Below are 91,775 nucleotides of genomic sequence, written 5' to 3'. Positions count from 1 at the left end.
CCGCGGCAAAGGCCGAATCGCTTGCCGCAATCCTCAACGCGTCGAGATTGGCCGCGAGCCCGGACGCCGGCGGTTCGCCGAAACCGGGCATGCCGGCAGGGCTGCCGGTCGATCGCGCATAGACGAAAGCCGCGAGCGAGCCCATCGCCGCCACCGCGATCAGGCCGCCGATGCGCGAGACGGCATTGTTGATGCCGGATGCCGCGCCCGTGTCCTTGTCCTCGACGGAGGTCATGATCGCCGTCGACAGCGGCGACACGACGAGCGCCATGCCGAGCCCCATCACCGCCATCAGCGGAAAGGTCCCGGTCCAGAAATTGTGGATCCCGGCATGGGCGAGCAGGGCCATGCCGGCAAAGGCGATGGCGACGACCAAGCTGCCGGCGGCGATCGGCAGGCGCGGGCCGATCTTGTCGGACCACTGACCGACCGGCCCCGACAGCAGCGCGATCAATGCCGACAGCGGCAGGAAGATGAAGCCGACCTCGGCCGAACTCAGGCCCCAGCCCGCGATCAGAACCATGGGCAGGTAGAACAGGTTCGCCGACAGCGCGAAATAGAGGAAGAAGGTCGCGAGATTGGCGCCGGCGAAGGCCCCGATGCGAAACAGGCCGAGATCGATCATCGGCTCGCGCTGCCAGCGCTCGTAGAGAATGAAAATGAAAAGCAGGACGACGCCGGCGACGATCGCCGGCCCGGCCATTATCCCGCCGCCCTCGGCGTTCATCGCCGTCAGCCCATAGGCCAGCGCCCCGAAGGCGAGTGTGGCGAGCGCGGCGCCCCCGAGGTCGAGGCTGCGCTTTTCGGTCGGCTGGTCCGCCGGTATCTTGGCGAGCAGCAGATAGATCGAAACCAGTCCGAGCGGCAGGTTGACGGCAAAGATCGCGCGCCAGACGCCGTTGCCGAAAGTCGACAGCACGAACCCGCCGAGCACCGGCCCGAGCGCCGTCGTCAGCGCCGAGGCCGCGGCCCAGATGCCGATCGCCCGGCCACGCTCCTTTTTCGGATAGGCCTTGGCGATGATGGCGAGGCTGCCCGGCACCATGATGGCGGCGCCAATGCCCTGGATGGCGCGGAACGCGATCAGAATTGCCGGATTGGGCGCCAGCGCGCAGGCGAGCGATGCTGAGATGAAGAGCGCGATGCCGGTCACGAATGCGCGCCTGAGGCCGAATCGGTCGCCGGCGGCACCACCGGCCAGAATCAGCGCCGAAAGCGTCAGCGCATAGGCGTTGGAGATCCATTGCGCTTGCGCCAGGCTGGCGCCGAGATCGACGCGCAAGGCCGGCGTGGCGATCGCCAGGATCGAACCGTCGATGAAGCCGAGCGCCGAGGCCAGGATTGCCGCGACCAGCACGAACTTGCGCTGCGTCTGCGGGCAAAAGGTGCCGTTCGCGCGCGTCGCGGTCGAAAGCGAATCGGCTGTGGCTTCACTCGAGGAAGGCATGAAAACCTGCTTAGCTCTCCGGCGTATCGGTAACAACGAGCCAGAAGATTGCAGTTCTGAAACCAGTTTGGTCTGACGGCATGGCCAGGGAGGTAGCCATCGTAAATGCAAACGAGCCGTCGCGTGCTAGGTTCCGGCGGGTCATTCCAGAAGGGGGAGAGCCAGCCTATGCCTCATCACCCGCTGCTCAGCGCGGGTTCATCCTGGCGATGCAGCTGATCTATGCAACCGCCCTGCGCGGCTCATTGCTGCGCAAAATCATCGACTGAAGACCCGCCGACGAACTCGACGGTCACGCCCGGCGACACCAGCTTGGCGAGCTCTCGCGCATCCCAGTTGGTCAGGCGCACGCAGCCGTGGCTTTCGGTCTTGCCGATCTTGGAAGGATCGGGCGTGCCGTGGATGCCGTAGGTCGGCTTGTCCAGCGCGATCCAGACCGAACCGACCGGACCGTTCGGCCCCGGCGGGATGGTCAAGATCTTGTCGTTCTGGCCCTGCTTGAAATTGATGCTGGGATTATAGGTGTAATTGGGATCGAGCGCGATGCGCGACACGGTGTGGATGCCGGTGGGCGACGGCGTGTCGGCCGAACCGATGGTGGCCGGATAGGCCGCGACCAGCTTGCCGCCCGCATCATAAGCGAAAACTTCCTTCTTGTCCTTGTCGGCGACGATGCGGGCAACCGGCGTCGACACCAACTGGCCGAAATTGGCGACCTTGATGATGGTCCCGGGACGGTTGAAGTCGAGGCCTTTGTTGATCGACTTCAGATAGCCTTCGTCCATGTGGAAGCGCTCGGCGAGCGCCTCGGTGACCGAGGTGTAACCCATGCGGTCGAGCTTGGCCTTCTGGCTGTAATCTTCCGGGATCGAGGCGACATAGGGTCCGGCCACGTCCTCGGGCGTGATCGTGTAGGAGGCGAAGGCGTCGCCCCCCGACTGGGCGAGCGCCGCCTTAATGGCGGCCGAGTCGGTCGATTTCAGATTGCTGCCGGTGATCTGGTTGTAGGCGGCCAGGGCCTTGTCGACATTCGAGCCGAAGCGGCCGTCGATGACTCCCGGCGAGGCGCCGGCGCGGTCGAGCAGCACTTGGAGTTCGGCCACGTCCTGGCGCACGCCGAGCGAAAGCGACGGATCGACGGTCGCCTTGCCGCCCGTGTCCGGCGGCAGCGCGGCCTGGGTCTCCGGATTGACTTGCAGCACGTCCCCCTGCCCAGGGTGCGGTTCGATCGATGCTTCGTTCAGCGGCTCGCGCTTGATGGTGTCCGACCTTGGCGCCTCCGGATAGGTTGTGGCATACCCTTCGTCGCTCGGCGCCGGCGGATAGGCCTCGACGGAATTGCCGCTGTTGGAATCGTAGTCGTCGACCGGCGGCGGGATATACCGGCCGTTCTCGTCCAGCTGCCTGCGACGGAAGCGGGCCATGTCGTCGGGATCGTCGAGATAATAACGGTCGTCGTCCTCGACGGGCGCATGCCCGAGCTCCTGCATCCGCAGCTGACGGCGCAGCGCCCGGCGATCGAGCCTGGTCTGCGGCGGCTGGATGGCGATAACCTTTCCGGTATCGGCATCGACAAGCACCCGGTTGCCCCTGGCATCGTAGTAGATGTCGATATTGCCGTCCTGGGCGAGCAGGAGCGCGCCGTGCTGAGCGTGCCGAACCGTCTTCTGCGCGCCTTCCAGACTGGGCGCTGCGAGCGCGCCAGAAGCCGCCAGCCCGGCCGCGAGTGCCGAAAGGGAAAAGATCGTGCGCAGCATGTGGGTCAGGCTCTCCGGTCGGCTCGGTCTTGCTGGGCGAACCCTTCGCCAGCAAACCAGTTACCAAAACTAAGGTTCCAATATGAACCGGGCATGAAGATGGCGGATTTCCGGCGTTTCACCATGGTCCCCAACCGAATGTCAGTGCAGCCCCAATTCGCTGCGCGCCAGTTTCGTCAGCTTCAGCACGACCAGGCGGTGGCTTTCGCGCAGGTAGTCCTTCAGCGCGGCATCATCCACGCTTTGGCTTGTCTGGCGCTGGATCCATTTCATGCCGCGCGACGCGAGATAGGGCGCGGGCCGGCAGCCCGGCTGTTCCTTCAGCACGTCAAACGCCATGTCGGAGCATTTGAAGGTAACGAAGACCTCGCCCTCCCGGTCATGGCCGCCGATCGCGAACACCTTGCCGCCGACCTTCCAGACGTGAGCCCCGCCCCACTGCACGACGTGGGTCGTGGCGGGCAATGTGGCGCAGAAGCCGTTATAGTCCTCGAGCTTCATTGGAATCGGCCTCCGGGAACCGCAATCAAGCCCGGTTCTGCAGCAGGGCGCTGTGGAAAAGCAAGAGCGCGCCGCCCCTGCCGGATGCGACGCTCCTCGTATCCTTGTTTGCGCAATTCGGACGGAAAACCGCCAAGCGCTTTTCCTGGAATGGCTCCGGTCGCATGCCCCGGCTCGACTCAGGCGGCGGCTTCAGCCGCCACCACCGTCGGCTTCGAACGGAAGTTCAGGCGATCGGAACCGGCGGTGACCTTGACGGTCGAGCCGTCGAGGATTTCGCCGAGCAGGATCTTCTCCGCCAGCGGATCCTGCAGTTCCTTCTGCATCACCCGCTTCAGCGGCCTGGCGCCATAGGCCGGATCGTAGCCCTTGCCGGCCAGCCACTCGATCGCATCGTGATCGAGCGACAGCGTGATCTTGCGATCGACAAGCAGGTTCTCCAGCCGCTTGAGCTGAATCTCGACGATGCGGTCCATATCCTGGCGGCGCAGCCGGTGGAACAGGATCACCTCGTCGACGCGGTTGAGGAACTCCGGACGGAACGAGGCTCTCACCACGCCCATCACCTCGTCGCGCACGGCATCGACGTCCTGGTCGTCGCGGAGATTGACCAGATATTCGGCGCCGAGATTCGACGTCATGATGATCAGCGTGTTGCGGAAGTCGACCGTGCGGCCCTGACCGTCGGTCAACCGGCCGTCGTCGAGCACCTGGAGCAGCACGTTGAACACGTCCGGATGCGCCTTCTCGATCTCGTCGAACAGCACGACCTGGTAGGGCCGGCGCCGCACCGCTTCGGTGAGCGCGCCGCCCTCCTCATAGCCGACATAGCCGGGAGGCGCGCCGATCAGCCGGGCGACCGAGTGCTTCTCCATGAACTCCGACATGTCGATGCGCACCATGGCGCTCTCGTCGTCAAACAGGAAGGCGGCGAGCGCCTTGGTGAGCTCCGTCTTGCCGACGCCGGTCGGACCCAGGAACATGAACGAGCCGATCGGCCGGTTCGGATCCTGCAGACCCGCACGGGCGCGCCGCACGGCCTTGGAGACCGCCTGCACCGCCTCGCCCTGGCCGACGACGCGCTTGCCGATCTCGTCCTCCATACGCAACAGCTTCTCGCGCTGTCCCTCAAGCATCTTGTCGACCGGAATGCCGGTCCAGCGTGACACGACATGGGCGACGTGGTCAGGCGTGACCACCTCTTCCACCATGCCGGCCTTACCGTCCTGGGCTTCGGCTTCCTTGAGCTTCTTCTCCAGCTCCGGGATCTTGCCGTAGGCAAGCTCGCCGGCGCGCTGGAACTCGCCCTTGCGCTGGGCAATCGCCAGCTCGTTGCGCATCTCGTCGAGCTGCTTCTTCAGGTCGGCGGCAAGGCCGAGCTTGTGCTTTTCGGCCTGCCACTTGGCGGTCAGCTCGGTCGACTGCTCCTCGAGGTCGGCCAGATCCTTCTCCAGCTTGGTCAGCCGGTCCTTAGAGGCGTCATCCTTCTCGACCTTCAGCGCCTCGCGTTCGATCTTGAGCTGCATGATGCGGCGGTCGATCTCATCCAGCGCCTCGGGCTTGGAATCGACCTGCATCCTCAACCGCGATGCGGCTTCGTCCACCAGGTCGATCGCCTTGTCCGGCAGGAAACGGTCAGCGATGTAGCGGTTGGAAAGCGTCGCGGCCGAAACCAGCGCCGAATCGGAGATGCGCACCTTGTGGTGCTGCTCGTATTTCTCCTTCAAGCCGCGCAGGATCGAGACAGTGTCCTCGACCGTCGGCTCGTCGACGAAAACGGGCTGGAAGCGGCGGGCGAGCGCCGCGTCCTTCTCGACATGCTTGCGGTATTCGTCGAGCGTAGTCGCACCGACGCAGTGCAGCTCGCCGCGCGCCAGCGCAGGCTTCAAAAGGTTCGAGGCGTCCATCGCGCCATCGGCCTTGCCGGCACCGACCAGTGTGTGCATCTCGTCGATGAACAGAATGATGCCGCCTGCGGCGGAAGTGACTTCCGACAGCACGGCCTTCAGCCGCTCCTCGAACTCGCCGCGATACTTGGCGCCGGCAATCAGCGCGCCCATGTCGAGCGCCATCAGCCGCTTGTCCTTCAGCGATTCCGGCACGTCGCCATTGACGATGCGCAGCGCCAGGCCTTCGGCGATCGCCGTCTTGCCGACGCCGGGCTCGCCGATCAGCACGGGATTGTTCTTGGTGCGGCGCGACAGCACCTGGATGGTGCGGCGGATCTCGTCGTCGCGGCCGATGACCGGGTCGAGCTTGCCCGCCCGCGCATCCGCGGTCAGGTCGCGGGCGTATTTCTTCAGCGCGTCGTAGCCCTGCTCGGCACTGGCCGAATCGGCGGTGCGGCCCTTGCGGACATCGTTGATAACCTGGTTCAGCGCCTGCGCGGTGACACCGGCCTTGGCCAGGATGTCGGCGGTCTTCGCCGACTTCTCCATGGCGAGCGCCTGCAGCAGCCGCTCCACGGTAACGAAGCTGTCGCCGGCCTTCTTGGCCAGTTCCTCTGCGGTCGAAAACACCTTGGCAAGCGGCTGGGCGAGATAGAGCTGGCCGTTGCCGCCTTCGACCTTGGGCATAGCCTCCAACGCCGCCTCGACGCCGAGCTTCACGTCGCGAATGCTGCCGCCGGCGCGCTCGATCAGAGACGCGGCAAGGCCCTCGTCATCATCGACGAGCACCTTGAGCATATGTTCGGGAGTGAATTGCTGGTGGTTGCGCGAGAGCGCCATGGTCTGCGCGGACTGGATGAAACCGCGCACGCGCTCGGAATATTTCTCCGTATTCATGTATGTCTCCTTCCATCACCGGCCCGCTTTGCGGCACCGGATCAGATTGCGGTGACGGACCCGCTCATTCGAGCCGAGTCCTGTTCAGCCGAGATATGGTGTATCAGCTCAGGTCTCTCAAGACGCCCTGATCTCGGTCAGCGCAGAATATTCTAGGGCCTGGTCGCCCGAAGCGCGCAGCGGTTTTGGGCGAATATTAGGCATTAAAACAAGGGCTTAAATGCTGCGGCTGCGCGACGCGCGACATCGACGGCTTCATGATCGTCCACCGCTCGCGCCCAGGGTGACGAGAAGCTCGTCCAGTTGCCCGAACGTCTCGCCCATCGCCTCCGCCGCACCGGTGCCGGCAGCGTCGAGAGCCTCCTTCGAGGGATAGAGCTCGTGCAGGACCAGCAGCGTCTTGCCACCTTTTTCCTCGAAGGTCACCGTCGTGACGGGTCCACCCTCACCGCCTTCCTCATTGGTCCAGACGAGGCGCGACTGCGGTGTCACTTCGATGTACCTGCCGAAGAACTCGTCAAGGTTTGAGCCATCGTGGCCGAACGCCAAACGGTACCTGCCCCCGACACGGACATCCATCTCGCAGGAACGCAGCACCATTCCCATCGACTTCGGCGCCCACCACTGCTTGAACAGCTCAGGCTTGGTCCACGCCTCGAACACGATGCGCGCCGGAGCGTTGAAGGTTCGCGTGACGACGAGCTCGCGGTCCGACGTCCGTTCCACAGTCGTGCGGTTCTGCATCGGTGTGGCCTCACTCGCTTTGCTTGCGTCCATCGACCTTCTCCTTTCGTTTCAGTTCCTCGACCACCTTGTCCAACCCGTCGAAGCGTGCGTCCCAGAGCTGGCTGTACCTCTCGATCCATGCCGCCTCTTGCTCCAGCCCGCGCAGGCCGAGCTTGCAGGTCCGCACGCGCCCGACCTTTTCCGTGCTGACGAGCCCCGCTTGCTCCAAGACACCGACGTGCTTCTTCATGCCCGTAAGGGTCATGTGGAACTGCTCGGCCAGTTCCGTGATCGAAGCGTCCGCACGGCCGAGCTGCTCCAGCACGCCGCGTCGGGTCGCATCCGAGAGCGCGGCGAATGAAGCATCGAGGCGGGTCTTGATATACTGAACCATATGGTTCAGTATTAGCGCACAAATTACCGCCATGCAAGGAAACGAAAGCGCGTCGCGCTGAAACGGATTCAGGCGACGTGCTTTAGGCACGCACAACGAGAAACGGCGGAGAAACCTCTCCGCCGTTCGAATTGCCTGGAAATAGACCTGCGGTCAGCTATCTGCGTCGGCGACTGCCGGCTCGCCGGCACCGCCTGCCGGCTCACCGGCGCCGTTCTCGCTCGGCGCTGCATTTGCCTCTTTGGCGGCAGTCGCGCTGCCGCTGTCCGCGACGTTGCCGCCATCGGCGGCGCTGTCCGCCCGGCCGGCATTGCTTTCATCGCCATTGCCCTGCTCGGCGCTATGGCCCTGCTCGGCATTGCCGCGACCGCGACGTGGACGTCTCTGCCGACGCCCACCGCCATTGTCCGCGCCGGCTTCGTTGCGCTCGGCCTGGGCAGCAAGGCCCGCAGGCGAGAAGCTGTCGAACAGCGGAGCCTGCTCGGCCGCAACGCCGTCTTCGGCGGAGCCCTCCGGCTTGGCCTGCGCCTCATTGCGGCGGCTCTGATCGATCTGCTGGCCGCCATGTTCGCTGCGCTCTCGCTGACCATTGTCGCCGCGCTGACCATTCTGACCGTACTGGCCATAGCCGCCATTGCGGCGGTCGCGGTGCCTGTCACGACCATTATTGTCGCGCCGGTTGTTGTCGCGGCCGTTTTCCTGGTTGTAGGCGAGTTCCGCCGGCGTGCCTTCGATCACCGGCTGCGGCCCGGAACCGTTCGCGGCGGCCTGCGACTCGCCGGCATTTGCGTTGCCGACCGTGTCGAACTCGTCGCGATCCTCATCGACGTCGTCATCGAAGTCGTCGCGGTTCTGCTGGGCGTTCTGGATGGGCATCTGCGCCTGCGCGGCCGCGATGATGCGATTGTAGTGCTCGGCGTGCTGGAGATAGTTCTCCGCCATCACCCGGTCGCCGGAGCTTTGCGCGTCACGGGCGAGTGCGGCATATTTTTCGGCGATCTGCTGAGCCGATCCGCGGATCTTCACGTCCGGACCGTTGCTCTCATAGTTGCGCGTCAGGGGATTGGGCCCCTTGCGGTTGTTGTTGCCACCGCCGCCATTGTTGTTGCGACCGCGCATGCGCCTGTTCTGCTGTTGTGGCCTCATTCGACTCTCTTCATGTGGATTTTCTAAAACTCGTCGCGAACGGTGGCGCTCATGCAGCCGACCGTTTCGTTTTTTCACCGGCGTTCGCCCGCATCGATTGCGTTGGCGCCACGTGCCATCCTGTTCCGGTTACATCACTTGCCGGACGATTCCCGCACGAAGCATGGGCGTCGTTTGCGCAAGGAGGCAGCTATTTCCAAGGAAAACCGAATCGCTAAGAGCACTGCCTGCTTCGTCTCATCCGGTTAAGCCGGAACCTAGCTGCATTCCCTAATATTGCCAAGCGTTTTTTCGCACTGCATCAGGGCTTTCAACGCTCAAACACCAGAACCCTGTCGTTTCCGCCAAGATCGCGTCGCGCCTCCGACAGCCTGTAGCCGGCTGCCGCGAAGATCGCGGTCACCTCGCTTTGCTGCGTATGGCCAATCTCGACCGCTACCTTGCCCTGCGCTTCCAGAAATCCTTCCGCCTCTCCGGCGATGATCCTATAGGGGATCAGCCCGTCCACACCGCCATCGAGGGCCTGGCGTGGATCGAAATCGCGGACCTCGTCCTGCAGATTTCCAATGTCTCGACTGGGTATATAGGGTGGATTCGCGGCAATTAAATGGTATCGGCCCGAAACTTTTTCGAACCAGTTGGAATGCAAGGCCTTGAAGCGCCCGCCGAGCCCCAGATCCGCGGCGTTTCGCGTGGCGGTCGCCAGCGCGCCGGGCGAAATATCAACGCCGGTCGCGGTAGCCGCCGGAATCGCGCTGAGCAGCGCCAGCGCGATTGCGCCGGTTCCGGTGCCGAGATCGAGAAGACGGCACTGGCCAAGCCTTTCGGCCGTCGACTTGGCGAAGGGCAGGATCGCGTCGACCAGCGTCTCGGTATCGGGGCGCGGCTCCAGCGTGTCCGGCGACAGCGACAGCCGCAGCCCATAGAACTCGCGATAGCCGAGAATGCGATGCACCGGCTCACCTGCGACGCGACGCCTCAGGGCCGCCTCGATTGCCGCAAGAGCCGCAGAATCCACCGTTCGGCCCGGCTCCGCGATAGCCTGGGTGCGCGTGGTTTCGGAAAAATGCTCGACGATCAGCCTGGAATCGAGCGCCGGATCGGCAATGCCGGCGGCAGCGAGCCGCTCCCTCGCCGCGTGCAGCAGCGGTCGAAGTGCCGAGGGCAAAGGATCAGCCATCAATACCCATGTCGGCGAGCAGCTTCGACTGATGGTCGGCGATCAGCGCGTCGATCACCTCGTCGAGCTCGCCCATCATCACCCGGTCGAGCTTGTAAAGGGTGAGGTTGATGCGGTGGTCGGTGACGCGTCCCTGCGGGAAATTATAGGTGCGGATGCGCTCCGAGCGATCGCCCGAGCCGACCTGCGATTTTCGCGACGACGAGCGCTCCTCGTCCGCGCGGCTGCGTTCCAGGTCATAGAGCCGCGCCCGTAAAATCTGCATGGCCCGCGCCCGGTTCTGGTGCTGCGACTTTTCCGCCTGCACCACCATGATGCCCGTCGGCAGATGCGTGATGCGCACCGCCGAATCGGTGGTGTTGACGTGCTGCCCGCCGGAGCCGGACGCGCGCATCGTGTCGATGCGGATGTCCTCTGCTCGGATATCGATATCGACCTCCTCGGCCTCGGGCAGTACGGCGACCGTCGCCGCCGAGGTATGGATCCGCCCGCCGGCCTCGGTTTCCGGCACGCGCTGCACGCGATGCACGCCGGATTCGAATTTCAGCTGCGCGAACACGCCCTTGCCCGACACCGAGGCGATGATTTCCTTGTAGCCGCCGACTTCGCCTTCGCTCGCCGAAACGACCTCGAAACGCCAGCCGCGCGAGGCGGCGTAGCGCTCATACATGCGAAACAGATCGCCGGCGAACAGGGCCGCCTCGTCGCCGCCGGTGCCGGCGCGGATTTCGAGGATGGCGTTCCTGTCGTCGGCGGCATCCTTGGGGAGGAGCAGAATCTGGATATCCTTCTGCAGCACCTCGATGCGCTCCTTAACCTCCGGCAGGTCGGCCTCGGCCAGCGCCCGCATCTCGGCGTCGATGTTCTTGTCGGCGAGCATCGCTTCGAGGTCGGCCTGTTCCTGCTCGGCGGCGCGCAGCGCCCGGATCTTGCCCACCATCTCCTGGATATCGGCATATTCGGAAGCCATTTTGACGTAGGCATCGGCCGTCGGCCCTGCCGACATCTGCGCTTCGAGCATGTCGAAACGCTTGACGACTTGGTCCATGCGGTCGCGGGGCAAGTTGATCATGGGCTCGGGACTTCGATGGAATTCACGTCAGGACGAGTCGAAACTGGCGAATTTCGAGAACCGGAGCGGAATGTACATTTAGGTCCATGAGCACCGGAAGCGCAGAAAATCGACATTTGCAGACCGCCCTCACGTGAATCTAGAGCGGAATGGAGCGGTCGTCGGCAAAGGCTTGCAGCAGCGCCCGCATTGGCGTCCCTTGGACGGGGGCCATCAGATTGTCGTTGAAGAAGGCTTCCAGCTCCTGCAGCGGCAATTCGGTCAGCATCGCCTTGACCGGGCCGATCGAGGCCGGCGACATCGAGATCGAGCGGAAGCCGACGCCGATCAGCGCCATCGCCGAGATCGGCTTGCCCGCCAACTCGCCGCACAGCGTCACCGGCGTATGGTTGCGCGCGCCGGCGTCGGCGATCTGCTTCAGCACGCGCAGGAACGGCGCCGACAGCGTGTCGAAACGGTCGGCAAGCTGCGTGTTGCCGCGGTCCACCGCCATGACGAACTGGAAGAGGTCGTTGGAGCCGACCGAGACGAAGTCGACCGCCTTCATCAACTCGTCGAGCTGGAACAGCAGCGACGGCACCTCCAGCATCGCGCCGAGCTTGAGGCTCGTCGGCAAATGATGCGCAAAACGCGACAGGTGCCGGACTTCGCGGTCGATGATCTCGCGCGCCTGCGCGATTTCCGACAGTTCCGTCACCATTGGCAGCATCAGCTTCAGCTCACGCCCGCCACAAGCCTTGAGCAGCGCGCGGATCTGTGTCCTGAGGAGGCCGGGGCGGTCGAGAGTGAGGCGGATCGCCCGCCAGCCGAGTGCCGGGTTTTCCTCTTGCACCGCGCCCTTGAAATAGGGCAGCACCTTGTCGCCGCCGATGTCGATGGTACGGAAGGTGACCGGCTTGCCGCGAGCCGCCTCGAGTACATCGCGATAGAGCCGCTCCTGCGCCTCGGCGCGCGGAAAGGTCGAGGCCACCATGAACTGCAATTCGGTGCGGAACAGGCCGATGCCGGCCGCTCCCGATTCTGAAAGCTGCGGCAGGTCGACGGCAAGGCCGGCATTCATCAGGAGATCGACGGGGACGCCGTCCTTGGTCAGCGACGGCTTCTTGCGCAGTTCGCGATAGATTTCCTGCCGCCGAGCTCGGAAGCGGACCTTTTCGGCATAGGCGGCCTCGAGGTCGGACTGCGGCCGCAGGTGAATGGTGCCTTCCTCGCCGTCGACGATGATGGCATCGCCGTTTTCCGCCATGGAGACGGCGCCCTTGACCTGGCCTGCGACCGGAATGCCCATGGCGCGCGCGACGATGACGACATGGCTGGTGGCGGCGCCGTCCTCCAGCACCAGGCCGCGCAGCTTGTCCCTCGGATAGTCGAGCAGTTCGGCCGCACCCATCGAGCGGGCGACGATGATGGCATCCTTTGGCAGCGAGGCCGCGACATCCTCCGGACCGCGCCCCATCAGCTGGCGCAAGAGCCGGTTGGCGAGATCGTCGAAGTCGCTCATGCGCTCGCGCAGATAGGGGTCCGTCATGTGCAGCATGCGTGCGCGCATGTCGCTCTGCACCTTCTCGACGGCCGCTTCCGCAGTCAGGCCGTTGCGGATCGCCTCTTCCAGCCGGCGCACCCAGCCGCGGTCGTTGGCGAACATGCGATACGCCTCGAGCACCTCTCGATGCTCACCCTCGAAAGCGACGTCCCGGCGCTCGAGCATGTCGTCGATCGACAGCCTCAGCGAGCCGAGCGAGCGGTCGAGGCGACGCACCTCCTCCTCGCTGTCCTCGTTGAACAGATTGGTGACGACGATGCGCGGCTCGTGCAGCACGACATGGCCAAGCCCGACGCCTTCGTTGAAGGCAAGACCGGTGAAGCTTGCCGGACGGCGCAGGTCAAGTTCGAGCCCCGGCCGGGTGAGGCGGGCAAGATCGCCGGTGGCGACCATCTCGGCGATCACCATCGCCGTCGTTTCCAGCGCCTCGACCTCGTCGTCGCGATAGTGGCGCATGGTCTTGTTCTGCACCACCAGGACGCCCAGCGTGCGCCCTGCCCGCAGCACCGGCACGCCGAGGAAGGAATTGTAGATCTCTTCGCCCGTCTCCGGCAGGTAGGCGAAGGCCGGATGCTCCTGCGCGTTGGAGAGATTGAGCGGCCGCGCGCTGGCGGCGATGGTGCCGACAAGGCCTTGCCCGAGCCTCAACTGCGCCAAATGGACGGCGGTGGGGTTCAGACCTTCGGTGGCGTAGAGCTCCAGCACCGAATCGGCGCGCAGCACATAGAGCGAGCATACCTCGGCGACCATGTTGGAGGCGATGTCGCGCACGATACGGTCGAGCCGCTCCTGCGGCTCCAGCGGCTCCTGCATGAGCTCGCGGAGCCGTCTCAGCAGAACGCGCGGGCCACCGGCCATGTCACGCATCGCGGCTTCTTCTCCAATGGGCACGTTGCCCGCCGTAGCTTCCGCCACGGCCGGCGCTCACGCAATAACGGACTCAGTTCTTGCTATTGCTTATCGAGCCCGTAGACGGAATGCAAAGTACGAACTGCAAGTTCCGTATAGGGACCGTCGATCAGTATCGAGATTTTGATCTCGGAGGTGGTGATCGCCCGGATATTGATCGCTTTATCGGCCAGCGCCTTGAAGGCGGTGGCCGCGACGCCGGCATGGCTTCGCATGCCGATACCGATGACCGAGACCTTCGACATGCCGGCTTCCGACTGCACGACGTCGTAGCCAACATCGGCCTTCAGCCGCTCGAGCACTGCCAGCGCCTTGTCGATGTCGCCCGACGGTACCGTGAAGGTCATGTCGGTGAATTTGCCGTCCTCGGAAATGTTCTGGACGATCATATCGACATTGATGTTGGCCTCGGCCAGCGGGCCAAAGATGCCGGCGGCGACGCCTGGGCGGTCGCCGACGCGGCGCAGCGAGATCTGCGCTTCGTCCTTGGCATAGGCAATTCCGGTGACGACCTGCTGTTCCACGATCTCTTCCTCGTCGCAAATAAGCGTTCCGGGCGGATTGAGCAAATCCCCCATTCCGGGCGCGTCGGGATCGTCGAAGGACGACCGCACAAAGGTACGCACCCTGTGCACCATGGCAAGCTCCACCGACCGCACCTGCAGCACCTTGGCGCCGAGCGAGGCCATTTCGAGCATTTCCTCGAACGAAATCTTGGCCAACCGCCGGGCTTTCGGCTCGATGCGCGGATCAGTCGTGTAGACGCCGTCGACATCGGTGTAGATGTCGCAACGGTCGGCCTTGACCGCTGCCGCGATCGCCACGGCGCTGGTGTCGGAGCCGCCGCGGCCGAGGGTCGAGATGCGGTTGTCCGGGCCGATGCCCTGGAAACCGGCGATGACCGCCACCTGGCTCTCGCCGAAGCGCTTGATCAGGAACGCGCCGTCGATGTCGAGGATGCGCGCCGCGCCATGGGCGTTGTCGGTCTTGATCGGGATCTGCCAGCCCTGCCAGGAACGGGCATGGACACCCATGTTCTGCAGGGTTATCGCCAACAGGCCGGCCGTGACCTGCTCACCGGAGGCGACAACGGCGTCATATTCGCGCGCGTCGTGCATGGGCGAGGCCTCGCGCGTCCAGCCGACCAGCTCGTTGGTCTTGCCGGCCATGGCCGAAACCACCACGGCGACCTCATGGCCGGCATCGACCTCGCGTTTGACATGGCGCGCCACATTGCGGATGCGGGCGATGTCGGCGACCGAAGTTCCGCCGAATTTCATCACGATGCGCGCCATGGAAGCGAGATGCCTTTGACTAAAGCCGGCTTGGGGCCGGAAAACGGAAAATGCGCCCGGACCAGCCGAGCCGCGGAAATGCGCGGCCTCCTTAGCTAAAACAGCAAGGCTTCGCAAGCGAGGGCGCAGGAGAAGCGGCCTTGGCGCGATTTTGAAGTCTCCTGGCGGATTCCTGCCGCGCAATGCGATAAACTTGGAAAATCGGATGGAGGAATTCATGACCGAGACGCTGGAGATCGTGACCTTCCGCCTCAAGCCGGATGCTGCGGCTGGTTTTGTTGCCCAAAATGGCGTCGTCACCGACTGGCTGGCGCACCAGCCCGGTTTTCTCAGCCGCCATCTCGGCGAGCGCGACGACGGAAGCTGGGTCGACGTCGTGCGCTGGCAGAGCCTCGAGCAGGCCCAGGCGGCGGCACAGCGCATCATGGCCGAGATCGGCGATTGCGAGGCCATGCGGGCGATCGAGCCGACCAGCGTCGCCATGAGTCATGCCGCGGTCGCGCTGTCGGCCTAGGCTCGACTGTCCCTCGTCCCGCTGCGGCTGGTTAGCGGCAACGGAAAAACCTGCCTTGACTTTCGCTGCCGGGGACCCGACTTCCTAGCGTTCCCCGACTTGCTGGCGTTCGAGGAGACCCGCCCCATGCCTGAGCCCCGCCGATCGACCATAGATGCCGGAGAAGTCGAACGCTTCTCCGCCCTTGCCGCCGAATGGTGGAACCCGAACGGCAAGTTCCGGCCGCTGCACAAGTTCAACCCTGTGCGCCTTGCCTATATCCGCGACCAGGTGGCGGCGCGCTTCGGCCGCGATCCGCGCGCGGCCAGGCCATTCGAGGGTCTGCGCTTCCTCGACATCGGCTGCGGCGGCGGGCTTTTATGCGAACCGATGGCGCGGCTTGGCGCGGAAGTGGTCGGTGCCGACGCCTCGGCCACCAACATCGAGGTCGCTAAGCTGCACGCGGCCGAAGCCGGCGTAAATGTCGACTATCGCGCCACCACGGCCGAGGCGCTGGCCGACGCCGGCGAGACATTCGACGTTATCCTCAACATGGAGGTGGTCGAGCATGTCGCCGATGTCGATCTCTTCGTCGCCAAATGCAGTGAGATGGTCCGGCCCGGCGGCATCATGTTCGTCGCCACCATCAACCGCACGCTGAAGGCGCTTGGCCTTGCCATCATCGGCGCCGAGTATGTGCTGCGCTGGCTGCCGCGCGGCACGCATCAGTTCGGCAAGCTAGTGCGGCCGGAGGAGTTGGCAAAGGCGCTTGGCGCGGCGGGGCTGACCATCGTCGACCGGACCGGCGTGATCTATCATCCGTTGGCCGACCGCTGGCAGAAATCCAGGGACATGGACGTCAACTACATGGTGCTGGCCGAAAAAGCCTCGGTCTAAGCGGCCAACTGAAGCGTTTACGCCGCCTGGCTTTGCAGCTTCGGGCTTGGCTGGCTCTGCGCCTTGGTGGTGATGAGCACGCCGGCGGTGATGATGGCCGCGCCCAGCCAGGTCAGAAGCTGATAATGCTCGCCGAGGAAGATCGTGCCGGCAAAGAGCCCGACCGCCGCCGCCACATAGCCGATCTGGCTGAGATAGACCGGCCCGCCGACCGCCTGCAACCGGAAGAAGAAGGCAAACATCGCCGAAGCCGACGCCACCTGTGCGACGACCACCAGCGGCACGCCGCCGAGCGGAGCAAATGCCTGCCAGCCGAGCAGAGTCAGGATGCCGATGAGAAGCAAGGTTGCCGACGCCAGATGGCTGCCAACGGCGAGCTCGATCGGACCGGTGTCCTCGGGCCAGTCGATGGTGCGGTAGATGTTGCCGGCGGCGAGGCTGACGGGGATGAGAAGGCCGACCGCCACCCAGAAATATTCGGCCGGCTGGCCGGCCTCCCCACGCGTCAACGCGACCATCACCGCGCCGATAAAACCAACGATAATGCCGATGATGCCGAGCAGGTTCGGTCGCCGCACCCCAAGCAGGATCGAGAACACCAGCGTGATGACCGGCGACAGCGTGAACATGATGCCCGTGTAACCCGCGCCGAGATGCGGGATGGCCGAGAACATCAGCAAGTTGGGAAAGGCGTAGGAGATGGCTGCGGTGATGAAGAAATAGCGCAACTTGTGCGCCGTGAGCCGGATGCGCTGACCGAGCAGCAGAAGCGTTATCAGCAACACGCCGCCGGCACCGAACGAGATCACGAAAGCCCAGGCCATTGCCGGGACACCGGCCGCCGTTGCCAGCTTGCCGAAGGGGAGCGTCATGCCGAGCAATCCGCCGGTGACGATCAGAAGACCCAGTGCGGAGTCCCAGAGCAATTTCATCTGCGTGATCCTGTGGCTACGCGGCCAAGCTTGGCGGCCGCTCCAACTTGGGATAATATAGCGTAAAGATTCTCAATATCAAGATACTTTACGGTGAGGCACATGGACCGTGCGGCAAGAGCGATGGAGCAATGGCGCAAGGAACGGCCGGACCTCGACGTCTCGCCGATGGGAGTGATCGGGCGACTGAACGAAGCGTCCTCGCTGATCGCGCGCGACCGGCTCGCGCCGCTCTTTGCCCGTTTCGGCCTGCAGCAGGGCGAATTCGACGTGTTGGCCACGCTTCGCCGCTCCGGCGCGCCTCACGCGCTGACGCCGACCGAGCTCTACGAGGCGACGATGGTGACCTCCGGAGCAATGACCGCCCGGCTCGACCGGCTGGAAAAGGCGGGCCTGATCCAGCGCGCGCCGCATCCCGGCGATCGCCGCGGCGTTGTGGTGCAACTCACCTCGAAAGGCCTCGAACTCATCGATGAGGCCCTTACCGCCCACGTCGCGAATGAGCATGAAATCCTCGCCGGGTTGGCGCCAGAGGACCGGAAAATGCTCGCCACACTGCTGAAAAAGCTGATCGGAACTCTTAGTTCCGGTCCTCCGGAAAGCTCGGGATCGGCATGAATTCGACGCCGTCCTCGGCGAGGCTTTTCGCCTCGTCCGGCGTAGCCTCGCCATAAATGCCGCGCGGATCGGTCTCGCCGAAATGGATCTTGCGCGCTTCCTCGGCGAACTTGTCGCCGACATAGTCGGCATTCTCGCGCACCTTGTCGGCGAGCGCCTTGAGCTGTGCCAGCGCCTGTTTCTGCGCGTCGCCCATGGCCAGCGCCATCTTCTCCTGCTTGCGTGAGGTGGAGACCGCCGGCGCCATCAGCGCCTTCTCGACCTTGTGCGAGCCGCAGATCGGGCAATCGATGAAGCCGCGTTTCTTCTGCGTGCCGAAGTCGTCATTGCTGCGGAACCAGGCTTCGAATTCGTGCTCGTGTTCGCAGATGAGCGAAAAGCGGATCAAGAGGCTGCACCCCTGAGACGCGGCGCCTCGCCGGCATTGACGGTGAAATCCCGCGCGTTCTTGAGATTGGGAATCTTGCGACGCGCCGCAGCCGACTGCGCCGGGTCGATCTCGGCGACGATCACGCCGGGCTCGTCATGCGCGGCCTCGGCGATGATGCGTCCCCACGGATCGACGATCAGCGAATGGCCGTAAGTCTCGCGGCCGTCCTCGTGCCGGCCGCCCTGCGCGGCCGCGATGAGATAGGCGCCGTTCTCGATCGCGCGTGCCCTGAGCAGCACGTGCCAGTGCGCCTCGCCGGTCTGGCGGGTGAAGGCTGCAGGCACCGAAAGCACCTGAGCCCCCGCCAGCGCTTCGGCACGGAATAGCTGCGGGAAGCGCAGGTCGTAGCAGACGGCGAAGCCCAGCTTCACGCCGTTGACATCGGTGACGACGCCCTCCGTCCCCGGCTCGTAAGAGGCGGATTCGCGCCAGCTCTCGCCGTTGTCGAGGTCGACATCGAACATGTGAATCTTGTCGTAATTGGCGATCATGGCGCCGTCGGGCGCGAACAGGAACGCCCGGTTGGCGAGCTTGCCGTCGGCGCGCAGGATGGCCGTCGAGCCGACATGCAGGAAAATGCCGAGTTCCTGCGCAAGTTTCCGCGCCGTCGAAACGACGACGTCCTTGTCTTCGCTGGTGAAAGCGGCGGCACCAGCCTGTTTGTCGCGGATGAGCGCGCCGGTCATTTCCGGCGTCTGCACGTAGGTGGCGCCCTGCTGTGCGGCCTCGCGGACCAGCCTTTCCATGGCGGCCGCGTTGCGCTCCGGGCTGGTGCCCGAACGCATCTGCACCGCCGCCGCCTTGAAAACGCTCATGATCAAACCCTCGCCCCGTTGGCAAGCAACACGTCCAGCCGGCCCTCGGACTCCAATTCATGGAGGTCGTCGCAGCCGCCGACATGCGTGTCGCCGATGAAAATCTGCGGAAAAGTGGTGCGCCCATGCGCCCGCGAAATCATTTCCTGGCGCAATTCCGGCGAGAACGACGCGTCATGCTCGGTATAGGCTACACCCTTGCGCTCGAGCAACCGCTTGGCTGCGGTGCAATAGCCGCACATCATCCGGGTATAGATCGTCACATCAACCATCGATCAGCAATCCTGCCTGCGCCCATCGCCCAGCGGTTATGCGAAAGCGACATGCACCAAAACAACAACTTAAGCCCTATATAGTTGCAGACTCATCGGCCCGGAAGTCCCCCGGCAGGACGCGGGCAAAGGTCAGCACGTCGACCGCTCCGGCGCCGCCTTTCTTCAGCGCCTTGGCCACCGACCGCACGGTGGCGCCGGTGGTGAAGACGTCGTCGATGACGAGCACCCTTCGGCCGGCGATCTCGATTTCCGCCTCGGGCGGGACGCGGAAGGCGGCGCGCACATTCTCCTCGCGTTCGTGCCGCTCCAGCCCGACCTGCTGGCGGGTGAGTTTTACGCGCCTCACCGCAGCCGGCGCGAAAGGCAGGCCGCTCAGCTTCGAAACCGCCCGTGCCAGCTCCGCCGACTGGTTGAACTGCCGCCGGAAGAAGCGTCGCCAATGCAGCGGCACCGGGACCACGACATCGGCTTCAGCGATCAGTTCGGCGCCGGCGCGCATCATCCAGCGCGCCATCCAGGGCGCGAGATCGGTGCGATCCTGGTATTTCAGCCCTTGCACCATCTGGCGCGCGACCCCTGAATAGACGACCGCCGCCCGCGCCCGCTCGAAAGGCGGCGGATCGGCGATCGCTTCGGCGGAAAGAAAACCGTCGCCCATGTCATGCGTAAACGGCGTGCCCATCACTGGACACCAAGGCTTCTCCAGCAGTCGAAGCTTCGGCCAGCAGGCGCCGCACAGCACGCCAGGCTGCGAGACGTGGCGGCGGCAGCCGGCACAGACCGGCGGAAACAGCAGGCGCGCCGGCCAGCCCAGAGCCTGCCGCGTCATGTCCTTCATCGCAATGGTCTTGATCTTGCGCACCGGATCGGCCACGTGAAGCGAAACCCCGCGCCACCATAGCATCGGTCAGGCACGCACCGACAACAGGAATAACCCATTGCAGCCTTTGATCGACACGGAGCTCTGGCTTGCGCACAAACGCCGGGCGCTGATGCACCCCGTCGACGGAGCCGATTTCCTGATGCGGCGGGCAGCGGAGGACCTTGCCGACCGGCTGGGCGCCGTCGAGCGCAAATTCGGCAAGGCGGCGGCGCTGTTTTGCCAGACATCGGCCGCGACCAGGCTGCTCGCCGGCAGCGGCAAGGTGGCCGACACAGTGCGCGTGGAAACAGACGGTGCCTTCCTTGCCGGAGAAGCCGGCATCGTCGCCCCGGCGGAGACCGTGCCGTTCGAGGCCGAGAGCCTCGATCTCGTCGTCTCGCTGCTGTCGCTGCAGACGATGAACGACATCCCCGGCGTGCTGGCGCAGATCCGCCGCGCGCTGAAGCCCGACGGGCTGTTCCTCGGCGCTTTAGCCGGTGCCGGCACGCTTTCCGAGTTGCGCGAGAGCCTGCTTGCCGCCGAGACCGAGCTTTACGGTGGCGCGAGCCCTCGCGTCCTGCCGTTCACCGATGTGCGCGACGCCGGCGCGCTGCTGCAACGTGCCGGCCTGGCGCTGCCGGTCGCCGACGTGGAGACGGTCACGGTGCGCTACGATTCGCTGTTCGGACTTGCCGCCGACCTGCGCGCCATGGGCGAGACCAGCCCGCTTTTGGACCGCAGCCGGCGTCCCGCCACCCGGCGGCTGTTCGCCCGCGCCGCCGAAATTTATGCTGATCGGTTTTCCGACCCGGACGGCCGCATCCGGGCAAGCTTTTCGATCGTGTGGATGTCCGGCTGGGCGCCCGATGCCTCACAGCAGAAACCGCTGAAGCCTGGCTCGGCCAAGGTCTCGCTGAAGACGATCCTCGAGAAGCCGACGGGGCACTGACCATGCGCGCCGCGGTCTGACCGATGCGATCAGTGCTGGGCAAAGGCGTTGGCAAGCCTGCTGTTGTTGTCGGAGAACAGCCACTGGATCGCGTCGGCGGCCTTGCCGACGCCGCCGACGATTACAAGCGACAGCACGGCAACGATCAGGCCATATTCGATGGCCGTGGCGCCTGATTCATCTTCTATGAATTGCTGCAGCAGGTTTTTCATGGTCATCGATCCCTCTTGCCGGGAACCATAGCGCCTACCCGTTAAGAAAGGTTAACGGCAAAAGCTTAACGGGCGGTGAAATAGCGGTTTCTTGCTGAATTTATTAACCAATTAGCACTCGCCGTAGCGGCTGCCATCGTTGCGGATTACGCAAACGGAATTTGGCAGCGGCTGCAGCACGCTTCGCCGCAGGGTGTAGGTATCGCGGCGACCGATCGAACCGGTGCTGCTTAGGTCGAGTCCGCCGCTCAAGCTCTCGCGCGCGCCCTGCGGACGCAGCTGGCTGTCCAGGAAAGGCGTCGCGATCAGAGCCAGCGCCACCGCGGCCGACCCGAAAAGCAGGGTGATCCGCAAGATACCCATGCCGGCATCGGCGGCGCGGAAAGCGCGGTCGGGCCGGATCGAGTCCCATTCTCTGTCGAGGCTCATGGATTGGCTCCAATCAAAATCGGCATGCCGCCGCGCGGACGATTTGCCTCAATTTTCCATGTCGAGATAAATCTTCCATTAACGCTGCCTAAAGCAGACGGAGCAAACGGCAGCTTGGAGCAATTCCGGCCGGAGGTCGCCAAATCAGCATTTTGGTGGAAACGCTGAAGCGGCTGTGACGATCACAAGAGATCGATGAGGAACTGGATCAGCGGCGCGTCCGCCGGCGGCATCGGGTAGTCGCGCATCTGGCGCGGCCTGACCCATTTCAGCCCCTGCCCTTCCCTCGGCTGCGCAATGCCGCGGAAGCGCCGGCAGATGTAGAGCGGCATCAGCAGGTGGAACTGGTCATAGCTGTGGCTGGCGAAGGTGAGCGGCGCCAGGCAGGGGATCTCGGTCTCGATACCGAGCTCCTCATGCAGCTCGCGCACCAGGCATTCCTCGGGCGTCTCGCCTGGCTCGACCTTGCCGCCCGGAAACTCCCAAAGGCCGGCGAGCTGCTTGCCCTCGGGACGCTGCGCCAGAAGCACGCGTCGGTCGGCGTCCACCAGCGCGCAGGCCGCGACAAGAAGCAGGCGCTTTCCAGCTGGCGTGATCTCGCTCATGCGTCCGGCCGCCGGCGATAATGGTAGCGATAGACTTCCTCGAAGCCGAGCGACCGGTAGAGCGACAGCGCCGCTACATTGCCGGCTTCCACCTGCAGCCAGGCTTCGCGCGCGCCGCGCAGCCTGGCCCATTTCAGCGCCGACAGGATGAGGTTGCGGCCATGGCCCTTATTGCGCGCCGATTTTTCGGTGGCGACCTCGAACAGGCCGGCGAGATCGCCGTCGTGGACGCAGATCAGCGTTGCCAGCGGCTCATTGCCGTCCTCGAGCGCAAACAGCCCCGCCTCAGGCTGGATTGCGCCGATGACTTCCGAGAGGCCGGCTCGCAGCGAGGCGTCCGAGCCGTTCGTCCTGATCGCCGCGCCGATGAAGCGGCTGATGTCTTTCAGCGGAATCTGGTCCATCGCGGCGTCGAGTTGCGCCTCCTTGAGCGGCAGACGCATCACCACCGATTCGTCGAACCGGCTCCAGCCTGCATCGTCGAGATGCGTCGACAGCACCTGCCCCGAAAGCGGCGACATACGAAAGGTCAGCGGCCGGCCGTAAGCCTCGAAGCGACGGCTGGCGCGCACGATGCGTTCGGCAATGGCATGCGTGTCGCCGGGATCGAGCGGATTGACCGAATTCAGGCGCTTCGCCGGATGGCCCGCCGTCAGCCGCACCAACCATGTCCCGTCATAATGAACGGCCGCCGCCGGCCAGGCGCGAAAGCCCGCCGCCTCGTAGCGGCGCACGATCGCGAGCACGCTTGCCGGATGCGTCGACACCGGTGCCATCAGCTCCGGTAGTCGCCATTGATGGCGACATATTCCTTGGTGAGGTCGCAGGTCCACACCGTCGCCTTGCCGCGGCCGATGCCAAGGTCGGCGCGGATGCGGATGTCGTCGCGCTTCATATAGGCCGAGGTCGCTTCTTCCGAGTAAGCCGGATCGCGCTCGCCCTCATGCGCCAGCCGGTTGTCGCCGAACCAGATCGACAGCCGGTCGCGGTCGGCAGGCTCGCCGGCCTTGCCGACGGCCATGACGACGCGGCCCCAATTGGCGTCCTCGCCGGCGACCGCCGTCTTGACCAGCGGCGAGTTGGCGATCGAAAGCGCGACGCGCTTGGCCGAGCGCGCGGATTTGGCGCCGGTGACGGTGACCTCGACCTGCTTGCGCGCGCCTTCGCCGTCGCGCACCACCTGCAGCGCCAGCGACTTCAGCACCTTGCCGAGTGCGCGGCGGAAGGCGCCGAGCCGCGCATCTTTCGGGTCGCTGATCTTGGGCGCGCCACGCGAACCAGCCTTGCCGGTGGCGAAGAAGAGCAGCGTGTCGCTGGTCGAGGTATCGCTGTCGACAGTGACCGCGTTGAAGGTCTTTGCCGTGCCGCGCGACAACAGATCCTGCAGCACCGGGGCTGCGATCGGCGCGTCGGTGGCGATGAAGGAGAGCATCGTGGCCATATCGGGCGCGATCATGCCGGCGCCCTTTGCGATGCCGTTTATGGTGACATCGGCGTCGCCGAGCTTCACCGTCTGGGACGCCACCTTCGGATAGGTGTCCGTGGTCATGATGGCCTTTGCCGCCTCGGTCCACAGGTCCGGCTTGCCGTCCTTCACCAGGCCGGCGAGCAGATGGCTGAATTTGTTGGTGTCGAGCGGCTCGCCGATAACGCCGGTCGAGGCCAGAAACACTTCGCTCTCGGAGCATCCGGCGGCCTTCGCCGCCGCCTCGCCGGTCAAAGCCGTCGAAGCGCGGCCCTTCTTGCCGGTGAAGGCGTTGGCATTGCCGGAATTCACCACCAGCACACGCGCCTTGCCGGCGGACAGGTTCTGGCGGCAGTAGTCGACCGGCGCCGAGGGGCATTTCGACTTGGTGAAGACACCGGCGACCGCCGTTCCGGGATCGAAGACCATGGCAAGCAGATCGGTGCGATTGCGATATTTGATCCCGGCCTCGGCGGTAGCGATGCGCACGCCCTCGATGACCGGCATCTTGGGATATTTCTTCGGTGCGAGCGGCGAAATCGTTGCGGACATGTGACCCCGGAGCGGCAGAACGCAAATAGGAGGCCGGTTTGCCCGATAGCGCGCGCTGGCGCAAGAGCGTTCTGGCCGCGCTTGATGGGCTCTCTCGGGGTGCGCGGCATAGCGCGCGCCTGAAATGCGAAAGGGCGCCCGAAGGCGCCCTGAGCAGCATCTTTCAGGCTGGCCGGCTTACTTGCCGCTCTCCAGCGTGTCGACCGCCGACTTCAGCTTCGCGTCCGGGATCTCGATCTTGGCGGCGCCGCGCAATTCCTTGACCATGGCGAAATACTTGTCGCGGATGACGGCCTGCTTGGCCTGGTCCTTTACGTCGTCGAAGGCCGGCGGCTGCTTGGCGCGCTTGTCCTCGACCTTGATGACATGCCAGCCGAACTGCGACTGCACCGGCTCCTTGCCGTACTTGCCGACATCAAGCGCAAACGCGGCCTTGTCGAACTCCGGCACCATCTGCCCGGGACCGAACCAGCCGAGGTCGCCGCCATTCGACTTGCCGCTCGGGTCGCTCGTGTGCTCGTTGGCGAGCTTCTGGAAATCGGCGCCGCCGTCGAGCTGCTTGATGATCGCCTCGGCTTCTTCCTTCGTCTTCACGAGGATGTGACGGGCGTGAATCTCATTGACCGGCGGCGTGTTGGCGATTTCCTGGTCGTAGCGGGCGCGGATATCTGCATCCGTCACCTTGTCGACGACTTCCTTCTCGACGACCTCGCCGTGCAGGGCGCGCTGCTGCAGGAAGGCCATCCGACGCAGGAAATCGGCATCCTTGTCGAGGCCGCTGTCGACCGCTTTCTTGGCCATGACGCGGATTTCAATGGCCGCCGAAAGAGCAGCGGCGCGGCGCTGTTCCGGCGGCAGCTGCGCGAACTGCTGCGACAGCTCGCCTTCGGCCAGCGCGAGATCGGCCTCGGTCAGCTTCTCGCCGTTGATGGTGGCGACCACGGCGTTGGGATCCACGGGAGCGGCTGCGGGAGCCGCCGCGCCCGGCTGGGCGGGCTTGGTTTCCTGCGCCATCAGCGGCGACAGCGAAAGAGCCGAGAGCCCGAAGGCCAAGCCAAGGCTGGCGAGCGACGCGCGGCGGAACGACAGGGACATCAAGATAACTCCAATGGGGATTGCCGATAAGGATCGCTTGAACGGGAAGGTTCCAGATCAGTCCGATTGTGGCGGAATTTGGCGCTGCCCATAGGGCTAACGCGGCGTTGACATCAGTTGAGCCCCCTCTTATCTGTCCAACGACTTGGCGTCCAGAACCGTTTTCCGGGCGCTTTTTGCGTTTGTCCGCATTCACGCGGATTTGATGGGCCCGCCAGGCGCCTGTCGCAAACGGCTAAAATTGCTATCGAAAGGACCATTGGATGGTCAGTCTCGGCGCTCTCGCGCGTAAGGTTTTCGGCTCTTCCAACGACCGCCGAGTCAAGGCGACAAGGCCCCGGGTCGAGGCCATCAATGGGTTGGAAAACGAGATGCGGGCGCTCTCCGATGCCGAGCTTGCCGGCCGCACCGAGAAATTCCGCCAGGACTTCGCCAATGGCGCCTCGCTCGACGACCTGCTGATACCGGCCTTCGCAACAGTGCGAGAGGCGGCCCGCCGCGTTCTCGGCATGCGTCCCTTCGATGTCCAATTGATCGGCGGCATGGTGCTGCACAATGGCGGCATCGCCGAGATGCGCACCGGTGAGGGCAAGACGCTGGTCGCCACCTTGCCGGTCTATCTCAACGCGCTCGCCGGCAAGGGCGTCCATGTCGTCACGGTCAACGACTATCTTGCCAAGCGCGACGCCGAATGGATGGGCCGCGTCTACAAGTTCCTCGGCCTCACCGTCGGCATCATCGTACACGGCCTCTCCGACGACGAGCGCCGCGAGGCCTACGCCGCCGACGTTACCTACGCCACCAACAACGAGCTCGGCTTCGACTATCTGCGCGACAACATGAAGTATGAGCGCTCGCAGATGGTCCAGCGCGGCCATGCCTACGCCATCGTCGACGAAGTCGACTCGATCCTTGTCGACGAGGCGCGCACGCCGCTGATCATTTCCGGTCCGCTCGAGGACCGCTCGGAAATGTACAACACCATCGACGCCTTCATGCTGAAGCTCGGCCCGGCCGACTACGAGGTCGATGAAAAACAGAAAACCACGATCTTCACCGAGGACGGCACCGAGAAGCTGGAAAACATGCTGCGCGATGCCGGCCTGTTGAAGGGCGAGTCGCTCTACGACGTCGAGAACGTCGCGATCGTCCACCACGTCAACAATGCGCTGAAGGCGCACCTGCTGTTCCAGAAGGACAGGGACTACATCGTGCGCAACGGCGAGATCGTCATCATCGACGAGTTCACCGGCCGCATGATGCCGGGCCGCCGCTATTCGGAAGGCCTGCACCAGGCCCTCGAGGCCAAGGAGCATGTGCAGATCCAGCCGGAGAACCAGACGCTGGCCTCCGTCACCTTCCAGAACTATTTCCGCCTTTACAAGAAGCTCGCCGGCATGACCGGCACGGCGCTGACCGAGGCGGAGGAATTCGCCAACATCTACAATCTCGAAGTCACCGAGATCCCGACCAACCTGCCGGTCGCCCGCAGGGACGAGGACGACGAGGTCTACCGGACGGTGGAAGAGAAGTACAAGGCCATCGTCAAGGAGATCCGCGACGCCCGAGAGCGCGGCCAGCCGATCCTGGTCGGCACCACCTCGATCGAGAAATCCGAGCAGCTGGCCGAGCGCCTGCGCAAGGAAGGCGTCAAGAATTTCGAGGTGCTCAACGCCCGCCACCACGAGCGCGAGGCGGCTATCGTCGCCCAGGCCGGCAAGCCCGGCGCCATCACCATCGCCACGAACATGGCTGGACGCGGTACCGACATCCAGCTCGGCGGCAATGCCGACATGCGCATTGCCGAAGAACTGGCGGATATGCCCGCCGGCCCGGAGCGCGAGGCGCGCGAACAGCAGATCCGCGATGACGTCGCGCAGCTGAAGGAAAAGGCGCTGGCCGCTGGCGGACTCTACGTCTTGGCGACCGAGCGCCATGAATCGCGCCGCATCGACAACCAGCTGCGCGGACGTTCCGGCCGCCAGGGCGATCCTGGCCGTTCGAAATTCTTCCTGTCGCTGCAGGACGATCTGATGCGCATCTTCGGCTCCGAGCGCATGGACGGCATGCTGCAGAAGCTCGGCCTCAAGGAAGACGAGGCCATCATCCACCCGTGGATCAACAAGGCGCTGGAAAAGGCGCAGAAGAAGGTCGAGGCGCGCAACTTCGACATCCGCAAGAACCTACTGAAATACGATGACGTCTCCAACGACCAGCGCAAGGTGGTTTTCGAGCAGCGCATCGAGCTGATGGATGGCGAAGGCCTGTCGGAGACGGTCGCCGAGATGCGCGAGGGCGTCATCGAGGAAATCGTCGCCAAGAACATCCCGGAAAACGCCTATGCCGAGCAGTGGAACGTCGCCGGCCTGAAGGAGGAAGTGGCGCAGTACCTCAATCTCGACCTGCCGATTGAGGACTGGGTCAAGGAGGAGGGCATCGCCGAGGACGACATCCGCGAGCGCATCTCGGCCGCCGCCGAGGCAGCCGCCAAGGAACGCGCCGAGCGCTTCGGCCCCGACGTCATGAGCTATGTCGAGCGTTCGGTCGTTCTGCAGACGCTCGACCATCTATGGCGCGAGCACATCGTCAACCTCGACCATCTGCGTTCGGTCGTGGGCTTCCGCGGCTATGCCCAGCGCGATCCGCTGCAGGAATACAAGGGCGAGGCCTTCGAGCTGTTCCAGGGCATGCTCGGCAATCTGCGCCAGGCCGTGACCGCGCAGCTGATGCGCGTCGAGCTGGTCCGCCAGGCGGCTGAAGCGCCGCCGCCGTCGGCGCCGGATATGTTCGGCAGCCATATCGACGGCACAACAGGTGAGGACGACTTCCAGGGCGGCGAGACGGCGTTGTTGGTCCGCCAGGAATCCCATGCCATGGTGGCACCCGAAAATCGCGATCCGAAGAATCCCGCGACTTGGGGCAAGGTCGGCCGCAACGAGGCCTGTCCCTGCGGCTCCGGCAAGAAATACAAGCACTGCCACGGCGCCTTCGCCTGATCCCCTTCACTTCTTCTTCCCGGATATGACGGGGAGAAGGAAGCCCTCCACCCAACCGTTTCTTAATGTGTTTCGCATACACCGAAACCTTGGAAACAGGCGGAAAACGGAGAGTATTCGGGGTGCGCTTTTCCGCGGCGACGACTGCCGGGCGGTTCTTGCCGCAGCGCTGGGCGCTGCGCATGGGGCCGCTGCTTGGCCGCATCGACGCCGTGCTGTTCAGCGCCGACGAACGCGGCGAAGCCGGCCGCATGTCGCTGATCGCATTCACCATCCGCATCGTCAGCGCGGTCATCGCCTTCGTCAGCCAGGTGCTGATGGCACGCTGGATGGGCTCCTTCGAATACGGCATCTTCGTGCTGGTCTGGGTGACGATGGTCATCGTCGGCAATCTCGCCTGCCTCGGCTTCCACACCTCGGTCATCCGTTTCATTCCCGAATATCGCGAGCGCGGCATGCTCGCCGAGCTGCGCGGCATCGTGCTGGCGAGCCGGCTGTTCGTGCTGGTCGCCTCGACGGGGATCGCGGGGCTGGGCGCGCTCGGCGTGTGGCTCGCCTCGCCCTGGATCGAGAACTACTACGTCGTTCCCTTCATCCTCGGCGTCATCTGCCTGCCGATGATCGCGATGGGCGACCTCCTGCAGGGACTGGCGCGGGCGAACTCATGGGCGCTGTTCGCGCTGTCGCCGACCTATCTGGTGCGGCCGGTGCTGATCCTGGTGTTCATGGCGCTTATGCTCGCCATGCACTACGTGCCGGATGCCAAGACCGCGATCTTCGCCTCGATCGCCGCCACCTATGCCACGACGCTCGGCCAGCTGATGGGCGTCACCTCGCGCATGGACAAGCAGATCCCGGCCGGGCCGATGACCGTGCATTTCGGCCGGTGGTTCCTGGTCTCGCTGCCGATCTTCCTGGTCGAGAGTTTTTTCTTCCTGCTCACCAATGCCGACGTGCTGATGGTCGGCGCCTATCTCGAGCCCAATGACGTCGCCGTCTATTTCGCCACCGTGAAAACGCTGGCTCTGGTGCATTTCGTCTATTTCGCCGTCAAGGCGGGCGTCGCCCAGCGCTATGCGCAATTCACCCATGGCGAGCCGGAAAGGCTCGCCGCCTTCGCCCGCGAGACCGTCTCCTGGACCTTCTGGCCGTCGCTCGCGATGGCGCTGCTGGTGCTGGCGCTCGGCGAGCCGATGCTGGTGCTGTTCGGCCCTGAATTCACCGCCGGCTATCCGCTGCTTTTCCTGCTGGTGTTCGGCGTCGTCGCGCGCGGCGCCGTCGGCCCCTGCGAAAGCCTGCTCACCATGAGCGGCAACCAGAACATCTGCGCCGCCGTCTATGCCATGACGCTCGCGCTGAATATCGCTCTCAATGTGGTTCTGATCCCGCACTTCGGCCTCTGGGGCGCGGCGATCGCCACCAGCCTCGCCATGGTCTTCGAGGCCGGCGCGCTGTCCTTCACCGTCTGGCGCAAGCTCGGCATCGTCATGGCGATTTTCGTGCCCGCAAACAAGGAAGTCGCCTGATGGCCGCCATTCCGCTGCTTGAAGAGACCAGCGGCGGGCCCGCCGGCGCCATGGTGTCGGGCCTTGCCGGCCTCGTCAGGGAGGCCGATCCCGCCCATATCGAGCTGTTCGCCAACAACCGGCCGGAGCGCAAGCTCGCGATCTATCCCGCCTCGGCCGGCTTCGACCTGGTCGAGGAGCTCGACTATCTTAGCGCACGCACGATCGAGCCCAACGTCTTCTTCAACCCGCGCTTCCTGGCGCCGGCCATGCCGAGGCTCGAGGACCGCGAAGTGCGGCTGGCCGTGATCCGCGACGGCGACGAGTTCCGCAACCGGCTGCGCCTCCTTGTGCCGTTCTCGGTCGAGCGCCCCGCAATTCCGCTCGGCGTCCCGGTCATGCGCACATGGTCGAGCCCGTTCGGCCCGCTCGGCACGCCGCTGGTCGATCGTGACGATCCGGTCGGCGTCATCGAGGATTTCTTCTCGATGCTGTCCAGGCCGCATCTCAAATTGCCGAAGGTCTTCGTGCTGCCCGACATCAAGCTGGACGGCCCGGTGGCGAGCCTCCTCACCTCCTTTGCCGACAGCCGCGGCCTGACCCTGGTCGTCACCGGCAAGGCCGAGCGCCCGGTGCTGGAAAGCGATGCCGACGGCGACGACTACCTCAAGGCCTCGCTGCGCGCGCATCACTATCGCGAATTCCGCCGGCTGAAGCGGCGCCTCGCCGGCCTTGGCAAGCTGGACCATGTGGTGGCGCGCGGACCGGACGAGATCCGCCACGCCATCGAAAGCTTCCTGACACTGGAGGCGGCCGGCTGGAAGGGCCGCGAGCGCACGGCCATGGCGATCGACCGCTACCGCGCCGCCTTCGCCCGCGAGGCGGTGCACAGGCTCGCCGAGCACGACATGTGCCGCATCCACACACTGACGCTCGACGGCCGCACGATCGCTTCTCTCGTCGTCTTCGTCGAAGCGGGCGTCGCCTACACCTGGAAGACGGCCTATGACGAGACGCTCTCGGCCTATTCGCCGGGCACACTGCTGATGATCGAGGTGACCAAGCAGCATCTCGATGATCCTAATGTCGCCATGACCGATTCCTGCGCGGTGCCCGACCATCCGGTGATGAGTCGCCTGTGGACGGAGCGCAAGCCGATGGGCACGCTGGTGGTCGGCCTGACGCCCGATGCCGACCGGCCGGCCCGCCAGGCGGCCTCGCAGCTCCATCTCTACCGCGAGACCCGCAACATGGCGCGGCTCCTGCGCAATCGCATGCGGAGCCTCTTGAAAAGGCGCTAGCTGAAAGGCCGCACACCGGCTATGGCATCCGGCGGCCGGATCCGGCCTGCCTCTTCACAAAGCAATCCAGATGTTCGAAACCTTCCTGCGCTTCGCCCGCCTCTGTGCGCCGCTTGTCCTGCTCGCCATGCTCCCGGCGCGAGCCTTCGCCGAGTCCTGCCCCGAGGATTGCTCCGAGCCTGCGCCCGTCGACATCTACAGCCACACCACCGCCGGCCATATGGCTCCAGCCGCGGCAGCTGCGTTGCCGCGCGTCTATGTGCCCAACCGTTCCTCGAACAGCGTTTCCGTCATCGACCCGGCGACGCTGAAGGAGGTCGACAGGTTTGCGGTCGGCAGCAAGCCGCAGCACGTCGTTCCTTCCTGGGACCTGAAGACGCTTTGGGTGGCCAATAACGGCACCGGCAAGAACGGCAGCCTGACGCCGATCGACCCGACGACCGGAAAGCCCGGCAAGCAGGTGCCGGTCGACGATCCTTACAACATGTATTTCATGCCGGACGGCAGCGCCGCCATCATCGTCGACGAGGCCCTGAGGCGGCTCGATTTGCGCGATCCGCGGACCATGGCGCTGCAAGCCGTCATCCCGACACCGGCCTGCCCCGGCATCAACCATGCCGATTTCGCGGCCGACAATTCCTATGCGATCTTCACCTGCGAATATGGCGACGGCGGACTGGCCAAGATCGACCTGAAGAACCGCAAGGTGCTCGGCCATCTCGACCTGTCGAAGATGGGCATGCCGCAGGACATAAGACTCTCGCCCGACGGCAAGGTCTTCTACGTCGCCGACATGATGAATGACGGCGTCTTCCTGATCGACGGCGACAGCTTCAAGGAGATTGGCTTCATTCCAACGGGCATTGGCGCGCACGGCTTCGTCGTCAGCCGCGACGGCAAGCGGCTCTATGTCTCGAACCGCGGCTCGCACAAAATGGAACAGGGCCGTGCCGACGGGCCTGGCAGCGTGACGGTGATCGACTTCGCGACCCGCTCGGTCGTCGCCCAATGGCCGATCCCCGGCGGCGGCAGCCCCGACATGGGCAATGTCGGCGCCGACGGCAAGCAGCTCTGGCTCTCCGGCCGGTTCGACAGCGAGGTCTATATGATCGACACGACGTCGGGCGCCGTGACGAAGATCCGCGTCGGCGTCGAGCCGCACGGCCTGACGGTGTGGCCGCAGCCGGGGCGCTACTCGCAGGGGCATACGGGGAATATGCGGTAGGGTGTCGGTGACCTGCACATGCTGACGACCTCAATCCCAATGGAGCCTTGGCACCATCTCCGCTGACCTTCCGCGACGGCTTGCTGCCGAGGCATTGGAACTCGTCTGACCGTATTTCGATCATTGTCGAAATAGGAGTTGACCGGCGGCGGCGGAGGGTGCAGTCTATTTCCATGAAACTCGAACAAGCCGCAAAACAGCTCGAAGCCATCGGCAACCCGACACGGCTCAAGCTCTATCGCACACTGGTCAGAGCCGGCGAAGCTGGCCGGCCGGTGGGGTACTTGCAAGACACCCTTGGCATCGCGGCCTCGACGCTGTCCCATCACCTGCATCGCCTCATTCTGACCGGCCTCGTGACGCAGGAGCGTCAGGCGACGACCCTCATCTGCCGGGCCAACTATCCTATCATGCGCGACTTGATCGGCTTCCTGGCTGACGAGTGCTGTGCTGACGCAGCTTGCGGCGCGACGGAGAGCGACGCGGCGGCATAGCCTCTTTTTTTGCATCGTATTTCGATGATCCCGGAAGGATGGAAAAAATGTCAATGAATGACCCTGACGCCCTCCCTGTCGCCGTCATCGGAGCCGGCCCGGTCGGCTTGGCGGCTGCCGTCCAGCTCATCCAAAGGGGGCTCCCGGTGAAGGTCTATGAGGCCGGCGCTGGCATCGCCACAAATCTCAAGGACTGGGGCCATGTCCGGGTGTTCACGCCTTGGCGCTACTGTGTTGATCAGGCGGCCCGAAAGCGTCTTGAGGAGAGCGGCTGGACGATGCCCAAGCCCGAGGCGTTCCCCACCGCTGATGAACTGATTGCCCGCTACCTTGAGCCGCTAGCAAGGCTCCCTGAACTCTCCTCGTCCATCGAAACCAGTGCGCGCGTGACTGCTGTTTCCCGCTGGGGCGCAGACAAGGTCTTGAGCAAAGATCGAAAGGGGCGACCGTTCATGCTGGTGGTCGAAACCGGGGAAGGCATCAGGCGCGACAGTGCACGGGCCGTCGTTGACGTCTCAGGTACGTGGCAGACGCCAAATCCACTTGGGGCCGGTGGTGTCCCGGCGGAGGGCGAAGCGGAGTTCGCAGACCAGATCGCCTATGGCATTCCCGACATTCTCGGCCGCGACCGCACCCTTTATGCTGGCCGCGCCACGCTTGTTGTCGGTTCGGGCCATTCGGCCGCCAATGCCCTGCTCGATCTCGATAGGCTGGCTGCGGTTGAGCCGGGAACCACTTTTGTCTGGGCGACACGCGGGACCGATCTGGTTCGCATTTACAGCGGCGGAGACTTGGATCAACTGCCTGCCCGTGGCGAGCTTGGTTCTGACGTTCGCGAACTTGCGGAGAGCGGGCGCACAAAGCTCGTCACTGGGTTCGCAACGCTGGCCATCCGCAGCTCAAACGGCCGCCTGGCAGTCGAAGGTCAAACGAAGGATGGCCTACAAACTCTCGGGCCTTTCGACTGCATCATCGCGGCGACCGGCCAGCGGCCCGATCTGTCCCTTACGCGCGAGCTTAGGCTTGATCTTGACCCATGGCTTGAGGGCGTAAAGGCGCTGGGACCTCTGATCGACCCCAACGAGCACTCCTGCGGCGATGTTCCCCCGCACGGTTATCGCGAACTGAGCCACCCCGAGCCCGACTTCTACACTGTCGGCGTTAAGAGCTACGGCCGCGCCCCGACCTTCTTGCTGCTGACCGGGTATGAACAGGTGCGATCGGTCGCGGCAGCCCTCGCTGGCGACATGGCGGCTGCGGATGCGGTGCAACTGGTGCTACCCGAAACCGGCGTCTGCACGGTTCCCCAGTCGACCATACGCGCGACCGCTGGCGGATGCTGTGGTGGTCCCGCTTCTTCAGAGGCTGCCGCCTGTTGTGTCGCCGATGCTGAAGCGAAGGCCGCTGGCAAGGGTGGCTGCGGGTGCGGGGTGGCAGCCTAATCGCACCACGCCCGATGGAACGCAGTCGCCGAACGATCATCACCGTCCTCGGCCTGACCCAAATCATGGCCTGGGGGTCCACCTATTACCTGCCGGCGGTGATTGCACCAAAGGTCGCCGCCGACACCGGCTGGCCGCTGCCTTGGGTCGTGGGTGGATTGTCGCTTGGCCTGCTCGTCGCCGGACTGATCTCACCTCGCGTCGGCTCGTCCATTGAGCGCCACGGCGGCCGGAACGTTCTTGCGTTCAGCGCCGGCTGCATCGGCATCGGCCAGATCGGGCTCGCTGCCTCGCCGAACCTTGCCGCCTACATCGCAGCGTGGCTCGTTGTTGGGCTTGGAATGGGGGCGGGCTTGTACGATGCCGCTTTCGCGACCCTCGGCCGGCTCTACGGGCATAGCGCGCGCTCGGCCATCACAACCCTTTCGCTGTTCGGCGGCTTCGCCAGCACGTTCTGTTGGCCGATCTCGGCCTTCCTGATGGGCGAGACGGGCTGGCGCGGCACATGCCTCGTCTATGCTTCGGTCCAGTTGTTCTTCGCCCTGCCTCTGTATCTCGGAATGTTGCCGCGTGGGATACCGCTGCCGAGCGTCACAGATCGGCCGGGAAAGGAGCAGGTTGGCACCCCAGTTCAGCCGGCCTCAGTTCCGATCATGGTCGTCCTGGCTGCCACGCTGACCTTGGCGGCGGTCATTTCGTCGACTGTGTCGGTTCATCTCCTCACCATCTCGCAGGCCAGCGGCATGGCGCTCGCCGCTGCCGTTGGGCTCGGGGCACTGGTCGGCCCCGCTCAGGTGTCGGCGCGTGCCGTCGAGATGATCATCGCCCGCTACCATCATCCCATCTGGACCAAGTTCGCGTCGGTGAGCTTCGTCGCCATCGGCATTGGTGCGCTCTGGGCCGGGGTTCCGGTGGTGCCTGTGGCGCTGGCGTTCTACGGTGCAGGCATCGGCCTCGAAACGATAGCGCGAGGCACGCTGCCGCTCGCTCTGTTCGGTCCGTCGGGATACGCGAGACTGATGGGGCGACTTGCCATGCCCAGCTTGATCGCTCAAGCAGCAGCGCCGTCTGTCGGAGCGCTATTGTTGGAGCATGTGGGCGCTCACGGCACTCTAGCAGCTCTCGCTGGCTTGGCGCTGCTGAACGTCGGACTGGCGTGTAGCCTTGGCTGGCTGATCTTCCGTCGTCGAACCTTAGAGGTACAGGCGCAGTGATGCTTTGTAACCGGCCGGTAGCCCTGTGAAGTGGTTGGCCAGCCCATGAACCTCCGTCACTTCGGCAACTGCCTGGTTGATGTCAAAGAGACCAATTGGTGCCCCTAGCCGGGATCGAACCAGCACTCCTTGCGGAACTCGATTTTGAGTCGAGCGCGTCTACCAATTCCGCCATAGGGGCTCAGGCCGGGCGGCCTGGATGGGCGCGGACTATACGGGCGGACAGGCTTTCGTCAACTGGCCTGTTGCCGATTTGCAAGCGCTTACTGCACCCGGCCATGCCTTTCAGTCTGGTGAACGTCCCGCCATTGTGTGGCGCGGAAAATCTTTCTAGACAGGGAATGCGTTGAGGCGCCTCGGATCCCAAAGGGTGGATGCGGCGCTTTGGGACCTTGTCTTCCTGCCGCCCGGTGTCCAAAACCACTGCGCGCTTTTCAGGAGAGCCGATGCTTCGCGGACTTTACGACTGGACGATGTCCTTGGCGGCAAGGAAATCGGCCGAATGGTGGCTGGCCTTCATCGCCTTCGTGGAAAGCTCCGTCTTTCTGGTGCCGGCCGACGTGCTCTATCTGCCGATGGCGCTGTCCAAGCCGGAGCGCGCCTATCGCTACGCGCTGGTAGCAACGGTGGCCTCGGTGCTCGGCGGCGTCGCCGGCTGGTTCATCGGCCACTACGCCTACGAGGCGGTCGCCAAGCCGATTCTGGAATTCTACGGCAAGTATGACGAGTTCGAGCAGCTGCGCACCTCATCCGGCGTCGGCTTCATCGTCCTGATGCTGATCACCTCGGGCGCGGCGCATTTGCCGCCGATCAAGGTCGTGACGATCCTGTCGGGCGTCATCGGCGTCAACCTCCTGCTGTTCATCGGGCTGGCGATCGTTGCGCGCGGCGCCCGTTTTCTGCTGCTTGCCTGGCTGCTGCGCCGCTACGGCGAGTCGATCAGGGAGTTCATCGAGAAACGGCTGGGCATGATCGTCAGCGCCGGCGCCGCTGCCCTTATTTTGCTCTATATCGCGGTCAGATACGCTCACGGATAATGCATGTCGCCCAAAAGTGCGCAGCGGTTTTGGGAGAACGACATGCATCGAAACAAGACTCAAGCGCGGCGCCTGAATTCATTTCTGCGCGGCGCGCTTTAGGTGCCAAGCGAACGGATCACGACCGATGACAGCGACCATGACCGCCGACACTGGACGCCAGCGGACGCGTGCCGCGCTGTTCCTGGCCGTCGCCATGGCGGCGACCGTCGGCTCGGCACTCGCCTTCCAGTATATCGGCGGCTACATCCCCTGCCATCTCTGCCTGGAGCAGCGCACGCCCTACTACATCGGCGCGCCGCTGATGCTGGTGGCGGCCGCTGCCTCGATGATGCGCGCGCCGGCCTGGTTGACGCGCAGCCTGCTGGGGATCGGTGGCCTCTTGATGCTGTATGGCCTCTATCTCGGCGTCTACCATTCCGGCGTCGAATGGGCGTGGTGGCCTGGTCCCGCCGACTGCACGGCTGGCGCCGGTCCGGTCGACACCGGCGGCAAGGGCGTGCTCGATGCGCTGGACAAGTTCGTGCCGCCCTCCTGCGACAAGGCCGCGCTTCGCATCCTCGGCTTGTCGCTCGCTGGCTGGAACGCCATCGCCAGCCTCATCCTGGCCGCCGTCGCCTTACGCTGCGCGCTCGCGCGCGACTGAGCTGCCACGAAAGCGCCAACGCGAGATCGTTCAAAGAATTCGGCGCGCTGAGTCGAATGAAGTGAGCGTCGAGAACCGGAGCGGAGCGGACTCCCGCATGTGCCGGAAAAGTGGTTTCGGTTTTCCGAAAAGGACATGCGGCAGCTACAAAAAGCACGTGAGCACCGGAAGCGCAGACGCTTGCTTCAGGCAGCCAGCCTCCCGAATTATCGAACGATCTCAAGGTTCCAATTCGACATCCCAGTAGAGATAATCCATCCAGCTTTCATGCAGATGGTTGGGCGGGAACAGGCGGCCGTTATTGTGCAGATCGTGCACGGTCGGCTGATAGGGTTTTTGCAGCGGCCACATCTTGGCCTGCGCCGGCATCATGCCGCCTTTCCTGAGATTGCAGGGCGAGCAGGCGGCCACGACGTTCTCCCAGGTCGTCGCCCCGCCGCGATGGCGCGGGATGACATGGTCGAAGGTGAGATCGTCGGTCGTGCCGCAATACTGGCACTGGAAGCGGTCGCGCAGAAAGACGTTGAAGCGGGTGAAGGCGGGATGCCGCGACGGCCTCACATAGGCCTTCAGACTCACCACGCTCGGCAGCTTCATCGAGAAGGTCGGCGAGGAGACGGCGTGTTCGTATTCGGCGACGATATTGACCCGGTCGAGGAAGACAGCCTTGATGGCGTCCTGCCACGACCAGAGCGACAGGGGGTAATAGCTGAGCGGACGGTAATCCGCATTCAGCACCAGCGCGGGAAGCCCATCCGGAGATACGGCAACCGTCACGTAGTTGGCCTCCTTCGTTCCAAACCGAACGCCACGGATACTGTAAGCCCGACATGACAGGGATGTGAAGCGGATTGTCGTTCGGCGAAACGTTCAAAAACGCATGATTTTCATGCTTTTTCGGCCATCTCGACAGGTGGCGCCGCGTCCCTGCCCTTCAATTCCCGATAGTAGGCCCAGAAAAGCCGCGACGCGACCCCTCGCCACGGGCTCCATGATTCGGCCAGTCGAATCAGAGTTTTCTCCGGCGGACGAGGGTCGATGCCCAGGGCATGGCCGACCGCCGTCTGCAGCGCGACGTCGCGCGCGGGAAACACATCGGGGTGGCCGGCGGCGAACAGCAGGTAGCACTCCGCCGTCCACGGTCCGATGCCCGGCACCGCCGTCATCGCCGCGATCGCCTCGTCGGCGTCGAGCGAGCAGAGATGGTGGAGGTCAAGCCCGCCGGCCACGGCTCGCGCGATGGCGATCAGCCCGCGCTGCTTCGGCCGCGACAGGCCGGCCTCGCGGAAAATATCCTCGCCGGCGCAAAGGATGCCTTCCGGCGTCAGCGGATCGACCAGCCTGATCAGCCGGCCGAAAATGGCATCGGCGCTGGCGCGGGACACTTGCTGCGAGACGATGATCGACGCGAGGCTGCCGAATCCCGGCTCGGAGAGCCTCAGCGGCACCTCGCCGGCCATGCCGCGTACCTTCTCCAGCCGTGGATCGAGCAGGCAGAGCGCGTCGAGTCCTGCCGCAATGTCGTCGAGCGAGGCGATGCGTTGCACGTTTGCTTGTTCCCAGGGCGCTCATGAAGTGGCAATTGATGCTAACTATCAACCGGCGGAAGCGCCTTTCAACCCGAATGCCGTCCGAGACATGACGCTCCTGACATTCCGCTTCGCGCCGAGCCCCAATGGCGAGCTGCATCTCGGCCATGCCTATTCGGCCCTGCTGAACCGGCAAATGGCGGCGCGGGCGGGAGGACGGCTGTTGCTGCGCATCGAGGACATCGATGTCATCCGCTGCACGCCGGAATTCGAGGCCGGCATATTCCGCGACCTGGAATGGCTGGGGTTCGAATGGGAAGAGCCCGTGCGGCGCCAGTCCGAACATTTTTCCGAATACAGGGCCGTGCTCGACCGGCTGATCGCCGAGGAACTCGTCTATCCCGCCTTCATGAGCCGCGGCGAGATCCGCGCCTTCATTGCCGAGACCGAGAAACGCGGCCGCGACTGGCCGCGCGACCCCGACGGCGTGCCGCTTTACCCGCCGCTCGACAAGGCACTTCCGTCTAAGGAGCGCAGGCGGCGCATTGCCGAGAACACGCCTTTTGCCTGGCGGCTCGACATCGAGGCAGCAATGGCACGCGTGCCGGGCGCCTTGTCATGGGTCGAGTTCACTGACGAGGCTATGGCCGCGACGCACACGGTCGACGCAACGCCGCAGGCCTGGGGCGACGTCATCGTGGCGCGCCGCGATATCCCAACCAGCTACCATCTCGCAGTCGTCGTCGACGACGCGCTGCAGGGCGTCAGCCATGTCGTGCGTGGTCAGGACCTTTACGCGGCGACCAGCGTGCAGCGCCTGTTGCAGGACCTGCTCGGTCTGCCCGCACCGCGCTACTTCCACCATCGGCTGATCCTCGGCTCAGACGGCCGCAAGCTGTCCAAGAGTTTCAAGGACACCGGCCTTGCCGCACTCAGGCAGGCAGGCGTGTCGCCGCAGGATGTGATGCGGCTGGTTGGGCTTTGACTACAAGCGAGCCAGTCCGGCCTTGATCAGCGCCATCACGCTGATGAAGACGAAGGCGCCGCTCAATCCCCATGCCACAGCTAGCTTGATATCCCGGAAGGTGATGCCGTGCTCGTTGGCGATCATCACCGCAACGAAAAAGCCCAGCGTGAAGAGCAGCGTGTTGCCGGTCGAGCCGAAGCCGTCATCCTTCATGATGGCATCGAGCGCGGTGCCGAAGAAGAATCCGAAGACCGCGACGGTGGCGACCGCGAACAGCAGCCATGTCGTCCCGAGATGCAAAAGCATGCCTGCTCATGGCGTGCCTTAACGCCATGCCCCTCTTGGCACCGTTTGTTGAATTCGGATGAGCTTATGGATCAACCGTTTCGTTTTGCTTGCCGAATTGATCGGCATTAGAGCAATTGCCGACATCAACTTTTCACGCGCAGCCAGAGCCCTCCTTCCAATGCACAGCATCAAGCGGTTCATCCCCGCCTCTTTCGTCGTTCTGTGGGCGACCGGCTTCATCGGCGCGCGCTATGCAATGCCATGGGCGGAGCCGTTCACCTTCCTTGCCATCCGCTTCGTGCTGGCGGCGATCCTGTTTGCGGGACTGACCGTCCTTATCGGCTCGCGACGGGCCACCCGCGAGGAGGCGCTTCATGCGACGGTGGCCGGCGTCCTAATGCACGGCGTCTATCTGGGCGGCGTCTTCTGGGCGATCCACAGAGGCATGCCGGCCGGGCTTTCGGCGCTGATCGTCGGCCTGCAGCCGCTAATCACGGCGGTGCTCGCCGGCAAATTTCTCGGCGAGACGATCCTGCCGCGCCATTGGGCGGGCCTTGCCGTCGGGCTTCTGGGCGTCGTCATCGTGCTGTGGCCGAAGCTCGGCATGATTGGCGGCGGCGTTACCGCGGCAACGCTGACGGCCTCGCTGGTCTCGGTGCTCGGCATGGCCGCTGGTACGATCTGGCAAAAGCGCTTCGCCTCCGGCGGCGACCTCGTCTCGGCGACCATGTGGCAGTATGTCGGCGGCTCGGTCGTCACGATCCTGGGGTCGCTCGCCTTCGAGACGCGCACCATCACCGTCAACGGCGAGCTCATCTTTGCCGTGGCATGGCTGGTCCTGGTGCTGTCTCTCGGCGCCATCTTCCTGTTGATGGTGATGATCAGGGACGGCGAGATGTCGAAGGTCGCATCGCTGTTCTATCTTGTGCCCGCCGTAACCGCCGTCATCGCGTGGGCTCTGTTCGGCGAAGAGCTCACTCTGCTGCAGATCGCCGGCATGGCGATCGCCACTTTGGGCGTCGGGCTCGCGACCGCCCGTCAGGACAGAGCTCAACCCACGCGGGCGCGCGCCTCGAGATAGCGGCTGATCGCGGCATTGAGCTCGCCGCCAAGGATGAAAATGGCCGAGATGATGTAGAGGAACACCACCGCGATCATGATCGAGGCCAACCCCGCATAGGTCGTCACATAGGACGAGAAATGGTCGAGATAGGTGGCGAAGATGGTCGAGCCGGCCAGCCACGCGACCAGCGTGAAGACGATGCCCGGAACGATGGAAACGAAGCGGCGCTTGCCGGCCGGCAGCCAGATATGCACCGCGAACAGGCCGATGACGATGACCGTCGAGGCGATCACGTAACGCCATATGGTGATCGTGCCCATATAGGGCTTGATCCATTCCAGATGCGCCTCGGCCAGCCGCGCGAGCAGGGGCGCGAACACCAGAAGCACGCTGACGGCGAGAAAACAGGCCGTTGCGATCAGCACGAAGACGATGCTCTGCACCCTCCGATGGATGATGCCGCGCGTCTCGGTAACGCGATAGGCGCGGTTGAGCGAGGTGCGCAGCGCCTCGATGCCGTTCGAGGCGAAGTAGGCGGCCAAGAGCACGCCGTAGGTCAGGAGGTCGCTGCGCCGCACGGTGAGCACATTCTGCACCTCGCGCGCGATCGGCTTGGCAATCTGCTCCGGCCAGGTGTCGAAGACCAGATGCACGGCCGTGTCGGCGAAGGCGCGCGCGCCGAGAAAGCTGGCCAGCGTCGTTGCGAAGATCAGGAACGGAAACAGCGCCATCAGCGAAGTGATCGCCAGATGGCTGGCCATTGCCCAGCCGTCGTCGGTGGTGAAATGGCCGATCGCATCGTAGAGCACGCGCTTGACCGCGACGATATTCCTGAGCAAGGACCCGCGCTCCGCTCGATTGTGTCGACGCCGCGAATATGGGAAGGGATTGCGGCAAATGGCAACCCCAGGTCCCACAACGTTGCCCACCGCTGAACAGTTGCGCAGCATCATCGTCACCGGCACCTCCTCCGGCATAGGCGCCTATTGCGCGCGCGCACTGAAGGCGGAAGGCTGGCGCGTGTTCGCCACGGCGCGCACACCGGCCGACATCGCCGCGCTCGAGGCGGAAGGCATCGAAGCCTTCTATCTCGACTATCGTGAGCCTGAGTCCATCGCCGCCCTGGCCGATGCCGTGCTGGAGCGCACGGGCGGCACGCTCGACGCGCTGTTCAACAATGGCGCCTACGCGCAGCCCGGTGCCGTCGAGGACCTGCCGGTCGAAGCGCTGCGCGAGCAGTTCGAAGCCAATTTCTTCGGCTGGCACGACCTGACCCGCCGCGTCGTGCGCGTCATGCGCCGCCAGGGCCACGGCCGCCTCGTCCACTGCTCCTCGATCCTGGGGCTCGCCCCGGTCCGTTTTCGCGGCGCCTATTCGGCGTCGAAACATGCCGTCGAAGGCCTGATGCTTTGCCTGCGCCAGGAGCTCGAAGGCAGCGGCATTCATGTCTCGTTGATCGAGCCGGGGCCGGTGACCTCGAAGATCGCCAGCAACGGCTTGGCATGGTTCTTGAAGAACATCGACGTCGAGAACTCCGTTCACCGCGCCGACTACCAGGCGCAGCTGGCGCGGCTCAAGGCCGGCGGCAGCGTGTCGCGTCTGAAGCCCGGACCTGAGGTGGTCCATGCCGCCTTGCGCCACGCGCTTCTGTCACAGCGCCCGCACCCGCATTATGTGGTAACGGTGCCGGCCAGAATCGGCGTCGCGCTCAAGCGCATCCTGCCGGCCTCTATGCTCTACCGCGTGCTCGCCAGGCGGGCCTGACCGAAACCCAACTGGAGCCAGCCACATGGCAACCGTCTTCAACTTCCTCGCCATTGTCGTCATGGCCGCCGTCGTGTTCGTGCTGATCCGCGGCCTCGTCAACATGATGCGCGGCGGCTCCGGCTTCACCTCCAACAAGCTGATGCAGGCCCGCGTGCTGCTGCAGTTCATAGCTCTGGTGCTGATCATGCTGACCGTCTACTTCACCCGCAAGTAACGGGCCGGGGAGGAGAACGTGGTCAAGCTCAACAAGATCTATACCCGCACCGGAGACGACGGCACCACCGGTCTGGGCAGCGGCGAGCGGCGCCTGAAGTCAGATCTGCGCGTCGAAGCCTACGGGACGGTGGACGAAGCAAATGCCTGCGTCGGCATGGCGCGCGTCCACACCGCAACCGATCATCCGGTGCTCGACGCCATGCTCTCCCGCATCCAGAACGATCTTTTCGACCTCGGCGCCGATCTTGCGGTGCCGGACGACGGCAAACCGCTCGACTACGAGCCGCTGCGCATCGTCGCCGCGCAGACCGGGCGCGTCGAAAAGGACATCGATGCTCTCAACAACGACCTGCAGCCGCTGAAATCCTTCGTGCTGAACGGCGGCACGCCTGCCGCGGCAGCCCTGCATCTTGCGCGCACCGTAACACGGCGCGCCGAACGCCTCATGGTGGCGCTGGCGCAGGACCCGGCCGAGCACGTCAACCGCGAAGCACTGAAATACATCAATCGCGTCTCCGACTTCCTGTTCGTCGCCGCGCGGGCGGTCAATGACAACGGAAATGGCGACGTGCTATGGGTTCCCGGCAAGAACCGCTGACAATCGGGTATGGCGGGAGGGTCCGATGTTCATCCCGCTCTATGACACCAACAGGCTCCGCCACATCCGCCTGCAATATGTGACGATCGGCCTGATCGCCGCGAATGCCTTGGTCTATCTCGCGACCACGCTTGGCGGCGAGAGCTTCACCAATGCCGCAGTGCTTGGCCTCGGCTTCATCCCCTCTGTCGTCCATGACAAGGTGGAGCTGTCGCCCGAATTCGTCGTCATTCCCGAAAGCCTCAGCTATCTCACCTATTCCTTCCTGCATGCCGACATCTTTCATCTCGGCGGCAATATGCTGTTCCTGTGGGTGTTCGGCGACAATGTCGAGGACGCGCTCGGCCATATCCGCTACCTGATCTTCTACCTCGCCTGCGCGGCGGCGGGCGCTTTCTTTCAAGGTTTGGTCGGCTGGGATTCCCAGGTGCCGCTGATCGGCGCCTCCGGCGCCATCGCCGGCGTGGTTGCGGCCTATCTGATCCTCTATCCGAGAGTTAAGGTGTGGGTATTGGCCTTTGCGCGCATTCCCCTGCGCATCCCCGCCTTCATCCCGCTCGTCCTTTGGATCCTGTTCCAGCTCGTGATGTTTGCCGCCGGCGGAGAGGATCAGATTTCCTGGGCCTGCCACATCGGCGGCATCATTGCCGGCGCCGTTCTCGTCCTGGTGTTGCGCAGTCGCGGCGTGCCGCTGCTTGCCGGCGCAGACGGCGAGCCGGACCCGACGCCGAAGGTCCAGGAGGTCCCTCTCCCGATCGAGCCCGGACCAACGCCCGAGGCACCGGCACAGACGGCGCCTCGATGGGGCCGCGGCGCGGCGTCGCCGCCAGACTGAACCGATTTGAGTGCGACGTGCATATTGACGCGCCGGATTGCCGCCACTACGGAACGCCACCACAGAGCATGATCACGAAAAGTGGGAACCGCTTTTCGGAACGATCATGCTCAACCGAAACATCGGGGTGGAACTGCTTCTTGGCCGTTGGAGACCAGAATTCCGCCCGGAATGTCGGCTTTCGACAACTCTGACAAGGCGCACACTGCTATAGCGCGCCCGACTATCTCAGGAGAGGTGACAGGAAAATGAAGATCCTTGTGCCCGTGAAGCGGGTTGTGGACGCGAACGTCAAGGTCCGGGTCAAGGCCGACGGACTGGGCGTGGAGCTTGCCAACGTCAAGATGGCGATGAACCCGTTCGACGAGATCGCGGTCGAGGAAGCGATCCGGATCAAGGAAGCCGGCAAGGCCGAGGAGATCATCGTCGTCTCGATCGGCCCGCAGCAGGCGCAGGAAACGCTGCGCACCGCGCTCGCCATGGGCGCTGATCGCGCTATCCTGGTCAAGACCGACGAGCAGACCGAGCCGCTGGGTGTCGCCAAGGTACTGAAGGGCGTCGTCGAGGCCGAGAAGCCCGGCCTCGTCATCCTTGGCAAGCAGGCGATCGACGACGACAGCAACCAGACCGGCCAGATGCTGGCGGCGCTGCTTGGCTGGGCGCAAGGCACCTTCGCCTCCAGGATCGAGCTCGCCGGCGATCATGCCAAGGTAACGCGTGAGGTCGACGGCGGCCTGCAGACGGTTGAGCTGAAAATGCCGGCGATCGTGACCGCCGACCTTCGCTTGAACCAGCCGCGCTATGCATCGCTCCCCAACATCATGAAGGCCAAGAAGAAGCCGCTCGACGAGAAGAGCCCGGCCGACTACGGCGCCGACGTCAAGCCGCGCCTGAAGGTGATCAAGACCGAGGAGCCCGGCGGCCGCAAGGCGGGCGTCAAGGTCAACAGCGTCGCCGAGCTGGTCGAGAAGCTCAAGAACGAAGCCGGCGTGCTCTAAAGCGGTCAGGAAAGGAACAGGAAAATGGCAATTCTCCTCATCGCCGAACACGACAACGCAAGCCTTTCCGACCAGACCGCCAAGGCGCTCGCGGCGGCCCTGCAGATCGGCTCGGATGTCGATGTGCTGGTCGCCGGCAAAGGCGCCAAGGCGGCAAGCGACGCGGCCGCCAAGCTGAAGGGTGTTCGCAAAGTCCTGCTGGCCGAGGCCGACGAGCTCTCCGAACGCCTGGCGGAGCCGCTGGCCGCACTCGTCGTCTCGCTCGCCGGCTCCTATGACGCGATCGTCGCCCCCGCGACCTCAGCGGGCAAGAACGTCGCGCCGCGCGTGGCGGCCCTGCTCGACGTCGCGCAGGTCTCCGAGATCATCGAGGTGGTCACGCCCGACACCTTCAAGCGGCCGATCTATGCCGGCAACGCCATCCAGACCGTGCAGTCGACCGACGCCAAGAAGGTGATCACGGTGCGCACCGCCTCCTTCCAAGGGGCGCCCGAGGGCGGCTCGGCCCCGGTCGAGACGGTGAACGCCGCCGCCAATCCCGGCCTCTCCTCCTTCGTCGAGAACAAGCTCTCCGAAAACGACCGTCCCGAGTTGACCTCGGCCAAGATCATCATTTCGGGTGGCCGTGCTCTCGGCTCGTCGGAGAAGTTCCAGGAAGTCATCCTGCCGGTCGCCGACAAGCTCGGCGCCGCTGTCGGTGCCTCTCGCGCAGCGGTCGATGCGGGCTATGCCCCCAATGACTGGCAGGTCGGCCAGACCGGCAAGGTGGTCGCCCCCGATCTCTACATTGCCGTCGGCATCTCGGGCGCCATCCAGCATCTTGCCGGCATGAAGGATTCCAAGGTCATCGTCGCCATCAACAAGGACGAGGAAGCGCCGATCTTCCAGGTTGCCGACTACGGTCTCGTCGGCGATCTCTTCGTCATCCTGCCGGAGCTGCAAAAGGCGCTTTGACGCTTTCTGCTCTGGCATATTAAAATCGGAAGGGTGGGGTAGACGAAGTCGCCCCGCCCTTTTAGTTTGCACTGCACAAAAAGCAGGCCGGTAAAGGCTTGCGCAATTCCAGGAAAAGTCCGTACGGTTTTCCCTCCGGAATTGCGATAAACAAAAAAGGCAATTCCAGGAAAGTGCCGAGCCACTTTGCGTCCGGAATTGAGGGAAACAAAGAGAAGGGAGCGCTTCCGTGCCTCGCAGAAGCGGAAATGCTCCAGACGGGATTGGGGTAATGAGCAAGATCGAGACGATCGGCATTGTCGGCGCAGGTCAAATGGGGGGCGGTATCGCCCACGTCTCGGCGCTGGCCGGCTACAAGGTCCTGATCCACGACATCTCGCCCGACCGGGTCGAGAAGGGCATCGCCACGATCAGCGGCAACATGGCCCGTCAGGTCGGTTCGGGAAAGCTCGAGGAGAAGGCGCGCAACGAGGCGATGGCCCGCATCTCATCGGCGTCCGCCATGGCCGATCTTGCCGCCGCCGACCTCGTCATCGAGGCGGCGACCGAGGATGAGACGGTCAAGCGCAAGATCTACGCCCAACTCTGCCCGCAGCTCAATCCGGAGGCGATTCTCGCGACCAACACCTCCTCGATCTCGATCACCCGGCTCGCCGCGCAGACCGACCGGCCTGAGCGCTTCATCGGCATACATTTCATGAACCCGGTGCCGGTGATGAAGCTGGTCGAGCTGGTGCGCGGCATCGCCACCGAGGACCAGACGTTCGAGGCCGCCAAGACCTTCGTGAACAGGCTCGACAAGACGATCACCGTTTCGGAGGATTTCCCGGCCTTCATCGTCAACCGCATCCTGTTGCCCATGATCAACGAGGCGATCTACACGCTCTATGAGGGCGTCGGCACGGTGGACGCCATCGACACCGCCATGCGGCTCGGCGCCAACCATCCGATGGGGCCGCTACAACTGGCCGACTTCATCGGTCTCGACACCTGCCTGTCGATCATGCAGGTGCTGCATGAGGGCCTGTCGGACTCCAAGTATCGCCCCTGCCCGCTGCTGGTGAAATATGTCGAGGCCGGCTGGCTCGGCCGCAAGACCGGCCGCGGCTTCTACGACTATCGCGGCGACCATCCGGTGCCGACGCGCTGAGCCCCACGACTGAACGCTCACTGCGCGGCGTTCAGGATGCCGCGGCAAGCGGCAGGGGCGCCGCCTCGTCCTTCGAAACTTCATCGGGTGCTGCCGAAACGCAGCCGCGGCCGGCCGCCTTGGCGGCATAGCAGGCGGCATCGGCGCGGGCGATGATCTCATCCACCTCGCCGCAGCCGGCGCGGATCGGCGCAAGCCCGATGCTGGCGGCGATCGAATGCGGACGGCCGTCCCAGCTGAAGCCCAGGTTGCGGATGGCTTCGATGATGCAACGCGCCGCGACCGTCGCTCGCGCCGGCGCGCCCGATTTCAGTATGACCGCGAACTCGTCGCCGCCGAGACGGGCGACGATATCTTCCGGCCCGAGCACGTTGCGGATGGCGTCGGCGACGCGCTTCAGCAGCGCATCGCCCGCCGCGTGGCCGCCAGTGTCGTTGACCGCCTTGAAGTGGTCGAGGTCGACGAACATGAACTGATGCTCGCCGCCATTCAACCGGCACCGATCGACCAGCTCCTCCATCGTGCGGATGAAGCTTGGGCGGTTGGCGAGCCCGGTCAGCGCGTCATGGGCCGCGGCATAAGCAAGCTGGCGCTGCAGGGCGCGCGCGTCGGTGAAATCCTGGAAGACGATGACCAGCCCGCAGAACTCGTCGCGGTCGTTCATGATCGGCGACACCATTTGGCGGATGCTGCAGCGCGTGTCGTCGCGCCTGATGAGCACGGCGCGGGCGTTCTGATCGCAATGATGGCGGTCGGCGGCCGAAGATCGTGTCAGGCCGATCCTCTGCCCGGTTTCCTCGTCGACCGCCCAGTAGACATCGCCGAGCACCTTGCCGAGCGCCTCGCCGCTGGCAATGCCGGTGAGCTTTTCGGCGACCGGATTCATGAAGGTGACGCGGTTCGCGGCATCGGTGCAGATCACCGCGTCGCCGATCGATTGCAGCGTCACCCTGAGCCGCTCCTTTTCGTCGGCGAGCATCGCCGCCGAGACCTTGCGCCGTTCTTCGGCCTCCTTGCGCTCCGTGATATCGGTCAAGCTGCCGATCGCCCGGATCAGCCGGCCCTCGCGGTCGCGTTCGATCGCCTTGCCGCGGTCGAGGATCCAGACCCAATGGCCGTCCTTGTGGCGCATCCGGAACTCGGCCTCGAAGAAGGCCGTCTCGCCGTCAAGATGCGCCCGGTCCGCCTCGGCGACGATTTGGCGGTCGTCCGGGTGGATCATCGTCAGCCAGCGGTCGGGGTCGCCGTCCAGCTCGCCATCGTCATAGCCCAGCATTCTGACCCAGGTTTCGGAGTAAGTCGTGCCGCCCTTGCGCATGTCGAGGCTCCAGACGCCTTGTCCGGCGCTGGTCAGCGCGAAATTCCAACGCGTCTCGGCTTCGGCGATGCGCGCTTCGGCCTGCTTGCGCGCATCGATGTCCTCGATCTGCGACACAAGATAGAGCGGCTTGCCGGTCTCGTCTTCGCGAATGACCGAGCCCGCGAGCTGCGCCCAGACCGGAGTGCCGTCCTTCTTGAGGTAGCGCTTCTCGAAATGAAAGGAATCGATCTTTCCCTCTTTCAGCGCGATCATCGTCTCACGGCCGATCTGCAGATCGTCGGGATGCGTGATCTGGAAGAAGGTCAGCGCCTCGATTTCCGCCCGGCTGTAGCCGAGCATCGCCGCGAAGGCGGGATTGGTCTGAAGGATGCGGCCGTCGAGGCCGACGATGGCGACGCCGATCGCCGAATCTTCCATCGCGCGGCGAAAGCGCTGCTCGCTCTCGGCAATCTGCCGGCGGTCGTCGATGATCCTGCGGATGAACAGCGCCGAGACAAAGAGCGTCACGGCGGTGACGGCGACCGATATCTGTAGGCAGAACTTCAGCGCGTCCGCACCGAGCTCCAGCGCCGGCAACAGGACCGACGCCATCAGGGTGATAAGCCCTGCCGCCATCAAGGCGAGCACAGCGCGCTTGCCGGCCCGCGGACCTTTCCAACTCAACCACGCCACAATGCGATCCCACCCCATGCGCAACTGCCACAACCCTGGCGGATCGATTTTAAGGAATGGTTGTAAGCTGCGGCGGCCACGCCGCTAACCGGCAAAGCAATTGCCGGCATGATTAAGGATCGGTGTGTAATCCTACCAGCGGACGAAAAACCGTCCGCCAAGCGCGCCGAGCGCGGTGAGGAACGCGATCGCGATCGTGTACCAGGTGGCGACGAACAGCGGCGAATCGTCGAAGCAATGCGCGGCATAGAAGGTCGCCGCCAAGCCGCCCGCGAGCAGGCCCGCGACCGCGCCGGCCAACACCGGCCGCGTCGGCGCGCCATAGCGCAGCATGCCGAGGAAGATAGCCAGGGGACCGATGCCGATCAACGGGATAAAGCTCATGCAGATCATCATGTTGGAACCCACGAGCCGCCTGCCCCAGTCCGCCTCCGGCACGACGAAAAGCTCCAGGATGACCGCGATCACGACGAGCGCAGGCGCGGCGAGCGTCCATAGTTTCGCTCGCCTGCTCGCCGCACCGGGCGTCGACAGGGCTCGGATCAGAGCGAATGCGCTGCTCGTGAGCGCCAAGGTGAAGACGAACTTCGACATGAAGCGCATCGTATGCATGGCCGGCATGATGTCCGGGCGCGGACCGATGGTCATGAAAAAGACCACCGCCGCGACCACAACCGCCACGCCGACGGCCAGCCACCAGGCGAGGCCAAGCGGCATCGCCTTGTTGCGGGCATCGGCGTCGAGCGCCTTTATGAGGTCCTCGGTTCTCATGTCACCGTCGTCCGAACCTTTTGGCGATCGCGGCAAGGCCGCGATGCAGCGACACGCGCACCGCCGTCTCGCTGATGCCGAGCTTGACCGCCGTTTCGCCGATCGAATGGCCGTCGACCGAGATCGAGGAAACCACGGAACGCTGCGAGGGCGGCAAGCCGTCCAGGGCCCGGTTTATGTCGCGCTCGCTCACCGTCTCCGCTTCCGGCTCGGCGAACGTCTCTGCGATCTCGTCGATCTCGACCTCGATGCGACGGCCGCGCCTGCGGAATGCATCGATCAGCTTGAAGCGGGCGATCGCATAGACCCATGGCAGCACCGGCGCGTCTTCTCGCCACGTGTGCCGTTTGACGTGAATGGCCAGCAAGGTTTCCTGCACGACATCCTCGGGGTCGACCCCGCCCTGGACGATCTTGCGCCGGACGAAGCCGCGAACGAGAGCGGCTATCCGGTGAAGAAAGTCGGCGTAAGCCCTTTCGTCTCCCGCGATCGCGGCCCTGAGCAGCCGGGAAAGCTCGGCCTCGTCCTTGCCGGTCACAAGAGTTTACCCCCGATGTTCGCGTCTCGGCCCTGGTCTGTTACGTGTCCGGCGAAATAATGTCCAAGCCAAAGTACCGGAAAATCACGAAAGTTTGCGGCACGGCGACCGATTGAAGCAGGCCGGAATGTTGACTATCGTAATCAGGTATTTATAGGTGCGCCTGAGCCCGAACCCCTGTCTCCAGATTTGAGGACGATGCCCATGAAAACTGCCTTTTCCACTCTTGCCGGCGCCGCCGCGCTGGCCCTCGGCCTGATCGCCGGACCGGCCATGGCGGAGGATGCAGGCATCATCGTCTACAACGCCCAGCATGAAAGCCTGGCCAAGGAATGGGCGAAGGGCTTCACCAAGGAAACCGGCATCAAGGTCACGCTGCGCAACGGCGGCGACAGCGATTTCTCCAACCAGATCGTTGCCGAGGGTGCTGCCTCGCCGGCCGACGTGTTCCTGACAGAGAATTCGCCTGCAATGGCGCTGGTCGAGGCGGCCGGCCTGTTCGCGCCGGTGGATGCCGACACCCTCGCTCAGGTTCCGCAGGAATACCAGCCTTCGAGCGGCAAATGGGTGGGCGTCGCCGCGCGCAGCACCGTCTTTGCCTACAACAAGGACAAGCTCAAGGAAGGCCAGCTGCCCAAGTCGCTGCTCGACCTTGCCGATCCGAGCTGGAAGGGCCGGTGGGCCGCCTCGCCGTCCGGCGCCGATTTCCAGGCCATCGTCAGCGCGATGCTCGAGCTCAAAGGTGAAGCCGCGACTTCCGACTGGCTGAAGGCCATGAAGGAGAACTTCACCGCCTACAAGGGCAACAATACGGTGATGAAGGCGGTCAATGCCGGGGAGATCGATGGCGGCGTGATCTACCACTACTACTATTTCGGCGACCAGGCGAAGACCGGCGAGAACAGCAAGAATGTCGGCCTGCATTATTTCAAGAACCAGGACCCGGGCGCGTTCGTGTCGATCTCTGGCGGCGGCGTGCTGGCCTCGAGCAAGCATCCGAAGGAAGCCCAGGCTTTCTTGAAGTGGGTCACCGGCAAGGCCGGCCAGGAGGTTTTGAAAACCGGGACCTCTTATGAATACGCGGTCGGCAAGGATGCCATGTCGAACCCGAAGCTCGTGCCGCTGGCCGATCTGCAGGCGCCCAAGATCGATCCGACGCACCTGAACTCGAAGAAGGTCATCGACCTGATGACGCAAGCCGGCTTGCTTTAGTCCGCGTTCGTCCTAAAAGGACAACCGACCGTGCTCCCGCCGGAATTCGCTTTCCGCGGGAGCGCTTTTGTTTTGGAGATGGCCTCGTCGATGACGATCATCTGCGTTTCCGACCGCGTTCGCGGTTCATCAGATCGTCTCCAGGCGGTGCATTCCGGCTGATGTCCGCGATCGACCTCACGCATTCGGGGCCGCCGGCTGCCGCAAGGCAGAGCCGGCGGTCCACGTCGTGGATTACGCTTGCGGCCGCCATCGTCTCGCTGATCGCTCTCCTGCCGCTTGCCTTCATTGTCTGGGTGGGCATCCAGACGGGATGGGACACGGTGGTGGCGCTGATCTTTCGGCCTCGCGTCGGCGCGCTCCTGGTCAACACCATCCTGCTTGTCGTCCTGGCCGTCCCGATCGCCATCGCGCTGTCGGTGGCGCTTGCCTGGCTGACCGAGCGCAGCGACCTTCCCGGCAACCGTTGGTGGTCGTGGCTGTCGGTGGCGCCCTTGGCAATTCCCGCCTTCGTCCACAGTTACGCCTGGATCAGCCTGATCCCCGGCCTGCACGGGCTCTGGGCCGGCGTGCTCGTCTCCGTCATCGCCTATTTCCCGTTTCTCTATCTGCCGATCGCAGCGGCGCTGCGCCGGCTTGACCCGGCGCTGGAAGATGCCGCCGCAGCGCTGGGCCTCGGACCCTGGCGCGTCTTCGCGCGTGTCGTGCTGCCGCAGTTGAGGCTGGCCATCTGTGGCGGTTCGCTGCTGGTTGGCCTGCACCTGCTTGCCGAATACGGGCTTTATGTCTTCATCCGCTTCGATACCTTCACCACCGCGATCGTCGACCAGTTCCAGTCGACCTTCAACGGCGCGGCGGCGAACATGCTCGCCGCCGTGCTGGTCGCCTGCTGCTTCGTGCTGCTTGGCGTGGAGGTGATCGTGCGTGGTGAGGAGCGTTATGCCCGCGTCGGCTCCGGGGCGGCGCGCCAGCAGCAGCGTGTCGCCCTCGGCCGCGCCACGCTGCCTTGCTTCCTGCTGCCCGCCAGCACTGCGCTGCTCACGCTCGGCGTGCCCTTTGTGACCGTCGGCCGCTGGCTGCTTGCCGGTGGCGCCGACGTCTGGCGTTGGGACGAGATCAGCCTGGCGCTCGGCCAGACGCTGGTCCTCGCCGTCGCCGGCGCGCTGCTTGCCACGGTCGCCGCGATGCCCATGGCCTGGATCTCGATCCGTGCGCCCGGCCGCTTGCAGCGCCTGCTCGAGAGCTGCAACTACATCGTCGGCTCGCTGCCGGGTGTGGTCGTCGCGCTGGCGCTGGTGACCATCACCGTACGCGTCGCCTTGCCGCTCTATCAGACGCTCTTCACCATCCTTTTCGGCTATGCGCTGATGTTCCTGCCGCGCGCGCTGGTCAGCCTGCGCGCCTCGATCGCCCAGGCGCCGGTGGAACTCGAACGCGCGGCCTCGAGCCTCGGCCGCCCGCCGCTCAGGGCGCTATGGTCGACCACGATCCGGCTGTCGGCGCCGGGTGCGGCGGCCGGGATGGCGATGGTGGCGCTCGGCATCACCAATGAATTGACCGCCACGCAGATGCTGGCGCCGAACGGCACCCGCACCCTTGCGATGGCGTTCTGGTCCTACAGCGGCGAGATCGACTACGCCTCGGCCGCCCCTTACGCCTTGATCATGGTGGCGATGTCGCTGCCCATGACCTGGGTGCTCTACGTCCAGTCAAAGCGGATGGCCGGCCGATGAGCTTCCTCGAACTCCGCGACGTAGCAAAACATTATGGCCCGGTGGCAGCACTTGCCGGCGTCGACCTCACCGTCGAAAGCGGCAGCCGCACCGCGATCGTCGGACCCTCCGGCTGCGGCAAGACCACCTTGCTGAGGCTGATCGCCGGCTTCGAGGCGCCAGACCGCGGCCGCATCGCGCTCGACGGCAAGCTGCTCGCCAATGGCGGGGCCGCGGTGCCGGCGCATCGCCGCGGCATCGGCGTGGTGGCGCAGGACGGCGCCCTCTTCCCGCATCTTACCATCGCCGACAATATCGGCTTCGGCATGCCCCGAAGCGCCGAGAAGCGCGCCGAGCACATTGTCGAGCTCGCCTATATCGTCGGGCTTGACAAGGCGATCCTGAAGCGCCGTCCGCACGAGCTTTCCGGCGGCCAGCAGCAGCGTGTCGCGCTTGCCCGTGCCATGGCGATGAAACCCCGGCTGATGCTGCTCGACGAGCCGTTCTCGGCGCTCGACACCGGCCTCCGGGCCTCGATGCGCAAGGCTGTGGCCGAGCTTCTGGAGGATGCGGGCATCACCACCATCCTGGTCACCCACGATCAGGCCGAGGCGCTGTCCTTCGCCAGCCAGGTGGCCGTCATGCGCGACGGCTTGTTCTCGCAAGTCGGCACGCCGCGCGAGCTCTACTTCCAGCCCAGGGACAGGATGGTTGCCGAGTTCCTCGGCGACGCCATCATCGTGCCGGCCAAGATCGCCGACGGCTTTGCCATATCGCCGCTCGGCCGCATCGCGGTCGACATCACCGAGCGGCGCGACGTCGCCCGTATCATGCTCAGGCCCGAGCAGGTGGTGCTTAAACGAACCTCCCGCGAAGGCATGTCGGGGACGCCGGACATGCTGTTCGGCGAGGTGACGGACTCCGAATTCGCCGGCTCGGTCTGCACCATCGCCGTGCGGCTGCTCAATAGCCCGGATCCGCCGGATGCGGCCGCGATCGGCAACACACCGCTCGTCCTGCGCAAGACCGGCATGGACGTGCCGGAGGTCGGCGAGATCGTGCGCCTCACGGTGACCGGCAAGGCGCATGTGTTTGCCTGAAGCTGAGTCAAGAGGAGGGGCTTGTGCTGCCGAGGCGCCTGCCGCCCCGATCGAACCAGTGCAACTTCTCGGCTGTGGCGGTGATGCGCAACTTGTCGCCGGGCTTTGCCGCCGTGCGGCCGCCGACCCGTACCACGATATTATTGCCGGCAGCCGAGCAGTGCAGGAAGGTTTCCGCGCCGACCGGCTCCACGGCCTCGACCGTTGCGGGCAGCATCAGCGCCCCGGATCGGTCCTCGGCATCGGCGACGAGTTCGGCGTCCTCGGGCCTGAAGCCTAGCATTGCCGCCTGCCCGCCGGGCGGGGCAAGCCCAAGCAACTTTCCTTCCAGCTCAGTTGCAGAACTTTCTGTGCTCAGTGAGAGCAGGTTCATCGGCGGCGCGCCAATGAAGGACGCGACGAATGTCGAGGCCGGCTTCTCGTAAATGTCGAGAGGAACGCCGATCTGCTCGACCAGCCCCGCATTCATGACGACAAGCATGTCGGCTAGCGTCATCGCCTCGAGCTGGTCGTGGGTGACATAGACCGAAGTGACGCCGAGCCTGCGCTGCAGGCTCTTGATCTCGACCCGCATCTGGCCGCGCAGCTTGGCGTCGAGGTTGGAGAGCGGTTCGTCGAACAGGAAGACTTTCGGATTGCGCACGATCGCCCGGCCCATGGCGACGCGCTGTCGCTGGCCGCCGGAAAGCTCGCGAGGGCGCCGGTCGAGCAGTCCCGACAATTCCAGCACCTTGGCAGTTGAACGCACTCTGCTGTCGATCTCGGCTTTCGGCGTGCCGCGATTACGCAGGCCATAGGCCATGTTGTCGTAGACCTTCATATGCGGGTAGAGCGCGTAATTCTGGAAGACCATCGCAATGTCGCGTTCGGTCGGCCCGATCGCATTGACGATCTTGCCGTCGATCGCAACCGTTCCGGACGAGATGGTCTCGAGTCCGGCGATCATCCTGAGCAACGTCGATTTGCCGCAGCCGGAGGGACCGACCAGCACGCAAAGCTGCTTGTCCGGAATGGCGATCGAAACGCCTTTCACGGCCTCGACGCCGCCGGCATAGACCTTCCTCACATCATTGAGATCAACCGTCGCCATCGCTCCTCACTTCTCGGATTCGACCAGGCCGCGCACGAACCAGCGCTGCATCAGCACCACGACAAGGATCGGCGGCACGATGGCCAGCATCGCGGTGACCATCACAAGGTGCCACTGGGTATCGGCATCGGCGAAGGAAACCATCTTCTTCAGCGCGATGACGATGGTGTTCATGTCGTTGCTGTTGGTGACCAGCAGCGGCCACAGATATTGCGTCCAGCCATAGATGAAAAGGATGACGAACAGCGCCGCGATGTTGGTGCGCGACAGCGGCAGGAGTATATCGAAGAAGAAGCGCCACGGCCCGGCGCCATCGACGCGCGCCGCCTCGATGAGCTCGCCCGGGATGGTCATGAAGAACTGTCTGAACAACAGCGTGGCCGTGGCCGAGGCGATCAGCGGGATGATCAGACCGGCATAGGTGTCGATCATGCCGAGGTCGACCATCACCTTGTAGGTCGGCAGGATGCGGACCTCGACGGGCAGCATCAGAGTGATGAAGATCAGCCAGAAGAAGGTCATGCGCAGCGGGAAACGAAAGAACACGATGGCATAGGCCGATAGGATCGAGATGAAGATCTTCCCGACCGCGACGCCGAGCGCCATGACCGTCGTGTTGAGAAGCAGCCTGCCGACGCTGACGCCGCCGATTCGCCCGACACCGCCGAACAAGGCCCCGCTGTAATTGTTCCAGAGCTGGTCACCGGGCAGCAGCGGCAGGGGCGGCCTGAGAATCGTCTGCAGCGTCTGTGTCGAGGCCACGAATGTGTAGTAGATGGGAAATGCAACGATCAAAATGCCGAGAATGAGAGCGGCATGGGCGATCAGGACACGCAACGGGGACTGGCCGATCATCGCTTGCCTCAGCCGTAGTGGACCTTGCGTTCCACATAGCGGAACTGGATGGCGGTGAGCGCGATGACGATGACCATCAGGATCACCGACTGCGCCGCCGAGTCGCCGAGGATCAGGTTGACGAAGCCGTCATTGTAGACCTTGTAGACCAACGTCTCGGTGGTCTTGCCCGGTCCGCCGCCGGTGACGGCATGGACGATGCCGAACGTGTCGAACAGGGCATAGACAGTGTTGACGACCAGCAGGAAGAAGGTCGTCGGCGCGAGCAGCGGGAAGATGATGGTCCAGAAACGCTTGGTCTCGCGAGCGCCGTCCATCGCCGCCGCCTCGATCAGCGTCTTCGGCACCGCCTGCAGCCCGGCGACGAAGAACAGGAAATTGTAGCTGATCTGCTTCCATGCTGCGGCGGAAACCAAAAGGATCATGGCGTGACTGCCGTTGAGCAACGGATCCCAGGCTATGCCGAGACTTCTCAGCACGTAGGATAGCGAGCCGATCGAAGGGTTGAACAGGAACAGCCACAACATGCCGGCGATCGCCGGCGCCACCGCATAGGGCCAGATCATCAGTGTGCGGTAGAGCGCTTTCCCGCGCACCACTTTTTCCGCCATTACGGCAAGCAGCAACGCCACTGCCATCGCCACGATTGCGGTCGCAAGCGAAAATACCACCGTTACCTTGATCGAGTTGAGATAGGCCGGATCGGCAAGCACTTTGCGGAAATTGGCAAACCAGACGAACTTGCTCTTTAGCCCGAATGGATCCTGCCTGAGCATGGACTGGTAGAGCGCCTGCCCGGCCGGCCAATAGAAGAAAACCAGTGTTATGGCGAGTTGCGGCGCCACAAGCAGGTAAGGCAGGACTTTGTTGGGGAAAACGACGCGCGGGGTCAGCTTGGTTTCCTCGTCAAGCAAGGATCGCCCGCGCCGATCCGCGCGGGCGACGTTTCATCCTCGGCCAGGTTTAGTTGCCCAACGCGTCCTTGATCGCCGCGTTGCCGCGCGAGACGGCATTGTCGAGCGCCTGCTGGGCCGTTTCCTGGCCGGCCAGCATCTTCTCGAACTCCTCGTTCTGGATATCGCGCACCTGAGGCAGGTTGGGCAGGCGCACACCCTTCGAATTTTCGGTCGGCGCCTTGCCGGTCATCTGCAGGATCGGTGTCTCGCGGCCCGGGTTCTTGTCGTAGAAGCCGGACTTCTTGGTCGCCTCATAGGCTGCCAGCGTCACCGGCAGGTAGCCCGACTTCTGGTGCAGATATTCCTGCACCTCGGTCTTGGAGAGATAGGCGAAGAAGGCCGCGACGCCCTTGTACTCCGCATCGGATTTGCCGCTGAAAACCCAGAGGCTTGCGCCGCCGGGGGTCGTGTTCTGCGGCGCACCCTTGGCATCGCTGTCATACGGCAGTTGGCCGATGCCGTAGTTCATACCCGACTTGACGATATCGCCGAGCCCGCCCGACGACTCGGTAAAAATGCCGCATTCTCCGGCGAGGAAGATCTGCTTGGCTTCGGAGGTTCGCCCGCCATATTTGAAAGTGCCATCCTTGGCGAGGTCAGCCAGCGCCTGAAAGTGGTTGACGAAAATCGGCGCATTGATCTTGAGCTCGACGTCGCCGCCGGCCAGTCCGTTCTGCTGGGTCGCCCAGGAAACATTATTCCAGGCGGCAAAATTTTCCAGATGGATCCAGGTCAGCCAGGTCGAGGTGTAGCCGCAAGGGGCCGCGCCGCTCGCCTTGATCTTCTTCGCCGCTTCCCAGACCTCGTTCCAGGTCTTAGGCGGGTTGTTCACGTCGAGGCCGGCCTTCTGAAAGATGTCCTTGTTGTAGTAGAGGATCGGCGAGGAGGAATTGTAAGGGAAAGACAACATGGTGCCGTCCGGCTTCGAATAGTAGCCGACAATGCCGGGCAGATACTGGCTCTTATCGAACGTCATCCCCGCGCCCGTCAAAACTTCGGCCACGGGTTTGATCGCGCTCTCGGCCGCCATCATGACGCCGGTGCCGACATCGAACACCTGGATGATGTCCGGCGCCTGGCCGGCGCGGAACGCGGCGATGCCTGCATTCAGCGTCTCGGGATAGGTGCCCTTGAAGACCGGAACGATCTGGTAGTCGCTTTGGCTGGCGTTGAAGTCCTTCGAGATCTTGTCGACGACTTCCGCATTGGCGCCCGTCATCGCATGCCACCAGCTGATCTGCGTGACAGCGAAAGCGGACGTGGTGGAAAGCAGGGTCAAGGTAGCGGCAACACCTGCCGCGAAGCCGAAGAGCTTCATGTTTTCATCTCCCGTTGTGATTGGCGAAAGGGGGGCTTCCGCAGAACCAGTATGTGTTGCGCATGACAATCGGACAACGGTTTTGTTATGCGTCGATGAACATCATCTGATCCTAAATTAACGTGCATCGGTCACGGCCGGGCAGATTGCTTGCCGGCTTAGGATTTGAGCGACTCCAACCATCGTATTGCGACAGCCGGCCCAACCTTATCCGTCCTTTACAACCTGAGGCACACGCGTCGGTTGCAGGTCCACTAATCGATTCTTCAGCCGTCGGGCCTTAAGCAATCTTAACTTGATTGATGCGGGAAGATCAGGTGGGGCCAAATGTTGACCGTCTATAATTGCATCGTGCACGAGCACGATCTGAGGTTGGTCGCACTTGCGGCGCTCATCTGCGGAATTTCCTCTTTCTCGGCGGTCAATCTTCTTCACCATGTCGAGCAATCGACCAGTCGAAATCGCTACGCATGGCTGTTGATTGCAGCCACGGCGACCGGATTCGGTATCTGGGCGACGCATTTCGTCGCCATGATCGCCTTCACGCCGGGAATACCCAACGCCTATAACGCGGAGCTTTCCGCGCTTTCGCTGGCCGCCTCCGTAGTTCTGACAGCGGCCGGAATGTGGATCGCCACCATCCGCGGCGGCATTGATCACTATCTTGTCGGCGGCGCCGTGCTCGGCGTCGGCATCGCCGTGATGCACTATACCGGCATGGCGGCGTTCGAGGTCCAGGGCAGGATCGTCTGGAACGAGCTGCTCGTCGCTCTTTCGCTGGCGGCGGGCGTCACGCTTGCCGCGCTTTCGCTGCTCGTCGTGCTTTGCCGCCCGTCGACGCTTACGACGATCGCTGCCGCCGTCTTGCTCACACTGGCCATCTGCACACTGCATTTTATCGCCATGGCGGCGGTCTCGATCTATCCGGACTCCTCGATAGAGATCTCAAAATTCACCATCGCGCCGATGTCGCAAGCCTTTGCCGCTGCGGCGGCAAGCCTGGTCATTCTGGTGCTCTCGGCCGCGGCGCTCCGCATCGACCTGCGGTTCCGCCGGCATCAGGCGGAAGCGCAGCGCATGCACGGCCTGGCCAACGCGGCGGTCGAGGGGCTGATCGTTTGCGACGGCAGCCGCATCGTCAGCGCCAACGACAGCATCGCGGCGCTGAGCGGCATCGCGCCCGGCACGCTGAACGTGATGACGCTCAGCGACCTCTTCGGCGAACGCGTTGCCTCAGCCATCGCCGGCGGCAGCGGTCAGGCGCAGGAAGCCGAGCTGCGCAGCCAGGACGGCACCCGCATTCCGGTCGAGCTGATCGCCCGCAGCATCGACTATTGCGGCAAGCCTCACGACGTCGTCGCCGTCCGCGACATGCGCGAGCGCAAGAAGGCCGAGCAGGAGATCCTTCGCCTGGCGCATTTCGATCCGCTAACCGGGCTTGCCAATCGCCGCAGCTTCACCAGCCGGCTCGAGGCCGAGATCGCCACGGCGAGCGGCAAGGACGGGCAGCTCGCGCTGATGCTTCTCGATCTCGACCGCTTCAAGGAGGTCAACGACCTCTTCGGTCATGCGGCCGGCGATGCAGTGCTGCAGAGGGTGGCGCAATGCGGTTCGGGCGTGCTCCGCCATGGGCAGATGCTCGCCCGCCTCGGCGGCGACGAGTTCGCCATCATCGCGCCGAACCTTCCCGACCCGCAGGCCGCAGGCCGCATCGCCGAGGCGGTGCTTTCCAAGCTGCGCCAAGAGAGCCAACTGTCGCCCGGCGGCGAGCTGGTGTCGGCCAGCATCGGCATTGCTCTTTTCCCGCTGGACGCCGACGAGCAGGCGGCGCTGGTAAGCCATGCCGACACCGCGCTCTACCGCGCCAAGGCCGAGGGCAAGGACACTTATCGCTATTTCGAGGCTTCGATGGGTGCCGAGACGCGCGACAGGCGCGCCATGGAGCACGATCTGCGCCAGGCGGTTGCGCGCGGCGAGTTCCGGCTGGTCTATCAGCCGCAAAAAGAGATCAGCAGCGGCAAGATGATCGGCTTCGAAGCCTTGATCCGCTGGCATCATCCGGAGCGCGGCAACATCCCGCCGTCGGTCTTCATCCCGGTCGCCGAAGACAGCGGCGCCATCGCCCAGATCGGCGAATGGGTGCTGGCGACGGCCTGCGAGGAAGCCGTGTGCTGGAAAACTCCGCTGACCATCGCCGTCAATGTCTCCGCGGTGCAACTCCACAACCCGAATTTCAGCCGCAAAGTGCACGAGATCCTGCTGCGTTCGGGACTTCCGGCCGGACGGCTGGAGCTTGAAGTGACCGAGACGGCCCTTATCAAGGATATGCCCCGGGCGCTGGCGACCCTGCGGCAGGTCAAGGCGCTTGGTATCCGCGTCGCGATGGACGATTTTGGAACCGGCTATTCATCGCTTTCCAATCTCCGCGCCTTTCCCTTCGACAAGATCAAGATCGACGGCTCGTTCATCAAGTCGGTCGACAGGAACGGCCAGGTCGCGGCCATCGTGCGCGCCGTGCTTGGACTGGGGCGCGGCCTCGGCCTGCCGGTGCTGGCCGAAGGCGTCGAGACGCTGGACGAATTGCGCTTCCTCGATGCCGAGGACTGCGAGATCGGCCAGGGATACTATCTCGGCAGGCCAGGCCCGATCGAAACCTTCAGCGAACTGACCGGCGTGCCGGCGCCGGCGGCCATGGATGCTGTCGAGGCCCGCGGCGGCCGCATCCTCATGCTCGAGCCCGCCGCCGCGCGCTCAGCTTGACGGACCGAGCGCGGCTTCCACCAGTCGCTTGGCGTCGGGACTCGACCATTCCGCCGGTCCGTTCATATGTGCGATCAGGCAGCCTTCGCCGTCGATCAGCATCGTCACCGGCAGGCCAAGCGCCAGCCCGCGCGTCTTGGCCTCGTTGAACAGGCCCATTGTCGCATCCCGGTAGTAGCCGAGCGTCTCGATGCCGATCTCCTTCAGGAACTTTTTCGGCTTGGCGTCATCGCCGGTGTCGACATTGACCGCGACGACCTCGAAAGTGTTGCCGCCTTTTTCCTTCTGCAACGCATCGAGCGCCGGCATTTCGGCGCGGCAGGGCGCGCACCATGTCGCCCACAGATTGAGCAGCACCGTCTTGCCGGCATGGCCGGCGATCGTCGTCGGCTTGCCGTCGGGTCCGTTGAAGGCGAGTCCCTTCAGCGATTGCGGCGGATCCGCCGGCTGCAGTGCCGCGACCTGACCGACGGCCTTTGCCGCAACCTGCTTGGCCCGTTCGGCCTTCGCCTTGCAAGCGACGTCGTCCTTGCCGGTGCTGGCCGCGGCAACCTGATCCGGCGCGTTGTTGCCAGAACCGCTCTCGCTGACATATACCGCGACCGCGCCGGCCAGCACGCCCGCTACAAGCGCGGCGAGGATGAGGCGCGGGGCCGGGAAGAATTTATTGCCGTCTGCCATTTTCTTAAAAACTGCTCCGGAGCACGGGTTATAGCGATGAGCGACAAGAAGGCTAGCAACCAGATGTGGGGCGGACGTTTTGCCTCGGGTCCGGCCGCGATCATGGAAGCGATCAACGCATCGATCGCCTTCGACCGCAAACTCTACGCGCAGGACATCCGCGGCTCGATCGCCCACAGCGAGATGTTGGCTGAAACGGGCATTATTTCGGCCGCCGATCAAGAAAAAATCGCTCACGGCCTGAACACGATCCTGAAAGAGATCGAGGCCGGGAAATTCGAATTCTCGACCAAGCTCGAAGACATCCATATGAATGTCGAGGCGCGTCTGGCCGATCTGATCGGGTCGGCTGCCGGCCGCCTGCATACCGCCCGCTCGCGCAACGATCAGGTGGCGGTCGATCTGAAACTCTGGGTCAAGGAGGAATGCCAGCGCGTCGCCCAGGCGCTGAAGGACCTCATCGGCGCCTTTCTCGAGCGCGCCGAGGAGCACGCCGCGACGGTAATGCCCGGCTTCACCCATATGCAGGCCGCGCAGCCGGTGACCTTCGGTCATCATTGCATGGCTTATGTCGAGATGTTCGGCCGCGATCTGTCACGTGTCCGCGACGCCATCGAGCGCATGGACGAAAGCCCGCTGGGCGCCGCCGCGCTGGCCGGCACGAGCTTTTCCATCGACCGCCATATGTCGGCGAAGGCGCTCGGCTTCCGCGAGCCGATGCGCAATTCGTTGGACAGCGTGTCGGACCGCGACTTCGCGCTCGAATTTCTGTCGATCGCCGCGATCTGCGGCACGCATTTGTCGCGGCTCGCCGAGGAGATCATCATCTGGTCGACGCCGCAATTCGGGTTCATCCGGCTGTCGGATTCCTTCTCCACCGGCTCCTCGATCATGCCACAGAAGAAGAACCCCGACGCCGCGGAGCTGGTACGCGGCAAGACCGGCCGCATCAACGGCCATCTGGTCGGCCTGCTGACGGTCATGAAGGGCATGCCGCTGACCTACGGCAAGGACATGCAGGAGGACAAGGAATCGGTCTTTGACGCCGCCGAGACGCTCGACCTGATGCTGGCGGCGACCACCGGCATGGTGCGCGACATGACCGTGAACACGGCCGCCATGAAGAAGGCCGCCGGCGCCGGTCACGCCACCGCCACCGACCTCGCCGACTGGCTGGTGCGCAATCTCGGCCTGCCCTTCCGCGAGGCCCATCACGTCACCGGCCGCGCCGTCGCCCTTGCCGAGGAGAAGAAGGTCGGGCTGGAAAAGCTCTCGTTGGAGGACCTGCGCTCGATCCATCCCGGCATCACCGACGACATCTTCTCGGTGCTCGCCGTGCAGAATTCGGTGAAGAGCCGCGTAAGCTTCGGCGGCACCGCTCCGTCGGAAGTGAGGAAGCAAATCCGCTACTGGAAAAAGCGCTTGGCCAAGGCGTGAAAGGCTGATTGATGCAAACTGACAAGATTTTAGAACGCTACAGCCACCAGAAATCCAACCTGAGCCTGGCTCTTCTTTCCGACGAGGACGGTGGGGATCCAACGATCCTCATACAAGGTTCAAAGCGAGCGCTGCACCTTCTCGCAGAACTTCTCCTTGCAGTCGCTGATGAGAAAGCCAACGACGGCTTCGGGATGGGACCAAGAAGCGCCGGAAGTTTCCATTTTTCCGCCACGTCCGAGTTTGGCGTTTATGTCCGTCGGCTGGACGAATAACGAATTCTTGGGGCTTGATTTTGCCGGGATGCAATGCGCCGAAAACTCGGCTAAAAGCGCGGCTGGACAAAACAGTTTCGAACGGATGGATCGATGACCCGAGGCAGGATTTTGGTGACGCTCGCGCTGCTGGCGGCGGTTGTCACCGTCACGGCCTGCGGCAGGAGAGGCGGCCTCGATACGCCTTACGAGGCTGCAGTGCAGGCGCGCAAGGATGCGGAGCGAGCCAAACAGCCGCTGCCGCCCGAGCCTGAGAAACCGGTCAAGGACAAGAAGTTCATTCTCGACCCCTTGCTCTAGAGCCGAGGAGATCATCCGATCTCATCGCGCTCCAATTTTCGGACCTCTCCCCGTGAACCATTTCGACTACCGCGACGGCGTTCTCTACGCCGAGGATGTGGCAATCCCCGATATCGCCGCCAGCGTCGGCACGCCGTTTTACTGCTATTCGACCGCGACCCTGACCAGGCATTTCCGCGTCTTCAAGGAAGCTTTTGCCGGTCTCGACGCGCTGGTCTGCTACGCCATGAAGGCGAATTCCAACCAGGCCGTGCTGAAGACCTTGGCAAGACAAGGCGCCGGCGCCGACGTGGTGTCGGAAGGTGAACTGCGGCGCGCCTTGGCCGCCGGCATCCCCGCGAGCAAGATCCTGTTTTCCGGCGTCGGCAAGACCGCGCGGGAAATGGACTTCGCTCTCAATGCCGGCATCCTCTGCTTCAACGTCGAGTCCGAACCCGAACTCGAACTGCTGTCGGCGCGCGCCACAGCGCTCGGCAAGGTGGCACCCGTCTCGCTGCGCATCAACCCGGACGTCGACGCCAGGACCCACAAGAAGATCTCCACCGGCAAGGCCGAGAACAAGTTCGGCATCCCGTGGCAGCGGGCGCGCCAGGTCTATGCCCGCGCGGCGGAGCTGCCGGGCATCAAGGTCACCGGCATCGACACCCATATCGGCAGCCAGATCACCGAGCTGCAGCCTTTCGACGACGCTTTCGCGCTGCTGGTGGAACTGGTCGGCGTGCTGCGCGCCGACGGGCATTCAATCGAGCATGTCGATCTCGGCGGCGGCCTCGGCATTCCGTACCGCGTCGACAACAGCCCGCCGCCCTTGCCCGACGCCTATGCCGAGATCGTCAGGAAGCATGTCACCCGGCTCGGCCTGAAGGTGATGTTCGAGCCTGGCCGGCTGATCGTCGGCAATGCCGGCATCCTGGTCTCGGAAGTGATCTATGTGAAGGAAGGCGACGCCAAGAACTTCCTCGTCGTCGACGCCGCCATGAACGACCTGATCCGGCCGACGCTCTACGACGCCTTCCATGATATCAAGCCGGTGGTGCAGCCGCCGGCCGCCACGCCGCGCATGACGGTCGATATCGTCGGGCCGGTCTGCGAGACAGGCGATTTCCTCGGCCTCGACCGCGACCTCCCCAGGCTGAATCCTGGCGACCTCATCGCCGTCGCCACCGCTGGAGCTTACGGCGCCGTGCAGGCCGGCACCTACAACACAAGGCTGCTGGTGCCGGAAGTGCTGGTCGACGGCGACCGTTTTCACGTCGTGCGGCCGCGCCCGACCCATGAGGAGTTGATCGGGCTGGATTCATTGCCCGAGTGGCTGAAATAGAAGCACGAGGGTCCCGCGCTCAAAGGAGCAAGCCATGCTGGAGACTGGAGCTATCACGCGCGGACGCATCGCCGCGGTGGAACTGCACATCCGCCCGTTCGTCCGCCACACGCCGGTAATGCGCGTCGACATGGCTGACTTCGGCCGGCCGGCCTTTCCGGTCGATCTGAAGCTCGAATGTCTGCAGCATTCCGGCTCGTTCAAGGCGCGCGGCGCATTCACCAACCTGCTCGAGCGGCAGGTGCCCGCAGCGGGTGTGGTCGCCGCCTCCGGCGGCAATCATGGCGCCGCCGTCGCCTATGCCGCCATGAAGCTCGGGCACAGGGCCACCATCTTCGTGCCCGAGGTCAGCCCGCCGGCAAAGCTCGAGCGCATCCGCAGCTATGGCGCCGAGCTGGTGGTCGGCGGTGCGCGCTATGCCGAGGCGCTGGCTGCCAGCGAGGATTTTGCCGAACGAACCGGCGCCCTGCAGATCCACGCCTTCAACCAGGAAGAGACGCTCATCGGCCAAGGCACTCTCGGGCTCGAGATCGAAGCCGATCTGCCGCAGATCGACACACTGCTTGTCGCGGTCGGCGGCGGCGGCCTGATCGGCGGGATCGCCGCCTGGTTCGCTGGCCGCATCCGCATCATCGCCATCGAGCCCGAGGGCGCGCCGACGCTTCACCGCGCCTTCGAAGCCGGCAAGCCGGTCGATGCACCGGCCGAGGGCATCGCCGCCGATTCGCTGGCGCCGAAGCGCGTCGGCGAAATGATGTTCCCGATCGCGAAAGCTTTCGTCGAGCGCTCGATCCTGGTCAGCGACGACGACATCGTGGCGGCGCAGAAAGCGCTCTGGGACCGGGCGCGAATCATCGCCGAGCCGGGCGGAGCCGCTGCCTTTGCCGCGATGCTTTCCGGCCGCTACGTGCCGGCTCCCGGCGAGCGCGTGGCTGTCCTGGTCTGCGGATCCAACACGAATCCCGCGAATTTCTGATCGTAAAGGCGGCGAACCCGTCACAGATTTTGGAACCCGCCTCGCCTTCGCCGTGTTTGGTGTTATCCTCTGCTCATGAGGTCCGGGCGATCCTGCCCGGGCAGGAAGGGCCGATGACGGAACGACCCATTTCCAGCGGCGAACGCGGTCTGGCCGGGCGCCTTGCCTTGAGCCGGCTGGCGACGCGGGCCTCGATGATCTTCGAGCGCGGCTGGCCGTTGCTGTTGCCGCTGGCGGTGGTCGCCGGCCTGTTCCTCAGTGTCTCGTGGCTGGGCTTGTTCCAGCGCCTGCCGGATCTGGCGCGGATCGGCCTCCTGATCCTCTTCTCCATCTCGGCGCTCGCCGCGCTCTTTGCGCTGCGCTTCTTCCGCATTCCGTCCGCCGCCGAGGTCGACCGGCGCATCGAGGCAGCGAACGAGCTGCTGCACAGCCCCGTGCAGGTGCAGACCGACCGGCCGAGCGGCGCGGAGAGCCTCTTCTCGCAGGCGCTGTGGCGCGAGCACCAGAAGCGCATGGCCGAGCGGCTCTCCGACCTGGGCGGCGACAGGCCGCGCACAAGCGTGCCGGATTACGACCGCTGGGGCCTGCGGGCTGTGGTGGGGCTGCTGTTCGTCACCGCTTTTGCCTTCTCGTTCGGACCTTTCGGCGGCAGGATCAGCGACGGCTTCGTCGCCAGCGCCGCGCGCGATAGCGTGCCGCCCCGCATCGATGCCTGGGTGACGCCGCCTTCCTATACCGGCAAGCCGCCGCTGTTCTTGACCGCCGACGTCAACCAGGCCGCGCAGGTCTTCAGCGTCCCTGAGGGCAGCGACGTCTCGCTGCGCGTCACTGGCGGAACCGGCGAAGAAACGCTGAGCTATGCCGACGCGAACGGCAATGATCGCGCCATCGAACCGGTTGCGCCGAAGGGCGCCACGCCAGCCGCGGCACAGCCGGGGTCCCCAGCCGGGCTCAAAGTGCGCCAGTTCTCCGGCAGGCTGAACACCAACGGCACGCTGCGGCTCAAGTCCGGCGAGGACGATCTCGGCCACTGGGCCTTCGCCATCATCCCGGACAAACCGCCGACGATCCGTTTCGTCGGCGAGCCCAAGCGTGCCGTCAATGGCGCCGTCGAGCTCAACTACCAGATCGACGACGACTATGGCGCGGCCTCCGCCAAGGCCGTCTTCGAGCTGTCTGAGCCGCTGCCGGCCAGTGCACATCCGCTCTATGGCCCGCCCGACATGCCGCTGACGCTGCCGCGCCGCGGCGGCAAGGCGAACGCCGCCAAGACGACCAAGGATCTGACCGAGCATGTCTGGGCCGGCAGCACCATCAAGCTGACGCTGACCGCCACCGACGATGCCGGCCATACCGCCACCAGCGAGACCAGGACGCTGGTGATGCCGGAGCGGCCCTTCTCCAATCCGCTGGCCCGCGCTGTGATCGAGCAGCGCCGCCTGTTGGCGCTCGACGCCAACGCCAAGCCGCGCGTGCTCGACCTTATGGACGCGATCACCCTGCGCCCGGAGGATACTTTCGACAACATGTCGCATTACCTCGCGATCATGAGCGCCAGGAGCCGGCTGAAGCTTGCCGAGAACGACGACCAGCTGCGCAACGAGGTGGCTTATCTGTGGGAGATCGCGCTCGGCATCGAGGAAGGCAATCTGTCGGCCGCCGAGCGTCGGCTGCGCCAGGCGCAGCAGGCGCTACAGGACGCCATCAAAAACGGCGCCAGCGACGAAGAGCTCGAAAAGGCGATGAAGGAACTTCGCGAGGCGATGAACCAGTTCCTGCAGGAATTCGCCCAGCGCGCCCAGCAGAACCCGAACGCGCCGCAGATGCAGCAGAACGGTCGGGAACTGCGCCAGAGCGACATCAACCGGATGATGGACGAGATCGAGAATCTCGCCAAATCCGGCGACCGAGACCGGGCCCAGCAGTTGTTGTCGGAACTGCAGGACATGATGAACAACCTGCAGGCCGGCCGCCAGCAGCAGGCCGGCGAGCAGGACAGCGAGATGCGCCAGCAGATGGACAAGCTGGGCGAGATCATGCGGCGCCAGCAGGAGATGATGAACGATACCTTCCGCCTCGATCAGATGCAGCGCGGCGATCGCCAGCGCGGTGCAAATCGCGACGAGCAGCTGGGCGAGGATGGCGAGCAGTCGCAGGACGGGCAGAAGCCCGGCGATGACCGCGACCCGCTCGGCCGGCCGAAGCAGATGACGCCGCAGGAATTCGCGGATGCGCTGAAGCAGCTGCAGGAGGGTCAGGGCCAACTGCAGAGCGAGCTCGACAAGCTGAAGAAGGGCCTCGAAGGCATGGGCATGCAGCCCAATGAGGGCTTTGGCGAGGCCGGCAAATCCATGGGCGATGCCGAGCAGGCGCTGGGCGAAGGCGAAGGCGACCAAGCGGTCGGCCACCAGGGCCGCGCGCTGGAGGCGCTGCGCCGCGGCGCCAAGGAGATGATGAAGCAGATGCAGGCCATGCAGGGCGACCAGGGCGGCAGCGAACAGGGCGGACGTCAGCAGGACGCCGACCGCGACCCGCTTGGCCGGCCGCGCGCCACGAAGGGCCCCGACGACGGCAACTCCGTCAAGGTGCCCGACGAGATCGACGTGCAGCGCGCCCGCCAGATCCTCGAAGCGATCCGCAAGCGCCTCGGCAACGCGCTCAGCCCGGACATCGAGCGCAGCTACCTCGAACGCCTGCTCGAACTGAAATAGCGCCCACACCGGTCACCGCCGACATGCCGAAGCTTGGAACCGTCACGCCGATCCTGCGCACGTTCGATACCGTCAAGGCGCGAGAGTTCTATCTCAACTTCCTCGGTTTCGAGGTCCGCTTCGAGCATCGCTTCGACGACAACGCGCCGCTCTATATGGGCGTCGCCCGCGACGGCTGCGAGCTGCATTTGAGCGAGCATCATGGCGACGGCTCGCCCGGTGCCAATATACGCATCGAAGCGACCGGCATCATTGAGCTGCATCGCGAGTTCAAGGCCAAGAACTACCGCTTCAACAGGCCGGGCCTCGAGACGACGCCTTGGCAGACGAAGGAGGTCACGGTGATCGATCCGTTCGGCAATCGCCTGACCTTTTTCGAAAGAGACTGAGGTAGCGGGCAGCCGCAGGTCGCTCTCGCCACACGCATTGCAGGCCGCGCTGCCTGCCGGTATCGTCATCGTCAAGGGAGACTGGCGATGATCGACTTCTGGTTCTCCATCGGCAGCACCTACACCTATCTTTCGGTGATGCGTCTCGCCGAGGTTGCGGCTGAGACCGGCATCGAGTTCCGCTGGCGACCCTTCAATGTGCGCGCCATCATGATCGAGATGGACAACATTCCCTTTGCCAAGAAGCCGGCGAAGGCCGCTTATATGTGGCGCGACATCGAGCGCCGAGCGGCGATGTACAGGATGGTGCCGAAACTGCCGGCCCCCTACCCGCTGGCCGAGCTCGAACGCGCCAATCGCGTGGCTCTCATCGCGGCGCGCGAGGGCTGGTGCGAAGCCTATGCCCGGGAAACGTACCGGCGCTGGTTTGAAATGGGTGAGCCGGCTGGTAGCGAGCCAAACATTTCGGCTAGCATCGAGAAAGCCGGACAGAAAGCAGAGCCGGTTCTTCGGCGGGCCGACAGCGATGACGCCAAGGCCGAGCTCGCGGCCGCGACGGAGCAGGCCAAGGCGCTCGGCATCTTCGGCTCGCCGAGCTTCGTCGTCGACGGCGAATTGTTCTGGGGCGACGATCGCCTTGAGGATGCCATGCGATGGCTCAAGCAGATGGAGAGCGGACCGCCGGATTGAGCGGACCGTTTCGTACGTCAAAGACTGGCTGTTGCCTGTGCCTGCCTGGTCAGCATGAAAGCCTCGCGGATCGCGTTTTCCATCCCGTCGATCGCTTCGCCCGTCGCCAGCGGATTGCGGTGAAGCACCACATTCGAGGAATCGATGTCGCCGAAGCCGTCGGCGGCGGTCAGTTCGCGGCAATCGGGCGGGATGTTGCTGCGCGAGATCGGTGCGATCGCCAGGCCAGAAGTGACCGCCAGCGTCAGGCCGCCATTGGTGTCGCTGGTGTAGGCGACGCGGTAGTCGAGGCCGCGCTGCTGCAGCGACTTGATCGCGAAGTCCCGACACCAGCCATTGCGGCTGTAAAGCGCGATCGGCACCGGCCGTTCCTCATGCATGTGATGCAGCGTTGACGTCACCCATACCGTGGGATCGTGCATCAGCACATCGCCGCCGGAAAAACCTTCCCACTCGAACACCACCGCAAGGTCGAGTTCGCCGGCCGCAAGCGCCCTCACCTGCGAGTCGGAATGCGCGTAACGCACCGTGACCTCCACGCGCGGGTGGCGTTTGGCGAATTCGCCAAGTGCCCGCGACAAGATTGACCGCCCGTATTCGGCAGGAATGCCGATGCGCACCAGCCCGCCGAGCGGCGGCGCGACCAGCGATGCCGCCGTCTCGTCGAGCAGCGAGACGATGCGGCGGGCGTTGGTGATGAGCTCGCCGCCGCGGCGTGTCAGCGCCACCCCGCGAGAGCCGCGCTCGAACAGGCTGTCGCCCACCATGTCTTCCAGCTTTTTCATCTGCATGGACACCGCCGACTGGGTGCGTCCGGCCTTTTCCGCCGCCTTGGTGAAATTGCCGGTCTCGGCCACCGCCACGAAGGTGCGCAGGAGGTCGCTGTCGAGGGTGGGCTTCATCGATGCCGCCATAAGAAATTTTGATTGCTGGTATCATTCCAATTCGTTTGCAACATGTCAAACGTCGCAGGATAGTTGCTCTACCCCATTGGATATGCGGCCGTGAGATTCGGCAGCGGACCAATTCGAAGAGTCCTCACTCGTGCCCGCTGCCCGAAACGGTGGCGGGCTCTTTTTCACTGGAACGAACATGCAGAACCGGATGGTGCTTGGCATTTTGAGCCTCTGCCTCGGCGTTCTTGTCTTTTCGTTGCAGGACCCGCTGGTGAAGGCGGTTTCGGGCAGCTATCCGGTGACGGAAGTGATGGCGATCCGCGCCCTCGTGGCGCTGCCGATCCTGGTCGTTATCGTCCAGGCCGATGTCGGCCTGACAGCCTTGCTGTCGAAACGAGCGGGCATGCTGACGCTGCGCGGCTTCATCCAATTCAGCTCCTACACCGTCTACTATCTGGCGATTGCCGCCCTCTCGCTGGCCGACGCGATAGCGCTCTATTTCATGGCGCCGCTCTTCATCATGTTGCTTGCCGGGCCTTATCTCGGCGAGCACGTCTCCGGGCGGACGCTGACGACGGTGCTGATCGGCCTGGTGGGCGTGGTCGTGATGTTGCGTCCGGGCGCCGGATTGTTCGACTGGGCGGCACTGCTGTCGCTCGGCTCGGCATTCCTCTACGGGTTCTCGCAGCTGATGGCGCGCCGGATCGGCGAGACCGAATCCTCGACGGTGATGGCCTTCTACCAGAACGGCGCCTATCTCACCGGCGCTGTGGCGGTCGCCGAGGTGTTTCATCTTGCCGGCATCACCCATGCGGGCCACCCGAGCCTCGACTTCCTGGTGCGGCCCTGGGTCTGGCCGGCGCCGCCGGACTTCCTGAAGATGGCGGCCTGCGGCTTCGTTGCCTCCGCCGGCATGATCTTGCTGTCGCAGGCCTACCGGATGGCGCCCGCCAACCGGGTCGCAACCTTCGAATACACGGGCATCCTCTGGTCGCCGCTGTGGGGCTTCCTGTTCTTCGCCGAGGTCCCGCGGTCAACGACGGTGCTGGGCGCGGCGCTGATCATCGGCGCCGGTCTGGTTGCACTGAACGGTGAGCGCCGACGCGGCGCAGCACCTGCAATCGCAGCGACCGGCGATGCCGTCTGAACGATCAAGCGAAGCAGCTTAATGCCCGTCCGACGCGGGCGCGTATTTCGGCAAGCGTGAACGGCTTCTGCACGACGTCGAGGATGATGCCGTTCAATTCCTCGGCGCGCTCGCGCTGGTCGGCATAGCCGGTCATCAGCATGATCTTCATGGCCGGAAACTGTTTTGCCGCCGCGGTCGCCATCTCGATGCCGTCCATCTCCGGCATGCGGATATCGGATACCACGAGATCGTAGCTGCCGCGCTGCTGGCGGATCAGGGTGAGCCCCTGCGCGCCATCGGCGGCGATGGTGACACTGTGCCCATCACGCTCCAGCGCGCGGGCAGCGAGGGTGCGGACGGATTCATCGTCCTCGACGATCAAAAGCTTTGCCATGCCGAGATAGATGCCGCCGAAACGTTGACGTTTTCTGAAAATTTGAAACGTCTATGCGGCCTCTTTCGGCGCGACCTTACTTGTCGCCTTTCACGACCCCGACAAACGGCAATTCCCGGAAAGCATGCGCGACGTCCATGCCGTAGCCGACGACGAAATAATCGGGGCAGTCGAAGCCGACATAATCGGCGTTGAGCGTGGTCTGGCGGCGCATGCGCTTGTCGAGCAGCACCGCGATGGCGCAGCTCCTGGCGCCGCGCGACAGCATCAGGTCGCGGGTGAAGGAAAGCGTCTTGCCGGATTCGAGGATGTCGTCGATCAAAAGAACGTCGCGGCCGGCGACCTCGTTGTCGATGTCGCGCAGCACCTTGACCTCGCCGCTTGTGGTGCCGGCGCCGTAGCTGGAGATGAAGATGAATTCGACCTCGGGCGACAGGCCGACGTCGTGCATGGCGCGGATAAGATCGGCGGCAAAGACGAACGAGCCTTTCAGGATCGATATCACAAGCAGGTCGTGATAGTCGCGCCCGGCGATTTCCTTGGCGAGCTCGAGATTGCGCCGGGCGATCGCCGACGCCGAAAACAGGACCTCGATGTCCTTGCCGCGTACAACTGGCATAGCTTTTTCCTTCAGAATCGCCTGCAACGCCGGAAGGGCTAGGTTCATCAATATTCAGGTCAGGCCGAACCCAAAATAGCGGGTTCCGAGAACCGGTGCAGAGCGTACTCAAGCACGTGAGCACCTAAGCGCAGGAAACCACTAATTGCAGGCCGGCATCACCTGAATATCGATGCACCTACCCGGCGAAGGTGACCGATACGGCCTTCACGCCGTTTCTAGGGACATCGAGCCGGCTGGAAAAGCCGAATCTTTCGCCGGGCGCCAGCGAGCGGTTGGATGTCCCCAACCTGTAGCGGATGACATTGCTGGCATTGTCGGTGACGTGGATCTCGAGCGGCGGCAGCGACTCCGCCCGTACGCCGTCATTGGCGGCCTCGCCGTCGATGAACAGGATGGGCTTCAGCCCCGAGGCATCGATTCGCGACGTCACACCGGAAATGCTGAGCGCGCTTGCCGGCTGCGCAGCCGCCCAGAAGGGGCTCTGACGCACCAGGGCATGTCCGCCCGACACCCAGAAAGCCACGAGTGCGGCGCCCACTCCGGCGGCCCAGAAGATTGGACCGCCACGCGAGGCCGGCCGCGCCGGCGCAGCCTCCGGTTTGCGCAGCATGCCCATGCCAGCGATGGATGGCGTCGAGGGCGCTTGCGGCGGCAACGGCGCCGCAATCGGTTCCGAACGGGCGGCGAATCGCGGCAGCACCACATAGTCGGCATCGACGACATCGGTGTCGAGGATGACGCGCTCCGGCGCGGCCTTTGTCGCCGTGCCGGTCATGATTTCGCCGGAAACAGAGCGCGCGGTTCTATCCTCAGCCATTACGGCCCCAGTGCAATCTTCGTTGCTTTTGGGTAAACGCAAATGGTTAACGCTTCCCCACCGGAACTGCTGTGAAACGTCGAAAGCGCGCAGAAATTAACCAACGATTAACCATGCCGGCCGATGGTCTTGGCAGAGAACAGGCTGGCGGGATGCCGCCTAAGGTTTCAGGTCGCCGAACGTGATCCGCTTCGAAAATGTCGGCCTCCGCTATGGCATGGGTCCGGAGATCCTCCGCGACATTTCCCTGCACATTCCGGAGCGCTCCTTTCAGTTCCTGAGCGGCCCCTCGGGCGCCGGCAAGACCACCTTGCTGCGCCTGCTTTTCATGTCGCTGAAGCCGACGCGCGGCCTGATCACCATTTTCGGCAAGGATCGTTCGCGCATCTCGCGCGGCGAGTTGCCGCTGCTCAGGCGCCGCATCGGCGTGGTGTTCCAGGATTTCCGCCTGCTTGACCACATGACCACTTACGAGAACGTGGCGCTGCCGTTGCGCGTGCGCGGGCGCGAGGAGGCGAGCTATCGCACCGACGTCACCGAACTCCTGAAATGGGTTGGCCTCGGGGAGCGCATGCATGTGCTGCCGCCGGTGCTGTCGGGCGGCGAGAAGCAGCGTGCTGCGATCGCGCGCGCGCTGATCGAGCAGCCGGAGATCCTGCTTGCCGACGAGCCGACCGGCAACGTCGATCCGCCGCTGGCGCGCCGGCTGCTGAGGCTCTTTATCGAGCTCAACCGGCTCGGCACCGCCGTGGTGATCGCAACCCACGACCTCGGCCTGATGGAGCAGGTCGATGCGCGGCGCATGATTCTGGCCGGCGGAAGGCTGGACGTCTATGACTGAACTTCCGGCCGATCACCTGCACGAGGAAGCCGTCGAGACGCCGGCTGTCGTTCGCCGTGTCCAGCGCAAGATGGCGCCGATCGTGCCGGCGCAGAACATCGCCGGCCGGGCCCTGGTGCTGGTCATCGCCATCATGACCTTCCTGTCCTGCCTAACCTTCGGCGCCGTGACGCTGGTGCGCGACACCGCCTCGGTCTGGGAGAACCAGATCTCGCGCGAGGCGACGATCCAGATCAAGCCCGTCGAGGGCCTCGACATGGAAGCAGCGCTCGCGCAGGCCTCTGAGATCGCCAGCGAGTTCCCGGGTGTGAAGGGTACGAGGATCGTCGACCGCGATGCGACGGCGCGCCTTTTGGAGCCGTGGCTGGGCACCGGCCTCAACATCGATGAACTGCCGGTGCCGCGCCTCATCGTCGTCACCATCGATGAGGCCAATCCGCCCGACTTCGCGGCCATGCGCGCCGCGATCACGCCCAAGCTGCCGAGCGCCGCGCTCGACGACCATCGCACCTGGGTCGACCGGCTGGTCGCCATGGCGCATACGACAGTGACGATCGGCTTTGCCGTTTTGGCGCTGATATTGTCGGCGACGGTGCTGACGGTGGTGTTCGCCACGCGCGGCGCCATGGCCGGCAACGGCCACATCATCGAGGTCCTGCATTTTGTCGGCGCCGAGGCCCGCTTCATCGCGCGCGAATTCCGTTGGCATTTCCTGGTCACCGGCATGAAGGGCGCCGCCGCCGGAGGTGCCGCCGCTATCTTGGTCTTCATCGTCTTTTCCTGGTGGTCGTCGCGCAACATGGCGACGCCTGAGGCCGACCAGGCGACCGCGCTGTTCGGCAATTTCGCGATCGGCTCGACCGGCTATCTCGGCGTCGCCCTGATGGTGCTGGTGATCGGCGCGCTGACCGCGGCGACCTCACATGCCACGGTCGTCGCCTATCTCAGTGAGATCGACATCCGGCAGCCGGAGGCAAGCTGATCATGACGCGAAACCAAGTGTGGCGCGAATGCAAGAGTTGGCAAGTTGGGTTTCCAATGCGACCCGGACCCCACAAGTGCATGATCACGCAAGGGAAACTGCCGTAACGCAATGTGCGCCGTGCTATCTATGAAAGGCGACGTTTCAGAGTTAACCATTGGATGTTTTCAGGATTAACCTGGGGATGATGGACGCGCGGGACTCGATCGGAACGGCTGGACGGATGCCAGCGGCGCTTACGCGCGGTGCTGCGTCTGCAAGAACCGGTCGTCTCAGATTTGCGCTTCGTCTCTGCGGTTTCTTCGTGCTCGCCCTGCTGGCGCTTTTCGCCGGCGGCTTCGGCTGGTTTGCCGACAAGGTCAGCAACATGACGACGCCGGTCAATCCGGCCAGGGCCGACGCAATCATCGTGCTCACCGGTGGTCAGTCGAGGCTCGACGCCGCCATGGATCTGCTGGCATCAGGCAAGGGCGAGCGGCTCTTGATCAGCGGTGTTCACCCCACGGCGAGCCGCCGCCAATTGCAAGCGGCGATGGGCGGCGACAAGCAGCTGTTCTCATGCTGTGTCGACATCGACCGCGCCGCGCTCGACACGATCGGCAATGCCGAGGAGAGCGCCAAATGGGTGGAAAGCCACGCCTATGGCAGCATCATCGTCGTCACCAACAACTACCACATGCCGCGCAGCCTGCTCGAGATGGGCCGGCTGCTGCATGGCGCGCGGCTTGAGCCCTATCCGGTGGTCAACAACAAGCTCGGCAATGGCAGCTGGCTGACCAAGCCGGAAGCGCTGCGCGTGCTGTTCACCGAATACAGCAAATATGTGTTGGCGCTGGCGCGCGGCATCGTCCCGCTTCGGCCGACCACCGAGGGCGTCACGCTCGCCGAAGCCTCTACGGTGAGCAAGAACTAAGCTTCGCCAGACGCGCTGTTGCGCAGGCGTGCGATCTCCTGCTCCAGACCGGCAATGCGTCTATCCCGCTCGGCAAGCGCCGCGGCCACATCCGCCGCTTCGAAGCGCTGCGGAATGTGCTGCGGGCAATTTGCATCCCAGGCCGTGACGCTGAACAGGATCGCCTGCTCCGGCCGCGCCTTGTAGTTGGCCGGCATCAGCCTCGCCGTCAGCTCCGCATCGTCCTCGACGACGCGCGCTGTGCCCCAGATCTTGATGCGCTGCCGAAGCATGTAGTCGATCAGGAACAGGAAGGCCTGGGCATTGTCCGCAAGATTGCCCTGGGTGATGAACTGCCGGTTCCCCGAGAAATCGGCAAAGCCGATCGTTTGCTCGTCCAGCACCTTCAGGAAGCCGGCTGGCCCGCCGCGATGCTGAACATAGGGTTGACCTCCGCCATTGGCTGTCGCCAGGAACACACTGGTCTGCGCCTCGACGAAGGCGGCGAGGTCGGGCGTGATCGTCGCCCGCCAGCCGCCGCGCTCCTCGACCCGCGCATAAGATGCGCGCGAGCCCTTGCGGGACTGGATAGCCTTGACCGTAGGGGTAAAGGCGACGTCGCTGGTGAAGGCGTCCATGGCGGCTGTCCTCTGCCAAAGTGGAACGACATGTAGCCCCTTCCGAAATCCGGAGGTAGAAGGCATATTTGCAATCCATCCTTCCACATTTCGGAAGAATAAATGGACCGCCTCGACGCCATGTTCTTGTTCGTAGCCACCGTGGAGGCCGGCAGCCTTTCCGCCGTCGCGCGACATGCCGGCGTGCCGCTCGCCACCGTCAGCCGCAAGCTCTCCGAACTGGAGAGGCACCTCAAGACGCGTCTGCTCAACCGCTCGACGCGGCGCCTCACCTTGACGGACGCTGGTCGTTCCTATCTCGCCGCCTGCCGCCGTATCCTCGATGAGGTGGGCGAAGCCGAGCGCGCCGCCGCTGGCGAATACTTGAGCCCGACCGGCGAGCTGGTGATCACTGCGCCGGTCGTCTTCGGCCGCCTGCATGTGCTGCCGATTGTTACAGATTTTCTGGCCGCCTATCCCGACGTCGACATCCGCCTGACGCTGTCCGATCGGATCACGCATCTGATCGAGGAGCATATCGATCTTGCCGTGCGCATCGGCGCGCTGCCGGATTCGGCCATGGTCGCAACGCGCGTCGGCCAGATCCGCCGCATCGTCTGCGCCAGCCCGGCATATCTTGCGAAGCATGGCACGCCGTTCGAACCGCGCGACCTTTCAGGCCACAACTGCATCACCTTCGAAGGGCTTGCCTCTCCCGCGACGTGGAGCTTCGGCACCGACAAGAGCGAAACCGTGGTTCCGGTCCGCTCGCGGCTGCAGCTCAACACCGCCGAGGCAGCAATCGATGCGGCGATCGCCGGCCTCGGCCTGACGAGGGTGCTCTCCTATCAGGCGGACGCCGCGGTGCGCGCCGGCGCGCTTCATGTCGTGCTCGAGCCGTTCGAGCCGCCGCCATGGCCGGTCAATCTCCTGCATGCCGGTCAGGGCCTGCTGCCGGTGAAGCTGCGCGCCTTCCTCGATTTCGCGGCGCCCCGCCTGAAGGAGCGGCTGGCGCGCTCGCTGTGATGCGCCCCACCGTCGCGCCGTTTCCTTTTTGCCCGCGCTTGGTGTAACCAACGCTCACTTCCACACCGGGCCCTTTCCCGCATGCTCATTATCCGCTCGCTGGCGTTCAACCTAGCCTTCTATCTCAGCCTGGTCGTTCAGATGATCTTCTGGACGCCCTTCTATTTCCTGTCGCCCCGCCACCGCGCCTGGTTCGTGCCGAAATTCTGGTCGCGCACCTCGATGTGGCTTTACGACAAGATCGCCGGCACCAGGAGCGAAATCACGGGCGCCGAGAACCTGCCTGAGGGGTCCTTCATCCTGGCGCCGAAGCATCAGTCGTTCTGGGACGCGATCGCCTTTTTTCCTTATCTCGACGACGCCTTGTATATCCTGAAGCGGGAACTGACCTGGATCCCCTTCTTCGGCTGGTACATCATGAAGATGCGCATGATCCCGGTCGACCGCGGCAGCCGCTCCAAGGCGCTGAAAGCGGTCGTTGCCGCGACAAGGCAGGAGATGGCGCGCAACCCGCGTCAGCTTATCATCTACCCGGAAGGCACTCGTCGCCCACCGGGCGCCGAGCCGTCCTACAAATACGGCATCGTCGAGCTATATACCCAGCTGGGCGTTCCCGTGGTGCCGGTCGCCCATGTCGCCGGCCTCTACTGGCCGCGCCGCAAGTTCATGCGTTATCCGGGCACCATAAAGGCCCGTTTCCTGCCGCCGATTCCTCCGGGGCTCGACAAGGAGGAGTTCATGCAGCGGCTGATCGGCGAGACCGAGACCGCCTGCGACGAGCTGCTGGTCGAGGCCTCGCGCGCGCCGAACCCGCCGCCGATGCCGCCGACGGCGGTGAAGCGGCTGGCGGAGCTCGGCGCTGCGGCGAAGGCCTGAGCTCCCCTTACGGCAGCCCCGCCAGTGCAGTCGTCAGCACCAGCGTCGCCGCGAAGAAGAGATTGATGATCCGCGACGCCAATGGATCGCGCAGCAGCCTCGCGAAAATCGTCCCAGCGAGAAGCCAGAGCGCATGAATGGCGACGATCATCGCTGCCAGCACCAAAAGCTTGGTCGAAATCCCGAGCCCGTCGACCGTGGATGAAGCTCCCGCGAAGACCGCGCCGATCGCCACATAGGCTTTCGGGTTGGCGACGGCGAGCATGAAGCCGCCGAAGAAGGTGGGACGCGCCGCCGCATTGCCGCCTTGGGCAAGCGGCGGCGCTGTCGCGATCCTGAAGGCAAGGTAGAGGATGTAGAGGGCCGAAGCGACAGTCAGCAACGGCGCCAGCCCCGGCACCGAGGCGAGCATGCCGAATATCCCGGCGGCCACAACCAGGAGCACGGCCGTCGTTCCAAGCACGATGCCGGACGTATAACCCAGCGAAGGCCGCAGCCCGAAAGCGGCGCCGACGGCGGTGACGCTGATCGTCGCCGGACCTGGGCTACCCATGACAACGGTCGCCGCCATGACCAGCGCCAGCACCTGCTGCCAGGGCTGCGCTTCGGACAAAACTTCTCCGACCATGCCTAACCTCAATTCCTGCCGCGATCGGGTAGGAATTATCGCGAGGCTATCTGCAAGGTCTTGGACGATCGTGCGGGGGACCTGCTGCACTAACGCATGTTGGATCCAGGTCAGGCCGGCATCCGCCTGAATATCGACACGCCTTAAGCGCTGGCGCGATCGAGCGCTGCGATGTCGTCGGCGGAAAGCTTGAGCGATGCGGCGCGGATCAGGCTTTCCATCTGTGCGGGCGTCGTGGCGCTGGCAATCGGCGCGGTGATGCCCGGCCGCGCCATGATCCAGGCGAGCGCCACTTCGGCCTGCTTGGCCGAATGGCGCCCGGCCGCGGCATCGAGCGCGGAGAGAATGCGCATGCCGCGTTCGTTGAGATACTCGGCCACGTCTTCGCCACGCTCGCTCCGGCCAAGGTCGGCCTTGCTGCGGTATTTGCCGCTGAGGAACCCCTTGGCCAGGCCGAAATAGGTGATGACGCCGAGGCCTTCCGCCTTGCACAGGTCGAGCAGCGGGCCGTCCAGCGAAGAGCGATCGTACAGATTGTATTCGGGCTGCAGAACCTCGTAACGCGGCAGGCCCCGCAGGCTGGCGACATCCAGGGCCGCGCGCAATTGCCCCGCATCGAGATTGGAGCAGCCCGGATAGCGGATCTTGCCCTTCTCGAGCAGGCGCTGATAGGCGCCGAGCGTTTCCTCGTAAGGCGTGGCCGGGTCCGGCCAGTGCGACAGATAGAGGTCGATGACGTCGGTCTGCAGCCGCTTGAGCGATTGGTCGACCGCCTTTTCGATATAGGCTGCGGAGAGGTCCCGCCTGCCCTGTCCCATGTCGGAGCCGACCTTGGTGATGACGACGATGCTGTCCCGGTTGCCGCGGCTCTTCATCCAGTTGCCGATGATGGTTTCGGATTCGCCGCCTTTGTTGCCCGGCGCCCAGCGCGAATAGGCGTCCGCCGTGTCGACTGCGTTGAAGCCGGCCTCGGCAAAGCGGTCGAGCAGGTCGAACGAGGTCTTCTCGTCGGCGGTCCAGCCGAAGACGTTGCCTCCAAGGACCAGCGGCGCGATGGAAAGGTCGGTGCGACCGAGACGGCGTTTCTGCAAGACTGATCTCCGTGATGCTGGGAAGGGCCTGGGTGCCCAGAGGATGGATTGCGGCTAAGCTAGGTCGTGCCTTGCCGAGGTCAAAGGCATGGTTTTGCTTTTTGATCGGGCCAGATCTTCACGAAGACGCGACCTGCCGCCCCACCTCTTCCAGCCAGTGGTCGCGGATGCCGAGCGCCCTCAGATGCTCCACTGTGCTCAGGACATAGTCTTCGTTCCTGCCCGATTGGCCCACGGCGCCGCGCACGACTTTTGCCGCATGGCCGGCGTCGAGCCCGCCGGCATATTGCTCATGCGCGCGGTCGACGATGTAGGCGACCGCTTCGACCGTTCCGCCTTGTCCCGCCCCATCCAGCCGGACATCGAGAGTGCGTTCGAGATAGACGCTGGTCACCAGCTCGCGCTCGCGCAGATAGGAAAGCACTTCGTCACGCAAATCGCCGGGCACGCGGAAGGCGAGCCCGACGCAGGAGCCGCCGCGGTCGAGGCCGAGCACCAGGCCCGGCCGCTCACGCGTACCGCGATGGACGAAGGAATAGACGCAGAGCGACCGGCGGAAGCCGTAAAGACGGGCGCGCCGCGTCTCGACATGTGCGAAACCGGGCCGCCAGATCAGCGACCCGTAGCCAAAAACCCAAAAATCGCCCATATCGCCAAGCCTGATTGCATTCGAGTGACGACACCACACCGGTAAGGTGCTTCTTCTGTCCCCGCTTGTCGTGCGTAAGAACAACCACCCGCTCGCCGCATGAGCGGGTTAACGAGAGCCGCAGCATGACGTCAAGTGACGAGCGATCGCGCAAACCTCGCCGCCGGCTGTTCTGGCTTGCGGCGTTCATCTTGGTGCTGTTCGCGCTCTACAGCGGCGGATGGTTCTATCTCGCCGGCAAGGTCAAGACCGAGGCCGAGCGGGCCGTGGCCGAGCTTGGAGGCAAGGGCATCAAGGCCGACTGCGCCAATCTCACGGTCAGTGGTTATCCACTGGACTTCACGGTCGCCTGCGACAGCCTGGCCTATCAGGACGATGCCAGGAATGTAGCGGCCTCGACCGGCGATATGAACGTCGTCGCTCGCATCACCCAGCCTCTGTCGCCCGTGGCGAACCTGCGCGGGCCGTTGCGGACTGTGGCGCCGGGCATGCCGCCGCTTTGGCTCGACTGGGACAAGCTGCACGCCACGGTCAAGCTGTCATGGCCGCTTCCGCGCCGCATTTCGCTTCAGGCGGAAGGCTTGTCTGGACAGACCGATCCGGCCGACGACACCGATCCCGTGCAGCTGTTCAGCGCCGGCCAGGCGGCCGGCCAGCTGCAGCCGAATGGCCAGGACCTCGTCTATACCGGCAGCTTTGGCGACCTGAAGATCGACGCGGAAGCTGTCGGCGGACGCGTGCTGCCGGAACTCGACGGCGCCGGCGAAGCGACAGTGAAGAACGGCGTCGCGCTGATTAAGGCGCCGCCGAAAAGCCTGCGCGGCCAGTCGGTCGACATCGCCAGCCTCGACGTGTCATCGGGCACGGCGCGCGTAACTGTGTCCGGGCCGATCTCGATCGACGCCGACGGCCTGATCGATGCAAATCTGTCGATCAAGCTAAAGGACCCAAAGGCCGTAGCGGCCATCCTCGCCGGCGCCATTCCCGAGCACAAGAGCGAGATCGAGCAGGGTTTTGCCGGCATTGCCATGCTCGGCAACCAACCGTCCATGCCGCTCAAGATCGTGAAGGGTAAAGCTTCGCTTGGCTTCATCCCGCTCGGCAAGATCAAGCCGGTCGATTGAGACTGCGATGGCCGGACCGATCAAACTGCTCAGCGTCGGCGCGTTCACCCTCGACACGATCCTGCGTGTCGAGACGCTGCCCGCGCATCAGGGCAAGTTCATCGCCAGCGACGGTGTCCAGATCGCCTCCGGCATGGCGACGAGTGCGGCCTGCGCCGCGCATCGCCTTGGCGCCGATGTGTCGCTTTGGGCGAGCGCGGGAGACGATGCGGTCGGCGACCGGCTGATCGCCGAGATCGAGGCGGAAGGCGTCGACTGCAGCCTGGTCCGCCGCGTCGCCGGCGCGCGCTCGGCGCTGGCCGCGATCCTGGTGGATGCCCATGGCGAGCGCATCATCGTGCCCTTCTATGACAGCAGGGCGCAAGCCGATCCCGACACGCTGCCGCTTGCCGGCCTTTCCGCCTTCGACGCCGTGCTGGTGGACGTCCGCTGGCCGGGCGCCGCTGCACTTGCCTTGGCGGCCACGCGGGACGCCGGCCGTCCGGCGATCCTCGACGCCGACACCGCGCCGGTCGACGTGCTCGAGCGGCTTTTGCCGTTGGCCTCGCACATCGTCGCCTCGGAGCCGGCGGCGCGGATCATCTGCGGCCATGCGCTCGATCCGGAAAGCGCATGCGCCGATCTCGCCTCGCGCACCGACGCCTTCGTCGCGGTGACGGGCGGCGCTGCCGGAACCTGGTGGCATGATCGGGGAACCGGTCGCGTCCGGCATGTCGAGGCGCCGAAGGTCAAGGCGGTCGACACGCTCGCCGCCGGCGACGTCTTCCACGGCGCCTTCGCCGTCGGCCTTGCCGAAGCCATGCCGCCCGAGCAGGCGCTGCGCTTTGCCAGCGCCGCCGCCGCGCTTAAATGCCTGCGCTTCGGCGGCCGGCTCGGCGCTCCGGACAGAGCCGAGACAATGGCCATGATGGCGGCGCACTGGCCCGCATCGGGACAGATCGAGCAGAAGGCCTAGGGCTTGGCCCCCGGGTGCTCCACGGCCTGACGGCCGAAATCCGGCACATCGATATCCTGGCCGGCCTCAATGATCGAGCGGCGGATGGCGCGCGTGCGGGTGAACAGGTCGAACAGCTTCTCGCCGTCGCCCCACCGGATCGCTCGCTGCAACGAGGCCAGATCCTCCGAGAAGCGCGCCAGCATTTCCAGGATCGCGTCCTTGTTGTGCAGGCACACGTCCCGCCACATGGTCGGGTCGGAAGCGGCCAGTCGGGTAAAGTCGCGAAAACCGGAAGCGGAGTATTTGATGACTTCCGTCTTGGTCACCGATTCCAGGTCGTCGGCGGTGCCGACGATATTGTAGGCGATGATATGCGGCAGATGCGAGACGATGGCCAAGGTCATGTCGTGATGCTGCGGGTCCATCGTGTCGATGTTGGAGCCGCAGCGCCGCCAGAATTCGGAGAGCTTTTCCAGCGCCTCCGGATCCGTGCCCGGCAGCGGCGTGAAGATGCACCAGCGGTTGTCGAAGAGATCGGCGAAGCCGGCATCCGGCCCGGACTTTTCCGTGCCCGCCAGCGGGTGCCCGGGGATGAAATGCACACCGACGGGCACATGCGGCTGCATTTGCGCGATCACCGAAGCTTTGGTCGAGCCGACATCGGTGAGGATCGCGCCTTTCTTCAGCGCCGGCGCGATCTCGGCCGCGACCTCGCCGGACGAGCCGACCGGAACCGAGACGATGACGAGATCCGCGTCGCGCACCGCGTCTTCGGCCTCGGCCGTGTAGGAATCGCCGAGACCCAGTTCCTCGGCGCGCTTGAGCGTCGATTGGCTGCGCGTCGCGACAGCGATATGGCGCGCCAGGCCTTCACGGCGGATGACGCGGGCGAGCGACGAACCAATCAGGCCGATGCCGACCAGCGCTATTCTTCCGAACATCGTTGCTGTCATGGTGCTTCAGCTTTTCAGAAATGTCTTGAGCGCCTCGACGACGCCGCGATTGGCCTCCTCGATGCCGATGCTCATGCGCAGCGCGTTGGGAAAGCCGTAGCCGGTGACGCGCCGCAGGATGTAGCCGCGCGCGCTGAGATAGTCGTCCGCGGCCGCTGCCGAATGCTTTTTGTTGTCGGGGAAGTGGATCAGCACGAAATTGCCGACGCTGGGCGTCACGCGCAGCCCGAGCCCGGTCAGCTCCTCGCTGACCCAGGCAAGCCACTTCTCGTTATGCGCCACGCTGCGCTCGACATGGGCGCGGTCGCGGATGGCCGCGATGCCGGCCTCGATCGCGGTCGCATTGACGTTGAAGGGCCCGCGCACCCGGTTGATGGCATCGACGATATGCGCCGGTCCGTACATCCAGCCGATGCGTGCGCCGCCGAGGCCGAGCTTGGAGAAGGTGCGGGTCATGACCACGTTCTCCGAGCTCCCGGCCAGCTCGATGCCGGCTTCATAGTCGTTGCGCCGCACATATTCGGCATAGGCCGCGTCGAGCACTAGGAGCACGCTCTTGGGCAGTCCGGCATGCAGCCGGCGCACCTCCTGGAACGGCACATAAGTGCCGGTCGGATTGTTGGGGTTGGCGAGGAACACGATCCGCGTCGCCGGCGTCACCGCGGCGAGGATCGCGTCGATGTCGGCGCTCTCGTCCGTCTCCTTGACCGCCACCGGCTTGGCGCCGGCGGCTTGGATATAGATCTTGTAAACCATGAAGGCGTGTTCGGTGAACACGGCCTCGTCTCCCGGCGCGAGATAGGTCTGCGCCAGCAGCCCCAGGATCTCGTCGGAGCCATTGGAGCAGACGATGTTTGCCGGATTGAGGCCGTGCACATCGGCGATCGCCTCGCGCAGCCGGCGGGCGGAGCCGTCGGGATAAACGTCCAATTTGGCAGCCACCTCCCGGGCGGCCTCGATCGCCTTCGGCGAGGGCCCGAGCGGATTCTCATTGGACGACAGCTTGTAGACCTTCGTCACGCCGGCCGGCGCGGTACTTTTTCCCGGCACATAGGCCTCGATGTCCATGATGCCCGCGCGGGGCGTCGGACGTGGCTGATCCTGCTTCATGTCACAAATCCGTCGAGAGGCCCTGGTTCGAGGCCGCAGCGGAAATACAGGCGGTGGCCCCGAATGTCGAGGGGCCGGCGCGCTCGCGCGTAGGCAGACCGTTGACGAAGCGCGGCGCTGGCCCTAGAAGAACAGCCGGATCTCCCGTGGTGATTTGGCCGGTCGGCTTGCAGCCACGTTAAACAATTCGCTAAAGGGCCGTTTGCAACCTGTAACCGGCTTTGCGAAGGCAGGCCGGTTTTTTGTTGTCCGTTGCCGGCCGGACGCCGTATCGCGAGATCGATGCGACTGGATGGGGAATGCAATGGCCGCTCAGCGCGCTCCAAGGACCAACCACGAGGCCGACCAACCGTCGAGCCCGGTGTTGCAGTTCGGTCCCGACAAGCCGCTAAAACTCGATGCGGGCACCGTGCTGTCGCCGTTCCAGGTCGCTTACCAGACCTACGGCGCCCTCAACGACGCCCGCTCCAACGCCATCCTCGTCTGCCACGCGCTGACCGGCGACCAGCATGTCGCCAGCACCAACCCGGTGACCGGCAAGCCGGGCTGGTGGGAGGTGCTGATCGGCCCCGGCAGGATCATCGACACCAGCCGCTTTTTTGTCATTTGCGCCAACGTCATCGGCGGCTGCCTCGGCTCCACCGGCCCGGCCTCGACCGATCCGGCGACAGGCAGGCCCTATGGGCTCGACCTGCCGATCATCACCATCCGCGACATGGTGCGGGCGCAGCTGATGCTGGTCGATCATTTCGGCATCGAGAAGCTGTTCTGCGTGCTCGGCGGCTCGATGGGCGGCATGCAGGTGCTGCAATGGGCCGCAAGCTACCCGGAACGCGTCTTCTCCGCGTTGCCAATCGCCACCGGCGCCCGCCATTCCTCGCAGAACATCGCCTTCCACGAGGTCGGGCGGCAGGCCGTCATGGCCGATCCGGACTGGCACGGCGGCAAATATCTCGATTTCGGCAGGCGGCCGGAAAAGGGCCTCGCCGTGGCGCGCATGGCCGCGCACATCACTTACCTCTCGGAAGCAGCGCTGCACCGCAAGTTCGGCCGCAACCTGCAGGATCGCGAGGCGCTGACCTTCGGCTTCGACGCCGATTTCCAGATCGAAAGCTATCTGCGCCATCAAGGCATGACCTTCGTCGACCGCTTCGACGCCAACTCCTACCTCTATCTGACCCGCGCTATGGACTATTTCGACCTCGCCGCCGACCACGGCGGACGGCTGGCCGATGCCTTCGCCGGCACCAAGACACGCTTCTGCCTCGTGTCGTTCACAAGCGACTGGCTGTTCCCGACCGAGGAAAGCCGCTCGATCGTGCATGCGCTGAACGCCGCCGGCGCGTCCGTCTCCTTCGTCGAGATCGAGACCGATCGCGGCCATGACGCTTTCCTGCTCGACGAACCGGAATTGTTCGCGGCCATCAACGGCTTCATAGCCTCGGCCGCGCGCGCAAGGGGGCTCAGCCTATGAGTGGCGCGCGATCTCTGTGTCCTGGGCGCATTTCTGAGGCGCCGAGATTCCGACTGGCTGGAAATGCTCAAAGGCCGGAGGTGTGCCCATGAGCGTCAATCGCGCCCAGCGTGTCGACCTCGAAGTCGTCACCGATCTCATCCCGCCGCATTCGCGCGTGCTCGATGTCGGCTCCGGCGACGGCGTGCTTCTGGAGGTTCTGCAGGCGACCAAGCGGGTCGATGGCCGCGGCCTGGAGCTGTCGCAGCGCGGCGTCAACGAATGCGTGGCGCGCGGCCTTTCCGTCGTCCAGGGCGATGCCGACAAGGACCTCGAATTCTACCCCGACAAAGGTTTTGATTTCGTCGTCCTGTCGCAAACGCTGCAGGCGACCCGCAACCCGAAACTTGTGCTCGACGAGCTGCTTCGGATCGGCAACCGCGCGATCGTCTCCTTCCCCAATTTCGGCCATTGGCGCGTGCGCTTCTCGCTGCTGATCAAGGGCAGGATGCCGGTCACCAAGGACCTGCCCTATTCCTGGTACGACACGCCGAACATCCACTTCTGCACCATTCGCGACTTCGTCAATCTGTGCGAAGAGCTCGGCGCGACGGTCGAGAAGGCGACCGCGCTCGACGCCAACGGCCAGAAGATCGGCCTGTCGATGCCCTGGTGGTTCTGGAACTTCTTCGGCCAGCAGGCGGTGTTCTTGCTGAAACGATGATCTCGCTCGATCTCTTTCGACGCCGGCCGGCCGTGGTTCAAATCCCGTCGGAAATTCTGTCGGAGATAAGCACAGGGATTCTTGTGTGCACTTCGCCGCGTACCGGCAGCAATCATCTTGCAGGACTGATGGCTTCCGCCGGGCTGGGCAATCCACTGGAGTGGTTTGGCGGGCGCCGGCTGCTCGAACAGCCAGGCTATCCGCGCGATGCCAGAGGGCAGCTTCTGAGGGCGCTGACGGAAGGACGGTCCTCTTCCGGAATCTACGCGATCAAGCTTTTTGCGAGTCAATTCGCTCAAGTTGCCAAGAAGGTGAACCTCCCCGCCAGTCTTCCCAACCTTCACTATGTGCGCCTGACGCGCAGCGATTTGCTGGGTCAGGCGATCTCATGGGCGCGTGCGCGCCAAACCCGCAGATTCCGCTCTAGCGAGGTCAATCGCGCATCCCCACGCTATGACGGCGAGGCTATCGCCGAATCGCTCGAAAAGATTCTGATGGAAAATCTGGCCTGGGACGGGTGGTTCGCGAAAAACGGGCTGTCCTTTCTTGCGCTAACTTACGAGCAGGTCCAGCAAAACCCGAGAGGAAGCCTCGAGAAAATTGCCCAGTTGGCCGGGGTCGAGCCTGTCTGGGGAACGAATCTCGGATCAGGTCTCGAAATCCAGCGCGACGCGACCAATGACGAATGGAGAAAACGTTTCCTGTCTGAATATGCCGACCCGTCGAGCTTCCCGCACAGAAAAAAGCGCGGGTTCCTGAAGATCTAGAAAGAATCATGCGATTGAAGCGCAAACTTGCAAATAGAATGGCACCGAGAATCGTTTGACGGCATACCCCGCAGGGCTATAGCGACTGTACCGGCAAAACTGGTGGTGATTATCTATGGCTGAACACCCGATCTATTCGATCGTCATGGAGATGGAGAACGCCAAATCCATCGACTGGAACGAGATCGGCCTGGGGCTGAAGTCACTGGCGCGCGAAATCGCGGCTGTTCCCGCTACGGGTTTTGCAAGGCCAAAAGTTGCCGTGTCGCATGGCGGGCCCGATTCGGACGGCAGCTTGCTGCAAGCGAGCATTGAAGCTGAAGCGCCTGAATTGATGCAGGTTGCCGACCTGACGATCACAGCTTGCCCCGACGGCCGGTATTACGAACTCAAGAACAACGGCGTGCTTTTGACCGAAGGGGACATCGTCGTTTTCCTGGATTCGGACACGGTCCCTCAGCCAGGTTGGCTTTCAAATCTGCTGCAGCCGTTTCAACAGCCGCAAACCGTCTGCGTGAACGGCCATACCTATCTGTCCTATGACGACTTCTTCTCGAGAACCTTCGCCTTGATCTGGTTCTTCCCGATGGCCCGTGGAGACGAAAGATTCGCCTCGAAGCGGGCGATCAATGCCAACAATGTCGCCTTCCGGCGCCATTGGATCGTCAGCCACCCTTTCCCGGCACATAACGGCTTCAAGGTGTCCTGCACGCTGCTGATGCACCAGCTTCGGCGCGAGGGCCACAAGATCGTCAACGTTGATGCGCGCGTCTACCACTACTCTCCGCGAGGCTGGCGGTTCTTCTATTGGCGCGCGTTGGTGACCGGCAGGGACGCCGACCGCAAGTTCGTCGCGCTTCATGCCCCCAGTCGCAGCCAGCGGATCGTCAAGTCGTTCAGTCGCTGGTGGACCATGTCGTGGCGCACAACGCGACGCGTGCTCAGCCACGCGCCGCAAACGGTATGCCTCTTTGGCAGATTCCGTTTTCACTGGTGGTAGGCCTGGCTTTTTATACCCTGGCATTTCTTGGTCATTTCAGCCTCGCTGCCGGTCTCGTAAGCGACGAAATCGAAACCGTGCCTGACTATGTCGGGCATAGTTGAAGGATAAACCGCCGCGAAGTGTTGCTTTCAAACCGCATGACTTTGAGGAAACACGCTCTGAACTTGACCCCGATGCGACACCTCAGGTGACATAGGCGGCTCTTTTCTGTAGCGTTTGCCGAATCCATCCGGGGGGCGGACATGGAGGCAGGTTGTGCGAGTATCTTACGGTCATCGTTTATCTGCCCATAACGAAAGTTAGATGCCGACTGCCTCCGACCCAGCTCCGCTGATCACCGTGATCACGCCGACGCACAACCGGCGAAGCCAGGTCGTGCGCGCGGTGGAAAGTGTTCTTGCCCAGACACTTACCCGCTTCGAGCACATTGTTGTCGACGACGGTTCGACCGACGGAACGGCCTTGGCGCTGGCCGAGATTCGCGATCCCAGACTGATCTATGTCGGCGCGAAATGGCGCGGCGCCAATGCCGCGCGCAACGCGGGCATCGAGCGCGCGCGGGCGCCGATCGTGACCTTTCTTGATTCGGACGATGTCTATCTGCCGGACCGCCTCGACCGGACGCTGTCGCACTTCGACAGGAACCCCTCGCTCGAAGTGCTGATCAGTTCCTTCATCTCGGTCAAGGGCGGCCGCAGCACCAAATGCATCAATCGTCAGGCCTTGCTCGACAAGAGCAGGCTGCAGCGCGCCCTGGTCTCGCAGACGATCTTCATCGCTGGCTCGGCGATCACCGCCCGGCACGAATCGCTGCTTGCGATCGGCGGCTTTGACAGCGATATCACGCGCATGCAGGACCGCGAATTGCTGCTGCGTTTTGCCAACCGCAGCGGCGCCTTGCTGTCGGATGATATCGACTGGAAGAAATACAATTCGGAAAATTCGATCTCCGGCCGGCGCGACGGCTATGTCGAGGCCTACGCCAACCTGATCGGCAAACATCCTTATATTGCCGACCGCTATCCCGACGTGCCGCCCTATATGATCGCGCGGCAGATCATCGCCGACATATTGAAGGGGAGGCTGCCACAGGCCTTTTCGGGCTATCTCGCCAATCGGTCGTCAAAGGCGCTCGGCTACTCGCCGACCGAACTGCTGCGCGGCTATGTCGTCGGCCGGCGCTGGCGCCGCGATTGCTATGACGAGTTCCGCGCCAAATACGGCGCCAGAGCGGCCTGAGGCACAGCGCGGCGCTCTGGCCGAAACAGTGCAAATTGGGACCTCACCGATCCAGCTCCGGAAAATACGGATCGGAAAACCGCTGCCGCAGCCGTTCGCCAAGCAGGCAGTCGGTCGGCGCCTCCGCGTCGACGCGGATGCTTCCGGCGTCGCCGATCCCGCTCACCTCCTGGATCAGCTTGCGGCGGATAGCCGTCGAGAATTCCGACGCCGCATAGATCGGCAACACGAACGAACCGGGGCCGCCGGTGACGCAATCGGCATAGTAGCGGTCGAGACGAATGACGCTCGGCGACGGACTGATCAGGAT

Annotated in this window: 92 protein-coding genes, 1 tRNA gene and 1 riboswitch; of the genes, 47 read left to right on the top strand and 46 right to left on the bottom strand. The window is 64.2% G+C overall.

Annotated features, from left to right (window positions below):
• From EOA49_RS01990 to EOA49_RS01940, 11 genes are all read right to left on the bottom strand, one after another.
• The coding region (locus EOA49_RS01990; protein WP_127243016.1) for an MFS transporter at nt 1-1,447 on the bottom strand (1,447 nt) is incomplete at its 3' end.
• 242 nt (nt 1,448-1,689) lie between these two features.
• Nucleotides 1,690-3,204 carry a L,D-transpeptidase family protein gene (locus tag EOA49_RS01985; RefSeq protein WP_127241059.1) on the bottom strand — a complete coding sequence of 505 codons (1,515 nt, stop codon included), beginning with the start codon at nt 3,202-3,204 and terminating at the stop codon, nt 1,690-1,692.
• 141 nt (nt 3,205-3,345) lie between these two features.
• Nucleotides 3,346-3,705 carry an MmcQ/YjbR family DNA-binding protein gene (locus EOA49_RS01980; protein ID WP_066990072.1) on the bottom strand — a complete coding sequence of 120 codons (360 nt, stop codon included), beginning with the start codon at nt 3,703-3,705 and terminating at the stop codon, nt 3,346-3,348.
• Between the two features lie 179 nt (nt 3,706-3,884).
• Complete coding sequence (gene clpB, locus EOA49_RS01975) at nt 3,885-6,491, bottom strand: ATP-dependent chaperone ClpB (protein ID WP_067319047.1); 2,607 nt, start codon at nt 6,489-6,491, stop codon at nt 3,885-3,887.
• A 255-nt stretch (nt 6,492-6,746) separates the two neighbouring features.
• Entirely contained in the window at nt 6,747-7,268 is a 522-nt protein-coding gene (locus tag EOA49_RS01970; protein ID WP_245307350.1) for an SRPBCC family protein, read from the bottom strand.
• Nucleotides 7,246-7,611: a metalloregulator ArsR/SmtB family transcription factor gene (locus EOA49_RS01965; RefSeq protein WP_067319638.1), complete on the bottom strand. Its 366-nt coding sequence runs from the start codon at nt 7,609-7,611 to the stop codon at nt 7,246-7,248. Before EOA49_RS01965 ends, EOA49_RS01970 begins: the two co-directional genes overlap by 23 nt.
• A 153-nt stretch (nt 7,612-7,764) precedes the next feature.
• A complete protein-coding gene (locus EOA49_RS01960; RefSeq protein WP_245460485.1) occupies nt 7,765-8,730 on the bottom strand; it encodes a DUF4167 domain-containing protein in 966 nt (321 codons plus the stop codon).
• Nucleotides 8,731-9,067: 337 nt separating this feature from the next.
• Nucleotides 9,068-9,937, bottom strand: a complete 870-nt coding sequence (gene prmC / locus EOA49_RS01955; protein ID WP_127241062.1) for a peptide chain release factor N(5)-glutamine methyltransferase — start codon at nt 9,935-9,937, stop codon at nt 9,068-9,070.
• Nucleotides 9,930-11,009: a peptide chain release factor 1 gene (gene prfA / locus EOA49_RS01950; protein ID WP_127216785.1), complete on the bottom strand. Its 1,080-nt coding sequence runs from the start codon at nt 11,007-11,009 to the stop codon at nt 9,930-9,932. Before prfA ends, prmC begins: the two co-directional genes overlap by 8 nt.
• A 139-nt stretch (nt 11,010-11,148) precedes the next feature.
• The gene (gene ptsP, locus EOA49_RS01945; RefSeq protein WP_066990090.1) at nt 11,149-13,419 is read right to left on the bottom strand and encodes a phosphoenolpyruvate--protein phosphotransferase; all 2,271 of its coding nucleotides are present in this window, start codon (nt 13,417-13,419) and stop codon (nt 11,149-11,151) included.
• Between the two features lie 83 nt (nt 13,420-13,502).
• Nucleotides 13,503-14,756, bottom strand: a complete 1,254-nt coding sequence (locus EOA49_RS01940; RefSeq protein WP_066990093.1) for an aspartate kinase — start codon at nt 14,754-14,756, stop codon at nt 13,503-13,505.
• Nucleotides 14,757-14,973: 217 nt separating this feature from the next.
• Here EOA49_RS01940 and EOA49_RS01935 point away from each other — a divergent pair, with 217 nt between their 5' ends.
• Both EOA49_RS01935 and ubiG read left to right on the top strand, forming a co-directional pair.
• The gene (locus tag EOA49_RS01935; protein WP_164746994.1) at nt 14,974-15,270 is read left to right on the top strand and encodes an antibiotic biosynthesis monooxygenase; all 297 of its coding nucleotides are present in this window, start codon (nt 14,974-14,976) and stop codon (nt 15,268-15,270) included.
• A gap of 126 nt (nt 15,271-15,396) precedes the next feature.
• Nucleotides 15,397-16,146 carry a bifunctional 2-polyprenyl-6-hydroxyphenol methylase/3-demethylubiquinol 3-O-methyltransferase UbiG gene (ubiG, locus tag EOA49_RS01930; RefSeq protein WP_095824176.1) on the top strand — a complete coding sequence of 250 codons (750 nt, stop codon included), beginning with the start codon at nt 15,397-15,399 and terminating at the stop codon, nt 16,144-16,146.
• A gap of 17 nt (nt 16,147-16,163) precedes the next feature.
• Here the strand turns inward: ubiG and EOA49_RS01925 are convergent, their stop codons facing one another.
• Nucleotides 16,164-17,078 (bottom strand): DMT family transporter, encoded by a 915-nt coding sequence (locus EOA49_RS01925; RefSeq protein ID WP_127243015.1) that lies wholly within the window; start codon nt 17,076-17,078, stop codon nt 16,164-16,166.
• Nucleotides 17,079-17,180: 102 nt separating this feature from the next.
• Between EOA49_RS01925 and EOA49_RS01920 the strand changes: the two genes are divergently transcribed.
• On the top strand, nt 17,181-17,696 hold the full coding sequence (locus EOA49_RS01920) for a MarR family transcriptional regulator (RefSeq protein ID WP_127243013.1): 516 nt from the start codon (nt 17,181-17,183) through the stop codon (nt 17,694-17,696).
• On the opposite strand, the gene EOA49_RS01915 is transcribed toward EOA49_RS01920, so the two are convergent.
• From EOA49_RS01915 to EOA49_RS01900, 4 genes are all read right to left on the bottom strand, one after another.
• Entirely contained in the window at nt 17,659-18,084 is a 426-nt protein-coding gene (locus EOA49_RS01915) for a DUF1178 family protein (RefSeq protein WP_067319064.1), read from the bottom strand. The genes EOA49_RS01920 and EOA49_RS01915 overlap by 38 nt on opposite strands.
• A complete protein-coding gene (locus EOA49_RS01910; protein WP_127241825.1) occupies nt 18,081-18,941 on the bottom strand; it encodes a carbon-nitrogen hydrolase family protein in 861 nt (286 codons plus the stop codon). Before EOA49_RS01910 ends, EOA49_RS01915 begins: the two co-directional genes overlap by 4 nt.
• Before the next feature lie 2 nt (nt 18,942-18,943).
• Nucleotides 18,944-19,213, bottom strand: a complete 270-nt coding sequence (gene grxC, locus EOA49_RS01905; RefSeq protein ID WP_066990112.1) for a glutaredoxin 3 — start codon at nt 19,211-19,213, stop codon at nt 18,944-18,946.
• A 76-nt stretch (nt 19,214-19,289) separates the two neighbouring features.
• Entirely contained in the window at nt 19,290-20,090 is an 801-nt protein-coding gene (locus tag EOA49_RS01900) for a ComF family protein (RefSeq protein WP_095799986.1), read from the bottom strand.
• Nucleotides 20,091-20,154: 64 nt separating this feature from the next.
• Here EOA49_RS01900 and EOA49_RS01895 point away from each other — a divergent pair, with 64 nt between their 5' ends.
• On the top strand, nt 20,155-21,027 hold the full coding sequence (locus EOA49_RS01895; protein ID WP_127241826.1) for a methyltransferase domain-containing protein: 873 nt from the start codon (nt 20,155-20,157) through the stop codon (nt 21,025-21,027).
• Between the two features lie 29 nt (nt 21,028-21,056).
• Here EOA49_RS01895 and EOA49_RS01890 read toward each other — a convergent pair whose 3' ends face one another.
• The 6 genes from EOA49_RS01890 to EOA49_RS01865 all read right to left on the bottom strand — a co-directional run bounded on the left by EOA49_RS01890 (nt 21,057) and on the right by EOA49_RS01865 (nt 25,385).
• Complete coding sequence (locus tag EOA49_RS01890; protein ID WP_082953632.1) at nt 21,057-21,245, bottom strand: Flp family type IVb pilin; 189 nt, start codon at nt 21,243-21,245, stop codon at nt 21,057-21,059.
• A 105-nt stretch (nt 21,246-21,350) separates the two neighbouring features.
• On the bottom strand, nt 21,351-21,668 hold the full coding sequence (locus EOA49_RS01885; RefSeq protein WP_127241827.1) for a hypothetical protein: 318 nt from the start codon (nt 21,666-21,668) through the stop codon (nt 21,351-21,353).
• A gap of 182 nt (nt 21,669-21,850) precedes the next feature.
• On the bottom strand, nt 21,851-22,273 hold the full coding sequence (locus EOA49_RS01880) for a (deoxy)nucleoside triphosphate pyrophosphohydrolase (RefSeq protein WP_127241828.1): 423 nt from the start codon (nt 22,271-22,273) through the stop codon (nt 21,851-21,853).
• Nucleotides 22,270-23,049: a GNAT family N-acetyltransferase gene (locus tag EOA49_RS01875; protein WP_206519957.1), complete on the bottom strand. Its 780-nt coding sequence runs from the start codon at nt 23,047-23,049 to the stop codon at nt 22,270-22,272. Before EOA49_RS01875 ends, EOA49_RS01880 begins: the two co-directional genes overlap by 4 nt.
• Nucleotides 23,049-24,290: a bifunctional glutamate N-acetyltransferase/amino-acid acetyltransferase ArgJ gene (gene argJ, locus EOA49_RS01870; RefSeq protein WP_067319074.1), complete on the bottom strand. Its 1,242-nt coding sequence runs from the start codon at nt 24,288-24,290 to the stop codon at nt 23,049-23,051. The genes EOA49_RS01875 and argJ overlap by 1 nt, the downstream gene beginning before the upstream one ends.
• Nucleotides 24,291-24,467: 177 nt before the next feature.
• A complete protein-coding gene (locus EOA49_RS01865) occupies nt 24,468-25,385 on the bottom strand; it encodes a peptidylprolyl isomerase (RefSeq protein WP_127241530.1) in 918 nt (305 codons plus the stop codon).
• 263 nt (nt 25,386-25,648) lie between these two features.
• On the opposite strand from EOA49_RS01865, the gene secA reads away from it, so the two are divergent.
• The 7 genes from secA (at nt 25,649) to EOA49_RS01830 (ending at nt 35,562) form a co-directional block, all read left to right on the top strand.
• The gene (secA, locus tag EOA49_RS01860) at nt 25,649-28,381 is read left to right on the top strand and encodes a preprotein translocase subunit SecA (RefSeq protein WP_095823958.1); all 2,733 of its coding nucleotides are present in this window, start codon (nt 25,649-25,651) and stop codon (nt 28,379-28,381) included.
• A 122-nt stretch (nt 28,382-28,503) separates the two neighbouring features.
• Nucleotides 28,504-29,907 (top strand): lipopolysaccharide biosynthesis protein, encoded by a 1,404-nt coding sequence (locus EOA49_RS01855; RefSeq protein WP_127241531.1) that lies wholly within the window; start codon nt 28,504-28,506, stop codon nt 29,905-29,907.
• On the top strand, nt 29,907-31,187 hold the full coding sequence (locus EOA49_RS01850; RefSeq protein ID WP_127241532.1) for a GNAT family N-acetyltransferase: 1,281 nt from the start codon (nt 29,907-29,909) through the stop codon (nt 31,185-31,187). Before EOA49_RS01855 ends, EOA49_RS01850 begins: the two co-directional genes overlap by 1 nt.
• Before the next feature lie 70 nt (nt 31,188-31,257).
• Nucleotides 31,258-32,412 (top strand): YncE family protein, encoded by a 1,155-nt coding sequence (locus EOA49_RS01845; protein WP_127241533.1) that lies wholly within the window; start codon nt 31,258-31,260, stop codon nt 32,410-32,412.
• Nucleotides 32,413-32,585: 173 nt separating this feature from the next.
• Entirely contained in the window at nt 32,586-32,906 is a 321-nt protein-coding gene (locus EOA49_RS01840) for a metalloregulator ArsR/SmtB family transcription factor (protein WP_066990141.1), read from the top strand.
• A gap of 53 nt (nt 32,907-32,959) precedes the next feature.
• A complete protein-coding gene (locus EOA49_RS01835) occupies nt 32,960-34,348 on the top strand; it encodes an NAD(P)-binding protein (protein ID WP_127240561.1) in 1,389 nt (462 codons plus the stop codon).
• A gap of 14 nt (nt 34,349-34,362) precedes the next feature.
• Nucleotides 34,363-35,562 (top strand): MFS transporter, encoded by a 1,200-nt coding sequence (locus EOA49_RS01830; RefSeq protein WP_127240571.1) that lies wholly within the window; start codon nt 34,363-34,365, stop codon nt 35,560-35,562.
• Nucleotides 35,563-35,658: 96 nt separating this feature from the next.
• Here the strand turns inward: EOA49_RS01830 and EOA49_RS01825 are convergent.
• Nucleotides 35,659-35,743 (bottom strand) — tRNA-Leu (locus tag EOA49_RS01825).
• Nucleotides 35,744-36,008: 265 nt separating this feature from the next.
• Here EOA49_RS01825 and EOA49_RS01820 point away from each other — a divergent pair.
• Both EOA49_RS01820 and EOA49_RS01815 read left to right on the top strand, forming a co-directional pair.
• Nucleotides 36,009-36,599 (top strand): YqaA family protein, encoded by a 591-nt coding sequence (locus EOA49_RS01820; RefSeq protein WP_066990147.1) that lies wholly within the window; start codon nt 36,009-36,011, stop codon nt 36,597-36,599.
• A 127-nt stretch (nt 36,600-36,726) separates the two neighbouring features.
• Nucleotides 36,727-37,245, top strand: a complete 519-nt coding sequence (locus tag EOA49_RS01815) for a disulfide bond formation protein B (protein ID WP_127240562.1) — start codon at nt 36,727-36,729, stop codon at nt 37,243-37,245.
• A gap of 219 nt (nt 37,246-37,464) precedes the next feature.
• On the opposite strand, the gene EOA49_RS01810 is transcribed toward EOA49_RS01815, so the two are convergent.
• Both EOA49_RS01810 and EOA49_RS01805 read right to left on the bottom strand, forming a co-directional pair.
• Nucleotides 37,465-38,022: an HNH endonuclease gene (locus tag EOA49_RS01810; RefSeq protein WP_066990153.1), complete on the bottom strand. Its 558-nt coding sequence runs from the start codon at nt 38,020-38,022 to the stop codon at nt 37,465-37,467.
• A gap of 110 nt (nt 38,023-38,132) precedes the next feature.
• Complete coding sequence (locus tag EOA49_RS01805; protein WP_095779366.1) at nt 38,133-38,792, bottom strand: DNA-3-methyladenine glycosylase; 660 nt, start codon at nt 38,790-38,792, stop codon at nt 38,133-38,135.
• 91 nt (nt 38,793-38,883) lie between these two features.
• On the opposite strand from EOA49_RS01805, the gene gluQRS reads away from it, so the two are divergent.
• Nucleotides 38,884-39,759 carry a tRNA glutamyl-Q(34) synthetase GluQRS gene (gluQRS, locus tag EOA49_RS01800; protein WP_127216533.1) on the top strand — a complete coding sequence of 292 codons (876 nt, stop codon included), beginning with the start codon at nt 38,884-38,886 and terminating at the stop codon, nt 39,757-39,759.
• On the opposite strand, the gene EOA49_RS01795 is transcribed toward gluQRS, so the two are convergent.
• Nucleotides 39,760-40,047, bottom strand: coding sequence for a hypothetical protein (locus tag EOA49_RS01795; protein ID WP_066990158.1), 288 nt, complete (start codon nt 40,045-40,047; stop codon nt 39,760-39,762). It abuts the gene before it with no gap.
• Nucleotides 40,048-40,207: 160 nt separating this feature from the next.
• On the opposite strand from EOA49_RS01795, the gene EOA49_RS01790 reads away from it, so the two are divergent.
• Complete coding sequence (locus tag EOA49_RS01790; protein ID WP_127240563.1) at nt 40,208-41,110, top strand: DMT family transporter; 903 nt, start codon at nt 40,208-40,210, stop codon at nt 41,108-41,110.
• Here EOA49_RS01790 and EOA49_RS01785 read toward each other — a convergent pair.
• Nucleotides 41,080-41,931, bottom strand: a complete 852-nt coding sequence (locus EOA49_RS01785) for a YihY/virulence factor BrkB family protein (protein WP_127240564.1) — start codon at nt 41,929-41,931, stop codon at nt 41,080-41,082. The two genes, EOA49_RS01790 and EOA49_RS01785, sit on opposite strands and share 31 nt — an antisense overlap.
• A gap of 58 nt (nt 41,932-41,989) precedes the next feature.
• On the opposite strand from EOA49_RS01785, the gene EOA49_RS01780 reads away from it, so the two are divergent.
• The 7 genes from EOA49_RS01780 (at nt 41,990) to EOA49_RS01750 (ending at nt 47,610) form a co-directional block, all read left to right on the top strand.
• Nucleotides 41,990-42,856, top strand: coding sequence for an SDR family oxidoreductase (locus EOA49_RS01780; protein WP_127240565.1), 867 nt, complete (start codon nt 41,990-41,992; stop codon nt 42,854-42,856).
• Between the two features lie 25 nt (nt 42,857-42,881).
• Nucleotides 42,882-43,073 (top strand): twin transmembrane helix small protein, encoded by a 192-nt coding sequence (locus EOA49_RS01775; protein ID WP_127240566.1) that lies wholly within the window; start codon nt 42,882-42,884, stop codon nt 43,071-43,073.
• 18 nt (nt 43,074-43,091) lie between these two features.
• The gene (locus EOA49_RS01770) at nt 43,092-43,673 is read left to right on the top strand and encodes a cob(I)yrinic acid a,c-diamide adenosyltransferase (protein WP_127240567.1); all 582 of its coding nucleotides are present in this window, start codon (nt 43,092-43,094) and stop codon (nt 43,671-43,673) included.
• A 25-nt stretch (nt 43,674-43,698) separates the two neighbouring features.
• A complete protein-coding gene (locus EOA49_RS01765; RefSeq protein ID WP_127240568.1) occupies nt 43,699-44,508 on the top strand; it encodes a rhomboid family intramembrane serine protease in 810 nt (269 codons plus the stop codon).
• Between the two features lie 248 nt (nt 44,509-44,756).
• On the top strand, nt 44,757-45,506 hold the full coding sequence (locus tag EOA49_RS01760) for an electron transfer flavoprotein subunit beta/FixA family protein (RefSeq protein WP_127216820.1): 750 nt from the start codon (nt 44,757-44,759) through the stop codon (nt 45,504-45,506).
• A gap of 24 nt (nt 45,507-45,530) precedes the next feature.
• Nucleotides 45,531-46,460 (top strand): electron transfer flavoprotein subunit alpha/FixB family protein, encoded by a 930-nt coding sequence (locus EOA49_RS01755; protein WP_095799913.1) that lies wholly within the window; start codon nt 45,531-45,533, stop codon nt 46,458-46,460.
• A 271-nt stretch (nt 46,461-46,731) separates the two neighbouring features.
• Nucleotides 46,732-47,610, top strand: coding sequence for a 3-hydroxybutyryl-CoA dehydrogenase (locus tag EOA49_RS01750; RefSeq protein ID WP_066990182.1), 879 nt, complete (start codon nt 46,732-46,734; stop codon nt 47,608-47,610).
• Between the two features lie 31 nt (nt 47,611-47,641).
• On the opposite strand, the gene EOA49_RS01745 is transcribed toward EOA49_RS01750, so the two are convergent.
• The 3 genes from EOA49_RS01745 to EOA49_RS01735 all read right to left on the bottom strand — a co-directional run bounded on the left by EOA49_RS01745 (nt 47,642) and on the right by EOA49_RS01735 (nt 50,912).
• The gene (locus EOA49_RS01745) at nt 47,642-49,603 is read right to left on the bottom strand and encodes a PAS domain S-box protein (RefSeq protein WP_245460483.1); all 1,962 of its coding nucleotides are present in this window, start codon (nt 49,601-49,603) and stop codon (nt 47,642-47,644) included.
• A gap of 132 nt (nt 49,604-49,735) precedes the next feature.
• On the bottom strand, nt 49,736-50,374 hold the full coding sequence (locus tag EOA49_RS01740) for an NrsF family protein (RefSeq protein WP_127243011.1): 639 nt from the start codon (nt 50,372-50,374) through the stop codon (nt 49,736-49,738).
• A gap of 1 nt (nt 50,375) precedes the next feature.
• The gene (locus tag EOA49_RS01735; RefSeq protein WP_066990192.1) at nt 50,376-50,912 is read right to left on the bottom strand and encodes a sigma-70 family RNA polymerase sigma factor; all 537 of its coding nucleotides are present in this window, start codon (nt 50,910-50,912) and stop codon (nt 50,376-50,378) included.
• Nucleotides 50,913-51,116: 204 nt separating this feature from the next.
• Between EOA49_RS01735 and EOA49_RS01730 the strand changes: the two genes are divergently transcribed.
• From EOA49_RS01730 to EOA49_RS01720, 3 genes are all read left to right on the top strand, one after another.
• Complete coding sequence (locus EOA49_RS01730) at nt 51,117-52,124, top strand: iron ABC transporter substrate-binding protein (RefSeq protein ID WP_127243009.1); 1,008 nt, start codon at nt 51,117-51,119, stop codon at nt 52,122-52,124.
• A gap of 161 nt (nt 52,125-52,285) precedes the next feature.
• On the top strand, nt 52,286-53,857 hold the full coding sequence (locus EOA49_RS01725; RefSeq protein WP_127240081.1) for an iron ABC transporter permease: 1,572 nt from the start codon (nt 52,286-52,288) through the stop codon (nt 53,855-53,857).
• The gene (locus EOA49_RS01720) at nt 53,854-54,936 is read left to right on the top strand and encodes an ABC transporter ATP-binding protein (RefSeq protein WP_067319100.1); all 1,083 of its coding nucleotides are present in this window, start codon (nt 53,854-53,856) and stop codon (nt 54,934-54,936) included. The genes EOA49_RS01725 and EOA49_RS01720 overlap by 4 nt, the downstream gene beginning before the upstream one ends.
• A gap of 7 nt (nt 54,937-54,943) precedes the next feature.
• Here the strand turns inward: EOA49_RS01720 and EOA49_RS01715 are convergent, their stop codons facing one another.
• From EOA49_RS01715 to ugpB, 4 genes are all read right to left on the bottom strand, one after another.
• Nucleotides 54,944-56,026 carry a sn-glycerol-3-phosphate import ATP-binding protein UgpC gene (locus EOA49_RS01715; RefSeq protein ID WP_127240082.1) on the bottom strand — a complete coding sequence of 361 codons (1,083 nt, stop codon included), beginning with the start codon at nt 56,024-56,026 and terminating at the stop codon, nt 54,944-54,946.
• A 6-nt stretch (nt 56,027-56,032) separates the two neighbouring features.
• Complete coding sequence (ugpE, locus tag EOA49_RS01710; RefSeq protein ID WP_127240083.1) at nt 56,033-56,881, bottom strand: sn-glycerol-3-phosphate ABC transporter permease UgpE; 849 nt, start codon at nt 56,879-56,881, stop codon at nt 56,033-56,035.
• 8 nt (nt 56,882-56,889) lie between these two features.
• Entirely contained in the window at nt 56,890-57,774 is an 885-nt protein-coding gene (gene ugpA, locus EOA49_RS01705; RefSeq protein ID WP_067319653.1) for a sn-glycerol-3-phosphate ABC transporter permease UgpA, read from the bottom strand.
• Nucleotides 57,775-57,844: 70 nt separating this feature from the next.
• A complete protein-coding gene (gene ugpB / locus EOA49_RS01700) occupies nt 57,845-59,155 on the bottom strand; it encodes a sn-glycerol-3-phosphate ABC transporter substrate-binding protein UgpB (RefSeq protein ID WP_066990210.1) in 1,311 nt (436 codons plus the stop codon).
• Between the two features lie 327 nt (nt 59,156-59,482).
• On the opposite strand from ugpB, the gene EOA49_RS01695 reads away from it, so the two are divergent.
• Nucleotides 59,483-61,915, top strand: a complete 2,433-nt coding sequence (locus EOA49_RS01695) for an EAL domain-containing protein (RefSeq protein WP_127240084.1) — start codon at nt 59,483-59,485, stop codon at nt 61,913-61,915.
• Here EOA49_RS01695 and EOA49_RS01690 read toward each other — a convergent pair.
• A complete protein-coding gene (locus EOA49_RS01690) occupies nt 61,907-62,596 on the bottom strand; it encodes a TlpA disulfide reductase family protein (RefSeq protein ID WP_067319108.1) in 690 nt (229 codons plus the stop codon). The genes EOA49_RS01695 and EOA49_RS01690 overlap by 9 nt on opposite strands.
• Before the next feature lie 36 nt (nt 62,597-62,632).
• On the opposite strand from EOA49_RS01690, the gene argH reads away from it, so the two are divergent.
• From argH to EOA49_RS01650, 8 genes are all read left to right on the top strand, one after another.
• On the top strand, nt 62,633-64,033 hold the full coding sequence (gene argH / locus EOA49_RS01685) for an argininosuccinate lyase (protein WP_127240085.1): 1,401 nt from the start codon (nt 62,633-62,635) through the stop codon (nt 64,031-64,033).
• A gap of 11 nt (nt 64,034-64,044) precedes the next feature.
• Nucleotides 64,045-64,308 carry a hypothetical protein gene (locus EOA49_RS01680; protein ID WP_127240086.1) on the top strand — a complete coding sequence of 88 codons (264 nt, stop codon included), beginning with the start codon at nt 64,045-64,047 and terminating at the stop codon, nt 64,306-64,308.
• 93 nt (nt 64,309-64,401) lie between these two features.
• Nucleotides 64,402-64,608 (top strand): lipoprotein, encoded by a 207-nt coding sequence (locus tag EOA49_RS01675; RefSeq protein ID WP_066990222.1) that lies wholly within the window; start codon nt 64,402-64,404, stop codon nt 64,606-64,608.
• A 52-nt stretch (nt 64,609-64,660) separates the two neighbouring features.
• Nucleotides 64,661-65,929 (top strand): diaminopimelate decarboxylase, encoded by a 1,269-nt coding sequence (lysA, locus tag EOA49_RS01670; RefSeq protein WP_095823973.1) that lies wholly within the window; start codon nt 64,661-64,663, stop codon nt 65,927-65,929.
• 34 nt (nt 65,930-65,963) lie between these two features.
• Nucleotides 65,964-66,905 carry a threonine/serine dehydratase gene (locus tag EOA49_RS01665; RefSeq protein ID WP_127240087.1) on the top strand — a complete coding sequence of 314 codons (942 nt, stop codon included), beginning with the start codon at nt 65,964-65,966 and terminating at the stop codon, nt 66,903-66,905.
• A 113-nt stretch (nt 66,906-67,018) separates the two neighbouring features.
• Complete coding sequence (locus EOA49_RS01660) at nt 67,019-69,616, top strand: TIGR02302 family protein (protein WP_127240088.1); 2,598 nt, start codon at nt 67,019-67,021, stop codon at nt 69,614-69,616.
• 23 nt (nt 69,617-69,639) lie between these two features.
• Entirely contained in the window at nt 69,640-70,005 is a 366-nt protein-coding gene (locus EOA49_RS01655) for a glyoxalase superfamily protein (protein WP_127240089.1), read from the top strand.
• Between the two features lie 87 nt (nt 70,006-70,092).
• Complete coding sequence (locus EOA49_RS01650; protein WP_127240090.1) at nt 70,093-70,695, top strand: 2-hydroxychromene-2-carboxylate isomerase; 603 nt, start codon at nt 70,093-70,095, stop codon at nt 70,693-70,695.
• A gap of 17 nt (nt 70,696-70,712) precedes the next feature.
• Here EOA49_RS01650 and EOA49_RS01645 read toward each other — a convergent pair whose 3' ends face one another.
• Nucleotides 70,713-71,597 carry a LysR substrate-binding domain-containing protein gene (locus EOA49_RS01645; RefSeq protein WP_127215624.1) on the bottom strand — a complete coding sequence of 295 codons (885 nt, stop codon included), beginning with the start codon at nt 71,595-71,597 and terminating at the stop codon, nt 70,713-70,715.
• A 190-nt stretch (nt 71,598-71,787) separates the two neighbouring features.
• Between EOA49_RS01645 and EOA49_RS01640 the strand changes: the two genes are divergently transcribed.
• Complete coding sequence (locus EOA49_RS01640) at nt 71,788-72,738, top strand: DMT family transporter (protein WP_127240091.1); 951 nt, start codon at nt 71,788-71,790, stop codon at nt 72,736-72,738.
• Nucleotides 72,739-72,742: 4 nt separating this feature from the next.
• Here the strand turns inward: EOA49_RS01640 and EOA49_RS01635 are convergent, their stop codons facing one another.
• The 3 genes from EOA49_RS01635 to EOA49_RS01625 all read right to left on the bottom strand — a co-directional run bounded on the left by EOA49_RS01635 (nt 72,743) and on the right by EOA49_RS01625 (nt 74,553).
• Complete coding sequence (locus EOA49_RS01635; protein ID WP_067319126.1) at nt 72,743-73,114, bottom strand: response regulator; 372 nt, start codon at nt 73,112-73,114, stop codon at nt 72,743-72,745.
• A gap of 76 nt (nt 73,115-73,190) precedes the next feature.
• Nucleotides 73,191-73,733: a hypoxanthine phosphoribosyltransferase gene (hpt, locus tag EOA49_RS01630; RefSeq protein WP_067319657.1), complete on the bottom strand. Its 543-nt coding sequence runs from the start codon at nt 73,731-73,733 to the stop codon at nt 73,191-73,193.
• Between the two features lie 178 nt (nt 73,734-73,911).
• A complete protein-coding gene (locus tag EOA49_RS01625) occupies nt 73,912-74,553 on the bottom strand; it encodes a hypothetical protein (RefSeq protein ID WP_127240994.1) in 642 nt (213 codons plus the stop codon).
• Between the two features lie 181 nt (nt 74,554-74,734).
• Between EOA49_RS01625 and ftsE the strand changes: the two genes are divergently transcribed.
• The 3 genes from ftsE to EOA49_RS01610 all read left to right on the top strand — a co-directional run bounded on the left by ftsE (nt 74,735) and on the right by EOA49_RS01610 (nt 77,289).
• Complete coding sequence (gene ftsE, locus EOA49_RS01620) at nt 74,735-75,394, top strand: cell division ATP-binding protein FtsE (protein ID WP_066990245.1); 660 nt, start codon at nt 74,735-74,737, stop codon at nt 75,392-75,394.
• Nucleotides 75,387-76,376: an ABC transporter permease gene (locus tag EOA49_RS01615; protein ID WP_127215626.1), complete on the top strand. Its 990-nt coding sequence runs from the start codon at nt 75,387-75,389 to the stop codon at nt 76,374-76,376. The genes ftsE and EOA49_RS01615 overlap by 8 nt, the downstream gene beginning before the upstream one ends.
• Nucleotides 76,377-76,560: 184 nt before the next feature.
• On the top strand, nt 76,561-77,289 hold the full coding sequence (locus EOA49_RS01610) for a YdcF family protein (RefSeq protein WP_127215627.1): 729 nt from the start codon (nt 76,561-76,563) through the stop codon (nt 77,287-77,289).
• Here the strand turns inward: EOA49_RS01610 and EOA49_RS01605 are convergent.
• The gene (locus tag EOA49_RS01605) at nt 77,286-77,906 is read right to left on the bottom strand and encodes a pyridoxamine 5'-phosphate oxidase family protein (RefSeq protein ID WP_095823981.1); all 621 of its coding nucleotides are present in this window, start codon (nt 77,904-77,906) and stop codon (nt 77,286-77,288) included. The two genes, EOA49_RS01610 and EOA49_RS01605, sit on opposite strands and share 4 nt — an antisense overlap.
• Nucleotides 77,907-78,008: 102 nt before the next feature.
• Between EOA49_RS01605 and EOA49_RS01600 the strand changes: the two genes are divergently transcribed.
• Both EOA49_RS01600 and EOA49_RS01595 read left to right on the top strand, forming a co-directional pair.
• On the top strand, nt 78,009-78,911 hold the full coding sequence (locus tag EOA49_RS01600) for a LysR family transcriptional regulator (protein WP_127215628.1): 903 nt from the start codon (nt 78,009-78,011) through the stop codon (nt 78,909-78,911).
• A gap of 81 nt (nt 78,912-78,992) precedes the next feature.
• Nucleotides 78,993-79,787 carry a 1-acyl-sn-glycerol-3-phosphate acyltransferase gene (locus EOA49_RS01595; protein WP_095779346.1) on the top strand — a complete coding sequence of 265 codons (795 nt, stop codon included), beginning with the start codon at nt 78,993-78,995 and terminating at the stop codon, nt 79,785-79,787.
• 7 nt (nt 79,788-79,794) lie between these two features.
• Here EOA49_RS01595 and EOA49_RS01590 read toward each other — a convergent pair whose 3' ends face one another.
• The 3 genes from EOA49_RS01590 to EOA49_RS01580 form a co-directional block, all read right to left on the bottom strand.
• A complete protein-coding gene (locus EOA49_RS01590) occupies nt 79,795-80,415 on the bottom strand; it encodes a LysE family translocator (protein ID WP_127240993.1) in 621 nt (206 codons plus the stop codon).
• A 143-nt stretch (nt 80,416-80,558) separates the two neighbouring features.
• Nucleotides 80,559-81,506: an aldo/keto reductase gene (locus tag EOA49_RS01585; RefSeq protein WP_067319141.1), complete on the bottom strand. Its 948-nt coding sequence runs from the start codon at nt 81,504-81,506 to the stop codon at nt 80,559-80,561.
• A gap of 118 nt (nt 81,507-81,624) precedes the next feature.
• Nucleotides 81,625-82,155 (bottom strand): gamma-glutamylcyclotransferase, encoded by a 531-nt coding sequence (locus EOA49_RS01580; protein ID WP_067319144.1) that lies wholly within the window; start codon nt 82,153-82,155, stop codon nt 81,625-81,627.
• 125 nt (nt 82,156-82,280) lie between these two features.
• On the opposite strand from EOA49_RS01580, the gene EOA49_RS01575 reads away from it, so the two are divergent.
• Together EOA49_RS01575 and EOA49_RS01570 are read left to right on the top strand one after the other, a co-directional pair.
• Nucleotides 82,281-83,279: a DUF2125 domain-containing protein gene (locus EOA49_RS01575; protein ID WP_067319146.1), complete on the top strand. Its 999-nt coding sequence runs from the start codon at nt 82,281-82,283 to the stop codon at nt 83,277-83,279.
• Between the two features lie 7 nt (nt 83,280-83,286).
• On the top strand, nt 83,287-84,234 hold the full coding sequence (locus EOA49_RS01570) for a sugar kinase (RefSeq protein ID WP_127240992.1): 948 nt from the start codon (nt 83,287-83,289) through the stop codon (nt 84,232-84,234).
• Here the strand turns inward: EOA49_RS01570 and EOA49_RS01565 are convergent.
• Nucleotides 84,231-85,169, bottom strand: a complete 939-nt coding sequence (locus EOA49_RS01565) for a prephenate/arogenate dehydrogenase family protein (RefSeq protein ID WP_206519921.1) — start codon at nt 85,167-85,169, stop codon at nt 84,231-84,233. The two genes, EOA49_RS01570 and EOA49_RS01565, sit on opposite strands and share 4 nt — an antisense overlap.
• Before the next feature lie 6 nt (nt 85,170-85,175).
• A complete protein-coding gene (gene hisC / locus EOA49_RS01560; protein ID WP_127240990.1) occupies nt 85,176-86,279 on the bottom strand; it encodes a histidinol-phosphate transaminase in 1,104 nt (367 codons plus the stop codon).
• Between the two features lie 136 nt (nt 86,280-86,415).
• Nucleotides 86,416-86,493, top strand: a riboswitch (SAM riboswitch).
• Nucleotides 86,494-86,583: 90 nt separating this feature from the next.
• Between hisC and EOA49_RS01555 the strand changes: the two genes are divergently transcribed.
• From EOA49_RS01555 to EOA49_RS01535, 5 genes are all read left to right on the top strand, one after another.
• A complete protein-coding gene (locus tag EOA49_RS01555; RefSeq protein ID WP_095782441.1) occupies nt 86,584-87,753 on the top strand; it encodes a homoserine O-acetyltransferase in 1,170 nt (389 codons plus the stop codon).
• 88 nt (nt 87,754-87,841) lie between these two features.
• A complete protein-coding gene (metW, locus tag EOA49_RS01550) occupies nt 87,842-88,456 on the top strand; it encodes a methionine biosynthesis protein MetW (RefSeq protein ID WP_095823990.1) in 615 nt (204 codons plus the stop codon).
• Nucleotides 88,405-89,223 (top strand): Stf0 family sulfotransferase, encoded by an 819-nt coding sequence (locus EOA49_RS01545; protein WP_127247125.1) that lies wholly within the window; start codon nt 88,405-88,407, stop codon nt 89,221-89,223. The genes metW and EOA49_RS01545 overlap by 52 nt, the downstream gene beginning before the upstream one ends.
• Nucleotides 89,224-89,338: 115 nt before the next feature.
• Nucleotides 89,339-90,223, top strand: a complete 885-nt coding sequence (locus EOA49_RS01540) for a glycosyltransferase (RefSeq protein WP_245460482.1) — start codon at nt 89,339-89,341, stop codon at nt 90,221-90,223.
• A 306-nt stretch (nt 90,224-90,529) separates the two neighbouring features.
• A complete protein-coding gene (locus EOA49_RS01535) occupies nt 90,530-91,465 on the top strand; it encodes a glycosyltransferase family A protein (protein ID WP_095782444.1) in 936 nt (311 codons plus the stop codon).
• A 43-nt stretch (nt 91,466-91,508) separates the two neighbouring features.
• Here the strand turns inward: EOA49_RS01535 and EOA49_RS01530 are convergent.
• Nucleotides 91,509-91,775: DUF1194 domain-containing protein (locus EOA49_RS01530; protein WP_127243007.1), on the bottom strand; the 267-nt coding region annotated here is incomplete at its 5' end.

It is taken from the genome of Mesorhizobium sp. M1A.F.Ca.IN.020.04.1.1 (assembly GCF_003997315.1).
Taxonomy (GTDB): domain Bacteria; phylum Pseudomonadota; class Alphaproteobacteria; order Rhizobiales; family Rhizobiaceae; genus Mesorhizobium.
Note: the sequence above shows the minus strand (reverse complement) of the source record. Positions and strands in the feature narration are given on the sequence as shown.

What these genes read in the sequence shown, in the direction of transcription:
- EOA49_RS01640 (WP_127240091.1), top strand. Translation starts at nt 71,788, where the DNA reads ATGCAGAACCGGATGGTGCTTGGCATTTTGAGCCTCTGCCTCGGCGTT.
- EOA49_RS01675 (WP_066990222.1), top strand. Translation starts at nt 64,402, where the DNA reads ATGACCCGAGGCAGGATTTTGGTGACGCTCGCGCTGCTGGCGGCGGTT.
- EOA49_RS01880 (WP_127241828.1), bottom strand. Translation starts at nt 22,273, where the DNA reads ATGAGCGAGATCACGCCAGCTGGAAAGCGCCTGCTTCTTGTCGCGGCC.
- EOA49_RS01840 (WP_066990141.1), top strand. Translation starts at nt 32,586, where the DNA reads ATGAAACTCGAACAAGCCGCAAAACAGCTCGAAGCCATCGGCAACCCG.
- ugpE (WP_127240083.1), bottom strand. Translation starts at nt 56,881, where the DNA reads ATGATCGGCCAGTCCCCGTTGCGTGTCCTGATCGCCCATGCCGCTCTC.
- EOA49_RS01680 (WP_127240086.1), top strand. Translation starts at nt 64,045, where the DNA reads ATGCAAACTGACAAGATTTTAGAACGCTACAGCCACCAGAAATCCAAC.
- EOA49_RS01820 (WP_066990147.1), top strand. Translation starts at nt 36,009, where the DNA reads ATGCTTCGCGGACTTTACGACTGGACGATGTCCTTGGCGGCAAGGAAA.
- EOA49_RS01985 (WP_127241059.1), bottom strand. Translation starts at nt 3,204, where the DNA reads ATGCTGCGCACGATCTTTTCCCTTTCGGCACTCGCGGCCGGGCTGGCG.
- EOA49_RS01845 (WP_127241533.1), top strand. Translation starts at nt 31,258, where the DNA reads ATGTTCGAAACCTTCCTGCGCTTCGCCCGCCTCTGTGCGCCGCTTGTC.
- EOA49_RS01970 (WP_245307350.1), bottom strand. Translation starts at nt 7,268, where the DNA reads ATGGACGCAAGCAAAGCGAGTGAGGCCACACCGATGCAGAACCGCACG.
- EOA49_RS01920 (WP_127243013.1), top strand. Translation starts at nt 17,181, where the DNA reads ATGGACCGTGCGGCAAGAGCGATGGAGCAATGGCGCAAGGAACGGCCG.
- EOA49_RS01590 (WP_127240993.1), bottom strand. Translation starts at nt 80,415, where the DNA reads ATGGTCGGAGAAGTTTTGTCCGAAGCGCAGCCCTGGCAGCAGGTGCTG.
- EOA49_RS01660 (WP_127240088.1), top strand. Translation starts at nt 67,019, where the DNA reads ATGACGGAACGACCCATTTCCAGCGGCGAACGCGGTCTGGCCGGGCGC.
- gluQRS (WP_127216533.1), top strand. Translation starts at nt 38,884, where the DNA reads ATGACGCTCCTGACATTCCGCTTCGCGCCGAGCCCCAATGGCGAGCTG.
- EOA49_RS01875 (WP_206519957.1), bottom strand. Translation starts at nt 23,049, where the DNA reads ATGGCACCGGTGTCGACGCATCCGGCAAGCGTGCTCGCGATCGTGCGC.
- EOA49_RS01565 (WP_206519921.1), bottom strand. Translation starts at nt 85,169, where the DNA reads ATGACAGCAACGATGTTCGGAAGAATAGCGCTGGTCGGCATCGGCCTG.
- prfA (WP_127216785.1), bottom strand. Translation starts at nt 11,009, where the DNA reads ATGATCAACTTGCCCCGCGACCGCATGGACCAAGTCGTCAAGCGTTTC.
- EOA49_RS01605 (WP_095823981.1), bottom strand. Translation starts at nt 77,906, where the DNA reads ATGGACGCCTTCACCAGCGACGTCGCCTTTACCCCTACGGTCAAGGCT.
- ugpB (WP_066990210.1), bottom strand. Translation starts at nt 59,155, where the DNA reads ATGAAGCTCTTCGGCTTCGCGGCAGGTGTTGCCGCTACCTTGACCCTG.
- EOA49_RS01720 (WP_067319100.1), top strand. Translation starts at nt 53,854, where the DNA reads ATGAGCTTCCTCGAACTCCGCGACGTAGCAAAACATTATGGCCCGGTG.
- EOA49_RS01615 (WP_127215626.1), top strand. Translation starts at nt 75,387, where the DNA reads ATGACTGAACTTCCGGCCGATCACCTGCACGAGGAAGCCGTCGAGACG.
- EOA49_RS01815 (WP_127240562.1), top strand. Translation starts at nt 36,727, where the DNA reads ATGACAGCGACCATGACCGCCGACACTGGACGCCAGCGGACGCGTGCC.
- EOA49_RS01595 (WP_095779346.1), top strand. Translation starts at nt 78,993, where the DNA reads ATGCTCATTATCCGCTCGCTGGCGTTCAACCTAGCCTTCTATCTCAGC.
- hisC (WP_127240990.1), bottom strand. Translation starts at nt 86,279, where the DNA reads ATGAAGCAGGATCAGCCACGTCCGACGCCCCGCGCGGGCATCATGGAC.
- EOA49_RS01690 (WP_067319108.1), bottom strand. Translation starts at nt 62,596, where the DNA reads ATGGCAGACGGCAATAAATTCTTCCCGGCCCCGCGCCTCATCCTCGCC.
- EOA49_RS01830 (WP_127240571.1), top strand. Translation starts at nt 34,363, where the DNA reads ATGGAACGCAGTCGCCGAACGATCATCACCGTCCTCGGCCTGACCCAA.
- metW (WP_095823990.1), top strand. Translation starts at nt 87,842, where the DNA reads ATGAGCGTCAATCGCGCCCAGCGTGTCGACCTCGAAGTCGTCACCGAT.
- argH (WP_127240085.1), top strand. Translation starts at nt 62,633, where the DNA reads ATGAGCGACAAGAAGGCTAGCAACCAGATGTGGGGCGGACGTTTTGCC.
- EOA49_RS01775 (WP_127240566.1), top strand. Translation starts at nt 42,882, where the DNA reads ATGGCAACCGTCTTCAACTTCCTCGCCATTGTCGTCATGGCCGCCGTC.
- EOA49_RS01960 (WP_245460485.1), bottom strand. Translation starts at nt 8,730, where the DNA reads ATGCGCGGTCGCAACAACAATGGCGGCGGTGGCAACAACAACCGCAAG.
- EOA49_RS01625 (WP_127240994.1), bottom strand. Translation starts at nt 74,553, where the DNA reads ATGGCTGAGGATAGAACCGCGCGCTCTGTTTCCGGCGAAATCATGACC.
- EOA49_RS01740 (WP_127243011.1), bottom strand. Translation starts at nt 50,374, where the DNA reads ATGAGAACCGAGGACCTCATAAAGGCGCTCGACGCCGATGCCCGCAAC.
- EOA49_RS01750 (WP_066990182.1), top strand. Translation starts at nt 46,732, where the DNA reads ATGAGCAAGATCGAGACGATCGGCATTGTCGGCGCAGGTCAAATGGGG.
- EOA49_RS01725 (WP_127240081.1), top strand. Translation starts at nt 52,286, where the DNA reads ATGTCCGCGATCGACCTCACGCATTCGGGGCCGCCGGCTGCCGCAAGG.
- EOA49_RS01935 (WP_164746994.1), top strand. Translation starts at nt 14,974, where the DNA reads ATGACCGAGACGCTGGAGATCGTGACCTTCCGCCTCAAGCCGGATGCT.
- EOA49_RS01580 (WP_067319144.1), bottom strand. Translation starts at nt 82,155, where the DNA reads ATGGGCGATTTTTGGGTTTTTGGCTACGGGTCGCTGATCTGGCGGCCC.
- EOA49_RS01645 (WP_127215624.1), bottom strand. Translation starts at nt 71,597, where the DNA reads ATGAAGCCCACCCTCGACAGCGACCTCCTGCGCACCTTCGTGGCGGTG.
- EOA49_RS01780 (WP_127240565.1), top strand. Translation starts at nt 41,990, where the DNA reads ATGGCAACCCCAGGTCCCACAACGTTGCCCACCGCTGAACAGTTGCGC.
- argJ (WP_067319074.1), bottom strand. Translation starts at nt 24,290, where the DNA reads ATGTCCGCAACGATTTCGCCGCTCGCACCGAAGAAATATCCCAAGATG.
- EOA49_RS01730 (WP_127243009.1), top strand. Translation starts at nt 51,117, where the DNA reads ATGAAAACTGCCTTTTCCACTCTTGCCGGCGCCGCCGCGCTGGCCCTC.
- EOA49_RS01635 (WP_067319126.1), bottom strand. Translation starts at nt 73,114, where the DNA reads ATGGCAAAGCTTTTGATCGTCGAGGACGATGAATCCGTCCGCACCCTC.
- EOA49_RS01600 (WP_127215628.1), top strand. Translation starts at nt 78,009, where the DNA reads ATGGACCGCCTCGACGCCATGTTCTTGTTCGTAGCCACCGTGGAGGCC.
- hpt (WP_067319657.1), bottom strand. Translation starts at nt 73,733, where the DNA reads ATGCCAGTTGTACGCGGCAAGGACATCGAGGTCCTGTTTTCGGCGTCG.
- EOA49_RS01850 (WP_127241532.1), top strand. Translation starts at nt 29,907, where the DNA reads ATGGCCGCCATTCCGCTGCTTGAAGAGACCAGCGGCGGGCCCGCCGGC.
- EOA49_RS01885 (WP_127241827.1), bottom strand. Translation starts at nt 21,668, where the DNA reads ATGAGCCTCGACAGAGAATGGGACTCGATCCGGCCCGACCGCGCTTTC.
- EOA49_RS01765 (WP_127240568.1), top strand. Translation starts at nt 43,699, where the DNA reads ATGTTCATCCCGCTCTATGACACCAACAGGCTCCGCCACATCCGCCTG.
- clpB (WP_067319047.1), bottom strand. Translation starts at nt 6,491, where the DNA reads ATGAATACGGAGAAATATTCCGAGCGCGTGCGCGGTTTCATCCAGTCC.
- ptsP (WP_066990090.1), bottom strand. Translation starts at nt 13,419, where the DNA reads ATGCGTGACATGGCCGGTGGCCCGCGCGTTCTGCTGAGACGGCTCCGC.
- EOA49_RS01755 (WP_095799913.1), top strand. Translation starts at nt 45,531, where the DNA reads ATGGCAATTCTCCTCATCGCCGAACACGACAACGCAAGCCTTTCCGAC.
- EOA49_RS01940 (WP_066990093.1), bottom strand. Translation starts at nt 14,756, where the DNA reads ATGGCGCGCATCGTGATGAAATTCGGCGGAACTTCGGTCGCCGACATC.
- grxC (WP_066990112.1), bottom strand. Translation starts at nt 19,213, where the DNA reads ATGGTTGATGTGACGATCTATACCCGGATGATGTGCGGCTATTGCACC.
- EOA49_RS01715 (WP_127240082.1), bottom strand. Translation starts at nt 56,026, where the DNA reads ATGGCGACGGTTGATCTCAATGATGTGAGGAAGGTCTATGCCGGCGGC.
- ubiG (WP_095824176.1), top strand. Translation starts at nt 15,397, where the DNA reads ATGCCTGAGCCCCGCCGATCGACCATAGATGCCGGAGAAGTCGAACGC.
- EOA49_RS01540 (WP_245460482.1), top strand. Translation starts at nt 89,339, where the DNA reads ATGGCTGAACACCCGATCTATTCGATCGTCATGGAGATGGAGAACGCC.
- EOA49_RS01865 (WP_127241530.1), bottom strand. Translation starts at nt 25,385, where the DNA reads ATGTCCCTGTCGTTCCGCCGCGCGTCGCTCGCCAGCCTTGGCTTGGCC.
- EOA49_RS01890 (WP_082953632.1), bottom strand. Translation starts at nt 21,245, where the DNA reads ATGACCATGAAAAACCTGCTGCAGCAATTCATAGAAGATGAATCAGGC.
- EOA49_RS01965 (WP_067319638.1), bottom strand. Translation starts at nt 7,611, where the DNA reads ATGGTTCAGTATATCAAGACCCGCCTCGATGCTTCATTCGCCGCGCTC.
- EOA49_RS01925 (WP_127243015.1), bottom strand. Translation starts at nt 17,078, where the DNA reads ATGAAATTGCTCTGGGACTCCGCACTGGGTCTTCTGATCGTCACCGGC.
- EOA49_RS01610 (WP_127215627.1), top strand. Translation starts at nt 76,561, where the DNA reads ATGATGGACGCGCGGGACTCGATCGGAACGGCTGGACGGATGCCAGCG.
- EOA49_RS01795 (WP_066990158.1), bottom strand. Translation starts at nt 40,047, where the DNA reads ATGCTTTTGCATCTCGGGACGACATGGCTGCTGTTCGCGGTCGCCACC.
- prmC (WP_127241062.1), bottom strand. Translation starts at nt 9,937, where the DNA reads ATGGCTGATCCTTTGCCCTCGGCACTTCGACCGCTGCTGCACGCGGCG.
- EOA49_RS01760 (WP_127216820.1), top strand. Translation starts at nt 44,757, where the DNA reads ATGAAGATCCTTGTGCCCGTGAAGCGGGTTGTGGACGCGAACGTCAAG.
- EOA49_RS01570 (WP_127240992.1), top strand. Translation starts at nt 83,287, where the DNA reads ATGGCCGGACCGATCAAACTGCTCAGCGTCGGCGCGTTCACCCTCGAC.
- EOA49_RS01910 (WP_127241825.1), bottom strand. Translation starts at nt 18,941, where the DNA reads ATGAGCGTTTTCAAGGCGGCGGCGGTGCAGATGCGTTCGGGCACCAGC.
- secA (WP_095823958.1), top strand. Translation starts at nt 25,649, where the DNA reads ATGGTCAGTCTCGGCGCTCTCGCGCGTAAGGTTTTCGGCTCTTCCAAC.
- EOA49_RS01555 (WP_095782441.1), top strand. Translation starts at nt 86,584, where the DNA reads ATGGCCGCTCAGCGCGCTCCAAGGACCAACCACGAGGCCGACCAACCG.
- EOA49_RS01790 (WP_127240563.1), top strand. Translation starts at nt 40,208, where the DNA reads ATGCACAGCATCAAGCGGTTCATCCCCGCCTCTTTCGTCGTTCTGTGG.
- EOA49_RS01665 (WP_127240087.1), top strand. Translation starts at nt 65,964, where the DNA reads ATGCTGGAGACTGGAGCTATCACGCGCGGACGCATCGCCGCGGTGGAA.
- EOA49_RS01695 (WP_127240084.1), top strand. Translation starts at nt 59,483, where the DNA reads ATGTTGACCGTCTATAATTGCATCGTGCACGAGCACGATCTGAGGTTG.
- EOA49_RS01835 (WP_127240561.1), top strand. Translation starts at nt 32,960, where the DNA reads ATGAATGACCCTGACGCCCTCCCTGTCGCCGTCATCGGAGCCGGCCCG.
- EOA49_RS01575 (WP_067319146.1), top strand. Translation starts at nt 82,281, where the DNA reads ATGACGTCAAGTGACGAGCGATCGCGCAAACCTCGCCGCCGGCTGTTC.
- EOA49_RS01980 (WP_066990072.1), bottom strand. Translation starts at nt 3,705, where the DNA reads ATGAAGCTCGAGGACTATAACGGCTTCTGCGCCACATTGCCCGCCACG.
- EOA49_RS01650 (WP_127240090.1), top strand. Translation starts at nt 70,093, where the DNA reads ATGATCGACTTCTGGTTCTCCATCGGCAGCACCTACACCTATCTTTCG.
- EOA49_RS01535 (WP_095782444.1), top strand. Translation starts at nt 90,530, where the DNA reads ATGCCGACTGCCTCCGACCCAGCTCCGCTGATCACCGTGATCACGCCG.
- EOA49_RS01655 (WP_127240089.1), top strand. Translation starts at nt 69,640, where the DNA reads ATGCCGAAGCTTGGAACCGTCACGCCGATCCTGCGCACGTTCGATACC.